Origin of the sequence: Streptomyces griseoaurantiacus (genome assembly GCF_036189845.1) — a bacterium.
GTDB classification, from domain to species: Bacteria; Actinomycetota; Actinomycetes; order Streptomycetales; family Streptomycetaceae; genus Streptomyces; species Streptomyces griseoaurantiacus.
In genome coordinates, this window is the sequence record NZ_CP108326.1 from 4,638,661 (window position 1) to 4,751,946 (window position 113,286).

The window sequence follows — 113,286 nt, forward strand, 5'->3', positions numbered from 1 at the left end:
GACCTCGCCAAGCCGAAGCGGCAGAAGAGGAAGTCCGTGGCGCGCACCCAGCAGGTGCGGGTGGCTCTGCTGCAGCTCCTGGAGACGGTGGACACGGTGCCCGCGTACGTGTCCGGGCGGCGCACGGACATCCTGGCGTGGAACCGGATGGCCGCATCGCTGTTCGGTGACTGGGGGCGGCTGCCGGTGGGGGAGCGGAACTGGTCGCGGCTGGTGTTCCTCGACCCCGAGTACCGGGATCGGTTCGTCGACTGGGAGCAGAAGGCCTCCGACATGGTCAGCTGGCTGCGCATGGACGCGGGCCGGCACCCCGACGACCCCCGCCTGTCCGCGCTGGTCGGGGAGCTGTCGGTGAAGAGCGAGGAGTTCCGGCGGCTGTGGGCGGAGCACGACGTCAAGGAGAAGAGCCACGGGGTGAAGCGGATGCGGCACCCCCTGGTCGGCGACCTGACCCTGTCCTTCGAGACGTTCCGCCTGGTCGACGACCCGGACCAGAGCTTCGTGACCTACCACGCCGAGCCGGGCTCCCCCTCGGCGGAGGCCCTGCGGCTGCTGGCGAGCTGGGGGACGGACGCGGCGGCCCCGTCGACGCTCACCGAACGGCGTGCCTGACCTCGGGCACCTCGGACCCCGGGACGACGCCCACGGAATGGCCGGGACCCGTCGGCGGTTGACCGAGGTGGGCGGTGAACCCCGGCTCCTGTGAGGCCGGGCCCGCGGGACCGCGCCGAAGACCTTCGGCCGAGTCGAGCAATGCTGGAAATCTGGAGGAGGAGCCGCGATGGCTGCGCAGACGCAGAGGGCCGTGCTGGCGGGCGGATGTTTCTGGGGCATGGAGGAGCTGATCCGCCGGCTGCCGGGCGTGGTCTCGACCCGGGTCGGCTACACCGGGGGCGACGTGCCGAACGCGACGTACCTCGACCACGGCACGCACGCGGAGGCCATCGAGATCCTCTTCGACCCGGAGCGGACCGACTACCGCGCGATCCTGGAGTTCTTCTTCCAGATCCACGACCCGAGCACCAGGAACCGCCAGGGCAACGACATCGGCCTCAGCTACCGCTCGGCGATCTACTACGTGGACGAGGAGCAGAAGCGGGTCGCCGAGGACACGATCGCCGACGTGGACGCCTCCGGTCTGTGGCCGGGCAAGGTCGTCACCGAGGTGGAGCCGGTCGGCCCCTTCTGGCAGGCCGAGCCGGAGCACCAGGACTACCTGCAGCGGTACCCGAACGGCTACACCTGCCACTTCCCGCGTCCGAACTGGCGACTGCCGGCGCGCGCGAAGGGCTGAGCGACGACCACGGCGGCCCGGCTCCGGACAACGGAGCCGGGCCGCCGTGACGTGCGCGCACGCCCTCCGGGCGGACGGCGCCCCTTCCGAGGCATGCCCTAGCCGGGCACCGTCATCGGGTTGCCGCCGTTCGCCTCGAAGCCGCCGACCGCGAGGGCGCGGCAGACCGTGTAGCCGGCCGCCGGGTCCTCGGACAGCGTCCAGGGGAGTGCGCCCACGTGGCCGTCCACGTGCACGAGCTGGCTCATCGCCTCCGCCCAGCGCTCACCGGCGACCAGGAAGTACACCAGCATGTGACGCACATGGGGCAGCATCGGGTCGTCCGGGCGGGCCGAGTGGACCGCGTGCAGCGCGCCGTGCACCGCCTTGGTGACGACCTCGCTCTGGTGCAGTCCCCGCACCAGGTTCACCTCGGGCAGGTGCTCGAACACCGCGAACAGAGGCAGTGCCGACAGCAGCGATCCCCGCGGGGCGCGCGCCGCCGCGGCCTCCGCGAAGGCGGTGGCGAGCTGCCGCGAGCCGTGCCACTTCTCGCACCAGTACTGCAGGGCCGCCATGTGCGCCCCCATGTGCGTGGGCGCGCGGTCCAGTATCTTCAGCCAGAGCTGCTCGAACTGCTCCCGCGGGTAGCCGAGTCCGCGTGCGAGGGACAGCTCGACGAGGTACGGCACCGGGTCGCCCGGCGCCAGCAGCGCCGCCTCTCCGCAGGCCGCCTTCGCCTCCTCCATGATGATCCGGAACTCGTCCGTCCCCGGCGTGGCCGTCCGCCAGGCCTGCTGCGCGAGGAACTCGGCGTGGACGGCGGCACCGCCCGCGTCCTTCGGCTGTTCCGCGCGCCACACGCGCAGCCACTGCCCGCCCGGCATCTCGCCCACCCCGCCCGGCTTCCGGCTCAGCTCCAGCGAGGCGGCACCGGCGAAGGCCTGCACGCGCTGCCAGCGCAGCTCGCCCTCCTTCTCCGTGCCCGCGAGCAACTGGGCGGCGGCGCGGTAGTCCTGCGTGTGCTGGACGACCTCCAGGACGTCCAGCAGGTCCTGGTCGGGGCCCGGCAGCCGGATGTCGAGCTCCTCCTGCGGCACGAAGCCGTAGTTCGCCGGGTCGGCGGCGTCCGGGTGGCCGGGCGGGACCAGCTCGAGACCTCCGCTCCTGCGCCGCAGGAGGAACGGCAGCGCGACCGCGCTCAGCATGGCCAGCGCGATCAGGACCCACAGAATCTCCATGCCCCAAGGGTTCCAGAAGGGTCCGACAATTGGCCAACCCGTCCGGCCGTCAGTTCGAGGAGCGCTCCCGCCGAACCGCCGTCCCCGCCACGCTCGTCCCGCGGTAAGGGGGCCCGGACCTGCCCGGACCTGCCGGGACGGCGGCTGCCCGCCCGGCGCACTACGCTCGGGACCCATGAGCGACAGGCACATCAGTCAGCATTTCGAGACACTCGCGATCCACGCGGGCAACACCGCGGATCCCCTCACCGGTGCGGTCGTCCCGCCGATCTACCAGGTCTCGACCTACAAGCAGGACGGCGTCGGCGGGCTGCGCGGCGGCTACGAGTACAGCCGCAGCGCCAATCCGACCCGCACCGCCCTGGAGGAGAACCTCGCCGCCCTGGAGGGCGGCCGCCGCGGGCTGGCCTTCGCGTCGGGACTGGCGGCCGAGGACTGCCTGTTGCGCACGCTGCTCCAGCCCGGCGACCACGTGGTGATCCCCAACGACGCCTACGGCGGCACCTTCCGGCTGTTCGCCAAGGTCGTCTCCCGCTGGGGCGTGCAGTGGTCGGTCGCCGACACCGGCGACCCGGCGGCCGTCCGCGCCGCCGTCACCGAGAACACCAAGGTCATCTGGGTGGAGACCCCCTCCAACCCGCTCCTCGGCATCACCGACGTCGCCGCCGTCGCCCAGGTCGCCCGGGACGCCGGCGCCCGGCTCGTCGTCGACAACACGTTCGCCACGCCCTACCTCCAGCAGCCGCTGGCCCTCGGCGCGGACGTCGTCGTGCACTCGCTCACCAAGTACATGGGCGGCCACTCCGACGTCGTCGGCGGCGCGCTGATCACGGCCGACGAGGCGCTGGGCGAGGAACTGGCCTACCACCAGAACGCGATGGGCGCGGTCGCCGGGCCCTTCGACTCCTGGCTGGTGCTGCGCGGCACCAAGACGCTCTCGGTGCGCATGGACCGGCACAGCGAGAACGCCGGCCGGATCGCCGAGATGCTCACCCGGCACGCGCGCGTGAGCCACGTGCTCTACCCGGGGCTGCCCGAGCACCCCGGGCACGAGGTCGCCGCCAAACAGATGCGGGCCTTCGGCGGCATGGTCTCCTTCCGGGTCGAGGGCGGCGAGGAGGCGGCCGTCGGGGTCTGCAACCGCGCCGAGGTGTTCACGCTCGGCGAGTCCCTCGGCGGCGTGGAGTCCCTGATCGAGCACCCGGGGCGGATGACGCACGCCTCGGCGGCCGGTTCGGCGCTGGAGGTCCCGGCCGACCTCGTCCGCCTGTCCGTCGGCATCGAGAACGTCGACGACCTGCTGGAGGACCTGCGCCAGGCGCTCGGCTAGGCAGTGCCGAAGGCCCGACCACGACTTCGCCGCTCACCAGCCGGTGAGCGGCGGAGTCGTGTCCGAGGGCGGCTCGACCCAGGGGTGCGCGGTCGCCGCCCACACCGCGAAGGCGACGGCCGCCGCGCACAGCAGGAGCCACAGGAGCCGCAGCAGTGCCCTGCGGCGGCGCAGCATCCGGCCGCCGCGCCGCACCGCCTGCGCGTACATGTCCGGTGGCACCACCGGAAGAGCGCCGTCCAGCAAGCGTCGTACGCTCGCCTCGCGCTCGGTCTGGTTCACGGCACCGCCCCCTCCCCACCGGTCATGAGTGCGCCACCTTCATCCGCGCCGGTGCCGGCCCGCGCGGCGGGTGCAGCAGTACGGCCACGGCCCGCGCCCGGATGCCCCGTACCCGCTCGACGGACAGGGCGAGCAGCGCGGCGGTCTGCTCCTCGGCGATGCCCTCGTGCAGCAGCAGGACGACGATCAGCCGCTCCTGCGGGGTGAGCCGGGCCAGCGCCCCGGACGCGTCGGGGCGCTCGCGGCCGAACGTCCCGAACCTGCCGTACGTGTGCCACGCCGTGCGCGCGAAGCGGACGGCGAGCTGCTGGCGGGCGCGGTCGTAGGGGTCCTCGCCGCGCAGCCGGTCCCAGGCGGCGTACGTCTGCGCCAGGGCGAGGGCGAGCAGCCGCCGGGCACGCGGATTGGCCTCGGGAACCTCGGCGGTGAGCAGGGTCGCGGTGTGCAGCAGCCGGCCGGCCGCCCCGGCCACGAACGCCTCGAACTCCCGGTCCCGGCGGGCACCCGGCGAGGCCTCCCGTCCGCGCATCGCGCCTCCCGCCCGCCCCCAAGCGTTCCCGGATGAGGATCCCGGCCGCACGCGACCGGCACCCGGTCTCATATGAGGCCAGAGGACACCCCGCGGTCAAGAGTGCGACGGGCCCCGGGCACGACGCTGGCCGGGGGCCGGGGGCCGGGGGCCGGAGCGGGGACGCCTCCCTCAGGAAACGGGCGGCTGCTCCGCCGGACCGCCCTGCGCGGCCTGCCGCGCGGACAGCGCGCCGTTGAAACGGGTGAGCAGCGAGGTGAACGCGTCCCGCTCCTCGGGGGCCCAGTCGTGCGTCAGCTCGGCCATGAGCCGGCGCCGCGAGGCGCGGACCTCGCTCAGCCGGGCCTGCCCGCGCGGCGAGAGCTGGAGCACCACCGCGCGGCCGTCCTCCGGGTGCGAGGTCCTCTTGACCAGCCCGGTGTCCACCAGGGGTGCCACCTGGCGGGTGACGGTGGAGGAGTCGATCCCCATGCTCGCGGCGAGCGCCTTGACGCCCATCGGACCCTCGCTGTCGAGCCGGTTGAGCAGCAGGTACGCGGCACGGTCCATGGAATTGCGCACCTGCCCCACCCCACCGAGCCGGGTCTGTTCGGCACGGCGCGCGAACACCGCGACCTCGTGCTGCAGCGTGTCCAGGAGACCGGTGTCACCGACGGTCGTCATGTCCATCGACATTTCTGGTGTGGGCATGGCGGGGGCTCACTTCGTACAGGGGCGACTGTGTTGGTCGACAAGGGTACGCGGCCGGGAGGCGCCCCGTACCGGCGCGGCGCAATCCGGTCTCGGCCCGTGGTCGTGCCCGGTGCGGCGGGCCCCGGACTGCGAGACTGGGGGCATGAGGTACAGCACGACCCAAGCACTGCCCACGGTGACGCTGGACGACGTGCGCGGTGCGCAGAAGATGCTCTCCGGCATCGCGCGCGTGACCGCGCTGGAGGGCAGCAGGTACCTGTCCCGGCTGGTCGGCGCCCCGGTGCGGCTGAAGTGCGAGAACCTGCAGCGCACCGGCTCCTTCAAGCTGCGCGGCGCCTATGTGCGCATCGCGGGGCTGATGCCCGAGGAGCGTGCCGCCGGGGTCGTCGCGGCGAGCGCCGGGAACCACGCGCAGGGGGTGGCGCTGGCCTCCTCGCTGCTCGGTGTGCGCTCGACGGTGTTCATGCCGAAGGGTGCCCCGCTGCCCAAGATCAGCGCGACGAGGGAGTACGGCGCCGAGGTGAGGCTGGAGGGTCAGGTCGTCGACGAGACGCTGGCCGCCGCCCGGGAGTACGCCGAGCGGACCGGCGCGGTGCTCATCCACCCCTTCGACCACCCCGACGTCTGCGCCGGTCAGGGCACGCTCGGCCTGGAGATCCTGGAGCAGTGCCCCGAGGTGCGGACGATCGTCGTCGGGATCGGCGGGGGCGGCCTCGCGGCCGGGATCGCGGTCGCCGTGAAGGCCCTGCGGCCGGACGTGCGGGTGGTCGGCGTGCAGGCGGAGGGCGCGGCCGCGTACCCGCTCTCGCTGGCGGCGGGTCACCCGGTGTCGGTGGACAACCCGGTCACGATGGCCGACGGCATCCGGGTGGGGCGGCCCGGGGACGTGCCGTTCCGGATCATCGGGGACCTGGTCGACGAGGTCCGCACGGTCTCCGAGGACGACCTCGCCAAGGCGCTGCTGCTCTGCCTGGAGCGGGCGAAGCTGGTCGTGGAGCCGGCCGGGGCCAGCCCGGTCGCGGCGCTGCTCGCCGACCCGGGCTCCTTCGAGGGGCCGGTGGTGGCCGTGCTGTCCGGCGGGAATGTCGATCCCTTGCTGATGCAGCGGGTGCTGCGGCACGGCATGGTGGCGGGCGGCCGCTATCTGCAGGTGCGGGTCCGGCTGACCGACCGGCCGGGTGCCCTGGCCACGCTTCTGGGCGTGTTGTCAGTGGCGGATGCCAATGTGCTCGATGTGAGTCACGTGCGGACCGATCCCCGGCTCGGGCTCACGGAGGCGGAGGTGGAGCTGCACCTGGAGACGCAGGGGCCGGAGCACCGCGCGGAGGTCGAGTCGGCGCTGCGCGCGGCGGGGTACACGGTCGTCGCCTGAGCGTGGGGCGTTCGCGCGGGTCGGAGCGGGGGCGACCGCCTCGCGTCGGGCATCCAAGCGGAATGGACGATACACGTTGTGAGACGCGATACATCGCGTTACTGTGTGTGCCGCGGAGGTGACGCCGGTCCGCCGGACGCCCGGCCTGTCGGCCCCCCGGTCCTCTCCGCCGCGCGAAAAGCATTACCGCTCGCGTTCGACCTCGGGCAGAGTGGGAGGCCCGGGCAAAGCGAACGTAAAGCGGCACCGCCAGCAAAGCAGTCCCCAACGACGTGGAGAACTCATATGCCAGGCGCCATCTATGCCGAAGGGCTGGTCAAGACCTTCGGCGACGTAAGGGCTCTGGACGGCGTCGACCTCGATGTCCCCGAAGGCACCGTGCTCGGCCTGCTCGGGCCGAACGGCGCGGGAAAGACCACCGCGGTCCGCTGCCTGACGACCCTGCTGCGCCCCGACAGCGGCAGGGCGGTCGTCGCGGGCATCGACGTGGTCAGGAACCCCGACGCGGTCCGCCGCTCGGTCGGCCTGTCCGGTCAGTTCGCCGCGGTCGACGAGTACCTGACCGGCCGGGAGAACCTCCAGATGGTCGGTCAGCTCTACCAGATGAAGGCGAAGGCGGCGAAGGCCCGGGCGGGTGAGCTGCTGGAGCAGTTCCACCTGGCCGGGGCCGGGGACCGCCCCGCCAAGACGTACTCGGGCGGCATGCGTCGCCGGCTCGACCTCGCCGCCGCGCTGGTCGTCTCCCCGCCCGTGATGTTCATGGACGAGCCCACGACCGGCCTCGACCCGCGCAACCGCCAGCAGCTCTGGGAGGTCATCAAGCAGCTCGTCTCCGGTGGCACCACCCTGCTGCTGACCACCCAGTACCTGGAGGAGGCCGACCATCTCGCCCACGACATCGCGGTCGTCGACCACGGCCGCGTCATCGCCCGCGGCACCTCCGACCAGCTCAAGGCCCGCACCGGCGGCGAACGCGTCGAGGTCGTCGTGCACGAACGCGAGCACCTGACCACCGCCTCCGAGGTGCTGCACGGCTTCGGCAAGGGCGAGGTCGCCCTCGACGAGCACATCCGCCGGCTCACCGTCCCGGTCACCGGCGGCGCCAAGCTGCTCGCCGAGGTCATCCGCGAGCTGGACTCCCGCGGCATCGAGATCGACGACATCGGACTGCGCCGGCCCACCCTGGACGACGTCTTCCTCTCCCTCACCGGCCACGTGGCCGAGGAGGAGACGGCGGAGGGCGCCGAGGACACCTCCGCCGAGGGCGGAAGCGGCACCGACAGCGCACGTAGCACCCGCAGGAAGGAAGCCACCAAGTGAGCGCCGCCACCGACACCGCGGGGAGCGCAGGCCCGCTCCGGCCCGGCAGCGCGATCGGCCAGTCCGTGAGGGACTCGCTGGTCGTCGCCAAGAGAAACCTGATCCGCATGGCCCGGATCCCCGAGATGCTCATCTTCGGGCTGATCCAGCCGATCATGTTCGTAGTGCTGTTCACCTATGTGTTCGGCGGCTCGATCCAGGTCGGCTCCTCCACCTCCACCCAGGCCTACCGCGAATTCCTGATGGCGGGGATCTTCGCCCAGACGGTGACGTTCGCGACCGCGGGCGCCGGCGCGGGCATCGCCGACGACATGCACAAGGGCCTCATCGACCGCTTCCGCTCGCTGCCCATGGCGCGCGGCGCGGTGCTCACCGGCCGCACGCTCGCCGACCTCGTGCAGTCGGCCCTCACGCTGATAGTGCTCGCGGTCGTCGCCGTCCTCGTCGGCTGGCGCACCCACGAGAACTTCGGCAAGGTGCTCGCCGCTTTCGGCCTGCTGCTCCTGCTCGGCTACGCGTTCTCCTGGATCGGCGCGCTCATCGGCCTGTCCGTGCGCACCCCCGAGGCGGCGACCTCGGGCGGGCTGATCTGGCTGTTCCCGCTGACGTTCATCTCCAACGCCTTCGTCGACGCCAACCAGATGCCCACGTTCCTGCGGCACATCGCCGAATGGAACCCGTTCAGCGCCAATGTGCAGGCCTGCCGGGAACTGTTCGGCAACCTGCCCCCGGGCTTCCAGGCGTCCGACGCCTGGCCGATGCAGCATCCCGTGTGGGCCTCGCTGATGTGGTCCGTGCTCATCATCGTCGTCTTCCGCACCCTGGCGGTCCGCAAGTACCGCTCCGCGACGGCCTGAGGCCCGCACCACGGGACCGCCCCCGGCGCCGTGCGGCGCCGGGGGCGGATCCGGAAGGGCGGGCGGGGCGGACGGCCCCGGTGGGGCTCAGCCCTGGTAGGGCTCGGCCTTGAGGATCTTCACGGAGGCCTTCTTGCCGTTCGGCAGTTCGTACTCCGCGTCCTCGCCGACCTTGTGGCCGATCACTCCGGAGCCCAGCGGGGACTGGGGGGAGTAGGTCTCGATGTCGGAGCTGGCGTACTCGCGCGAGGCGAGCAGGAAGGACAGCGTGTCGTCCTCGTCGCCGTCGAAGGCGATGGTCACGACCATGCCGGGGCCCACGGCGCCGTCCTCGGAGGCCTGGGCCTCGCCGACCTGCGCCTGCTCGAGCAACTGGGTGAGCTGGCGCACGCGGAGCTCCTGCTTGCCCTGCTCCTCCTTGGCCGCGTGGTACCCGCCGTTCTCCCGCAGGTCGCCCTCCTCGCGCGCGGCCGCGATCTTCGCGGCGATCTCGGTGCGCGCAGGACCAGTAAGGTACTCAAGCTCGTCCTTGAGCTTGTTGTACGCCTCCTGGGTCAGCCAGGTGACGTTCTCGCTGGTCTCGGTCACGGGTGCTCCTCGTCGGTACTGGGAATACAAAGCATCGCCCTCCCAGAAGAATGTTCCCTCTCTGGTGGGCGAAACCACGAGCCTAACAATTCCCCGGCCGAAGGGGGAGGACATAAGGCGCGAGAATGTCGTCCCGCCAGGTCAGCGCCTACGACGGGGGCGCGGCCCGGCCCTTTCGGGGCCGCCGGGCGGGTGCGGGGCGGGCGCCCTGCGGGCGCGGGCTCCGGGGGCGGCGTCAGCCGGCGTGGCAGCCGAGCAGTTCCGCGGTGGACCCCTTGGCCGTCGTCCGCAGCGTCACCACGCGGTCTATCCGCGTCTCGTGCCCGTCGAAGCGGAAGTCGGCCCGGCCGACCTCCGCGCCGTCCGCGGACTGGGAGCGCAGCGTGCAGTAGCCGCTCGCGTCCGCGTCCTTGCGCACCTCCAGATGCGCCTGCACCTTCTCGTCCGAGACGGCCTGGAAGGTGATCACCTGGCCGCTGATCTCGCTCTGCCCCACGTAGTGGTATCCGAGCCAGCCGACCAGGGCGAGGAGGAGCGCGCCCAGTACGGTGCCGACGATTTTGAGCGTGTGATCGGCGCGTTCGTCCGCGGCGCGGCCGTACCGGCCCTCGGGGAGCCGCGTGCTCGCCGTACCCATGATCGTCCTCTCGACCGTACCGGGGGCCAGGGCCGCGGAACACCGTTCCCCGCCGGACCCGGAATTATTCGTCCCCCGATTCGGTCACTATAGAAGCCTTCGCCCGCAAGCCTGCCGCCGCCCCGGGGGGACGGCTCCCGGGACGAGAGAACGGACTGCGCTCGCGCACACCGGGCGCCGACTTACGAGGATTGAGTCTTGACTGACCAGCTGCGACTGATGGCCGTGCACGCCCACCCCGACGACGAGTCGAGCAAGGGTGCGGCCACCATGGCGAAGTACGTGTCCGAGGGGGTGGACGTGCTGGTCGTGACCTGCACGGGCGGCGAGCGCGGCTCCATCCTCAACCCCAAGCTCCAGGGCGACGCCTACATCGAGGAACACATCCACGAGGTGCGCAAGAAGGAGATGGACGAGGCCCGCGAGATCCTCGGCGTCAAGCAGGAGTGGCTCGGCTTCGTCGACTCCGGCCTGCCCGAGGGCGACCCGCTGCCGCCGCTGCCCGAGGGCTGCTTCGCCCTCGAGGACGTCGACAAGGCGGCCGGCGAGCTGGTGCGGCGGATCCGGTCCTTCCGCCCCCAGGTCATCACGACCTACGACGAGAACGGCGGCTACCCGCACCCCGACCACATCATGACCCACAAGATCACGATGGTGGCCTTCGAGGGCGCGGCCGACACCGAGAAGTACCCCGAGGCCGAGTACGGCCCCGCGTACCAGCCGCAGAAGCTGTACTACAACCAGGGCTTCAACCGGCAGCGCACCGAGGCACTGCACAACGCGCTCCTCGACCGCGGCCTGGAGTCGCCCTACGGGGACTGGCTGAAGCGCTGGGCCGAGAACACCCGCACCGAGCGCACGCTGACCACGCACGTGCCCTGCGCGGAGTTCTTCGAGATCCGCGACAAGGCCCTCATCGCCCACGCCACGCAGATCGACCCCGACGGCGGCTGGTTCCGCGTGCCGCTCGACCTCCAGAAGGAGGTCTGGCCGACCGAGGAGTACGAGCTGGCCAAGTCGCTCGTGGACACCTCCCTGCCTGAGGACGACCTGTTCGCGGGCGTCCGGTAGCCCTGCGGTCCGGCCCCGGGGGCACTGGGGGACAATGGGCGCATGAGCGCAAGCGTGAGCCTGGCAGTGACACACCTCGTCCCCCTCGCGGAGGTGGACGAGAACAAGGTCACCCCCGGTGTCCTCGGCTTCATCGTCTTCGCGGTGATGGCTCTGGCGGTGTGGGGCCTGATGAAGTCCATGAGCAAGCAGATGCGGAAGGTGGACTTCGAGGAGTCCGCCCCCGCCGAGGCCGAGACCCCGGGCGAGGGGGCGTCCCCCGCGAAGGGCTGACGCTCCCGGTGCGGGGGTGACGCCCCGGCGCGCGGACGGTCCCGGCCGCTCGCGCGCCCCGGCGCACCCACCGCCCCGCACGCCGGAACCTCCCGCCGGGCCGAGGGTGGTGGGCCCCGGCACGTCTACCGGTCGCCGGCCGGCACCGGCACGCCCATGACCTCGCGCGCGTGCCGGTCGGGCACCATGCCGAGGGGCCAGGCCTGCCACGCCACCTCCAGGCTGACCCCCCGCTCCAGCAGCAACCCGTACGCCGCCACGTACTCCTCCAGCTTCGGGTCCCGCAGCGCGTGCCCGGCACGGGCGAGCTGGGCCAGCTCCTCCTGGGCCACCGCCGTCCCCACCTCCACCCCGCCCGGCGCCGCGTACGGCAGCAGCGTGCAGCGCAGGAAGCGCGCCCAGTCCTCGCCCCGCCGGTCCCCGTACGAGGTGAACAGGCCGAGCGCCTCGTCGCACAGCCCGAGTGCCGCCCGCGTCCGCGCGTTGCCCGCGTCGACCACCGCCAGCTCCAGGCACGTCCACGCCTCACCGTGCGCCACCCCGATGCGCTGGAAGTCCGCCCGGGCGTCCACCAGGAGCTGCCGGGCGAAGCCCGAATTGCGCAGCGAACCGGTCTGCGCCGCCCGCTGGTCCCGGGTGACCCGTGCCGAATGGTGCCGCGCGCACGCCAGTCCGTACACGTCCCGTATCCGCGAGAACATCGTGCGCGAACGCTCCAGCTCCCGCACCGCCCGGTCCAGGTCCCCGGTCTCCTCCAGCGCCTGCCCCAGGTAGTACACGGTCCACGCCTCGCCCCGCGCGTCCTCGTTCTCCCGGTGCCGCGCGGCCGCCCGGCTCAGCGCCTCCACCGCCTGCGAGGCCTCCCCGCCCACCAGCAGCGTCCGCGCGAGCTGGGTCAGCGCCCAGGCCTCGCCGCGGCCGTCCCGCGTGCGGCCGTACAGGTCCAGGGCGGCCCGCAGCTCCGCCTCGGCCCGGTGCACTTCGCCCATCCGCAGGGCGAGCTGACCGAGTTGGTAGTGCGTCCACGCCTCCCCGTGCACCGAGTCGTACCGCCGGTGCAGCTCCAGGGCCTCCTCGAGCAGCTCCAGCGCCTCGGTCAGGCGGGAGCGGTCCCGCTCCACCGCCGCCAGCGCGTGCATCGTCCACGCACGGTCCGCCGCCAGCTCCGGGGGCGCCTGCAGATCCATCGCCTCCCGCAGCTTCGAGGCCGCCTGCGCGAGCTGCCCCTGGTGGTGCAGCGTGATGCCGAGCGAGCACAGCGCCCGCGCCGCTCCCGCGTCGTGGTGCGCCTCCATGTAGAGGTCCACCACCGAGGTCAGGGTCGTCCGGGCCCGGTCCAGCTCACCGAGCTGACGCGCGGCGATACCCGTGCGCCACTGCACCGACCGCACCAGCAGTCCCTGGTCCACCGACTGGGCCAGCTCGCTGATCTCGCCCAGCCGGTACAGGTCCCCGCGCAGCAGGCAGTAGTCGCACAGCGCGCCCAGCAGGTTCAGCACCGCCGCCTGGTCGACGCCCTCCGCGTGCCGCAGCGCGGCGGTGATGAAGCTCGACTCGTCGTCCAGCCAGTGCAGGGCCGCGTCCAGCGAGACGAAGCCGTGCGAGCCGAAGCGGTCGGACCGCGTCGACATCTTGCCGTCGACCATCCGCAGCACCGCGTCCGCCAGCTCCGCGTAGTTCGCGATCAGCCGCTCCTGGGCAGCCGTCCGCTCGGCCGGCTCCTCCTCGTCGGCCAGCCGGGCCGCCGCGAACGTCCGCACCAGGTCGTGCAGCCGGTAGCGGTCGCCCCGCACATGGTCCAGCAGGCCGGCCCGGGCCAGCGCGGTGAGCTGCCGGGCCGCCTCCGGCCCGTCCGCCGCCAGCAGCGAGGCCGCCGCGGCCGCGCCCAGCGAGGCCCGGCCCGCGAGCGCCAGCCGCCGCAGCAGCCGCCGCGCCCCCTCCGACTGGTCCGTGTACCGCAGCCACAGCGCCCGCTCCACCGGCTCCACCGGCCCGTACGCCCCGAGGTCCGCGGCGAGCCGCTGCGGGGTGCGCGGCCCCAGCGAGGAGCCGACCAGCCGCAGGGCCAGCGGCAGTCCGCCGCACAACTGCCGTACCCGCTCCGCCGATTCCGCGTCGTAGGGCCCCGAGGCGTCCTGTGCGGAACTCCTCAGCAGCTCCTCCGCACCGGCCGCGTCGAGCGGCCGGACCGGCAGTTCGTGCATCGTCCACGCCCGGTCCGCCGCCGGCTCCGACGGCAACCGCAGCGGCTCCCGCGCCGTGACGAGGATCAGGCTCTCGGAGTGCTCCGGCACCAGCGCCGCGACCTGCCCCACGTCCTGCGCGTCGTCCAGCACGATCGTCACCGGCATCCCCGTCAGATGCCGGTCGTACACCTCGCGTAGCCGCCTGACCTGCTGGTCCGGCGCCGAACGCTCACGGAACAGCAACTGCTCGCGGGGCGCGCCCAGCCGGTTCAGCATGTGCAGCAGCGCCTCCCGGGTGGACAGCGGAGGCTCCTTGGGGCTGCCGCCGCGCAGATCGACGACGCACGCGCCGCGGAACTGGTCGCGCAGATCGTGCGCGGCCCGCAGCGCCAGCGAGGTGCGGCCCGAGCCGGGGGCGCCGTGCAGCACGACCACCGTCGGTCTGGTCCCGGTGCTCGCGCGGGCCGCGTGCACCCATTGCGCGATCCGCGACAGCTCCGTGCGCCGGCCCGCGAACCCGTCGACGGGCGCGGGCAGGTGCGCGAACGACTGGGCCAGCACGGTGCGGCTGCGCGCGGCGGCGCTCTTGTCGCTGCCGCGCAGCCGGGGCGCGGACCTGGTGACGGGCCCGGTCGAGGCGGCCAGCACCCGCTGCTGGTCCAGGAACGGGCGGATGCCGCGCACCTCCAGCGCGGTCAGCCACTGCAGCCGGAGCTGCTCCGGGCCGCCCGGCTGGCCGAGCGCCCCCGCCCGGTGGTGCGCGGCCGGCACATGGCCTGCGCCCACCTTCACGACGGTGGCGGCGGCCCCGACGACTCCCACGACGGCCCCGGCCCCCAGCGCGGTGCCGGCGCCCGTCCCGAGGGCGGCGTCGGAGACGACGGCGGTCAGCGCGGCCACCCCCGCCACCATCAGGGAGGTCCCGGCACCCGCCTTCGCGTACCGCTGGGCGAAGGTCTGCCGGCCGGCCTCCGCCTCGTCCAGGGCGCGGGTGTAGGCCCCGTACTCCTCGGCGGCCGCCTCGGCCATCGCGTCCAGCGCGGTCCGGGCCCGGGACAGCAGCACGGCGCCGTCCGTACGCCCCCCGGAGCGCCGCACCTCCTCCTCCACGGCGCGCGCCAACAACCGCTCCGCATCCGCGCGATGAGCCTCCCGCATGCCACGCTCCCCCTTCGGCGCCCACCGACTCCGCCCCCAGTGTCCTTGCCGGACGACGGCTGCGACAGGGGGCGTGCGGGGGCGGGACCGCCCCTCGGACGGGGGCGTCGAGGGCGCCGGGCCGGAGCGTGTGGGTGGGGCGGGCAGTCCTCTCCGGCGGACCCCCGCGGCCAGGAGGGCTGCTCGGGCCCGGCAGCGCCGGGACGGGGTCGGCGGCGACGTGATCGGCTGCGGGCCGCTGCCTGTCCTCCCCGCGACCGCTCGCTCGCCGACGGTGCGGTGCGTCCCGCTTCTGCCGTGCCCACCGGATCACCGGCCGGGCGGGCCCCGGGTCAGCTGAGTGACCTCAGGGCGGCGTCCAGCCGGGCTGTGGCATCGGCGGCGACTCCTTCGAGGGCGGGCAGGCCGGTGAGGGTGACCATGGTGCCCGGGTCGAGAGCCTGGACGAGCGTGGTGTCGCCGTCGCGGCGGACCACGACGTTGCAGGGCAGGAGCAGCCCGATGCTGCGATCGGCCTCGAGCGCCCGGCGGGCGAGCGGCGGGTTGCAGGCGCCCAGGATCAGGTAGTCCTCCATGTCGTGGCCGAGCTTGGCCTTGAGGGTGGCCCGGACGTCGATCTCGGTGAGGACGCCGAAGCCCTGATCGGCCAGGGCCTCGCGCACGGCGGTGACCGTGGTGTCGAAGTCGCCGCCGAGGCGGATGGTGCGGTCGTAGGACACGGGCACTCCCGAGTGGTGCGGAACGGTTGACCCACTTTCCCGGGCGGGTCCCCGCAGCACGCGGGGCGAAGCCTCGCGGGGCCGACCCGACCCAGGAATACCCCCGGGGGTATAGCTGTTACAGTGCACGTCAGATACCCCCCGGGGTACATCGCACCTGAGGAGGCATGCAACGTGTTCTTCGTCGACACCCTGGAGTTCGAAGGCCTGGGCAACCGCAGTTACCTGGCCGGCGGCTCCGCCGGCGCGGTGGTCGTGGACCCGCCGCGGGACATCGACCAGGTCATCGCCGCAGCGGCCCGGCGCGGGGTGCGTATCGCCTTCGTGGCCGAGACCCACGTGCACAACGACTACGTCACCGGCGGTCTGGAGCTGGCCCGGGTGACCGGCGCCCGGTACCTGGTCCCGGCGGGGGCCCACGTGTCCTTCGCCCGTCACCCCGTCGCGGACGGCGACACGGTGACGGTGGACGAGGGCCTGGTGCTGCACGCGATCGCCACGCCCGGGCACACCCCGCACCACACCTCCTACGCCCTCTCGGAGAACGGGCGCGATGTGGCGGTGTTCACCGGCGGGTCCCTGCTCATCGGCACCGTCGGCCGCCCCGATCTGGTCGAGCCGCGGCTGACGGAGCAGCTCGCTCGCGCCCAGCACGCCTCCGCCCACCGGCTCGCCGACGAACTGGAGGACGAGGTCCCGGTGCTGCCCACCCACGGGTTCGGCAGCTTCTGCTCCTCCTCGCAGGCCGTGGGGGACGCGACCACGATCGGCAAGGAGCGCGAGACGAACGACGCGCTGACCCTGGACGTGGACGCCTTCGTCGCCCGGATACTCGCCGGGCTGGACGACGTGCCCGCCTACTACGCGCACATGGGGCCGGCCAACGCCGCGGGCCCGGCACCGGTCGACCTCACCCCGCCGGGACGTGCGGACGCCGAGGAGATCGCCTCCCGGCTGGCCGCGGGCGAGTGGGTGGTGGACCTGCGCAGCCGCACGGCCTTCGCGGAGGGGCACGTGGCCGGGGCGTTCAACTTCGAGGGCGAGGGCAAGCTCGCCACCTACCTGGCCTGGCTGATCCCGTGGGGCAAGCCCTTCACCCTGCTGGCCGACACCCCGAAGCAGGTCGCCGACGCACAGCGGGAGCTGGCGCGGGTGGGCATCGACCGCCCGGCCGCCTCCGCCACGGGCGACCCGGCCGACTGGATCGGTGAGGGGGAGCGGCTCGCCTCCTTCCCCCGCGCCCGGTTCGCCGACCTCGCCGAGGTCCGCGAGCGCGGCGACGACGTGGTCGTCCTGGACGTACGCCGGGACTCCGAGCGCGCGGTCGGCCACATCGAGGGCTCCGTCCACATCCCGATCCACGAGCTGCCCCGCCGTATCGGCGACGTGCCGGACGGAGTGGTGTGGGTGCACTGCGCCGGCGGAATGCGCGCCGCGATCGCCGCCTCCCTCCTCGACGCCGCCGGCCGCGACGTGGTCGCCGTCGACGACGGCTTCGACGCCGCGACGGATCCCGGGCTGTCCCTGGTCCGCCCAGGCCGCACCGACTGACCGTCCCCCTGTACCACCCCCGCTGGAAAGTGATCGAACCATGTTGTCGCCCTTCCGCCGCGGCTCCGCCCGCCTCACCCCCCGACCCGCCCACCGGCAGGCCAGCGACGGCACCGCCGTCCTCCTGGACGTCCGTGAGACACCCGAGCGGAGCGCCGGGCACGCTCCCGAGGCGCCGCACCTGCCTCTTTCTCGTCCGGTGGCGGGGGCGCCGCTCCCGGCGGCCGCGAAGGGCGGACCGGTGGTCACGATCTGGCGCTCCGGCCACCGCTCCCCGCAGGCCGCCGAGCTGCCGGACGGAGGCGGTGCGCAGACCGCGGACGTCACCGGCGGCATGGCCGACCGGGCGTGCGCGGGGCTGCCGGTCGTCGGTCCGGGCGGCAGCGAGGGTGTCCTCGCGTGAGTGCCCTGATCCTGGCTCTGATCGCGGGGGCGGTGGTCGGACTCGCACTCGGCGCGCTGGGCGGGGGCGGCAGCGTCCTGGCCGTCCCGGCGCTGATCTACCTGCTCGGCTTCACCCCGGCCGCCGCGACCACCGCCGGCCTGATCATCGTCACGGCCACCTCGCTCACCGCCCTGTACGCCCATGCCCGCAGCGGCCACGTCCGCTGGAGAGCCGGCGCCCTGTTCGCCGCGGCGGGCCTCCTGCCCGCGGCCGCGGCGGGAGCCGCGGCGTCCCGCCTTCCCCAGCCGATACTGACCGCCGCGTTCGCGGCCGTCGCCGCACTCGCCGCGGTCGGCATGCTGCGTCCCGGCCGGACCGCCGCCGGTCCGGCGACCGGCGGGGCGCGGCCGGTCAGGGCCGCCGGAACCGGCGCGGGGCTGGGCGCGCTGACCGGACTGCTCGGTGTGGGCGGAGGCTTCCTCGCCGTCCCGGCCCTGGTCACCGTGCTGGCATTCGAGATGCAGGCCGCGGTGGGCACCAGCCTGCTGGTCATCTCGGCCAACTCGCTGGCCTCCCTGGCCACCCGCAGCGCGACCACCGCCGGCATCGACTGGGCGCTCATCGGCCCCTTCACCGGGGCGGCGATCCTGGGCGCCTGGGACGGCAAACGCCTGGCCGCCAAGGTGACCGGCACCCTGCTGCAGCGGACTTTCGCCGTCGTACTGCTCGCCGTGGCCGCCTTCATGCTCGTCGACGCCCTCATATGAACGCCCTCATACGAGGAGTGCGACGGACGAGGGGCGTCGCGTCCCCGCGGCTCAGGCCAGGGACAGGAACAGCTTCTCCAGTCGGGCGCGCATCTGCTCCCGGTCGCCGGAAGCGGCCATGTCCGCGTCGGTCAGGCAGTGCTGCAGACCGGTGGCGATGATCGCGAAACCGGCTCTGTCCAAGGCCCGGGAGGCCGCGGCGAGCTGGGTGACGACGTCCTCGCAGTCCCGCCCGTCCTCGATCATCCCGATCACACCGGCGATCTGACCCTGCGCCCGGCGCAGCCGGTTGACCACCTTCTTCAGTTCCTCGGCCGCCATCGTCAGTTCCACCACACCACACTCCCTCGATATACCCCCTCCGGTATCCTACCGAAGGGGTGACCCCTACCGAGCAAAGGAAAGTTCCCGTGGCATCCACCACCGCTCTCACCCCCGCCCAGGCCAACGCCCGCCTGCACGAACTGACCGTCGTCGACGTGCGCACCCCCGGCGAGTACGCCTCCGGCCATCTGCCCGGCGCCCACAACGTCCCCCTCGACCACCTCGACGCCGCACTGCCCGCACTGAGGGCCGCCGCGGACCGCGGTGGCCTCCTCCTCGTGTGCGCCTCCGGTGCCCGCTCCGCCCAGGCATCAAGGCGCCTCGCCGAGCAGGACATCGCCGCAGCCACCCTCACCGGCGGCACCACCGCCTGGACGCGGCTCGGCCATGACACCCAGCGTCCGGTCGGCGCCCGTACCCCCTGGGCCATGGACCGCCAGGTCCGCCTCGCCGCCGGATCCCTCGTCCTGACCGGCCTGCTCGCCGGACGGCGCCGGAGCGCGGCCCGCCGGCTCTCCGCGGGTGTCGCGGGCGGCCTGGTCCTCTCCGCCCTCACCAACACCTGCGGCATGGCGGCGATCCTCGCCAAGCTCCCCCACAACCAGCCTCGGGCCACCGACCTGGAGGACACCCTCGCGGCCCTGACCGGCTGACCTCCCGGCCGCGAAGGGCCGGACCGGCGGGAGTGCTCACCACCGTCGGTGACCGGGTGGCCGGCCCTCCCCGTGGCGCACGGGCGGGCGCCGGTGGGTGCGCGAGGATGGGGGTATGCCCAATCGACTCGCGCAGGCCACGTCCCCGTACCTCCTCCAGCACGCGGACAACCCCGTCGACTGGTGGCCCTGGGAGGCCGAGGCGTTCGAGGAAGCCCGGCGGCGCGATGTCCCCGTGTTCCTGAGCGTGGGCTACAGCGCCTGCCACTGGTGCCACGTCATGGCGCACGAGTCCTTCGAGGACGAGGCCACCGCCGCGTACCTGAACGAGCACTTCGTGTCCGTCAAGGTCGACCGGGAGGAGCGCCCCGACGTCGACGCCGTGTACATGGAGGCCGTGCAGGCGGCCACCGGGCACGGCGGCTGGCCCATGTCCGTGTTCCTGACCCCGGAGGCCGAACCGTTCTACTTCGGCACGTACTTCCCGCCCGAGCCCCGGCACGGCTCGCCCTCCTTCCGGCAGATCCTCCAGGGCGTGCACCAGGCGTGGACCGAGCGCCGCGAGGAGGTCGCCGACGTTGCCGGGAAGATCACCCGGGACCTCGCCGGCCGCGAACTGGCCCACGGCGGCGCGCAGGTCCCCGGCGAGCAGGAGATGGCGCAGGCGCTGCTCGGGCTCACCCGGGAGTACGACGCGCGGCGCGGCGGCTTCGGCGGGGCCCCGAAGTTCCCGCCGTCGATGGTGCTGGAGTTCCTGCTGCGCCACCACGCCCGCACCGGTTCCGAGGGCGCGCTGCAGATGGCGGCGGACACCTGCGAGCGGATGGCCCGCGGCGGCCTCTACGACCAGCTCGGCGGCGGCTTCGCCCGCTACTCCGTCGACCGCGACTGGGTGGTGCCGCACTTCGAGAAGATGCTCTACGACAACGCCTTGCTGTGCCGTGTCTACGCGCACCTGTGGCGGGCCACCGGGTCCGATCTGGCGCGGCGGGTGGCCTTGGAGACCGCGGAGTTCATGGTGCGTGAACTCGGCACCGCCGAGGGCGGTTTCGCCTCCGCGCTGGACGCCGACAGCGACGACGGCACCGGGAGGCACGTCGAGGGCGCGTACTACGTGTGGACGCCCGAGCAGCTCGCCGAGGTGCTCGGGGAGGACGCCGGGCTCGCCGCGCGGTACTTCGGTGTCACCGAGGAGGGGACGTTCGAGCACGGGCAGTCCGTGCTGCAACTTCCGCAGACCGACGGGGTGTTCGACGCGGAGCGGGTGGCCTCGGTGCGGGAGCGGCTGCTCGGGGCGCGGTCCGCGCGGCCGGCTCCGGGGCGCGACGACAAGGTGGTCGCCGCCTGGAACGGGCTCGCGATCGCCGCGCTCGCCGAGACCGGCGCCTACTTCGACCGCCCCGACCTGGTGGACGCGGCGGTGCGCGCCGCCGACCTCCTCGTACGGCTGCACCTGGACGAGCACGGACGGCTGACCCGCACGTCGAAGGACGGCCGGGCCGGGGCGCACGCGGGCGTGCTGGAGGACTACGCCGACGTCGCCGAGGGCTTCCTCGCGCTGGCGCAGGTCACCGGAGAGGGTGTCTGGCTGGAGTTCGCCGGACTGCTCCTCGGCCATGTGCGCACCCGGTTCACGGGCGAGGAGGGCACGCTGTTCGACACGGCGTCCGATGCCGAGAAGCTGATCCGCAGGCCGCAGGACCCCACCGACAACGCGACCCCCTCCGGCTGGACCGCCGCCGCGGGTGCCCTGCTGTCCTATGCCGCGCACACCGGTTCCGAGGCCCACCGCACCGCCGCGGAGCAGGCGCTCGGCGTGGTGCGCACGTTGGGGCCGCGCGCCCCCCGTTTCGTCGGCTGGGGGCTGGCGGTGGCCGAGGCGCTGCTAGACGGCCCCCGCGAGGTCGCCGTCGTCGGGCCGTCCCTGGACGATCCGGACACCTCCGCCCTGCACCGCACGGCACTGCTGGGCAGGGCTCCGGGCGCGGTCGTCGCGGTCGGGGCCGAGGGGAGCGAGGAGTTCCCCCTCCTCGCGGACCGGCCGCTCAGGCGGGGCGCCCCGGCCGCCTACGTGTGCCGGAACTTCGTCTGCGAGGCCCCGACCAGCGATGCCGAGGAGCTGCGCGCGGCCCTGGGCGGCTGATCGAGGGCACGGGGGCGCGGGACGCCCCGCCCGGACCGTGCCGGTCCCGGGAGGCCCGGCCCGGGAGCGGGGCGCTCAGCCGGTCCGGTCGGCGGGGCGGGTGCGGGTGAGGGCGCGTTCCACGATGGCCTCCAGCCGGTCGTGGTGGGCGCCCTTCCAGTAGGCCCGCCCGCATTCCCGGCACTGGGCGAACGCGTCGTAGGTGCGTCGCGTGCCGCTTTCCAGCCGGGCCGCGACCTCCTCCTTGGCGGCCGCCCGGAGCAGCCCGTTGCAGGCGGTGCACCGGGTCCACGGGTGCGGCTCGGGCGCGAAGCGGTCGAGGACCTCCTCGAGCTGCTCCTCGGGGCGGGTGCTGTAGACGAAGGCGCCCGCCCACAGCTCCCTGCGGCGCAGCAGCCCCCGGTCGCGGCTGAGCAGCACGCGCCGTTCGGCGGCGGAGCGGGCGGCGAGCGCGGGATCGCCGATGTCGAGGGACTCGTAGGCCGTGTCGACGCCTAGCAGGCGCAGCCGCCGGGCGAGGGTGCCGAGGTGGACGTCGAGGAGGAAGCGCAGGGGTGCGCCGGGGACGCGCTGGGGGTGGGCGACGGGCCGTACGGTGACCGACTCGCCGGCGGCGGGGACGTGCGCGGCCGTGACCTCGCGGCCGTTCACCAGCAGCGTGCCGACCTCGGTGAGGGGGACGCCGAGCGACTCGACGACATGGCCGAGCGTGGAGACGCCGTCGGTGGAGGCCGTACTGGCTCCGCCGCGCCGGGCGGCCGGTACGAACAGGTGCAGCTCGGGGGCGAATTCGATGCGTATCTCCGGTCCGTTCACCCGGCCAGGATGGCACGCGGGCGGGGGACCGGCGCTGTGGATTCCCCGGTGCGCGGTCCCGGGCCGTGGGGCCGCACGGGGCGACCCGGGGGCCGTGGCGTGCGTCCACGGCCCCCGGGCCGCGGGTGCCCCATGTGCTCGGAGTGCTACGCGTGCTGGTAGGCGACCAGGGAGATCCCCACGTAGTGCACGGCGAACGCCGCCAGCGTGAGGGAGTGGAAGACCTCGTGGAAACCGAACCAGCGGGGTGAGGGGTTGGGGCGCTTGATGCCGTACACCACGCCGCCCGCGCTGTAGAGGAGGCCGCCGACGACGACCAGCACCAGGACGGCGACGCCTCCGGTGTGCAGGAAGTCCGGCAGGTAGAAGACCGCCGCCCAGCCCATGGCCAGGTAGCAGGGGGTGTACAGCCAGCGGGGGGCGCCGACCCAGAACACCCGGAAGACGATGCCCGCGGCGGCCGCCGCCCAGATGCCCCAGAGCAGCCATTTCCCTTGCGCGTCGGGGAGCAGCAGCATGGTCAGCGGGGTGTAGGTGCCCGCGATGATCAGGAAGATGTTGGCGTGATCCAGGCGGCGCAGGACGCCGTCCATGCGGGGGCTCCAGGTGCCCCGGTGGTACAGCGCGCTCACGCCGAACAGGAGGCAGGCGGTCAGCACGTAGATGCCGCAGGCGATCCGGCCGCGCGGGGAGTCGGCGAGCGCGGTGAGGACGAGGCCGGCCACGAGGACGGCCGGGAACATGCCGAGGTGCAGCCAGCCGCGGAGCTTGGGCTTGACGGGGTGGGGAAGAGGGAGCGCCGTGGGACCGCCGCCGGCGGCGGCCGTGGTGTCCGTGGGCGCGTCGGGGACGGACGCTGTCATGCCCGGCATGGTACCGGCGGGGCCGTAAGTCAAACATGAGTCTGTATTCCCGCGGAGGCGGGGGCGGGCGGATTCCGGACGGCGGGCGGGGCGGCGCGGGTGGCCGGGACCAGGTTCTTCGGGGCCCCTCGCGGCCCGGCGGGATCGTCGCCTGCTCCTCGCGCATCCGGGACGTTCCGGGAAACCTTCCCGGGGAACCCGCCTCGCGCGAAAAGAAACCCGCTCTGGAGTGGCATTGCTCACGCCGCTCAGTTGTGCGGCCCTCTGGACATATGGGCAGCAGGGTCGGATGATCAAATGAGTGCGGTCGGCACCGGATGAGCGCCGAGGGATCGACGCCGTGACGCATCCGGGTCGCAGCCCCCACGGGGCCTCCAACACAAAACCCCTCATCTAGGAGCAATCGTGGCGCGCGACATCGCGGCTCCCACCACCGTTCCCTCCACCGCCCCCACCCGCCATCAGGAACTGATCTCGTGGGTGCACGAGATCGCCGAACTCACCCAGCCGGACGACGTGGTCTGGTGCGACGGATCCGAGGCCGAGTACGAGCGCCTGTGCGGGGAGCTCGTCGCCAAGGGCACGTTCACGAAGCTCGACCCGGTGCTGCGGCCCAACTCGTACTACGCCGCCTCCGACCCCTCGGACGTGGCGCGCGTGGAGGACCGCACGTTCATCTGCTCCGCGAAGGAGGAGGACGCGGGGCCGACCAACCACTGGAAGGACCCCGCCGAGATGCGGGAGATCTTCCGGGGCCGGGACGGTCGGGGCGGCGTCTTCCGCGGCTCCATGCGCGGACGCACGATGTACGTCGTCCCCTTCTGCATGGGCCCCCTCGGCTCCCCGCTCTCCGCGCTCGGCGTGGAGATCACGGACTCCGCGTACGTCGCCGTCTCCATGCGCACCATGACCCGCATGGGACAGCCGGTCCTGGACGAACTCGGCGAGGACGGCTTCTTCGTCAAGGCCGTGCACACGGTCGGCGCCCCGCTCGCCGAGGGCGAGAGTGACGTCCCCTGGCCCTGCAACAGCACCAAGTACATCTCGCACTTCCCCGAGGACCGCGAGATCTGGTCCTACGGCTCCGGCTACGGCGGCAACGCGCTGCTGGGCAAGAAGTGCTACGCCCTGCGCATCGCCTCCGTCATGGCCCGCGACGAGGGCTGGCTCGCCGAGCACATGCTGGTGCTGAAGCTGACCCCGCCCACCGGGGAGCCCAAGTACGTCGCCGCCGCCTTCCCCTCGGCCTGCGGCAAGACCAACCTGGCCATGCTGGAGCCGACGATCCCCGGCTGGACCGTGGAGACCATCGGCGACGACATCGCCTGGATGCGCTTCGGCGAGGACGGCCGGCTCTACGCCATCAACCCCGAGGCCGGTTTCTTCGGCGTCGCGCCCGGCACCGGTGAGCACACCAACGCCAACGCGATGAAGACGCTGTGGGGCAACTCGGTCTTCACCAACGTGGCGCTCACCGACGACGGCGACGTCTGGTGGGAGGGCATGACGGAGGAGACCCCGGCCCACCTCACCGACTGGAAGGGCCGGGACTGGACGCCGGACTCCACGGAGCCCGCCGCCCACCCCAACGCCCGTTTCACGACCCCCGCCGCGCAGTGCCCCATCATCGCGCCCGAGTGGGAGGACCCCCGGGGCGTGCCGATCTCGGCGATCCTGTTCGGCGGCCGCCGTGCCACCGCCGTGCCCCTGGTCACCGAGTCCTTCGACTGGAACCACGGGGTCTTCCTCGGCGCCAACGTGGCCTCCGAGAAGACCGCCGCGGCCGAGGGCAAGGTCGGCGAGCTGCGCCGCGACCCCTTCGCCATGCTGCCCTTCTGCGGCTACAACATGGGCGACTACATGGCCCACTGGATCGAGGTGGGCGCCGACAAGGACCGGTCGAAGCTGCCGAAGATCTACTACGTCAACTGGTTCCGCAAGAACGACGAGGGCAAGTTCGTCTGGCCCGGCTTCGGCGAGAACGCGCGCGTGCTCAAGTGGATCGTCGAGCGGCTGGAGGGGAAGGCCGAGGGCGTCGAGACGCCGATCGGCGTCCTGCCGACGAGGGAGTCGCTGGACACCGCCGGGCTCGACCTGCCGGAGGCCGACCTGGACTTCCTGCTCACGGTGGACAAGGAGGCATGGCGCGAGGAGGCGGCGCTGGTGCCCGACCATCTGAACACCTTCGGCGAGCACACCCCGCGCGAGCTGTGGGACCAGTACCGGGAGCTGGTGCGGCGCCTGGGCTGACCGGGCACACACACGTCCGCGGCGGGCCGGCCGCGCTCCTCGTCGGCCGCTGACCGCCGCGGCGGACCGGCCCCGCACAACGGCGTGCGGGGCCACTGACATGAAGCGTGGGTCGGAGCCCCGGTCCGCGCGCCGCTGCGGAGGCGCGCGGACCGGGGCCGTTCTCGCCCCGCGGGCGGGCGCGCCTCAGCGGGCCGCGAGCTGCCGGGGCCCGGGGGCGGGCACCGCCGTCGCGGCGGCCTCGGCGTGGGCGTCCGCCACGGCCTCGGCGTGGGCGTCCATCTGCTCGGCGGAGAGGATCGCCGCGGCCGTGTCCGCGCGGGAGGCGGCGACGACCAGGGCGCGGCCGGCGAGGGCGTGGGCACGACGGCGCAGGGCCTGCGCCAGGACCTGCGTCTCGGCCACGGAGCCGGACGGCACCGGCACCGTGGCACGGACCGGCGGGCTGCCGCCGCGCAGCCGCCCGACCTGGGCGGCGAGCCGCTCGGCGGACTCGTCGAGCCGGTCCGAGGGGGCGAGCGCGCGAAGCTCGTCGGTCACCGCGAGCAGCGCGGCGAGATGGCCGGCGAGCTGGATGTCGAGCTCCTCCTCCCGGGACCGGTGCGGGAAGTCGGACTCGTGGGTGCCGGCCATCGTGTGGACCGACTTGGTGCGGATCGGTTCGTACATGGGGGATGGCCTCCTGTGCTGCGAGATGCCATCCTAGCTTAGAACCAGTCTAAAGTTGCGCGGATCCAAGAAATGGCTGGTCGCCGGAGGCGGGTCCGAGGGGAGGCCCCCGCTCACACCTGGCTGTAGCCGTCCAGGAAGTGGCCGATGCGGGTGATGGCGGACGTCAGATCGGCGACGGTGGGGAGGGTGACCACGCGGAAGTGGTCGGGTTCCGGCCAGTTGAAGCCCGTGCCGTGCACGACCATGATCTTCTCGCGGCGCAGCAGTTCGAGGACCATCCGCCGGTCGTCCTTGATCTTGAAGACCTTGGGGTCGAGCCGCGGGAACAGATACAGCGCTCCCTTCGGCTTCACGCACGTCACCCCGGGGATGCGGGTCAGCAGCTCGTGGGCGAGGTCGCGCTGCTCCTTCAGACGTCCGCCCGGCAGCACCAGGTCCTCGATGGTCTGCCGTCCGCTCAGCGCCGCGACGACCCCGTGCTGGCCCGGCATGTTCGCGCACAGGCGCATGTTCGCGAGGATCGTCAGGCCCTCGATGTAGGAGTCGGCGTGCGCGCGCGGTCCGGAGATCGCCATCCAGCCCACCCGGTAGCCCGCCACCCGGTACGCCTTCGACATGCCGTTGAAGGTCAGCGTCAGCAGGTCGGGCGCGACGGCCGCGGTCGGGACGTGGGTGGCGCCGTCGTAGAGGATCTTGTCGTAGATCTCGTCCGAGCAGACCAGCAGGTTGTGCCGGCGGGCGATGTCGGTGAGCCCCTTCACCATCGACCGGTCGTAGACGGCCCCGGTCGGATTGTTGGGGTTGATGATGACGAGCGCCTTGGTGCGGTCGGTGACCTTGCGCTCGATGTCGGCGAGGTCCGGCATCCAGTCCGACTGCTCGTCGCAGCGGTAGTGCACGGCCGTGCCGCCGGACAGCGACACCGCCGCCGTCCACAGCGGGTAGTCCGGCGCGGGGACGAGGACCTCGTCGCCGTCGTCGAGCAGCGCCTGCATCGCCATCACGATCAGCTCGGAGACGCCGTTGCCGACGAAGACGTTCTCGACGTCCGTCTCGATGCCGAGGGTCTGGTTGTGCATGACGACCGCCCGGCGCGCGGCCAGCAGGCCCTTGGCGTCGCCGTAGCCGTGCGCGCTGGAGACGTTGCGCAGGATGTCCTCGAGGATCTCCGGCGGGCACTCGAAGCCGAAGGCGGCCGGGTTGCCGGTGTTGAGCTTGAGGATGCGGTGGCCCGCCGCTTCCAGCCGCATCGCCTCCTCGAGAACCGGGCCCCGGATCTCGTAGCCGACGTTGGCGAGCTTCGTGGACTGGATCACCTGCATGTCCGCGAGCTTACGGCCGCCCCGGCGGGTCCGCGTCGTGTTTCCCACCACAGGGAACCCGTACGGCCCCGGCCGATTTCGGTCCCGGTGCCGTCCACCCCTGCCCCTCGCGCCCCATGCGCCCCTAGAATGCGCCCTCGTGTCATGGCAGCAACAGCCTGAGGGCGGGGCGCACGGCGGGTACGGCGGGTACGCCGACGAAGCCGGGAACGCCGGGAACGCCGAGAGCACCGCGGACGGGGCGGCGGACGCCCGCCCCTCGGGCGGGGTGCGGTCGCGCGGTGACGCCCTCGCGGCTCACCCGATCGTGTATCACCCGGACACCGGGACGTGGAGGCCGGAGTACGACCGGTACGCGGACCCGGCGGCCGCCCACGGGTGGCAGAACGCCTACGACGAGACCCGCGAGCTGCCCCGGATCGTTCCCCCGGCGGCCCCCGCCGCGCCCGAGGCCGGGCCTCCCGCCCCGGGCCGTCCTCGGGCCGCCAGGCGCGCGGCGCTCGCGGCCGGTGCGCTCGGCGTGGCGGGGGCCGCCGTCCTGCTGGCCGGCGGCTTCGGCGCGGGGTCCTCCGGGACGCCGGGCGGTGCGGGGGAGTCCGCGCGTCCGGCGGCCGCGTCCACCGGGGCGGAGGGCTCCGCCTCCGCCGACGGCGCCCCTTCCGGCACCGACTCCGCCACCCCCTCGGCGACCGGTTCCGGCTCGGCCGTGCCCTCCGGCGCGGGGGAGCCCTCCGCGTCCGCCGGGATCACGCGGGCCGCCTCCCCGAACCCGCGCGGAGCGGGCGCGGGCGACGGCTCGGAGCCGGGCGGTTCCGCCACCCGGTCCGCCCCGCCCGCGTCCCCCACGCGTTTCCCCTTCCCCCCGGCCCCCTCCGCCCCGGGCCCGACCGCGTCGAACCCGTACGGCGGCGGACACGGCGGAGGTGGCTGGGGCGGGGGCGGCTGGGGCGGTGGAGGTGGCTGGGGAGGCGGAAGCGGAGGCGGCGGGGGCGGCTGGGGTCAGCACTGACGTCCGGCGTTCCCTTCTCGCGGCCGAAAAGCGCCCCTTGCCCCCGCACACCTCCCCTCTGAGAATGCGCATGACAACTCAACGGGCGGCCGGACGACCTTCGGCCGCCCCGTCATGTCTCAGAGGGGACCCCACATGAGAAAGCCTCTCGTCACCGCGCTGCTCGCCCTGGTCATCGCCGGGGCCGGCGCCGCCCCCACGGCGACGGCGGCCCCGGCGTCCGCGCACGCCCCGACCACCGCCTCCGCCCCCACCACCGCCTCCGCGCGGGACACCACCACGACCCCCGCGCGCGACACCGCTCCCACCCTCCGGGCCGTCGACTACGCCGGCACGGTCGCGCTCAGCAACTGCTCCGGCTCCGTCGTCCGGCTCCCCGCCTCCGCCGACTCCGATCCGGCGCTCGTCCTCACCAACGGCCACTGCCTGGAGACCGGCTTCCCCGAGCCCGGCGAGGTGATCGTCGACCAGGCCTCCAGCCGCTCCTTCACCCTGCTCAACTCGGCCGGGAGCGGCGTCGCCACCCTGCGGGCGAGCAAGGTCGCGTACTCGACGATGACCGACACCGACGTCACCCTCTACCAGCTCACCCGCACCTACGCGCAGATCAGGAGCAGCTACGGGATCAGCGCCCTCACCCTCGACGACAGCCATCCCGTCGCCGGCACCGCCATCAAGGTCGTCTCCGGCTACTGGAAGCGCATCTACACCTGCGCGATCGACGGCTTCGCCTACCGGCTCAAGGAGGGCGGCTGGACCTGGAAGGACTCCGTCCGCTACACCTCCGCCTGCGACACGATCGGCGGTACCTCGGGCTCGCCGGTGATCGACACCGCCACCGGCAAGGTCGTCGCCGTCAACAACACGGGCAACGAGGACGGCGGCCGCTGCACCGTCAACAACCCCTGCGAGGTGGACGCGAACGGCACCGTCACCGTTCGCAAGGGCATCAACTACGCGGAGGAGACCTACGGCATCCCGGCCTGCTTCGGCGCCGGCAACAAGCTCAACCTGAACGCGAGCGGCTGCACCCTGCCCAAGCCCTGACCCTCCCGAGGCCCGGGCGGGCGGTTCACGCCGCCGTTCACACCGGCGTGCGGCGCACCGCGCGCCCCGCCAGGACGTCCGTGCGCCGCCCGTCCTCGATCACGAAACGCCCGTCGATCAGCACGTGGGGGATGCCCGTCGGCAGCCGGCGGGGGTCCTCGAAGGTGGCGCCGGGCGCGACGGTCGCCGGGTCGAAGAGCACCAGGTCGGCCCGGTACCCCTCGCGCACCAGCCCCCGGTCCGGCAGCCGCAGCCGGGCCGCCGGGCGGCCGGTGAGGTGGGCCACGCACTCCTCCAGGGACAGCACCCCCAACTCCCTCACGTAGGTGCCGAGATAGCGGGGGAAGGTGCCGTAGGCGCGCGGGTGCGGCTTGCTGCCCTGGAGGATGCCGTCCGAGCCGCCGGTGTGCGCCGGGTGCCGCATGATCGTGCGGACGTTCTCCTCGTGGCCGACGTGCTGCAGGATCGTCGTGCCGAGCCTGTCCCCGGTCAGCAGCCGGCGCGCCACGGTCCAGGGCGTCTCGCCGCGCTCCCGGGCGGCCTGAAGCACCGTGCGGCCCACGTACCCGGCGAGCGCGGGGTCGCCGACGCCGGAGATCTCGATCGTCTCCCACTCGACGGGGACGCCGTGGCACCCGTCGGAACCGGTCACCTCCAGGTGGTGACGGATCCGCTCGGCGCTCTCCTCGTCCGCGAGCCGCCCGAGCACCGCCTCGGGGCCGCCCTCGCTCGCCCAGCTCGGCAGCAGGGCCGCGAGGGTGGTGCAGCCGGGGGTGTAGGGATAGGTGTCCAGGGTGATGTCGGCCCCGGCCGCCAGCGCCTTGTCGAGCAGGGCGAGCAGCTCGGGCGCCCGGTCCCGGTTCACGCCGAAGTTCATGGTGGCGTGGGCCAGGTGCAGCGGGCAGCCGGCCTCGCGGGTGAGCGCGACCATCTCCTCGTAGGCCTCCAGCGCCCCCGCCCCGTAGGAGCGGTGGTGCGGGCAGTAGTAGCCGCCGTAGGAGGCCACCACCCGGCACAGCTCGGTCAGTTCGGCACCGTCCGCGTACATGCCGGGGGTGTAGGTGAGCCCGGAGGAGAGGCCGACGGCACCCTGCTCCAGGCCCTCCGCGACCAGTCGCCGCATCCGGTCCAGCTCGGCGGGTGTGGCCGGGCGGTCGTCCCAGCCGACGGCGAGGGCGCGGACGGTGCCCTGCGGGATCAGATAGGCGGCGTTGACGGCGATGCCCCGGCCGTCGAAGCCGTGGTCGAGCCGGTCGAGGTACTCGCCGACCGAGCGCCAGCTGAGGTCGAGGTCGTCACCGGGGCCGTTCCAGCCCGCGATGGCCCGGCGGACCTCGGCGAGCGTGCGCTCGTCGACCGGCGCGTAGGAGAGCCCGTCCTGCCCGATGACCTCCAGGGTCACGCCCTGCGCGGCCTTGGCGCTGTGGTCCGGGTCGCGCAGCAGGGCGAGGTCGCTGTGTGCGTGCATGTCGATGAAGCCGGGGGCCAGGACCAGCCCTTCGGCGTCGATCTCCCGCCGGGCGCGCGGGCGTTGGCAGCCGGCCGCCCAGGCCTCCTGGACGATCGAGACGATCCTGCCGTCCTCGACCGCCACGTCGGCGCGGTAGGAGGGCGCGCCGGTGCCGTCCACGACCTCCGCGTCGCGCAGGACGAGATCGGCCCGGTCGGTGACGTCGACGGGATCCATGGCGTACCGGCCTCTCTAGAAGAACGTGCGGACGTAGTCGGTGACCGTGCCGTCCGCCTCGACCACGGGGATGAGCTGCCACTTGTCGAAGGTGGTGCAGGGGTGGGACAGGCCCACGCCGACCCAGTCGCCCACCTCCAGGTCCGCCTCCTCCGTCGTGCGCAGCCACATGTGCTGGTCGGAGAGTCCGGTCACCGTCACCCCGGTGGCCGCTCGCTCCCGGCCGTCCCGTCGTACCACCTGGGCGAAGGGCAGGTCCAGGTCGTGGGCGGCGTCGCGCTTGCCCGCGTTGGCGAAGGCCTGCTCCGGGGAGGGGCGGGAGACGACCTGCGTCCACAGCCGGAACGCGGGCTCCAGGCCGCCCTCGTCCGGGACCCGGTTGAAGGGGGTGACGTGGCGGTAGTGGCCGTCGTCGTGCGAGACGTAGGCGCCCGAGCGCAGCAGCTTGAGCGCGGGCAGGGAGAGGGCGGGCAGCTCGGCGAGGACGTCGGCGACCGCGTCGAACCAGGCGCTGCCGCCCGCGCTGACGACGATCTCGTCCAGGCCCGTCCCCGCGAAGCGGCCGGCCGCGTCGAACCCGGCCGCGAGCGCGGTCAGCCGGCGCAGCCAGGCCCGTACGCGGTCGGGGTCGGCCTCGGGGACCTCGCCCTCGTAGCCGGCCACGCCGGCCAGCCGCAGGGTGGTGGTGGCCGCGACCGCGTCGGCGACCGCCGCGCACTCGGCCTCCGTGCGCGCCCCGGTGCGTGCCCCCTCACCGGCGCCGAGTTCGACGACGACGTCCAGCGGGCGGCCGCCTTCCGGCAGCGGGGAGAGCGCGGCGTCCATCAGCTCGACACCGCGCACGGAGTCGACGTAGCAAAGGAAGCGGAAGTCCGGGTCGGCGGCGAGTTCGGCGGCGATCCAGCGCAGGGCGGCCGGATCGACGACCTCGTTGGCCACGAAGATCCGCGCGATGCCGAACTCGCGGGCCACGCGCACCTGGTGGGGGAGGGCGAGCGTGATACCCCAGGCGCCCCGCTCGATCTGGCGCCGGAAGAGCTGCGGGGCCATGGAGGTCTTGCCGTGCGGGGCGAAGGCGAGGCCGTGCCGCTCGGCGTAGCGCTCCATGACCGCCAGGTTGTGCTCCAGCCGCTCGGCGGACAGGGCGAGCACGGGGGTGGTGAAGCCGCCGTCGAACAGGTTGCGCCGTTCGGCCGCGAGCGCGCCGACGGTGAGGTGGGCGGCGTCCGGCGGGAGGCCCTTGAAACGGTGGCCGACGGGCTCCTCGGAGAGGCGCGCGACGGGGTCCTCCGCCGTACCGGCGACAGTGGAGGACGGGGTGTCGAGGGCCATGCAGCCTCCCTGATCAGGTACGTTGCATTCTCTGCAACGTTCATTGCGTATGTCGCTCACTGCTGTCTAACATCTCGGCCGAACGCGGGTCAACGGCACCGTCCCTGCCCCGCGGCAGCGCCCCGGGAGCCCCCGTGGCACCCAGCGAGCCCCCGAGGAGCCTCCGTCGCCGTGACCGCCACCGGCCCGCACAGCGCCCCGCCCGCCGTCGACGTCGTCGCGCTGGGGGAGTCCATGGTGACCTTCCTGCCCACCCGGCCGGGACGGCTCGCCGACGTGCCGGCGTTCGAGCGCGGGATCGGCGGGGCCGAGTCCAACCTGGCGTGCGCGCTGGCCGCCGCCGGGCACACCGTGCGCTGGGTGAGCAGGGTCGGCGCGGACGGCTTCGGCGACCACCTCCTGGAGGCGATCGGCGCGTACGGCGTCGACGTGAGCGCGGTGCGCCGCGACCCGGCCCGCCCCACCGGCGTCTACTTCCGCACCGCCGGGGACCGCTCGGGGGACGCCCACGAGGTGGCGTACTACCGTGCCGGTTCGGCCGCCTCCGCGATGTCCGCCGACACCCTGGACACCGACGTCCTGGGGGACTGCCGCATCCTGCACCTCACCGGGATCACCCCCGCCCTCTCCGCCGACTGCCGGGACCTCGTGAGGGAACTGACGGCCCGTCGCCCCGGCCGCCCGCTCGTCTCCTTCGACGTCAACCACCGCCCCGAACTGTGGGCCGGCACCGAGGGCCCCCGGGCGCTGCTCGAACCGGCGCGCGGGGCCGACCTCGTCTTCGTCGGGGAGGACGAGGCCCGCGCCGCCTGGGGCCTCGACGGCGCCCGGGCGATCCGCGAGGCCCTGCCCGAGCCGGAGACCCTCGTCGTCAAGCGGGGTGCGGACGGGGCGACGGCCTACGGCAGGGACGGCTCCGAGGTCACCGTCGGCGCCCCGGCCGTCGACGTCCTCGCGCACGTCGGCGCCGGCGACGCCTTCGCCGCCGGCTTCCTCTCCGCCACTCTGCGCGGGCTGCCCGTCCGCGAGCGGCTCCGCCACGGCCACCTGATGGCCGCCGCCGCCCTCACCGTCCCCGGCGACCTCGCCGCGCCGCCCGCCCGCGACCACGCCGACCGGCTGGCCGCACTCGACGAGGAGGCCTGGGGGAGACTGCGACTCGGCCCCGGCTGGACCCGGGAGGACCGGACGCGGGAGGACGCCGGCCGGGCCGAGGAGGAGGTACGCGAACCATGAGCCAGACCGTCGACCGGGCGCTGTCGATCCTGCCGCTGCTCGCCGAGGGCCCCGCCGACCTCGGCGGTGTCGCCGAACGGCTCGGCGTGCACAAGTCCACCGCGCTGCGCCTGCTGCGCACCCTGCACGAACACGGCCTGGTCTACCGCCAGTCCGACCAGCGCTACCGCCTCGGCGCCCGGCTGTTCGCCCTCGCCCAGGAGGCGATGGAGAACCTCGACATCCGCGAGATCGCGCACCCGCACCTCGTGGCCCTCAACGAGGAGTGCGGGCACACCGTGCACCTCGCGGTCCACGAGGAGAACGAGGTCCTCTACATCGACAAGGTCGACAGCCGCTATCCGGTGCGCATGTACTCGCGCATCGGCAAGCCGGTCGCCCTCACCGTGGCGGCGGTGGCCAAGCTGCTCCTCGCCGACCTGCCCGAGGCCGAACGGCGGGCCCTCGCCGAAGGGCTCGACTACCCGCCCTACACCTCCCGTTCGACACCGCACGCGGCCGCGTTCCTGCGCGAGCTGGAGAAGGTGCGCGAACAGGGCTGGGCCACCGACCTCGGCGGCCACGAGGAGTCCATCAACTGCGTCGCCGCCCCCGTGCGCGGCGCCGACGGCCGGGTCGTCGCCGCGATGTCGGTCTCGGCGCCCAACGTCGTCGTCACCGCCGAGGAACTCCTCGCCCTGCTCCCCAAGGTGCGCCGCACGGCGGACGCCATCAGCGGCGAGTACTCCGGCAGAACCCCCGCAAGCCCAGCGGGCCCGCCGAGCCCGGCAGCCCCCGGTGCCGCGGCCCCCGCCGGCCCGCAAGGAAAGGACACCCCATGACGGACAAGATAGCCCTCACCCCCAGCACCCACACCACCCCGCCCGCGAAGTTCTCGCACGGCGTGCGCAAGGGCAACATCCTCCAGGTCGCCGGGCAGGTCGGCTTCCTGCCCGCCGAGGAGGGCAAGGCGCCCACGCCCGCCGGGCCGACCCTGCGCGAGCAGACCCTCCAGACCCTCGCCAACGTCAAGGCGATCCTGGAGGAGGGCGGGGCGAGCTGGGACGACGTGATGATGCTCCGCGTCTACCTCACCGACGTGGACCACTTCGCCGAGATGAACGAGCTGTACAACACCTACTTCGAGGAGCAGGGGCTCACCGCGCCCCCGGCCGCCCGCACCACCGTGTACGTCGGCCTGCCCCCGGGCCTGCTCATCGAGATCGACGCGCTCGCCGTACTGGACTGACCCCGGCGCCCGTCCGCACCACCGACGCGGGCGTCCCGCACCATCGGGACGCCCGCGCCGTCCCCCCACCCCCTGCCCGAAAGCCTCATGGCACCCCCCGTCACACGAGAAGCACGAGGTCCCCCGCCATGCTCAATGTCATGCCCATGTCCATACCGAGAGGTCCGGTCGCGCTCGCGGCGGGCGCCGCCCCCGAGACCCCGCCCCACACCGGCGGCCTGATCGCCCTCATCCACGGCACCGCCGGCCTGCTCACCGTCGCCGCGCTCGGCATCGCGCTGCTGCTCTTCCTGATCATCAAGATCCGGCTGCAGCCCTTCCTCGCCCTGCTCACCGTCTCCATCGCCGTCGGCCTCGCCGCCGGACTCTCGGTCACCGAACTCTTCGGCACCGTCCAGCGCTCCGACGCCGTCTCGCTCATCGAGTCCGGCATGGGCGGCACCCTCGGCCACGTCGCCATCATCATCGGCCTGGGCACCATGCTCGGCTCGGTCCTGGAGGTCTCCGGCGGCGCCGAGGTCCTCGCCTCCCGGCTGCTGCACCTGTTCGGCGAGAAGCGCGCCCCGCTCGCGATGGGCCTGACCGGCCTCGTCTTCGGCATCCCGGTCTTCTTCGACGTCGGCATCTTCGTCCTCGCGCCGATCGTCTACGCGGCCACCAAGCGCGGCGGCAAGTCCATCGTCCTCTACGCCATGCCGCTGCTGGCCGGCCTGTCGATGACCCACGCCTTCCTGCCGCCGCACCCCGGCCCGGTGGCCGCGGCCGGACTGCTCAAGGTCGACCTCGGCTGGGTCATCCTCATGGGCATCGTCTGCGGCATCCCCGCCGTGCTCGCCGCCTGGGCCTGGGCGGCCTGGATCGGCCGGCGGATCTTCGTCCCCGTGCCGCAGGACATGGTCGAGGCGGCGGAGGAGTCCAAGGCGTCCCTCGCGGCCGAGCAGCGGGCGGCCGGGGTGACGCCCTCGGAGAAGCCGGTCCCGCTCTCCGTCGTCTTCACCATCATCGGCACACCGCTGGTCCTGATCCTGCTCTCCACCTTCTCCTCGATCGCCTTCGACCCCTCCACGGGCCGCTCGGTGGTGGAGTTCTTCGGCCACCCCTTCGTCGCCCTGACGATCGCGCTGCTGCTGGCGTACTACCTGCTCGGCATCCGGCGCGGCTGGTCCCGCAAGTCCCTGGAGACCGTCTCCACGGCCTCGCTCAAGCCGATCGGCAACATCCTGCTCGTCGTCGGCGCGGGCGGCATCTTCGGCGCGGTCCTCAAGGGCAGCGGCGTCGCCCAGGCCCTGTCCGACACCTTCCACGACGTCGGACTGCCGGTGATCGTGCTGTCCTACCTGATCTCGCTGGTGCTGCGGGTGGCGCAGGGCTCCGCCACGGTCGCCATCGTCACCACGGCGGGCATCGTGGCGCCGCTGCTGTCCGAGGGGCACCACTCGCAGGCGTTCGTCGCGCTCGTCATCATGGCGATCTCGGCGGGCTCCATCTTCGCCTCGCACGTCAACGACGGCGGGTTCTGGATGGTCGCCAAGTACTTCGGCATCAGCGAGCGCGACACGCTGAAGACGTGGACGGTCCTCGAATCGGTGCTGTCGGTGGCCGGGTTCGCGGTCGCGGCGGTGATCAGCCTGTTCCTGTGACGACCGCCGGCCCGCCCCCGGGATTCGTATAACGATGCGGGGGCGGCTTGCACCGGACACAGGATGGTGCACCATACTGCCCGCTGTGGAGCAGCGCATAGGTTCGAGCAAGCAGTCCCTGGAAGGCGCCGGGTTGGACCCGGCGTACGTCCCCGGCCTGACGGTGCCCGGGTCCCGTGAGCCGGAGGAGACGGCGGAGGCGGGCACCCCGGCCGCGCCGTCGCCGGAGGCGGCCCCGGAGCCGGCGGAGGCCGCCCCGGAGCCGGCCGACGCCGCGCCGGAGCCGGAGGCCGCCGCCGAGCCGGCGGCGGAGGCGGCCCCGGAGCCGGCCGACGCCGCCGACGACACCGAGGCGGAAGTCGCCGCCGAGGGGCCGGTGTTCGAGGCCGCCGACCGCCGGGCCTCGATCCTCGCGGACGCGGCGGGCGTACGGCTCCACCTGGACGACCAGGACTGCGAATTCCGCTGGGACGAGATCGCGGCGGTGGAGACCGCGTTCCCGCGCTTCGGCAAGCGGTTCACGGTCACCGTGCACACGCCGCAGGCGCGCTGGTACTACGTCGAGGTCGAGGCGCCCTCCCGCTCCCGCTTCGCGGAGTGGGACAAGCAGCTCGACGAGGTCCTGGACGCGTACTTCGAAGAAGGCGCCGAAGGCGCTGAGGACGCCGAAGGCGCTGACGGCGCCGAGGCCGCCGAGGACGCATAGCCCCTCCCGCGCCCCGACGGAGCGCCGCACGGCCCACTCCGGCCGTGCGGCGCTCTTCGCGTTGATCACGTGCTTCGCCCGGCGCACTGACGTACGCTCACCGCCCTGTCCGAGGCGCCGACCGCGCTCCGCTCCACCTCACACACCCCTGGGGGATCTCCATATGGCCGGCAGGCTCATCGAAGTGGTCGTCGACTGCCACGACCCGGAACGGCTCGCCGCATTCTGGAGCGAGGTGCTGGGCTGGAAGGTGATCGACCGGGACGGCGGCACGGTGGAGATCGGCTCCTGGGAGCCGACGGTCGAGGAGTTCCGCGCCCGGCAGATGGCGCCCACGGTCCTCTTCATCCCGGTGCCCGAGGGCAAGACGGTGAAGAACCGCCTCCACCTCGACGTCAGCCCCGTCGAGGGCAGCACCGAGGACGAGGTGACCCGCCTGCTCGCCCTCGGCGCCACCCGGGTGCAGGAGGAACAGCCGGCGAACCAGAGCTGGGTCGTCCTGCGGGACCCCGAGGACAACGAGTTCTGCGTCCTGCGCACGCTGGACCGCTAGGGTCCGTCTGACATTCGCGCCTGCCGCGCGTGGTCTGGCACGCACGCACCAGACCACGCGCGGCCCGCCCTTCGGCCGGACGACGGGAATCGTCGGACAGACCTAGGGCCTCTCGTTTGGAGCATCCCGGCGTCGCGGGGTCCGGCACGCGCCTCTGCGGCGTTGTCGTCGGTTGCCAGGGCTCCGCCCTGGCGCCCTCCTCCGCCTTGCAGCCGCACGCACCGGACCCCGCTCGGGTCGGCCGAGGACGTACCGCGCCTCCCAGCCGGCCTGATCCAGACGAAAGGCCCTGGCCCGGACGCACAGGGGGCGGCCGAAGGCGGGATCAGTGATCGTCCGGGGCGGGGGCCTCCGGTGCCGACGCGGTCGCGTACATGGTCAGGCGGTCGGCCAGTGAGGTCACGAGGGTGCGCAGTTCGGGGGGCCGGTCGATGACGAAGGGGCGGTCCAGGGCGGCGAGTACGGCGGGGATCCAGTCCAGCCGTTCCGCCCGCAGCCGCACCTCGGTCCAGTCGGCGCCGTCCTCGGGCGGCAGCGGGGAGAGCGTGGCGAGGCCGGGCGGCAGGTGGCGGCGGACGTGGTGCTCCTCGGCCCGGACCCGGACGCGCACCTCGTGCGCCCAGGGCGCCCCGGCCAGGCTGTCCAGGACCGCGGCCACCGGGTCGAAGTCCGGCGGGCTCTCGAAGGAACCGGGGAGCACGTGCATGCCGGTGACGCGGTCCAGCCGGAAGGTGCGCACCTCGGCAGGACCGGCGACCGGACCCGCGGAGGGGTCGGTGGAGGGATCGGTGGCCGGACCGGCGGAGGGGTCGGTGGCCGGGCCCGCGGACGGGTCGGCCGCGGTCAGGTACCAGCGTCCGCCGTGGGCGACCAGGCCGTAGGGCCACACCGTGCGCTCGCTGCTCCGGCCCCTGCGGTCGGTGTAGCCGAGCGCCACGGGCCGACGGTCGCGCGCGGCCTCGGCGAGGCCGAGGAGCAGCCCGGCCTCCCGGGCCCCGGCGGAACGGGGCGGCGCGGTGAAGTCCGCCGTCTCCAGCAGCGCCTCGAGCCGTCGCCCCAGCGCCTTCGGCAGGACCCGGCGCAGTTTGGCCGCCGCGCTCTCGCTCGCCGCGCCGGAGGCGGTGACCGGACCGGTCCGCTGCGCGACCAGCAGCCCGAGCAGGACGGCGAGCGCCTCCTCGTCCGTCAGCATCAGCGGCGGCATCCGGTGGCCGGGGGCGAGCCGGTAGCCGCCGTAGCGCCCGCGCAGGGACTCGACGGGCACCCCCAGCTCCAGCAGATGGCCGGCGTACCGGCGGACGGTGCGTTCGTCGACGCCGAGCCGGGCGGCGAGGTCGGCCACGGTGCGGGTGCCGCCGCCCTGGAGGATCTCCAGCAGCGCGAGCACCCGGGTGGTGGAAGTGGTCACGGGGAAAGTCTCTCGCGCATACCGGGCGGAAGCTGTCCGGTATCGGGTCTAGCGTGTGAGGTGTTCCACCCACCAGCGACCGTCAGGACCGGCCCGTCATGAACCTCGTCTCCCTCCGTGTCATCTCCCACGACGTCACCCGCCTCGTCAGCTTCTACGAGCAGGTCACCGGTGTCTCCGCGACCTGGTGGACGCCCGACTTCGCCGAGCTGGCGACGCCCTCGGGCACGCTCGCCCTGGCGAGCGACCGCACCCTCGCCCTCTTCGGCGAGGACGTGGCGGAGCCCGCCGCCAACCGCTCGGTGATCATCGAGTTCCGGGTCGAGGACGTCGACGCGGAGCACGAGCGGCTCGCCGCCCTCGGACACGCCTTCGTCCAGCGGCCGACGACGATGCCCTGGGGCAACCGCTCCCTCCTCCTGCGCGACCCGGACGGCAGCCTCGTCAACCTCTTCACCCCGGTCACCGAGGAGGCCCTGCGGCGGCAGGAGCGGCCGACCGCCTGAGCCCGGCCCTCAGGTGCGCAGGTAGGAGGCCCCGTTGAGGTCGACGACGGTCCCCGAGGCCCAGGCCGCGGCCGGGGAGGCGAGGAAGCGCACGGTGGCGGCGACCTCCTCCGGGGTGCCGACCCGCCCGAACGGGCTCTCCGTGCGCAGCCGTTCGCCCTCGGGGCCCGACAGCTTCGCCGCCTGCCGTTCGGTGGCGATGAAGCCGGGCGCGACCGAGGTGACCGTGATGCCGTGCGGGGCCAGCGCCACCGCCAGGGACTGGCCGAGGGCGTGCAGCGCCGCCTTGGTCGCCCCGTAGGCGGGGAAGTCCGGTTCGCCGCGGAACGCGCCCCGGGAGCCGACGTTGACGAGTGCGCCGGCCGCGCCCCGCTCGACGAGGTGCGCGGCCACCGCCCAGCTCAGGTCGGCGGCGCCGAGGAGGTTGACGTCCACCATCCGCCGCCACACCCGCTGCCACTGCGCGAGCGGGGTGCCGGTCACGGGGTGCAGGGTGTCCGCGGCGGGCGCCACGGCGGCGTTGTTCACCAGCACGTCCACCGTGCCGAGCGCGTCCACCGCCTCGGCCACCAGCCGCTCGGCCGCGCCGGGTTCGCCCAGGTCGGCACGGAGCAGCGCGTGCCCGGTGCCGGGCAGCTCCTCCAGGGTGCGTTCGGCGTCCGCGCGGCGGCCGGCGTAGTGCACCGCGACCCGGTCGCCGTCGGCCGCGAAGGCCCTCGCGACGGCGCGGCCGATGCCCCGCGAGCCGCCGGTGACCAGGACGCCCCTCATCGGGCGAACACCATCGACTCGTCGCGGAAGGACTTGAACTCCAGGGCGTTGCCCGCGGGATCGCGGAAGAACATGGTCCACTGCTCGCCCGGCTCGCCGGGGAAGCGGAGCTGCGGCTCGATCTCGAAGCGCACCCCGGCGGCGCGCAGCCGCTCGGCGAACCGGTGGAAGCCCTCCTCGTCGAGGAGCAGCCCGTAGTGGGGGATCGGTACCTCGTGCCGTCCCACCAGGCTGGTGCCGGCGGGCCGTGGTGCCTCGGGCACCAGGTGGGTCACGAGCTGGTGGCCCCGGAGGTCCCAGTCCACCCAGTGGTCGGTGCTGCGCCCCTCGGGCAGGCCCAGGACCCGACCGTAGAAGTGGCGGGCGGCGGCCAGGTCGTCGACGGGTACGGCCAGGTGGACGGCGGGTCGGGGGGACATCGGGCGACCTCCGGTGGGTGGGGCGACCCGAGCAGCCTGACCGAGCCCTCCTCCTGATGTCAACATTCGGACAACTCTTGGGCGACGGGGCCGGACGGGGCTGGTGCCGGACCGTGCCCGGATGCCACCCTTGCCGCCATGTCCTCCGTACTGCCGAAGGCCGCCCGGCGCGGGCTGGCCGACGAAGCCGCCGACCTGGTACGCGCGGCGATCCTCGACGGCCGCTTCCCGCCCGGCGCCGCCCTGCGCGAGGTGGAGCTGGCCGCCCACCTCGGGGTCAGCCGCGGCTCGGTCCGGGAGGGGCTGGCCCGGCTGGAGCGGGAGGGGCTGGTGCGCGGCGGCTGGCACCGCGGCACCACCGTCATCGAGGTGACGGCCGAGGACGTGGAGGAGGTCTACGTGCTGCGGGCCGCCCTGGACCGCCTCGCCGCGACCACCGCACGGCGGGTGGCGGACGAGGAGCACCTGTCCGCGCTCGACCGGCTGGTGGCCGAGATGGCGGCCGAGGCCGCCGGGTCCGGCGAGGCGCACCGCCTGGTGGCGCTGGACATCGCCTTCCACGACCGGATCTACGCCGCCGCGGGCAACGGCAGGCTCACCGCCGCCTGGGAGGCGATCCGCTCCCAGCTCCATCTGTTCCAGTTGCGCCGTGTCGACGCGGCCCGCGCGCACTACCGTGCGCGCGTGGTCGAGGAGCACCGCGAACTCGCCACCCTGCTGCGCTCCGGCGACGTCCGGACGCTGGCCCGCCGGGCCGAGGAGCACGTCGACTCCGCGCGGCGCAGCCTGCTGGCCGGTCTGCCCCCGGCCCCCTAAGGTCTGTCCGACAGACGCCCCGGGCCCCTCACCGCCGGACGCGGTGATCCCCCTCGCGGTAGAGCACGAGGTGCTCGTGGAAGAGGACGCCGTCGCGGACGTCGCCGGTGGCGGTGAAGCCGGTGTCGTCGACGTAGTCGATGTGGTCGCCGGTGACGGTGTACCGGCCGGTGTAGGCGCTGCGCCGCTGCCCGCGGGCCTCGTCGTAGCGGCCGTCGGGCAGGAGTTCCTGACGGATGTGTCCGTCCGCGGTCACCCACATCCCGACGAAGGGGTGCGGGGCGGGGGCCGTGTGCTCATCGCTCATGGCTCCACCCTCGGGCCCGCGGCGGGGGCCGGGCCAGACCGTGGTGTCCCGGGGTGCGCCGTGCCCGGGTGTGCGGCACCCGGGCAGGCCGCACCGAGGGGACGCGGCCTTCCCCGAGGGGCACGCCTCGCGCGGTACCCGCCGGACGGCGTGCCGTAGCCTGCGGACGTGTCCACGCCACCTCCGCCGCACCCGCACGTACCCCAACCACCGCCCCCGCAGGGGCCGTACGGCGGACCGCCGGTGCCCGCGCAGGGGCCGTACCCGCCGCAGCCCGCGCCCGTACCCGCGCAGGCCCCGTACGGCCCGTACGCCCCGCAGCCGCCGCAGGGCCCCTACGCCCCCCACCCCCCGCAGCCGTACGGCTGGGCCGGGCCGCCGCCACCGCCGAAGCGGCGGGTCGGACTCGTGCTCGGCATCGTGGGCGGTGTCGTCGGCGCCGTCGTGGCGCTGGTGGTCGTGCTCGTGCTCATCGGGCGGGCCGCCGTGGGCGGGTTCCCGGAGGCCGAGAACCGGCTCACCCTGCCGAAGACCCTGGTCGACGGCCGGTTCGCGCTCGCCCAGGACCTCTCCGAGAGCCAGGGCCGGCAGATCGAGGACGAGGCCGACGGGGCCTGGGACGCCAAGGACCTGCGCGCCGTCGTCGGCCAGTACAACGTCGGCGGCGACAACACCAAGGGCCTGCTGCTGCTCAGCGGCATGTACGGGCGGTTCAAGAACACCACGCAGATGCGCGTGCACCTGCTGAAGGGCGCCGCCCGGGCCGACGGCGTGACCCTGGTGGCGGGGCCGAAGGACTTCGCGCGCGAGGGCGAGCCCACGATCGGCTGCGAGGTGCTCGAGCAGCGCAGGCTGGGGGCGCGTCTGGTCTACCCCGTGTGCGCCTGGGGTGACGGCAACACGGGCGCCGCCGTCGGGGTGACCAACCGCGAGTCCTCCACGCAGACCGCCTCCGACGTGGACCTCGCCTTCTACGCCCGGCTCACCCGGCAGGTCAGGGGCGAGACGGTCGAGCCGATCGGCTGACGGCGCCCCGAGCCGCTCGAGCAGGCGCCGGCCGGCGCCTGCTCGCGCCGGATCAGCGACGAACACCGGCTGGTGCACCCGCGCCCGGAGAACGAGGTGATCGTCCTCCAGGCCCGTCACCGCTACCCGTGAGGCCCAGCGGCCGGGGGCGGAGGCGCGGGCCTCCGTCCCCGGCCCGTCGCCCTACGGCAGCCCGTGCACGTGCGGGCCCACCGCGTTGATCCACGCGTTGCCCGCCGTCGCGTCCCAGTTCGTCGACCACGTCATCGCGCCCCGCAGGGTCGGATACGTCCTCGAGGGCTTGAACGCGCCGCAGTTCGTGCCCTTCGCCAGGCAGTCCAGCGCGTTGTTCACGACCGAGGGGGAGACGTAGCCGCCGCCCGCCGCACGGGTGGACGCGGGGACGCCGAGGCCGACCTGGTTCGGGGAGAGGCCGTTCTCCAGCTGGATGCAGGCCAGGGCGGTCAGGAAGTCGACCGTGCCCTGGGCGTACACCTTGCCGTCGCAGCCCAGCATCGTGCCGCTGTTGTAGAACTGCGTGTTGACGACCGTCAGGATGTCCTTGATGTTCAGCGCGGTCTGGAAGTAACCGCCCGCGGTGGACTGCATGTCGATCGTCTGCGGCGCCATCGTGATGATCAGCGAGGACCCGGCCTTCTGCGAGAGCGAGCGCAGCGCCTGCGTCATGTAGGTGGCGTTGATGCCGTTCTCCAGGTCGATGTCGACCCCGTCGAAGCCGTAGGTCCGCATCAGCGAGTACACCGAGTCGGCGAAGGCCGCCGCGGAGGCGGCGCTGTTCACCGCGACCGTGCCGTTCTGGCCGCCCACCGACAGGACGACCTTCTTGCCCGCCGAGTGCTTCGCCGCGATGTCCGCCTTGAACTGGTCGACGGTGTAGCCGCCCAGGCCCGCCGAGTCCAGGGTGAAGGAGACCGCCCCCGGCGTGGTCGTCGCGTCGGCGAAGGCGACGGCGACGATGTCGTACTGCGAGGGCACGTCCGAGAGCTTCTGGACCTGGGCGCCGTTGTTGAAGTTCTGCCAGTAGCCGGTCACCGCGTGCCCGGACAGGGCGCCGCCGCCGTTGTCACCGCCGCCCGTGGCGGCCGTGGTCGCCGTCACCGTCGCGGACTTCGCGGACTCGCCCGCCGCGTTGGTCGCCGTCACCTGGAAGCCGTAGGAGGTGGAGGCCGCGAGGCCGGTCACCGTCGCCGAGGTGCCCGTGGCCGACTGCACCTTCGTGCCGCCCCGGTAGACGTTGTAGCCGGTGGCGTTCGAGACCGGGTTCCAGGCGAGGGAGACGGAAGAGGCGCTCGTGCCCGACACCTTCAGGCCGCCGGGGGCCGAGGGGACCGTCGGGGTGTCGGTGCCTCCGCCCCCGTCGGGGCCGAACACGGACACGTCGTCCGCGTAGTACGCGGCCTGCCCGTACCAGCCGTGCAGGTACACCGTCACCGAACTGGTGGCGGAGCCGGTGGTGAAGCGGGTGCTGAGCTGCGTCCAGGAGGAGGAGTCGGGGGTCCAGGTGGAGACGTCGGTGGTGCCGGTGCCGGTCGCGCCGAGGTAGGCGTAGCCGCCCTGCACCCACGCGCTGAGCGTGTAGGTGGAGTTGGGCTTCACGGCGACCGTCTGGGTGCACCGGGCGTTGTCCTGGCCGGCCGGGGTCGCCTTGAGCGCGCCGGCGCCGGCGTGCACGGGCGAGGACACCGTGGTGCCGCTGCCCGCCGAACAGGTCCAGTTGCCCAGACCGGCCTCGAAGCCGGCGTTCTTCGTGTTGTTGACGTCGGCGGCGGACGCCTGGCCCGCGCCCGCGAGGGCGAGGGTGAGCGCGGCGGCGAGCACTCCGGCGAGACGGCGGGCGCGGTGGGCGCGTGGTCTGTTCCCGGGCGGGGCGGCATGGCGGTGCACTGGGGCCTCCGGTGTGGGGAGTCGTGGGGAGAGAACGCGAGGGGGAATGCCGAAGGAGGGCGTGAGGAGGGCGCGCGGACGGGGAGAACGCGGTGGCCACCGCTGTCTGTTCAACATGGTCCAGACCAATGCGGCTGTCAAGAGCCTGACAAGCAGTACCGGTGGCCGCTTCCCGGGCGGAGGTCCGTCACGGTCCGCCAACACCCGCCCCGAAAGGCCCAGTTGAGGTCCCCGTCGAATCCTTCCGCCTCACTCTGTGTCGATCATGCACCGACCTTCGGTGAGATGATCTTCAAGATTCTGTGTTGAGCGGCGCACACCGTGGATATGGTGCTGATGCAAGAGGACGTGCGAGAGGACGTCACAGGGGTGATTCGAGGCGGGGGCGACCGTCCCGCCGCGAGGAACGGGGTGGTGTGCAGCGTGCCGACCGCGATAGCCGTCACCAGTCCCGGTCTGGCGCTTCCGCCGCTCGACCGGGGGACCCCGCCCGCGGTCGTCCAGCCGGGTCCCACCCTCGAACAGTCCGTCCTCGCCCTGCACGCGCTCGTCGAGCAGCACGGCTACGTCATCGCCCTGCACCCCGCCGCCTCCGGCGGCACCGCGCCCGACCCGGCCGTCCAGCGGCTGCGCACCGCGCGCTCGATGCTGGAGACCGACCGGGTCGCCCTGGTCCCCGTCGAGCTGCCCCCGCTCGGACTCGCCCTGCTCGCCCAGCAGTTGCGCCAGCTCTCGGTCTGCGACCTCAGCCCCGGCGTGCTCGCCTGCGCCGCCCGCCTGCTCGCCCACTACGTCTACGCGGGCGCCCTGCTCGGCTCCGTCGCCCGCCTCGACCGGCTGCCCGTCACCCTCACCGCGCACGCCAAGTCCTGGGTGCCCGGCGCGCAGTTCGCCGTCCTCGCCACCCCGCGCCCCCGGCTCGTCCGCGTGGGCCAGGAGGAGTTACCCGGCCCGGAGTTCGGCACCCGGCTGCTCGTCGCCGCCGGCCAGCCGCCCTCCGACTGGGTGACCACCACGCTCGCCCCCTCCTGGCGCGTCCAGGGCGTGGCCACGGTGCCGCTGCCCGAACCCTCCGGCACCTGGTGGGGCACGACCCGGCTCGCCGAGTTCGCCGCGGGCCTGCACGACGTCTCCGTGCTCTACCAGCTCGTCTCCTCCGTACGCCGTGAACTGTGCCGCTGGTGCGGCCTCGAACTCATCGGCGACCGCTGCGGGTTCTGCGCGGCGCCCCTCCTCGCGCCGCCCCCGCAGCCACCACCCCCCTCACTCGCCCCGGCCAGGGCACACGCCGGATCCGTCCGCGCCCTGCCACCCGGCATGACCTGACCCCGCCCCGGCCCCTTCGCAGCACGGCTCCGCACCACCCCGCACGGCACACCCGCTCGACCCCGCTGTCCCCGCCCCGATCGAGGTTGCCCGAGTCATGAACTCCCGCCAGCGCCGCGGCGTCATCCTGCTGGTCCTCTCGGCCCTGTGCGCCCTGGGCGCCTTCGCCGGAGTGCTGTCGGTGATCCGCGACGTGAACTCCAAGGTCGGCCCCGAGGTGACCGCGTACCGGCTCAGGAACGACATCGCCCCCTACAAGGAGCTCAGCGCCGACCAGTTCCAGCGCGTGTCCATGCCCGAGCGCTGGCTGCCGAGGACCGCCGTCACCGACCTCGCCCGGATCCGCGGCAAGATCGCCGTCACCCGGCTGGAGAAGGGCTCCCTGCTGCAGAGCGACATGATCGTCGCCCGGCCCGCGCTGGCGGCCGGGCAGCAGGAGATCGCCATCATGATCGACGCGGCCACCGGCGTCGCCGGCAAGATCGACCCCGGCTCCCGGGTCAACATCTACGCCACCTTCAAGGCCGAGAACGACAAGGGCAAGGACCAGTCCAAGGTCATCGTCGAGAACGCCCGCGTCCTGGACGTCGGGAAGATCACCGCCCTGGACCCCGACCAGAGCAGCGACGAGCGGCGGCGCAGCGCCACCCAGGCCGTCCCCATCACCTTCGCGCTCGGCACCGCCGACGCCCAGCGCGTCGCCTACGCCGAGTCGTTCGCGGAGCACGTGCGGCTCGCCCTGGTCGCGGGCGGCTCCCGGCAGCAGGTCCCGCCCGGCGACCGCACGTACACCCTCGACGAGGACAAGTAGGAGGCCCGCGCGCATGACCATCCGCATCCTCCCGGCCGTCGGCGACGCCGACGCGGCGCGCGCTCTGACCACCCTGCTCAGCCGGCTCGCCGACGCCGAACCCGCCCCGCCCGTCCCCGACTCCACCGCCCTCCTCGACACCCTCGCCCGGCTCGCCGCCGAATCGCTCGACGAACTGCCCGAGGTCGTCCTCGTGCACGAGCGGATCGGCCCCGTGCCCGCGCTCGACCTCATCCGCGACCTCGTGCTGCGCTTCCCGGCCGTCGGCGTCGTCCTCATCACCTCCGACCCCGGCGCCGCCGTCCTCACCGCCGCGATGGACTCCGGCGCCCGCGGCATCCTCGGTCTGCCGCTCGGCTACGACGCGCTCGCCGAACGCGTCCAGGCCGCCGCCACCTGGTCCGCCGGGATGCGCCGCCACCTCGGCAGCAACACCCCCGAGCTGTACGCGGGGCCCGGCGGCACGCTGATCACCGTCACCGGCGCCAAGGGCGGCGTCGGCGCCACCGTCACCGCCGTGCAGCTCGCCCTCGCCGCCCGCGCCTCGGGCCGCACGGTCGCGCTGGCCGACCTCGACCTGCAGTCCGGGGACGTGGCCTCCTACCTCGACGTGCAGTTCCGCCGTTCGGTCGCCGACCTCGCCGCCATCACCGACATCAACCCCCGGGTTCTGCAGGACGCCGTCTACGCGCACGACAGCGGGGTCTCGCTGCTGCTCGCGCCCGCCGAGGGGGAGCGCGGCGAGGAGGTCACCGACCGGGTCGCCCGCCAGGTGCTGGGCGCGCTGCGCTCCCGGCACGACGTGGTGATCGTGGACTGCGGCTCGCAGATGACCGCCGCGACCGCCGCCGCCGTCGAACTCGCCGACCAGGCCCTGCTCCTGGTCACCCCCGACGTCGTCGCCGTGCGGGCCGCCAAGCGGATGGTGCGGATGTGGGACCGGCTGCAGATCCGCAAGGCCGAGGAGACCCTCACCGTCGTCAACCGGCACTCGCGCGGCACCGAGATCCAGCCCGGCATCGTGGAGCGCGTCACCGGCACCCGGGTCGCGCGCGCCACCGTGCCCGCCGCCTTCAAGGAACTGCAGTCCGTCGTGGACGCCGGGCGCCTCCAGGACCTCGACACCCGCTCCTCCGTCAAACGGGCGCTGTGGGGCCTGGCGGGCGAACTCGGCCTGGTGACCGCGGCCGAGGGCGGCGGCGGACGGCGCCGCCGGGCCTCCTCCGACCGGGGCGCCCTCTCCCTGCGCCGCCGCGCCTCCTCGGACCGGGGCGCGGTCACCCTCGAGTTCGCCGGCATGTTCCCGATCGTCCTCGTCGTCATGGCGATCCTGTGGGAGTGCGTGCTCTACGGCTACACGTACTCCCTGGCCGGGAACGCCGCAGACGAGGCCGCCCGCGCGGCCACCGCCGCCTACGCGGTGCGCGGCGACTACCCCGGCGCCTGCCAGGCGGCCGGCGCGCGGCACCTGCCGAACTCCTGGCAGGGCGCCGACATCGAGTGCACCCCGTCCGGCTCCCTGATGCGGGCCACCGTGCAGGCCGACGTGCCGCTGTTCTTCCCCGGCGTCGACCTCGGCTGGAGCGTCGAGGGCACGGCGGGCGCGGCGCTGGAGCGGCCGGAGGGGAGCGGCGGATGACCACCCGCGCGTCGAGGGCGCACCCCGCACCGCGGGCGGTCCGCCACGGCCGCCACCGCGACGACCGGGGAGTCTCCATGATCGAGTTCGCCGGCTACCTCCCCGTCCTCCTCGTCATCGGCCTGGCCGCCATCCAGCTCGGCCTGATCGGCTACGGCGTCAACCAGGCGGGCACCGCCGCCCGCGCCGCCGCCCGCGTCGCCTCCCAGCAGGGCGGCGACGGCACCGGCGCCGGCATCGCCGCCGCCAGCGGCTGGCTCGACCCCGACCCCTCCGTACAGCGCGGCGCCGACACCACCACCGCCTCCGTCACCGTGCACGTCCCCGCCGTCGTCCCGCTCTTCGACGACTTCGACATCACCCGCACCGCCACCATGCCCACCGACGACTGAGCCCGCCCCACCCGGACCGGGTCCGTTCACCGACGAGGAGCTGACACATGAGCCTCCGCTCCCGCCTCGCCACCCCGGACGACGGCAGGACCGCCCGCGAGGACGGCCACCTCGTCGCCGTCTACCGCGCCAAGCTCCTCGAGGAGATCGACCTCGCGGAGATGTCCGGCCTCGCCGCCACCGAACGCCGCACCCGCCTCGAACGCGTCCTCGGCCACCTCATCAGCCGCGAAGGCCCGGTCCTCTCCTCCGCGGAACGCTCCCAGCTCATCCGCCGCGTCGTCGACGAGGCACTCGGCCTCGGCGTCCTCGAACCGCTCCTCGCCGACGCCTCCATCACCGAGATCATGGTCAACGGCCCCGACTCGATCTTCGTCGAGCGGGCCGGCCGCGTCGAACAGCTCCCACTGCGCTTCGCCTCCACCGAGCAGCTCATGCAGACGATCGAACGCATCGTCTCCACCGTCAACCGCCGCGTCGACGAGTCCACACCCATGGTCGACGCCCGCCTGCCCACCGGCGAACGCGTCAACGTCGTCATCCCACCGCTCTCCCTCACCGGCCCCACCCTCACCATCCGCCGCTTCCCCCGCGCCTACACGCTCCAGGAGCTGATCGGCCTCGGCTCGCTCGACGAGCAGATGCTGATGCTGCTCGCCGCGTTCGTCCGCGCCCGCTTCAACGTCATCGTCAGCGGCGGCACCGGCACCGGGAAGACGACCCTGCTCAACGCGCTCTCCGAGCTGATCCCCGACCGCGAGCGCATCATCACCATCGAGGACTCCGCCGAACTCCAGCTCCAGCAGGAGCACGTGATCCGCCTGGAGTCCCGCCCGCCCAACGTCGAGGGCAAGGGCCGCATCACCATCCGCGACCTCGTCCGCAACTCGCTGCGCATGCGCCCCGACCGGATCATCGTCGGCGAGGTCCGCGGCGGCGAGACCCTCGACATGCTCCAGGCGATGTCCACCGGCCACGACGGCTCACTCGCCACCGTCCACGCCAACTCCGCCGAGGACGCGCTGATGCGGCTGCAGACCCTCGGCTCCATGTCCGAGGTGATGATCCCCTTCGAGGCCCTCAAGGACCAGATCAACTCCGCCGTCGACGTCGTCGTGCAGCTCGCCCGGCACGCCGACGGCTCCCGCAAGATCGTCGAGATCGCCCTCGTCGTCAGCCACGGCCGCGAACAGTTCCGCATCGCCACGGTCTCCCGCTTCGCCGCCGACCCCCTCACCGGCGACCGCGTCGTCCGCGGCCGCTACGAACACCTGCCGCTGCCCCGCCGGGTCGTGGAGAAGCTCTACGTCGCGGGCGAACCCCTGCCCCCCGCCTACGGGGTCGCGGACGCGCTCGACGTGCGGAACATCAGGCAGGCCCTCGGATGACCCCCCGCCCCGTCCCCGTCCCGGAGGTGCCGGCCATGAACAACCAGGCGCTCCTCGCGCTGGGCGCCACCGTCCTCGGCGGCACCCTCGCCGTCGCCGGCGTCCACGCCTACGCCTCCGGGCGCGCCCAGCGCCGCGCCCTGGAGGACCGGCTCGCCGGATTCGGCGGCGGCCCGCCGCGCTCCGCCTCCGGCCGCGCCCGGCACTTCACCGGCGTCGACCGGCGGGTCCGCCGCACCCGCCTGGGCCGCGCCGTCCACCTGCGGCTCACCACCACCGGCCTCGACCTCACGGCCGGCGAGTTCCTCACCTACGTGACCTTCCTCGTCCTCGCCCTCTGGCTGCTCGCGGCCGCCACCCTCGCCCCCTTCTTCGGCCCCCTCGCCGCCCTCGTCGGCGTGTGGAGCGCGGTCGTCTTCCTCAACTGGCAGCGCCAGAAACGCATCGAGGCCTTCATCAACCAGCTCCCCGACGTCGCCCGCCTCCTCGCCAACGCCACCGCCGCCGGACTCGCCCTGCGCACCGCGCTCGCCATGGCCGCCGAGGAACTGGAGGCCCCCGCCGGCGAGGAACTGGCCCGTGTCGCCGACCAGCTCAGCCTGGGCCGCACCGTCGACGACGCCCTCGGCGAACTCGCCGAACGGCTCCCCTCCCGCGAGCTGATCGTCCTCGTCACCACCCTCGTGCTGTCCAACAAGGCGGGCGGCTCCGTCGTCAGCTCGCTGCGCAACCTCACCCAGACCCTGGAGGACCGCAAGGAGACCCGCCGCGAGGTGCGCACCATGCTCTCCGAGGTCAACGCCACCGCCTTCACCGTCCCCATGCTGGGTCTCGGCTCCCTCGTCCTGGTGAACTCCTCGAACGAGGGCGCCCTGGAACGCGTCACCGGCTCCCCGCTCGGCCAGGCCCTGGTGCTGATCTCCCTCGCCCTCTACACCGTCGGCTTCCTCGTCATCCGCCGCCTCGGCCGGATCGAAGTCTGAGGGAAGGGACCGAACAGGCCATGCTGCCCCTGCTCCTCGCACTCCTGACGGCCGCCTCCGTCGCCGGGGTCCTGCTCGGCATCCGCATGATCCGCGCGGAGGCCAAGCTCCCCACCGACCTCGCCCTCGCCCTGGAGATCGGCGCCACCCGCGTCTCCACGGCCGGCTCCGCCGTCGACCGCCTCGGCATGCGGTTCGCCCCCCTCGTCCTGCGCCTCATGGGACCCCGCCGCACCGACGCCAAACGCCGCCGCATCGACATGGCCGGCAACCCCGGCGGCCTCACCCTCGACCGCTACGCCGCCCGCCGCGCCGTCTACGGCTTCTTCGGCGCGTTCATGGCCCTCGTCTTCCTCACCACGGGACACTGGCTGATCGCGCTCGCCACCCTCGCCTTCGGGCTGCTCGCCGCCGACGCCCTCATCTGGCAGGCCATCCGCGACCGCAAGGACGTCATCGACCGCACCCTGCCCGACTTCCTCGACGTCCTCGCCGTCGTCGTCTCCGCCGGCCTCGGCTTCCGGCAGGCGCTGGACCGCGTCGCCGAACGGTACGAGGGCCCCTGGGCCGACGAACTGCGCATCACCCTGCGCCAGATGGACATGGGCGTCAGCCGCCGCCAGGCCTTCGACGAACTGCGCCGCCGGAACACCTCCGAACAGGTCGCCCAGTTCGTCTCGGCGCTCCAGCAGGGCGAGGAACTCGGCTCGCCCATCGCCGACACGCTCATCCAGCTCGCCACCGACATGCGCCGCACCGACGCGCAGAACGCCCGCCGCCGCGCCGCCAAGACCATCCCCAAGGCCACCATGGTCACCCTGGTCTTCATGCTCCCGGCCACGATGATCCTCATCGCCACCGGCATGTTCCTCGGCTCCGGCACGAACTTCGGCTCGATCCTGGGGCGCTGAGATGACCATGCCGCACACCCGGGGCTACCTGGAGGACGACGCCCCCGCCCCGCCCACCCTCCGTCTCCAGCTCGGCGCCCTGCAGACCCTGTGCCGCCAGACCTTCGCGGTGCGCCTGGCCGCCCTGCTCGTCGGCACCCCCTTCGCCCTCGCGAACACCGGCACCGGCGCCCCCCGCTACGCGGCGCTCGCCGCCGCCGTCCTCGGCATCACCGCCTCCTACGCCATGCTCCGCGACTGGCACCGCTTCGGCCCCCGCGTCCTGGCCCACCCCGGCCTCATGGCCCTGGACCTCCTCTTCGTGGCGACCCTCCTGTTCGCCGCCTCCCCGGCCTCCCCCCTCGCCTACGCCACCGTCTGCACCCCCCTGCTCTCCGGCCTCCTCTACGGCTGGCGCGGCACCGGCGTCCTCACCGGCCTCCAGCTCGTCGTCCTCGTCACGGTCTTCCGCGCCTGGTCCCACCACCCGGGCGCGGGCGCCAACACCGCGCTCCTCGCCGGGTTCTGCGTCGCCGCGGGCATCATCGGCGTGACCCTGCGCAACCTGGTCTTCCGCTTCGGCGCGGCGGGGCAGGCCCTCGCCGAGGTCAACGCACGGCTCGCCGTCGCCGAGGCCCTCGCCGCCGAACGCGCTCGGTTGGCCCGCGAGATGCACGACTCGGTGGCCAAGACCCTGCACGGCCTCGCCCTGACGGCGGAGGCCCTGGCCGCCTCCGCCGACCACGCCGACCCCGGCACCCTCAAGCGGCAGGCCGTCACCGTCGCGGCCGCCGCCCGCCGCGCCGCCACCGAGTCCCGCCACGTCCTGACCCACCTGCGCACCCGCACGGACACCCGGGCACCGGCCGACCTGGCCGAGGAACTGCGCGCCCACGCGGCCGACTTCACCGCGCGCACGGACATCCCGACCACGCTCGACCTCGGCGCCCACCCGGACCTCCCCCCGGACACCGTCCACCACCTCCTGGCGATCACCTCGGAGGCACTGGAGAACGTCCGCCGCCACGCCCGGGCCGGCCATGTGCGGCTCACCCTCGCGACGGCACCGCCCGAAGCCCTCGTCCTGCGCGTCGAGGACGACGGCACGGGCCTCCCGCAGCCGGTGCCGCAGCTCGCCGACCTGACGCGATCCGGCCACTTCGGACTGCTCGGCATGGCCGAGCGCGCCCGGTCCCTCGGCGGGGACCTCAGCCTCACCGGCGGCCCCCTCGGCGGCACGGTCGTCGAGGTCCGCGCCCCCGCGCTCCCCGCTCCGCACAAGGAGGCGGCACATGTCTGACCAGGCACGATCCCTACGGGTACTGGTGGCCGACGACAACCCTGTCGTCCGGGCGGGCCTGAGCGCACTGCTCGGCGCCCACCCCGGCATCCGGGTCGTCGCCGAGGCCCCCGACGGCGCGGAGGCCCTCACCCTCGCGGCCCGCCACCACCCCGACGTCATCCTCCTCGACGCCCGCATGCCGGGCACCGACGGCCTCACGGCCCTGCCCGAACTGTCCCGCCTCGCCCCGGTCCTGATGATCACCTACAGTGCGGAACCCGAGGTCAGGACGGAGGCCGCCCGCCGGGGCGCGAGGGGCTACCTGGTCCACGGCCGGTTCACCACCGCCGAACTCCTCGACGCGGTGAGGGCGACGGCGGAGGCGTCCGGGGCAGCGGCGGGGCCGCTGCCCCTCCCTGTCCGGTCTTCGCCCCCCACCCGCCACGAACCGCACGAATTCCCTTCGCACCTGCAACCGCGCGTGGCACAGTCGTCCAAGGCACGCTTCGCCCGCGCGACCGCTTTCGGCCGCCGCCCGCCCGAACACCGGGACTTCGGGCTGAGCTCACGGGAGGTGGAGGTCATGGATCTCATCGCGTCCGGCATGAACAACCGCCAGATCGCCGCCACCTGCTTCATCAGCGAGAAGACGGTCAAGAACCACATCAACCGCATCTTCGCGAAGCTGCACAGCGCCTCCCGCAGCGAGGCCATCGCCCACTGGCTCGGCACCGCCCACCAAGGGCGGCCGGCATGACCCCACGCCCGCACGGAAGTTGGGCCCCCGGACCCACGCAAAGTAGACGCCTTCTCACGTACGGTGTCGACGTCGGCTGTGCCACGGAACGGGAGGGCAGACGAGATGAGCCGCTTCAGCCGCTTCACCCGGTGGAGAAAGACCGTCGTCTCCCGCATGCGCGAGGCGGGACGGGACACGGGGGCGGGGTTCGTGGAGTACGCGGGCCTGATGATCATCATTGCGGGGATCTTCACGCTGATCGACAGTTTGGGACTGGACGGTCTGATCTCGACCGCAATACTGAACGCCGTCCAAGACGTCATCGGCGGCTGAGGCGCCTTCTGCGGGCGGACGAGGGGCAGATTCTGCCGCTCTACATCTGGCTGACGGCGATTCTGCTCTTCGCCGCCCTGGCCTTCTTCGTCTTCGCCCAGGCGGCCTCCGCCCGTAACGGTGCCCAGTCCGCGGCGGACGCCGCCGCGCTGGCAGCCGCACAGGACGCCCGCGACGAGCTCGTGGACCGCCTGGGTGCCGGCATAGGCCATGACGAGGACTGGCTGGGCTGGCTGGACGGCAAGTTCTCCGGTGGTGAGGGGGCCGACGCCGCAGCTCAGGAACTGGCTGCCCAGAACGATTCGACGGTCCAGGGCGGGGCCCAACCGGTCGTGCGCGACGGTCACCCCGGCTTCGAGGTGGCCGTGCAGACGAACTACACGGTGGGCGAGTCGATCATCCCGGGCACCGAAGGCAAGCACGCCCGCGCCCACGCCGTTGCGATCATCCAGCCACGGTGTGACGTCGACCTGGACGCTGATCCCGAGAAACCCGTGGAACTGCACTGTGACGGCCAGACGGTGAACATCGATCCAACCGACTTCGATCCGGACGACCTGCCCGACGCGTCCGTGTTGTTCTCCGTGCATCTGGCCGAGTGAAAGGAATCCGTACCGATGACGTACCGGCACACCAGGAAGGGCCGCAGGGCGCTGAGCGCGGTGGCGATCACGGCTGGGCTGCTCCTCACGGTGGCCGGCTGCGGTGGAGGAGGTGACGACGGTAAGGACTCTTCTTCGTCGTCGGCTCCGGGGAAGACAAGCGACGGAGGGAAGGAAGAGGGGAAGAAGGAGTCCGAGCAGCCGTCGTCCGACACAGTGCTTGCCGAGGTCAAGGGGGAGAATGGGATCACCCTCGCGGTGACCTCCGCCAAGCGCACCGACGGTGGGTTCGTGACCGTCGAGGGTACGGTCACCAACAACACCGACAACACCTGGATCGCGGCGAGTTGGCGAGGCGACGAGCGGGAGTTGGCCAAGAACGGGGCATCCATCGCCGGGGCCACCCTGATCGATCCGCAGGGCAAGAAGAAGTACCTCATCCTGCGGGACACTTCGGGACGTTGCCTGTGTACGCAGTTCACCGGCGGCGTACGGCAAGGCGAGACCTCATCGTGGTTCGCCCAGTTCCCCGCCCCACCCGAGGACACCACCAAGGTCGACTTCCAGGTGGGCGCCATGCCGCCCGCCTCCATCGAGATCTCCGAGGGGTGACCCGTGGCCGCCGCCCCCGCCCTGACCACCACCACCGTCGCCCTCCTCACCGTGCTCGCCCTCTCCGCGCCCACCCCCGCGCTCGGGGACGGCGGGGATCCCAGCCGTCCGCCCGGTACCGTCGAGACCTCCCCGCCCCCCACCGTCGACCCGAACAGCCCGGGCCTCAAGCTCGCCGACGGGGCCACGCTGGCCGCCGCGAAGGTGCTGGACATCAAGTCGGTCGTGGAGGACCTCGGCGGTGAGGAGCGCCGGGAGGACACCAATGAGAACGTCACGTTCGCACTCCAGGCGGAGGTGCTGTTCCCCAAGGACAGCCCGAAGCTGAATCCGGAGGCGCGGTCCCGGATCGACGCGATCGCCGAGGAGATCAAGAAGCAGAACGCGCAGGCCGTCCGCGTCTTCGGCTTCACCGACAACCTCGGCTCGTACGCGCACGGTCTGGTCCTGTCCAAACGCCGTGCGGAGGCCGTGCACGACGAGCTGGCCTCGCGGCTCGACGGCGACGTCACCTTCGAGGTGCGGGGCTACAGCGAGGACTATCCGATCGCCGACAACACCTCGGAGCAGGGGCGCCGCAAGAACCGGCGCGTGGAGGTGTCGTTCCCGAGGAGCGGGGCGGCCTCGGACGGTTCCGGTGGGAGCGGTACGGCCTCGTAGAGGAGCCGGGGCGGCGGGAAACCGTTCGCCGCACCGGCAGGCGCTCTGGCAGCATCACGCCTCATGGACGTCCCCACCTTCGAAGAGCTGATCGCCGAGGGCGAGGCCGTGCCCGTCGAGGGGTGGGACTTCTCCTGGTTCGAGGGACGGGCCACCGAGGCGCGGCCCTCCTGGGGGTACGCGCGGGGCATGGCCCGCCGCCTGGCGAGGGCGAAGGCGGCCCTCGACATCCAGACCGGTGGTGGCGAGGTGCTGCACTCCGCTCCCGCGCTGCCCCTCCTGACGGTCGCCACCGAGGGGTGGCCGCCCAACGTCGCCAGGGCCACCGCCCTGCTCGGGCCGCGCGGGGTCGCGGTGGTCGCCTCGCCCGAGGACGCGCCGCTGCCCTTCGCGGACGGCGCCTTCGACCTCGTCACCAGCAGGCATCCGGTGCGCACCCACTGGGCGGAGATCGCACGGGTCCTGCGCCCCGGTGGCACGTACTACTCCCAGCAGGTCGGACAGGAGAGCGTCTTCGAGCTGGCCGAGTACTTCCTGGGGCCGCTGCCCGAGGAGGCGTACCGCGCGCGTGATCCCGAGGAGGCCCGCGCGGCCGCACGGGCCGCCGGGCTCGACGTGGTCGACCTGCGGGCGGAGCGTCTGCGGATGGAGTTCCACGACGTCGCCGCCGTGGTCCACTTCCTCCGCAAGGTCATCTGGATCGTCCCCGGCTTCACCACGGCGGACCACCTGCCCCGGCTCCGCGCGCTCCACGAGCGCATCTCCGCCCGGGGCCCCTTCGTGGCCCACAGCAGCCGCTTCCTGATCGAGGCGCGCAAGCCGGCGCACGCCTGAGGGAGCGCGGCCCCGCACCGCGGGACCGCTCCCCCCCCCGAGCCCTCACCGTTGTCCACATCGTTACCGCCGCACCCTCGCCCCGGGACCCTCTTGTCCCGTAAGTTCGGACCAAGTTAATTCGCGTCAGCAAAGTGCTGCGCGGGCGGGGATCCGCGCAGTGGAGGGGGCTGCGCGGGGCCCACTGCCCACCGGCTCAAGCCGTGAACCCACCGGCTCAAGCCGTGAACCCACCGGCTCAAGCCGTGAACCCATCGGCCCAAGCCGTGAACCCATCGGCCCAAGCCGTGAACCCACCCTGCCGAAGCCGTGACTCCACCGGCCCGCCACGGCGGCTCGGCCGACCGTGCTCACGCCTCCCGCACCGCGAGCACCACCCCCGGGCGCACTCCCCACCGTTCCAGCGCACCGGCCTCCGCCTCCAGGACGTGCCGTGTCCACGGCCGGGGCAGCCCCACTCGTCCGGGCCGCATCGTCCGTACCGCCCGCACCCGCATCGCCCGGTCCAGGTAGGCCACGTCGACGGCGAACCGCATCCCCACCGTGTGCACCACGCTCGCCGGACTGAGCAGCAGCGCCCCCTCGACGCCGTCCCGCCCGAGCAGTCCCCGCTGCCGCTCCCGGCGCGAGCTCGCGATCTCCAGCGGTACCGGCCCGAGCCTCGCCCCGGCACCCTCCACGAAGAACACCGCCGCTCGCATCCCGACCCCCTCCGGCCGTCCGGGCTCTTCACACCCCTCACGGCCGGCGGCCGGGTGCCCGGGAAAAGAGAACGGGCCGGTCCGTGGGGGGGAAACGGACCGGCCCGAGGGGGGGAGTTCCACCATAACCCTTCGTGAGGGGTGATGCGTGCATCAGCACCGAACAACTACTCTCCGCATTCGCCCGACCGCGACGAGCTGACCGACGGAACTTCCGGTCGAGCGGGCCGATTGACCGAATCGCGTTGGATTCGAAGGTGTGACGACCTCTTCGTAGACACCTTCACAGGTTTTACGTACGCATGTCGGAGGGTGGGTGTCGAGTCATCGGCGTGTTCCCGCATCCCCCGGGCGGGTGAACGGAGGAGGGGGGTGACCCCGCGCCCTCCTCTCTCCTCCCGCCCCTCAACTGCCCCCCGCCGGGCCGGTCCCCGACGTCCCCTGGGCCGGGGGCCCCGGCGCGCAGCGGTAGGCTTCGCCCCCCGGGACCGCCATTCGGACGGCAGGGCCGCCACGGCCACACGGAGAAGGCCGACACGGCCGCACGGATCCCGATCCACACGGAGGGGCTGACAATCTCGTGAACCTGCGCGACAACCTGCGCCGCCTGCTGGTCAGGGTCTACGCACGCAGGGTGGAGGGCCACCTCGACCACGACCAGGTGCCCAAGCACATCGGCGTGATCATGGACGGCAACCGGCGCTGGGCGAAGGCCGCCGGCTCCACCACCGCGCAGGGCCACCGGGCGGGCGCCGACAAGATCGAGGAATTCCTCGGCTGGTGCAGCGAGACGGACGTCGAGGTCGTCACGCTCTGGCTGTTCTCCACGGACAACTTCGACCGACCGCAGGAGGAACTGGTCCCGCTCTTCGGGATCATCGAGGACGTCGCGCGTTCCCTCGCCGCCGACGGCCGCTGGCGCGTGCACCACGTGGGCGCCCTCGACCTGCTGCCGCCGGGGATGCAGACGGTGCTGAAGGAGGCCGAGGAGGCCACCGCGGACGTCGACGGGATACTGGTCAACGTCGCCATCGGCTACGGCGGCCGCCAGGAGATCGCCGACGCCGTCCGCTCCATGCTCCACGACGCCCGGCAGAAGGGCACGACGATGGAGCAGCTCGCCGAGTCCGTCGACATCGACATGATCGGCCGGCACCTCTACACGAGTGACCAGCCCGACCCCGACCTGGTCATCCGCACCAGCGGTGAACAGCGGCTGTCCGGCTTCATGCTCTGGCAGACGGCCCACTCGGAGTACTACTTCTGCGACGTGTTCTGGCCGGCCTTCCGCAAGGTCGACTTCCTGCGCGCACTGCGCGACTACGCGGCCCGCCACCGCCGTTTCGGCGGCTGACCCACCGCGGTCCCGGCGGTCGACCCACCGTCGCTCCGGCGGCCCGCACCGCCGCCCCGGACTCCCCTAGCCCCCCTTCGACCCCTCCCCGCGCGCCCCACGTCACCCGGAGTTCACCGGGCCGCCCCGGCGACCCCTTGCATGGCCGCAGGCCGAACAGGGCATAAGCCAGTCAGGTCGACACCCGAACCACGGGTGTCGTATCTCAGCGGACGGCACGGGGCCGTCCGCCCGGGAGGCCCTTTGCACCAGCCCGACCGTGCGGTCTCAGCACGGGACGCAGACGCGGAGGGCCGGTCGCCGGCTTCCGCGATGCGTGCATCGCGGCCGTCGACCGGTCCAGCTCCTCTCCGTCGCTCCCCGACCTCTTCCGAGGGGGTACGTCCTTCCGTGGTGACCAGCACACAGCGCCGCAAGTCCGACCGGCGCACCTACGTTCTCGACACCAGCGTCCTGCTGGCCGACCCGAACGCCCTGACCCGCTTCGAGGAACACGAGGTCGTGCTCCCCATCGTGGTGGTCACGGAACTGGAGGCCAAGCGGCACCATCCCGAACTCGGCTACTTCGCCCGGCAGGCCCTGCGCCTGCTGGACGACTACCGGGTGCGGTACGGACGCCTCGACGCCCCCATCCCGATCGGGGAACTCGGCGGCACGATCCGGGTCGAGCTGAACCACTCCGACCCCAGCGTCCTGCCGAGCGGCTACCGCCTGGGGGACAACGACTCCCGCATCCTCGCGGTCGCCCGCAACCTGCAGGCCGAGGGGTTCGACGTCACCGTCGTGTCGAAGGACCTCCCGCTGCGGATCAAGGCCTCCTCGGTGGGCCTCCTCGCCGAGGAGTACCGGGCGGAGCTCGCCATCACGGACGCCTCCGGGTGGACCGGGATGTCGGAACTGACCCTGCCGGGCGAACAGGTGGACGTCCTCTTCGAGGAGGGACACGTGTACGTGCCGGAGGCGGCCGACCTGCCCGTGCACACGGGGCTGACGATCCAGTCGGAGCGCGGCAGGGCGCTCGGCCGGGTCACCGCCGAGGGCACCGTCCGGCTGGTGCGCGGCGACCGGGAGGCGTTCGGCATCAAGGGGCGCAGCGCCGAGCAGCGTGTCGCGCTCGACCTGCTGCTCGACCCGGACGTCGGGATCGTGTCGATGGGCGGCCGGGCCGGCACCGGCAAGTCGGCGCTGGCGCTGTGCGCCGGTCTGGAGGCGGTGCTGGAGCGCCGTCAGCACCAGAAGGTGATGGTCTTCCGGCCGCTGTACGCGGTGGGCGGGCAGGAGCTCGGCTATCTGCCGGGCAGCGAGGCCGAGAAGATGAGCCCTTGGGCGCAGGCGGTCTTCGACACCCTGTCGGCCGTGACCTCGCGCGAGGTCATCGAGGAGGTCACCGCGCGCGGCATGCTGGAGGTGCTGCCGCTGACGCACATCCGCGGCCGGTCCCTGCACGACGCGTTCGTGATCGTGGACGAGGCCCAGTCCCTGGAGCGGAACGTGCTCCTGACGGTCCTCTCCCGGATCGGCGCCAATTCGCGGGTGGTCCTCACCCACGACGTGGCGCAGCGGGACAACCTTCGGGTGGGCCGTTACGACGGCGTGGTGGCGGTCGTGGAGAAGCTGAAGGGGCACCCGCTTTTCGCCCATGTGACGCTGAACCGGTCCGAACGCTCCCAGATCGCCGCACTGGTGACCGAGATGCTGGAAGAGGGGCACATCTAGCGATTCACCGCGCTTCGGCGCGGTTCCGCTCAACTCATCGCATTCGCACGGCAGTTGGCGCCGTCCGGCAACAAGGCACAAGAGCCTAGCCGGGCGGCGCCCCGTTGTGTGCGGTTTTCCGTGGTTCCGCTGGGGCCGGCGGGGTGTGAGCTTTCACACGCAACACTGAATTGATTCCCGGCATCGGGTTACGGCAGAGTCTCGGTTCTGTCAGGCCCCGCATACGACACAGCCGTACCCCCAGCGGTTCGGCGCACCGGAAACAGCACCAACTCCATAGAGCCGTCGTATGCCGCCCGAGCACCACACGGCACTTCCGTCACGGGAGTCGCCCACCGGGCCCGTGCCTCCCGTGACCCCGTAGGTGGGAGGCCAGTGACAAGGGGCACGATCGCGTCCGCCCAGGGTCACCTCAGCGGGCGATGCTGGAAGGAAACCGTGTGAGCCGGATCTCGGTCCGGGGATTCGCAGTGGCCTCCGCCACCGCGGTCACCGCCGTCGGTAGCGTTGTCGGCGTTGCCTCGGGCAGCGTTGCCCAGAACAACGACGCGGAGGCGGCCACCGCCGACGCGACGCTCCTGTCGGACATCCCCGTGGGCACGCAGGCCCAGGTACAGACCGCGTCCCTCGCGCAGCAGGCCGACGCACAGGCCATCGCCGCGGACACCAGCGCCCGCAAGGACGCCGAGGCGGCCGCGCGCAAGGCCGCCGCCAAGAGCGCCGTCGCCAAGAAGGCGGCGGCCGAGAAGGCGGCGAACGATGCCAAGGAGCGGGCGAAGCAGAAGAAGGAGTCCAGCCGCAGCGCCACGCGGGACGCCTCGACCTTCTCCGTCCAGAGTTCGTACACCATCGCCCAGGTCCAGGCGATCGCCCGGCAGATCGTGCCGAGCGGCCAGTTCCAGTGCTTCAGCAACATCGTGAACCACGAGTCGAGCTGGAACTACAAGGCGACCAACCCCTCCTCGGGTGCCTACGGCCTCGTCCAGGCCCTGCCCGCCGGCAAGATGGCCTCGGCCGGCGCCGACTGGCAGACCAACCCGGCCACCCAGATCAAGTGGGGCCTGAACTACATGAACCAGCGCTACGGCAGCCCGTGCGACGCCTGGTCCTACTGGCAGGCGAACGGGAACTACTGAGCCTTCGGTTCCCACCGGTCCGCCGGCGCTCCCCGCTCAACCCCGCACAGCCCCTCTCCGTCATACGGGGAGGGGCTGTTGCCCTGTAGCGTTCCATCCGACAGCTCCAGGGGGGAGTGGTGGGGAAAAGCGGGGGAAGAGGACGGACCATGTCACGAGTGCCGGAGTGGCTCGGCCGGGCCGGTGCCCGGCTGACCGAGTTGGGTGAGCGGCTCGACGCGCGACGCGCGGAGGTCGAGGGCGAGCAGGACGTACCGGGCGGGCCGAAACAGCCGCCACGGCGGCCCGGCGGTACGCCCGGCGGCGACGGCCGCCCGGTGGCCGACGCAGCCGAGCCCGCCGGCGCCCCGGGCTCCGCGGACTCGGCCGGCGTCACCGACGCGAGCGCCTCCGAGGCGACCACGTCCGCCGGTCCGTCCGGGGAAAGCGGGTCTTCGGGGTCCGGGACCGCCGCGCCGGAGGACACCCGCTGGGAGGCCGAGGCCGAGGCGGGGGAGCCCCCGCCCGGTGCGCCGGTGGCCGCGGACTCCGCGCGCACGGCCCGCCCACCGGCGGGAGCCACCGCCTCCGCCGCGCTCGCCCCCGTCGTCGTCCGGCCGCGGCGGCCCGATCCCGCGCAGGCCGTGCCGTGGGGCGTGCGGGTCGCGGCCGAGGCCGGCTGGCGGCTGCTCGTGCTGGCCGGGACGGTGTGGGTGCTGATGCGGGTCATCAGCGCCGTACGGCTCGTGGTGCTGGCGTTCGTCGCCGCACTGCTCATCACGGCGATACTCCAGCCGACGGTGGCCCGGCTCCGGCGCCACGGCGTACCGCGCGGCCTGGCGACGGCGCTCACCGCGGTCCTCGGCTTCGTCGTCATGGGGCTCATCGGATGGTTCGTCACCTGGCAGGTGATGGAGAACATCGACAACCTCTCCGACCAGATCCAGGACGGCATCGACGATCTGCGCCGCTGGCTGCTGAACAGCCCCTTCCACGTGACGGACAAGCAGATCAACGCCATCGCGAAGAACCTGCGGGAGGCGATCGGGGCCAACACCGACCAGATAACGTCGGCCGGCCTGGAGGGCGTCACGGTCATCGTGGAGGGCCTGACGGGCATCCTGCTGACCGTCTTCTCCACCCTGTTCCTGCTCTACGACGGGCGGCGCATCTGGGAGTGGTCCCTCAAGCTGGTCCCGGCGGCGGCGCGGCCGGGCGTCGCGGGCGCGGGTCCGCGGGCCTGGCGCACGCTGACGGCCTATGTGCGCGGCACGGTGATCGTGGCGCTGATCGACGCCATCTTCATCGGGCTGGGGATCTACTTCCTCGAGGTGCCGATGGCGGTGCCGCTGGCCGTGTTCATCTTCCTGTTCGCGTTCATCCCGCTGGTGGGCGCGGTCGTGTCGGGAGCGCTGGCGGTGGTCGTGGCGCTGGTGACGCAGGGCGTGTTCGCGGCGGTGATGACCCTCGTGGTGGTGCTGGCGGTGCAGCAGATCGAGGGCCACATCCTGCAGCCGTTCATCCTGGGCCGTGCGGTGCGGGTGCATCCGCTGGCCGTGGTGCTGTCGGTGGCGGCGGGCGGGATGATCGCCGGGATCGGGGGAGCGGTGGTCGCGGTTCCGCTGGTCGCCGTCACCAACACGGTGGTCGGCTATCTGCGCGCCTACGGCGAGGGCGAGGCACCCGATCCGGACCCGGCGGACCTGGGCCCGGAGCCGGAGCCGACGGCCAAGTAGTCCACGCGACGCCGGTCTCCGCTCCCGGGCACGCATGAAGGTCCCCGCACCCTCCAGGGGGTGCGGGGACCTTCGTACGCCCGGTGTGCGGTGGCTACCGCGCGAGGACCGCTTCCGCGTCCAGGGTCACGCCGACCGCCTCGACGACCGCCGCGATCTTGAACGCCTCCTGGATCACCTCACGCTCGACGCCCGCCTTGCGGAGCACCTGCTCGTGGGAGTCCAGGCACATCCCGCAGCCGTTGATCGCCGAAACCGCGAAGGACCACAGCTCGAAGTCGACCTTGTCGACCCCGGGGTTGCCGATGACGTTCATCCGCAGCCCGGCCCGCAGCGTGCCGTACTCGTGGTCCGAGAGCAGGTGGCGGGTGCGGTAGAACACGTTGTTCATCGCCATGACCGCCGCCGCGGACTTGGCCGCGGTGTACGCCTCGGGCGACAGGTTGGCCTTCGCCTCCGGCTCCAGCTCCCGCAGCACGATCGGGGAGCGCGAGGCGATCGCGGTGGCGAGCACCGTGCCCCAGAGCTGCTGCGCCGGGAGGTCGGAATTGCCGATCACCGAACCGAGGTTCAGCTTCAGGTCCTTGGCGTAGTCCGGTATGGCGGACTTCAGCGCGTCGAGGGACATGGAGTCACTCACCCGCCAGCAGGGCGACCGGGTCGAGCGTCTCCTCGCCCTGCTTCCAGTTGCAGGGGCACAGCTCGTCGGTCTGCAGCGCGTCGAGGACCCGCAGGACCTCCTTGGGGTTACGGCCGACGGAACCGGCGGTCACCATCGTGAACTGGATCTCGTTGTTCTGGTCCACGATGAACACCGCGCGCTGCGCGAAGCCGTCCTCGCCCTCGATGCCGAGCGCGCGCATCAGCTCGTGCTTGGAGTCGGCCATCATCGGGAAGGGCAGGTCGGTCAGGTCCGGGTGGTCCTTGCGCCAGGCGTGGTGGACGAACTCGGAGTCGCCGGAGAAGCCGAGGATCTGCGCGTCACGGTCGGCGAACTCGTCGTTCAGCTTGCCGAAGGCCGCGATCTCGGTGGGGCACACGAAGGTGAAGTCCTTGGGCCAAGCGAAGACGATCTTCCACTTGCCCTCGTAGGTCTTGTGGTTGATCTCGTCGAACTCCTTGCCCTTCTCCAGGGAGACACAGGCAGTCAGTTCGAACTCGGGGAACTTGTCACCGACAGTGAGCACACGCTCTCCTTGTACGCGAGAAGCGCCCCGTTCACACGGCGCCTCTCATGGGTTGGACGTGAATGATCGTGGCACACGGTGCATTGATTCGGGAAATAGCTACACTCGGTCGTGTTGATCGTCATCGTCTATCAGTGACCAAGGGTGAATTGCGTGGCCAGGGCAGGAATCACGGGCGTCACCGGAACCAAGGCCCACGGGCGCCGGCAGCCGAGCCTGTCCCAACTGCGGGCGTTCGCCGCCGTCGCCGAGCACCTGCACTTCCGGGACGCCGCCGCCGCGATCGGCATGAGCCAGCCGGCGCTCTCCGGTGCCGTCGCCGCCCTGGAGGAGACCCTCGGCGTGACGCTGGTCGAGCGTACGACGCGCAAGGTGCTGCTCTCCCCTGCCGGCGAGCGGCTGGCGGTGCGGGCCAAGGCCGTACTGGCGGAGGTCGGCGCGCTGCTGGAGGAGGCCGCGGCGGTGCGGGCGCCGTTCACCGGGGCGCTCCGGCTGGGCGTGATCCCGACCGTGGCACCCTATCTGCTGCCCACCGTCCTCGGCCTGGTCCATGAGCGCTACCCCTCGCTGGACCTCCAGGTCCACGAGGAGCAGACCGCCGGCCTGCTCGACGGCCTGGCCACCGGCCGCCTGGACCTGCTGCTGCTCGCGGTGCCCCTCGGCGTCCCCGGCGTCGCCGAGATCCCGCTCTACGACGAGGACTTCGTCCTGGTCACCCCGCTGGGCCACCCGCTCGGCGGGCGCGAGGGCATACCCCGCGCGGCGCTGCGCGAGCTCAACCTGCTGCTGCTGGACGAGGGGCACTGCCTGCGCGACCAGGCGCTCGACATCTGCCGGGAGGCGGGACGCGCCGACGCCCCGGTCACGACGACGGCCGCGGGGCTCGCGACCCTCGTCCAGCTCGTCGCCGGGGGACTGGGCGTGACCCTGCTGCCGCGCACCGCGCTCACCGTCGAGACGAGCCGCAACGGCAGCCTCCTCACGGGGTACTTCGCCGATCCGGCGCCGACGCGGCGGGTGGCGCTGGCGATGCGGACGGGGGCGGCGCGGGCGGCCGAGTACACGGAACTGGCCGCGGCGCTCAGGGAAGCGCTGCGGCCACTGCCGGTCCGTCTCGTGCGGGGCTGAACGGGCCGTACGGGTCCGCGGGGAGGGGCGTTACCGTCCCTCCCCGCGGCCCCGCGCGTGCTCACTCCGTCCGCAGGCCCTCCGGGCGCATCAGCCGCAGCAGCGCCGGCAGACTCAGCACCGTCACCGTGAGGACGACCGCCGCCCCGACGCCCGTCATGGACAGCACGCTTCCCCAGTAGATCTGCACCGGCACCTGGGACATCTTCTGCAGCACCGCGCCCAGGGTCAGCCCGACCACGGAGGCGAGCACCAGGCCCAGCGCGATGGGGATCGCCGACTGCCACAGCACCGACAGGCTCAGGGTCCGCCGCCGGGTGCCGAAGGCGACAAGAGCCGACAGCAGCCGCTTGCGCTCCCGGAGCTGTTCGAGCTGCGAGACCAGCAGGCTCGCCCCGATCAGCGCCAGCACGCAGGTCGCCCCGATGAACAGGCCGGTGCGGATGGCCTCGTACTGGTCGGAGGTCTTTTCCGACACCCAGGTCCAGGCGTCGGAGAACGGGTCCAGCGCGGCGGCGGTGTTCCGCACGTGCTCGGTGGCGTCCGGCACCGCGTGGTCCAGCCGGACGTACACCCGGCCGGACATCTGGGGCAGGGCCGCGGCGGGCGCGGCCGAGGGGGTGACCAGCAGACCCCAGATCTCGTTCTGCAGCGCGTCGTGCCGCTGCTTGACCACCGGCAGCCTGTCCGGCACCTTCCAGGCCACCTCGGCACCCTTCGGCGAACCGCTGAAGGAAGGGTCGACGTACAGCTGGAGGCCGGGCTTGAGCAGCTGGTCCACCTCGTCCCCGGGGCCCTGGCCCGGATCGGAGGGGGCCGGCAGGGCGAAGGCGTCCCCGTCGTGGCAGGAGGGCAGATCGGCGATCTCGCGCAGGGAGGCGCAGGTGCCGACGGTGATGTCGGAGGAGAGCTCGGGATCCTTGCGCCGTTCGGAGACGCTGTCGACGGACAGCGCCACGGCGGCCGCCACGCCCTTGGTCCGCTGGAACCGCTCCTCGACCTTGCCGGCCACCAGGTCGGCCTTGCCCGGGGCCGTCATGTCGACCTCCATCTGGGCGCGGCTCGGGTCCCGGCCGGTGTCCTGGGTGAAGTCGTCCTGGACGCCGGTGAACAGCATCTGCAGGGCGATGGCCCCGGCCACCGCGACCGCGATCCCGTTGACCATGCGGGCCGCCGTGCCGCTGCTCAACTGCAGCCGGCGCACGGCGAGCTGCCAGGCCACACCGCCCGAGTCGAGCCGTCCGACGACCGTCTCCACGATCCAGGGCAGCAGCGCGGTCACCCCGACCAGCAGCAGCAGGACACCGCCGACCACCAGGTACTCGTTGAAGTCCCCGTTCTCGTTGCCCTTGCCGATCATCGGGGAGAGCATCGCCAGACCGGCCACCGGCAGCAGCAGCCGCCACCACAGCCGGCGCCGGGCGGGCCGCGCGGTGCGCACCACGCCGAGCGGTTCGATGACGACGCCGCGCAGTGCGAACAGCGTCACCAGGACCGCGGCCGCGGGCACCGCGAGGGCGACCAGGAGAGCGAGCAGCGGGGAGGGCGTCAGATAGCTCGGGAAGACGCTGATGCCGAACAGGTCGACCGAGCCCACGAGTTCCCGGCCGAGCAGGAAGAAGCCGGTGCCGAACACCAGCCCGAGCACGGAGCCGGCCAGTGCCTCGCCGGCCGCGATCCGGCGCGTCATGCCGCCGTCGGAGCCGACCAGCCGCAGTGCCGCGAGCCGCCGGTCCCGCCGCTCGCCGCCGAACCGCACCGCCGCCGCGATGAAGACGGCGACCGGCATCAGCAGCACCACGAAGATGACCAGGATGAGCAGCAGCAGGACCGGGGGCAGGCCCTCGTCGTCCTGCGCCTCCCCCACGTCGCCGTACTGCTTGATACGGGCCACCCTGCTGTCGCTGCCGACGTGCCGTGCGATGTCGTCGGAGTAGGCGTAGTAGGCGAGTTCGCGCGGACCCATGAGGCCCGAGTCGCCGATCGTGCCGGCCGTGCGGTACGGCAGCCGCTCGCGCAGCAGGGCGCCGTCCTTCGACGCCAGCAGCTTCTTCAGCCCGGGGGAGACGTACATCTCGCCCTGCTTCGGCAGACTGCGCAGACCGGGCGGCACCGGTGCCTCGGGGCCCTCGGGCTGCAGCAGCCGGCCGCGGACTTCCTCGTCGTGGTAGCTGGTGTCGACGTGCGCCGAGACCAGGGTGTCCTCGCCGCGCGGGATGTCCTTCCTCGAGCTGAACGTGAAGTCCGTCCGGGCGTCGTCGCGGTCGTGCCGCTTGCCGATGACGCTGGGCAGCGCGGTGGTGAGCAGCAGCAGCGCCACTCCGAGCCCCACGCCGACGGCCGTGAGCACGGTCCGTACCCAGCCCTCGCGGCCGCCGGTGACGGCGAAGCGGGCGCCCAGGGAGAGGTCGCGGGCCCAGGTGCGCGCGCTCATACGGCGCGCTCCATGTCCCGCGACTTCCCGTCCCGTACGACGATCTCGCGGTCGGAGTAGGCCGCCACCCGTGCCTCGTGCGTCACCAGCACCACGGCGGCGTTGGTGGACCGGGCGGCCTCGGTGAGCAGCTCCATCACCCGCTCGCCGTTGAGGGAGTCCAGGGCGCCGGTCGGCTCGTCGGCGAACAGCACGCGCGGTCCGGTGACCAGCGCGCGGGCCACCGCGACCCGCTGGCCCTGGCCGCCGGAGACCTCGCCGGGGCGCTTCTTGCTCAGGTCGTCGACCTCGAGCCGCTGCATCCAGCCGAGGGCGGCCCGCTCGGCCTCCTTGCGGGAGGTGCCGTTGAGCCGCAGCGGCAGCGCGACGTTCTCCACGCAGGTCAGCTCCGGCACCAGCTGCCCGAACTGGAAGACGAAGCCGAACTCGGAGCGGCGCAGCGCGCTGCGCTGGGCGTCGCTCATCGTGGCGAGCTCGGCCCCGTTGTACGTGATCGAGCCGGAGTCGGGCGGCACGATGCCGGCCAGGCAGTGCAGCAGCGTGGACTTGCCGGAGCCGGAGGGACCCATGACGGCGACGACCTCGCCGGGGTGGATCGAGAAGTGCGCGCCGTCGAGGGCCATCGTGGGGCCGTAGGCCTTGCGCAGCTCCTCGGCCGCGAGCAGGGAGCCGGAGGGAGGGGTCATCGGGTCACCGCCTGGGCGAGTTTGTCGAGGCGCGCGGCGGTGAGTTCCAGCCACCGCAGGTCGGCCTCGAGATGGAAGAGGGCGTGGTCGCAGATGAGCTGGTCGGCGAGGTCGCCGTGGCGCTTGCGGTCGGTGAGGATCCGCATCATGCGCAGGTGCTCGGAGCGCTGGGTGTCCAGGATGTCGGCGGCGTCCCGGTGCGTGAGCAGCGCGAGGACGACCTTGGTGTAGAGCACCGACTGGAGGTACGGCTCGGGCTTCTCCGGCGTGGCGAGCCACTGGTGGACGTCGGTGACGCCCGCCTCGGTGATGGCGTACCGCTTGCGGTCGGGACCGCCGCCCGCCTCGATGCCGTCGACCTCGACCAGCCCGTTCTTCAGCAGCCGGGACATCGTCGAGTAGACCTGGCCGTAGTGCAGGGGCCGGTCGTGACCGAACTTCTCGTCAAAGGCCCGCTTGAGGTCGTAACCGTGGCGGGGGCCGGACTCCAGGAGTCCGAGCAGCGTGTGACCGATGGACATGCCGAGCACTGTACACACGATGTATACCCCTGGTGTATACGCCGGGTGCGCAGGTCATGAGCATGCGGTGAGGAGACCCAGGTGGGGAGGGACTGTCACAGTTCGGTGACAGGCGTTTTCGGCCAGGGCGGCGCTACTCCGGGGACGTCCCCGGACCCTGGGAGTCGTCCTTCGCCGGACGGCCCCGGGGCCGCATGGGTCCCGCCCCGCGCGGCAGCCGCCCGGCCTCGCCGAGCGCCCTGCGGAGCAGGAACTCGATCTGGGCGTTGGCGGACCGCAGCTCGTCCCCCGCCCAGCGCGCGAGCGCCTCGTACACGAGCGGATCCAGCCGCAGCAGCACCTGCTTGCGCTGCTGCGGCTTCCGCGGACGCTCCGCGTCCCCGGCGGAGGCGTTCACTGGTACAGGGACCCCGTGTTCAGCACGGGCTGCGGTGCCCGGTCCCCGCACAGCACGACCATCAGGTTCGACACCATCGCCGCCTTCCGCTCCTCGTCCAGCTCCACGATGTCCTGTTCGGCGATGCGGGCCAGTGCCGCCTCGACCATGCCGACCGCGCCGTCCACGATCTGCCGCCGGGCCGCCACGACCGCGCCCGCCTGCTGCCGCTGGAGCATCGCTGAGGCGATCTCGGGAGCGTACGCGAGGTGGGTGAAGCGGGACTCGACGATCTGCACACCGGCCGCCTCCACCCGCGCGTGCAGCTCGACGGCGAGCTTCTCGGTGATCTCCTCGGCGTTGCCCCGCAGGGAGAGGCCGCCCTCGTCGTGGGCGTCGTAGGGGTACTCGATGGCGATGTGGCGGACGGCGGCCTCGGTCTGCGTGGCGACGAACTCCACGTAGTTGTCCACCTCGAAGGAGGCCTGTGCGGTGTCGCGGACCTTCCAGACCACGACCGCGGCCAGCTCGATCGGGTTGCCGTAGGCGTCGTTCACCTTCAGGACGGCCGTCTCGTGGTTGCGCACCCGGGTGGAGATCTTGCGGCGCGAGGTGAAGGGGTTGACCCAGCGCAGGCCGTCGTCCCGGATCGTGCCCCGGTACCGGCCGAAGAGCTGGACCACGCGGGCCTCGCCCGGCGCGACCATGTTGAGCCCGCGCATGGCGACGAGCGCCGAGATGCCGATCAGGATGCCGAGGACGATGAGCACCGCCTTGGCCCCGACCGAGGTGAGGGCGGCGGCGGTCGCGAACAGGCCGATCGCGATCAGCAGTCCCACGAGGCCGAGCAGCAGCGCGAGTCCGCCGCCGATGCTGTGGGCGGGGAACTCGCGCACGGCGGGCGCGGGCATCTCGGGGACGTCGGGCGTACCCGCGGCGGGCGCGGGCGCCCCGGCCCCGGACGGGTCCGGGGTGGGTGTGCCGGACGCGGACGGGTCGTGGGCGGACGGGTCGTGAGTGGACATGTGAGGGCCCCCGTTCACAGAGCAATCGTTTCTCTTCGCTACCTAGCTAAGTGATATCACTTTACCCGCCAGGGCAACCCTTCAGCCGCGCGCGCCGTCGATTTCTTCGGACGGGTGCTGATTGTCACGTCCGTTTAGGGGCGGTAGGGCGGTTTTTGCCGCACTGGCGTCACAACGGGCGGTGTTAGCTTTCAAAGCTGACTTGTGCGACGCACCTGCGTGACCGACGAGAGCGAAGCGGAGCGGATCTACTCATGGGACGAGCGGAAGAGAGACGAGCGCGGCAGCGCGGCGGCCGCCGCGCGGCTCCCCCGAACCGCTCGGCACAGGCCGGTGAGGCCACGTCGCCGTCCGCGGCGGACTCCACCGCCGACGCGGCGGCGGGTCAGGGCCGGGCGGCCGCCCGCCGGGCCGCCAAGGGCCGGGGGAAGGGCGGCAGGGCCGCCAAGAACGCCGGGAAGGGCCGCATACGCCGCCTGTTCACCTGGAAGAAGGTCCTCGGCACGTTCCTCGGTGTCTGCCTGCTCGGCATCGGCGCCTTCGTCGTGATGTACATGATGATCAAGATTCCGGAGGGGAACGCCGCCGCCCAGCTCCAGAGCAACATCTACAAGTACAGCGACGGCAAGATGCTCACCCGCAAGGGCGAGGTCAACCGCGAGGAGGTCGACCTCGCGGACATCCCCAAGCCGGTGCAGAAGACCTTCGTCGCCGCCGAGAACAAGAGCTTCTACAACGACAACGGCGTCGACTTCAGGGGCACCGCCCGCGGTCTGCTCAACACCCTCTCCGGCAAGGGCGCCCAAGGCGGCTCGACCATCACCCAGCAGTACGTCAAGAACTACTACCTGACGCAGGACCAGACGGTCACCCGCAAGCTCAAGGAACTGGTCATCTCGCTGAAGCTGGACCGGGAGAAGTCCAAGGACTACATCCTCGCCGGCTACATCAACACCAGTTACTACGGCCGCGGCGCCTACGGCATCCAGGCCGCCGCGCAGGCGTACTACCGCGTCGACGCCAAGGACCTGAGCGTCCCGCAGGGCGCCTACCTCGCCGCGCTCCTCCAGGCGCCGAGCCAGTACGACTGGGCGGTGGCCACGGACACCGGGAAGAAGCTGGTCAAGGCCCGCTGGAACTACGTCCTCGACAACATGGTCGAGGAGCACTGGCTCGACGCCTCGAAGCGGGCCGACATGACGTTCCCGGTGCCGAAGGACCCCAAGGCCGCTCCCGGCATGGAGGGGCAGACCGGCTATCTGGTGAACCTCGCCAACGCGCAGCTCGAGCGGCAGCTCATGAAGGAGCAGAACCTCACCCAGTCCGAGGCGGCGGCGAAGGTCGAGAACCAGGGCTGGACCATCACCCTGAACATCGACAGCAAGAAGCAGGCGGAGCTGGAGAAGGCGGTCAAGTCGCAGCTCACCAGCAAGCTCGACAAGAAGAAGCGCAAGGTCGACGCGGACATCCAGGCCGGCGCGGTGTCCGTCGACCCGAAGACCGGCAAGATCCTCGCGCTGTACGGCGGCATCGACTACGTCAAGCACTTCACCAACAACGCGACCCGCACGGACTACCAGCCCGCCTCCACCTTCAAGCCCGTGATCCTGGCCGCGGCCCTGGACCAGGGCGCGAAGACGCAGGACGGCAAGGACATCAACTCCAACACGATCTACGACGGCACCAGCAAGCGGCCCGTCGTGGGCAGTGACATCGCCTTCGCCCCGGAGAACGAGGACGACCACGACTACGGCGACATCACCGTGCAGACGGCGATGAACCAGTCCGTCAACTCGGTCTTCGCGCAGATGGGTGTCGACGTCGGCATGGACAACGTGCTGAAGACGGCGGGCGACCTGGGCATGGACACCGAGGGGCTGAAGGCGGTGCCCGCGCAGACCCTGGGCTCGATGGGCGCGAGCCCGCTCGCCATGGCCGGCGTCTACGCGACGCTCGACAACCACGGCAAGAAGGTCACCCCGTCGATCCTGAAGTCCGTGGAGCACAAGGACCAGGTGATCGACCTGCCGGACCCGATCGGCGGGCAGGTGATCAGCAAGGTGGCGGCCGACACGGTCACCTCCGTGCTGACCGGCGTGGTCGACGACGGTACGGCCCGCACCTCCGTGCGCGACAACCCCAAGCGCAACGGCCAGCAGGTGGCGGGCAAGACGGGTACCTCCGACAACAACAAGTCGGCCTGGTTCACCGGCTACACGCCCGGCCTGGTCACCTCCGTCGGGCTGTTCGGCGAGAGCGCCAAGAACCACAGCCAGGTGGAGATGTACGGGGCGGGCGGCCTGCCGCGCGTCAACGGCGGTGGCTTCCCGGCGCAGATCTGGGCGACGTACATGTTCAACGCGATCGACGAGGTCACCAAGTTCGACCTGGACACCAAGGAGGGCGCGGCGGTCGAGAAGACGAACTCGCCCTCGATGAGCAACACGCCGTCCCACACCCCGTCGAACACCGCGTCGAGCGAGCCGCCCGAATCCGAGTCCCCGGACTCCAGCACGAGTCCGCCGGCGGGTGGCGACCAGAGCTCCAAGCCCCCCGTCTCCAGTTCGCCCCCCGCCAGCCCCAGCAACACGGCCTCGAACGAGGACGACGACGAGGGCGAGGACGGCGGAGGCCGCGGCGGCTTCTTCGGCGGCCCCGACGGCGGCAACTGAGAAACGCCGGTTCCCCGCGCCCCGTGAAGGGCGCGGGGAACCGGCGTCTCCGCCCGGGGTACCCGGGAGGTCTACGGTGTGGGCGCGGTGAGGTACCGCTGGAGGGTGGGCCCGAGCCAGTCCACGATCTCCTCGTGGCCGAGGGCCACGCTCGCCGGGAACCGCAGCACATAGCGCGTCAGCGCGAGCCCCAGCACCGTCGAGGCGCACAGGGCCGCCCGGGCGGCCGCCTGTTCGGGATCGGGTCCCACCCGGCGGGCCAGCGGGATCAACTGCTCGCGCAGCACGACCTGCATGCGCTCGGCGGCGGCCGTGTCGGTGGCGCCGACCCGCATCAGCGCGGTGAACTCCTCGTTCTCCTCCCACAGGGTGAGGAAGTGGCGCACCAGCGTGCGGCCGATCTCCTCGGGGGAGTCGAAGGTCATACCGGGCAGCCCGGGGTCGATCGCGACGGCCGCCGCGAACAGGCCGGCCTTGTTGCCGTAGTAGCGCATCACCATCGAGGGGTCGATCCGCGCGTCACGCGCGATGGCCCGGATGGTGGCCTTCTCGTAGCCGTCCGCGGCGAACCGCTCGCGGGCCGCGGCGAGGATCGTGGCCCGGGTGGCGTCGGAACGCCGTGCGGCCTGCGGGTTCTCGGTGGTGCCGGTCATGCGGCCAACCTAGGCCAACGCGTGTTGACAGTCCAGGGCGCGGCCGTGCCACGGGGTCGCCCGCCCCGTCGCGCGGCCCGGCCGCTCCTCGTTCCGTCAGCCCCGGTTCAGTTCGAACCAGACGACCTTCCCCGTGCTCAACCGCGTCGCCCCCCATCTGCGGGCCAGCCGGTTGACCAGGTACAGCCCGCGTCCGCCCTCGTCCGTCGCCCGCGCCTGCCGCAGCCGGGGGAGCTGCGGCACGTCGTCGCCCACCTCGCAGCGCAGCACGTCGGTGCGCAGCAGCCGCAGCGTGATCGGCCGGGAGGCGTACCGCACCGCGTTGGTGACGACCTCGCTGACCAGCAGCTCCACCGAGTCGGTCAGCTCCTCCAGACCCCACCGGGACAGGGCGCGCCGGGCGAGGCGGCGGGCCCGGCCGGGCGCCGAGTCCTCCGGCTCGAGGAACCAGTACGCCACGTCGCTCGGCGCGATCCCGTCGAAGCGGGCGGCGAGCAGCGCGATGTCGTCGTCCCGGTCGCCCGGGCCGAGCATGTCGAGCACCTCGTCGCACAGCGCCTCCAGCGGCGGCGGATGGTCGATGCCGGTGAGCTGCGCCGTGGAGGCGAGCTTCTCGCGGAGCTGCTCGATACCGGTCCACACGTCCCGCAGCCGGGACTCCACCAGGCCGTCCGTGTAGAGCAGCAGCGTGGCGCCGGCGGGCGCGTCCAGCTCGACGGCCTCGAAGTCCACGCCGCCCACGCCGATCGGGGCGCCCGCGGGCACCCGCAGCACCTCCGCCCGGCCGCCCAGGTGCAGCAGCACCGGCGGCGGGTGCCCGGCGTTGGCGACGGTGATGCGGTGCGCGACCGGGTCGTAGACCGCGTAGAGGCAGGTCGCCATGCGGTCGGTGCCCAGCCGCTGGGCCTGCTCGTCGAGGTGGTGCAGCACCTCCTGCGGCGGCAGGTCGAGTCCGGCCAGGGTCTGCGCGGTGGTGCGGAGCTGGCCCATGATCGCTGCGGAGGTCATGGAGTGACCCATGACGTCACCGACGACCAGGGCGACCCTGCTGCCGGGCAGCGGGATGGCGTCGTACCAGTCGCCGCCCACCCGGGCGGTCTCCGCCGCCGGCAGATAGCGCGAGGCCAGCCGGACGCCGGTGCAGCGCGGCAGGTGCTCGGGGAGCATCGTCCGCTGGAGTTCGTCGGCGATGTAGGCCTCGCGGCCGTAGAGGACCGCCTTGTCGATGCCGAGCGCGCTGTGCGTGGCGAGCTGCGCGGCCACCAGCAGGTCGTCCGCCTCGAAGGCGGGGCGCTCGGGGCGGCGCAGGAACAGGGCCGCGCCGATCACCCGGCGGCGACCGCGCAGCGGGGCGAGGATCGCGTGCTGTCCCGGCGGGACGGGAAGGTCGTCGCCGAGCAGCTCGGGCAGCGCGTCGGCGGCGCCGGGGGCGTCGGCGAACACCGGGCGCACCCCGCGCAGCACCTCGGCCAGCGCGCCGCCCGGCCGCACCTCGCACAGCTCCTTGGTGAGCGCGGCCAGGCCCGAGCTCTCCGGTGCGGGCACCGGCAGGATGCCGTCCTCCACGTCGCGCTGCTGAGGGATGCGGTCGGTGCGGCGCAGCCGCAGCTGCAGCGGGCCGGTGGGCCGCTCGTCGCCGACCGGCAGGGGGTCGCGCAGATAGACGAGGATCGCGTCGGAGAAGGTCGGCACGGTGGCCCGGCACAGTCCCATGACGATCTCGTCGAGGTCGATGCCGCGGGCGATCCGGCGGGTCGCGGCGCCGACGAAGCGCAGCCGGTCGCCGTCCCGGCGCATCGGCATGGGGCCGTGCGGCGGTGCCGCCTGCCCCGTGCGCCGCTCCGGTCCCGCGGGCTGGGCGGGGGTCCGCTCCTGCTCGCCCGAGGCCGGCTGCACCGGGATGGTGTCCGGCGCCGGGCGCGGGCGGTGCGGGCCGGGCTCCTCGGCGGCGGGCTGGGAGTGCTCGGGCCCCTCGTCCAGCGGCAGCGGGGTGCCGGACGGCGTGGACCGGCCGCCCTGACCGCCCGCCGAGGCCTGCGGCGCGGCGAGCGGGTCGCCCTCGCCGAGCGGGCCGGCGCCGGTCACGGCGGGGGAGGCGGGGACACGCGGGAGCGCCCCGCGGGGGTCCGCGGGGCCGGCGCCCGGCTGGGGCGCGGGGACGGCACCGGGCTGGGGCCGTTCATGGGATGTGGGCTGCTCCGTCACGCGTGTCGAATCCGTCCGTCGGGGGCTGGGCGCCGCGCGTGCAGTTCGTGCCGCGCCATTCCGGATACCCGCGACACCGGGTCGCGGAACAGGGCTCGCGCGTGCTCAGGGGCCGTTCTCGCCACACCACCGCACGGCCTGCCGGCGAGGTGGCCGGCCCGTTCCTCGTAGCCCTCGCTCACGGTCTGCCGCCCCTCGGTGACGTAGTGTCAGGCCCGGCGCCCGCCGCGGGAATTGCCGTCGGGCGCCCTTGCGGAGGACGATCCTACGGTTGGCCCCAGGGGGCGCCACAAGGGTCTCATGCGTCCGTGTGCACGGACATACGATGCCGGACACGAGGTGCCGACGCGGGCGCGCGCCCGAGGGAGCCGCCCTCATCGGGCCGCCGGGGCGGCGGGCACGGCGTCCCAGTCCTCCGGCAGCGCCGGTACGGGCCAGCCGGGGTCCGGGCGCCAGTTCTCCCACCCGTCCGCGAACGGCGCGCCCCACGCCCGCACCGCCTCCAGCGCCGCGCGGCCGGCCTCCCGCACCCGGGCGGCAGCGGCCTCGTCGAGCAGGCCGTCGCGCCGGGCCTGCGCGAACTCGTCCTCGTCGCGCCAGTCCCAGCTCCGGTCCGGGTAGACGCACAGGTCCAGGAAGTGGTCCTCGGAGTCCACGCCGCCGGACCAGCGGGTCAACGGCTCCTCGAGGTTGACGTACCAGTTCTTGAAGCGCCAGCCCGGCTCCCAGAACAGCCACACCGACCAGGGCTCGCCGGGGCGGGCCAGCTTGAGGACGCCGGTGCCGAACCAGTGGCCGCGGTGCGTGGTGCGGGGCGTGGTGTAGCGGCTGGCGAGGGGCTCCAGGTGGACGGGGCGGCCGTCCGCGAGGGCCGGCCGGACGCAGTCGGTGCCGGGCGCCAGCCAGACGGCGAGCAGGTCCTCCTCGTCCCGGACGACGGTCACGGGACGGGCGATGTGGATGCGCGGGCCGGCGTTCTCGCGGTACCGCCACAGGATGGGGGTGCCGGGTTCCCAGTGGGGCACTCCGGCGCCCCGCTCCCTCTGCCTCACGGCTCCAGAGTCCTCTGCCATGCGGAAATACTAGGGTCTCCCGTTCGGCTCATCCCGGCCCCGCGGGGCCGGGCCGCTCAGGGGTGGGTCATACGGAGGACGTCGAGCGCCTCGTCCAGCTGCTCCGCGGTCAGCAGCCCGCGCTCCACGTAGCCGCCCTCCTCCACGACCTCCCGGATCGTCCGCCGTTCGGCCAGGGACTTCTTGGCCACCCTGGCCGCCTCCTCGTAGCCGAGGTACTTGTTCAGCGGCGTGACCACCGAGGGCGAGGACTCCGCGTACTCGCGGGCCCGCTCCCGGTGCGCGACGATCCCGTCCACGGTCCGGTCGGCCAGCAGCCGGGACACGTTCGCCAGCAGCCGCACCGACTCCAGCACGTTCTTCGCGATGACCGGAAGCATCACGTTCAGCTCGAAGTTGCCGGCGGCCCCGGCCGCCGCCACCGTCGCGTCGTTCCCGGTCACCTGGGCGGCCACCATCAGCACCGCCTCGGGAATGACCGGATTCACCTTCCCCGGCATGATCGAGGAGCCCGGCTGGAGGTCCGGCAGGCTGATCTCGGCCAGTCCGGTGCGCGGGCCGGAGGACATCCACCGCAGATCGTTCGCGATCTTCGTCAGGCCGACCGCGATCGTCCGGAGCTGCCCGCTGGTCTCCACGACGCCGTCCCGCGCGCCCTGCGCCTCGAAGTGGTTGCGCGCCTCGGTCAGCGGCAGCCCGGTGGCGCGGGCGACCTCGGCGATCACGGCGGCGGAGAACCCGGGCGGGGTGTTGATGCCGGTGCCGACCGCCGTGCCGCCCAGCGGCAGCTCGGCGAGCCGGGGGAGCGAGGCCGTCAGCCGCTCCACCCCGTACCGCACCTGTGCCGCGTAGCCGCCGAACTCCTGGCCGAGGGTGACGGGCGTGGCGTCCATCAGATGCGTGCGCCCGGACTTCACCACGTCCGCGAACTCCTCGGCCTTGCGCTCGAGGGCGGCCGCCAGGTGTTCGAGCGCCGGGATCAGGTCCCGGGTCACGGCGGCGGTGGCCGCGATGTGCAGCGAGGAGGGGAAGACGTCGTTGGACGACTGGGAGGCGTTCACGTGGTCGTTGGGGTGGACGTCCCGGCCGAGCCGCTCGGTGGCCAGGGTCGCGACGACCTCGTTGGTGTTCATGTTGGACGAGGTGCCGGAGCCCGTCTGGAACACGTCGACCGGGAAGTGCGCGTCCCAGCGCCCCTCGGCGACCTCGGCGGCCGCGTCCGCGATCGCCTCCGCGACGTCCTTGTCGACGACGCCCAGCTCCGCGTTGACCTTGGCCGCGGCGCCCTTGATCCGGGCCAGCGCCTCGATGTGGGCGCGCTCCAGGCGCTGCCCGGAGACGGGGAAGTTCTCCACGGCCCGCTGGGTCTGCGCCCGCCACTTCGCCCGGGCGGGCACGCGGACCTCTCCCATGGAGTCGTGCTCGATGCGGTAGTCCCGGCCGTCATCGCGGCCGTCGTCAGCGGTGTCAGCAGTGTGCGTCGTCGTCATCGTCGTCGTACCTCCGGGAACGTGAGCGTGCGCGGGGCGCGGCGGTATTCCCGCGCGCCGTCCGCCTTCCGTACGTCTTCCCGGTGCCGCCTTCCCCGTCCCGGCCGTCCCGCGCCTGCCGCTCCCGGCGAGCGGGCGCGGCGACCACGGCGACCACGGCGGCGGCTGCGGCTGCGGCGGCTACGACGCCTCGAGCGCCTTCGCCATCTCGGCCAGCCGGGTGAAGGAGGCCGTGCCCGTCACCAGCGTCGTGGCGCCCTTGTCCTCGAGCACGAGCGCGTCGTAGCGCCCGCCGGTGTAGTGCCGCCAGACGCGGCCGTCGATCTCCTGGGTGGTCTTCGTGGGCTCCGAACCCCGGCTCGCCTCGTCGATGAACCTGGCCGCCTTCTGAGTGGACTGTTCGATCGCCACGTATTGACCCTTCGGATCCTGGAAACCCAGATGCCAGTGGTCGAAGGAGGAGCCGTCGAAACGGACGGAGGTGGCCTTCCAGCTGTCGGGCAGCCCTTCGGGCGCCTCGACGGGGTAGGAGGCCGCGCGACGGGCGGTGACGAGCTCCACGTCGTAGCTCACCCGCTTGATGTCGGGGGCCGAGTCGTCGTGCGGGAGGAAGAGGTAGATGACCCCTGCCATCAGCCCGATGAGGACCAGGGAGAGGACCAGGTCCCGGACCGTCTTCTGCTTGCCGTTCGTACCAGCCACGCCCCTATCGTCGCAGGTGCCCGGCTCCGCTCATCCGTGGGGCCCCCTGCTCATTCTGCTCACTCGGGGATACAGTCGGGCCCATACCCTCATCCGGCCGTCGCCGTATCAGAAAGGTGCGCTCCGATGACCGAGAACCACCATCACCTGCCTTCCGAGCTCGAGGTCCCCTCCGAGGCCCCCGACCGCAACCTCGCCCTGGAACTGGTCCGGGTCACCGAGGCCGCCGCCATGGCCGCCGGCCGCTGGGTCGGCCGGGGCGAGAAGAACGGGGCCGACGGCGCGGCCGTGCGCGCGATGCGCACCCTCGTCTCCACCGTCTCGATGAACGGCGTCGTCGTCATCGGCGAGGGGGAGAAGGACGAGGCCCCGATGCTCTTCAACGGGGAGCACGTCGGCGACGGCACCGGACCCGAGTGCGACATCGCCGTCGACCCCATCGACGGCACCACGCTGACCGCCGGCGGCATGCCCAACGCCATCGCGGTGCTCGCCGCCGCCGACCGCGGCACGATGTTCGACCCCTCCGCCGTCTTCTACATGGACAAGCTGGTCACCGGCCCCGAGGCCGCCGACTACGTGGACATCAACGCCCCCGTGCACGTCAACATCCGCCGGGTCGCCAAGGCGAAGAACTCCACCCCCGAGGACGTCACCGTCGTCATCCTCGACCGGCCGCGCCACACGGACCTGATCCGTGAGGTGCGGGCCACCGGCGCGCGCATCAAGCTGATCTCCGACGGCGACGTGGCCGGCTCCATCCTCGCCCTGCGCGAGGGAACCGGCATCGACCTGCTGCTGGGCGTGGGCGGCACGCCCGAGGGCATCATCTCCGCCTGCGCGGTGAAGTGCCTGGGCGGCACCATCCAGGGCAAGCTCTGGCCCAAGGACGAGGCCGAACGGCAGCGCGCCCTGGACGCCGGGCACGACCTGGACCGGGTCCTGACCACCGACGACCTGGTCTCCGGCGAGAACGTCTTCTTCGTCGCCACGGGGATCACCGACGGGGAACTCCTGCGCGGGGTGCGCTACCGCTCGGAGACGGCGACGACCGACTCCATCGTGATGCGGTCGAAGTCCGGGACGGTGCGGCGGATCGACTCCGTCCACCGCCTCAGCAAGCTCCGGGCGTACTCCACGGTCGACTTCGACCGCGGACTGTAGAGGCGAGACCACGGGCGGGGCGGGTCACGGGCGGGGCGCCCTTCGCGGCTCCCTCACGGGGCCGCACGGGGGCGTCCCCGGCCGGGTCTACCCCGCCGCCGCTATCGTCGCGCCCGCCGCCTTCTTCAGCTCCACGTCCCGGCGGCGCCGCCGGGCCAGCACCACGCGCCGTTCCGCCGCGGTCAGCCCGCCCCACACCCCGTAGGGCTCCGGCTGCACCAGCGCGTGCTCGCGGCACTCCACCATCACCGGGCACCGCGCACAGACCCGCTTCGCCGCCTCCTCGCGCGACAGCCGTGCCGCGGTCGGCTCCTTGGACGGTGCGAAGAACAGTCCTGCCTCGTCGCGCCGGCACACGGCCTCCGTGTGCCACGGGGCGTCCTGGTCCCGCCCGGGTCCCCGCTGGGAGGGAACTGCGGCGACCTGCAGGGACGAATGCGGCGGTTGCAGCACGGTCTACTCCTGACGACGGCTTCGCGAGCGAGAGACGATGCAGCAAGCCTTACCCGCTGTGCGGGGGCCTAAGCGTGGCGTTCCGACTCCCGGGCCGCCTTCCGTTTCACAGCCCCATGCGCCGCCGCATCTTCCGGTCGGCCTCCTCCAGCTTGCGGCTGACCTTGCGTTCCCACGTCCCGGCGGATTTCCGGTCCATGCTCTGCGAGACCCGCTCCGAGACCCGCTCCAGGATGTCCGCGACCAGCCGGCCCTTGCGGGGCGTGGCCTCGACATTGCCCAGCACCGCCCAGCCGTCGACGAAGACCGTGGGCGCCTGGGGATCGCCCGAGTCCAGCGGGCTGACCTCGAAGTTGCCCAGCACGCCGCCGCCGGTGCCGCGCATCGACACGTTCTCCGGGACGCGCACCTGCACGTCGCCGAAGACGGATATCGCCTTCACGACGATCTGCTGGTACTCGAACAGGGCCTCGCTCAGGTCGATCTCGACGCTGCCGAAGATCGCGTACGCGTGGATGCGCCGGCCGGCCCGCCAACGGCCCCTGCGCACCGCGGCGCTGAACACCGCGACCACGTTCTCGTCGGCCTCCGCCGGTATCGCGGTGGTGGGGCGGTGCGGCGGCGCCGTGTGCGAGGCGGACGGGCGGGGGCCCTGGGCGGCGGGCAGGTCCCGTACGAAGGCGTCGAGTTCGCCGACCGTCTTGGCGGCGAGCACGCCCTCGACGCGCTCGGCGTGCTCCTCGGCGGTGAGCCGCCCCTCGGACAGGGCGTCGCGCAGCATGTCGGCGATGCGGTCCCGGTCGGCGTCCGAGCAGCGCAGCTCGGTCGGTGGCAGGGGCCGGTCGCCGGCGGGGGAGTCGGGCCGGGCATCGGTCGGGGCGGGGCTCTTCTTCAGGTCCACGGCAGCAGCGTACCCAAACGCGATAGATCGCGACTAGCCCTTGTCGAAAGCTGTGGAAAACCGTGCACGGGCGGGAACCGTGGGCGGGCGCGGGGTCGCGAGCCCCGTGCGCGGGCGCCGGGTCGCGGGGTGCGCGCAAGTGAGCCGTACCTCACCCTCACGCCCCGACCGGCAGGTCATACGCTGGTGGACGCTGCCAACGGAGGCCGGCCGTCGTCGCTGAGGAAGCCCGCGACGCGTCATGTCGAGTGAGGAATGGGCGAGAATGCCTGAGTTCGCGTACACCGATCTGCTCCCCATGGGAGAGGACACCACCCCCTACCGGCTGGTGACCTCCGAGGGTGTCTCCACCTTCGAGGCCGACGGGCGAACCTTCCTCAAGGTGGAGCCCGAGGCCCTGCGCACGCTCGCCGAGACGGCCGTCCACGACATCCAGCACTACCTGCGCCCGGCCCACCTCGCCCAGCTCCGCCGCATCATCGACGACCCCGAGGCCTCCGCCAACGACAAGTTCGTCGCCCTGGACCTGCTGAAGAACGCCAATATCGCGGCGGCCGGTGTGCTCCCGATGTGCCAGGACACCGGCACCGCGATCGTCATGGGCAAGCGCGGCCAGAACGTGCTCACCGAAGGAGGCGACGAGGAGGCCCTCTCCCGGGGCATCTACGACGCCTACCACAACCTCAACCTGCGCTATTCGCAGATGGCTCCGCTCACCATGTGGGAGGAGAAGAACACCGGCTCCAACCTGCCCGCACAGATCGAGCTGTACGCGACCGACGGCGGCGCCTACAAGTTCCTCTTCATGGCCAAGGGCGGCGGCAGCGCCAACAAGTCGTTCCTCTACCAGGAGACCAAGGCGGTCCTCAACGAGGGCTCCATGATGAAGTTCCTGGAGGAGAAGATCCGTTCGCTCGGCACGGCCGCCTGCCCGCCGTACCACCTGGCGATCGTCGTCGGCGGCACGAGCGCCGAGTACGCCCTGAAGACCGCCAAGTACGCCTCCGCGCACTACCTCGACGAGATCCCCGCCGAGGGCTCCCCCCTCGGCCACGGCTTCCGCGACAAGGAGCTGGAGGAGAAGGTCTTCGAGCTGACGCAGAAGATCGGCATCGGCGCGCAGTTCGGCGGCAAGTATTTCTGCCACGACGTCCGCGTCGTCCGCCTGCCCCGGCACGGCGCCTCCTGCCCCGTCGCCATCGCCGTCTCCTGCTCCGCCGACCGCCAGGCCGTCGCGAAGATCACCGCCGAGGGCGTCTTCCTGGAGCAGCTCGAGACCGACCCGGCGCGCTTCCTGCCGGAGACCACCGAGGAGCAGCTGGAGGAGTCCGGCGACGTCGTGCGGATCGACCTCAACCGGCCGATGGACGAGATCCTCGCCGAGCTGACCAAGTACCCGGTCAAGACCCGGCTCTCGCTCTCCGGCCCGCTGGTCGTCGCCCGCGACATCGCGCACGCCAAGATCAAGGAACGCCTTGACGCGGGCGAGGAGATGCCGCAGTACCTCAAGGACCACCCGGTCTACTACGCCGGCCCGGCCAAGACCCCCGAGGGCTACGCCTCCGGCTCCTTCGGCCCGACCACGGCCGGCCGCATGGACTCCTACGTCGAGCAGTTCCAGGCGGCGGGCGGCTCCAAGGTGATGCTCGCCAAGGGCAACCGCAGCAAGCAGGTCACCGACGCGTGCGACACGCACGGCGGCTTCTACCTCGGCTCCATCGGCGGCCCCGCAGCCCGGCTCGCCCAGGACTGCATCAAGAAGGTCGAGGTCGTCGAGTACGAGGAGCTCGGCATGGAGGCGGTCTGGAAGATCGAGGTCGAGGACTTCCCGGCGTTCATCGTGGTGGACGACAAGGGCAACGACTTCTTCCAGGCGCCCGCCGAGCCCCCCACCTTCACCAGCATCCCGGTGCGGGGCCCCGGCCTGGCCTGAGCCGTCCGAGCCCCGCGGGGGCGCGGGGCCCACGCCTCGCGCCCCCGTCCGTTCAGGCTTCGTCCTCCCCGGCCTCCTGGTCCCCCTCGGCCAGTGCCGCGTCCAGGCGCCGGCGGGCGCCCTCCAGCCAGGTGCGGCACACCGCCGCCAGCTCCTCCCCGCGCTCCCACAGCGCCAGGGACTCCTCCAGCGTGGTGCCGCCCGCCTCCAGACGCCGGACGACCTCGATCAGCTCGTCCCGCGCCTGCTCGTAGCCGAGCGCCTCGCCCTTCTTGCCGCCGTCCGCGGCCTGTGCGGTGCCGGTACCGGTCTCCGTGCTGGTCATGCGTCCACTTCCTGAGTTCCCTGAGCTCCCGGGGTTTCTGGGGTTCCCGGTGTTCCCTGACGTCCCCGACGTTTCCGCTGCCCCTGCCGGTCCTGCTGCCCGGCCTGCTCCACGGCCCGCTCTCCGGCCGTCGCGACCCGTACGGCGAACTCGCCCTCCGCGACCCGAGCCCGCAGCGGCTCCCCCTCGGCGACCTCCTCCGGAGCGCGCACCACGTGCCCGTCGTCCTTCTGCAGCACCGCGTACCCGCGCCGCAGCGTGGCCGCAGGGGACAGTGCCACCACACGGGCGTGGGTGTGCGACAGCTCCGAGTCCGCCCGGTCCAGCAGGTGCCCGAGGGTGCGCCGGGAGCGGTCGGTGAGCGAGGCGACGTGGTCGGCCCGCTCGTCCACCATGCGGTGCGGGTCCTCCATGCAGGGGCGCGCCAGCGCGTGCGCGAGCCCCCGCTCCTCGCGCTCGACGAAGGCGTGCGCGCAGCGCCGGGCCCGGTCGCGCAGCCCGCGCACCTTCTCCAGCTCCTCGCCCACGTCCGGCACGACCTTCTTCGCGGCGTCGGTCGGGGTGGACGCGCGCAGGTCGGCCACGTAGTCGAGCAGCGGGGTGTCCGGCTCGTGCCCGATGGCCGAGACCACCGGGGTGCGGCACTCCGCGACCGTCCGCACGAGCTGCTCGTCGGAGAACGGCAGCAGGTCCTCCACGCTGCCGCCGCCCCGGGCCACGACGATCACGTCCACCTCCTCGTGCGCGTCGAGCTCCTTGACGGCCTGGACGACCTGCGGCACCGCGTGGACCCCCTGCACGGGGACGTTGCGGACCTCGAAGCGGACGGCGGGCCAGCGGTGCCGGGCGTTCTCCAGCACGTCCCGCTCGGCCGCCGAGGCCCGGCCGCACACCAGTCCGATCAGCTGGGGCAGGAAGGGCAGCGGCTTCTTGCGCTCGGCCGCGAACAGTCCCTCGGCGGCCAGGGACTTCTTGAGCTGCTCCAGCCGCGCCAGCAGCTCGCCCACGCCCACCGGCCGTATCTCCGCGGCCCGCAGTGAGAGCTGCCCGCGCGGCGCGTACCACTCGGGTTTCGCGTGCACGACGACGCGGGCGCCCTCGCTCACCACGTCGGCCACGGCGTCGAACACCTGGCGGTAGCAGGTGACGCCGACCGAGATGTCGTGCGAAGGATCGCGCAGGGTCAGGAACACCACCCCGGCGCCGGGCCGGCGCGAGAGCTGGGTGATCTGCCCCTCCACCCAGACCGCGCCGAGCCGGTCGATCCAGCCCCCGATGAGCCGCGACACCTGCCCCACGGGCAGTGGGGTGTCGGCGGACGTGTTGACAGCCATGCGCCCGAGCGTAACGGCCGGGTACGACAACGCCCCGGCCGCACACGGCCCCGGGCGCCCCCGCCCGCGTCCGTCCGCTCCCCACCCGCGCCCGTCCACCCCCGGCGGCTCCCGGGCCGTCCGCCGGGACGCCCTACGATGGGGGCATGACCGCTTCGCCTGCCCGCCGCCGTGTCCTGCTCGCCGCCCCCCGTGGCTACTGCGCGGGCGTCGACCGCGCGGTGATCGCCGTGGAGAAGGCCCTGGAGCAGTACGGGGCCCCCGTCTACGTCCGCCACGAGATCGTGCACAACAAGTACGTCGTGCAGACCCTGGAGAAGAAGGGCGCGATCTTCGTCGAGCGCACGGAGGAGGTGCCGCCGGGCAACATCGTGATGTTCTCCGCGCACGGCGTCGCCCCCGTCGTCCACGAGGAGGCCGAACGCGGCCGCCTGGCCACCATCGACGCCACCTGCCCCCTGGTGACCAAGGTCCACAAGGAGGCCGTCCGGTTCGCCAAGGACGACTACGACATCCTCCTGATCGGGCACGAGGGCCACGAGGAGGTCATCGGCACCTCCGGCGAGGCCCCCGAGCACATCCAGCTCGTCGACGGCCCCGAGGACGTGGCGAACGTCGAGGTCCGGGACCCGTCGAAGGTCGTCTGGCTCTCCCAGACCACCCTCTCCGTGGACGAGACCATGGAGACCGTCGACGCCCTCAAGGACAAGTTCCCCCAGCTCCTCTCGCCGCCGAGCGACGACATCTGCTACGCCACGCAGAACCGTCAGCTCGCCGTGAAGCAGATGGGCGCCGAGGCGGACCTGGTCATCGTGGTCGGCTCGCGCAACTCCTCCAACTCCAAGCGGCTGGTCGAGGTCGCCAAGCTGGCCGGCGCCCGCGCCGCGTACCTGGTCGACTTCGCCGACGAGATCGACGAGGCCTGGCTGGAGGGTGTCTCCACGGTCGGCGTGACCTCCGGGGCCTCGGTGCCCGAGGTGCTCGTCGAACAGGTCCTGGAGCGGCTCACGGGCCACGGCTTCGAGGACGTCGAGATCGTCAAGGCGGCCGAGGAGTCCATCGCCTTCTCCCTCCCCAAGGAGCTGCGTCGGGACCTGCGCGAGGAGGCCGCGGCGCTGGTCGCGGAGCGCCGGGGGACGACGGCCTGACGGATCGCCACGTACCGTAAGGCCATGCAGATCTTCGGTGTGGACATCGGCGGCTCCGGCATCAAGGGCGCCCCCGTGGACCTGGACAAGGGCGACCTCGCGCAGGAGCGCCACAAGGTGCTCACCCCGCACCCGGCCACGCCGGACACGGTGGCGGACGGGGTGAAGGAGGTCCTCGACCACTTCGGGTGGACGGGCCCGGTGGGCGTCACCTTCCCCGGCGTCGTGACCGACGACAGCGTGGTGCGCACGGCGGCGAACGTGGACGCGGCCTGGGTGGACACCGACGCCCGCGCCCTGCTGGGCGAGCGGCTCGGCGGCCTGCCGGTGACGGTCGTCAACGACGCGGACGCGGCGGGCGTCGCCGAGATGGAGTTCGGTGCGGGGCGCGGCCGGCGGGGGACCGTCGTGCTGCTGACCTTCGGCACGGGCATCGGCAGCGCCGTCTTCTCCGACGGCGTCCTGGTCCCCAACACGGAGCTGGGCCACCTGGAGCTGAAGGGCCACGACGCCGAGAAGCGGGCCTCCAGCAAGGCCAAGGAGGACGAGGACCTCTCCTGGGAGCGGTGGGCGCGCCGGGTGCAGAAGTACCTGGCGCACGTGGAGATGCTGCTGTCTCCCGAACTGTTCGTCATCGGCGGCGGGGTGAGCCGCAAGGCCCACAAGTTCCTGCCGCACATCGAGGACATCAGAGCGACGATCGTCCCGGCGGAGCTGCAGAACAACGCGGGAATCGTGGGCGCGGCGATGCGCGCGGCCCAGCGCCGCTGACGCCACTGGCTTCCCGGAGCGCCCTCGAAAGGCCGCGCCCCCGTCAGCGCGCGGTCGGCCGTCCTGGTCCCCGGGGCGGCCGGGGCGCGCCGGACCCGCCCCTGCCGGGGGACCCGGCACCTCCGGGCCTCGCCGCCGAGCCGTTCCGGGCCGCCGCCGCGGTGGCCGTGCGCCGTCGGCCGACGGCCCGTACGCCGACCAGCGCCGCCGCCACCGCCGTCCCGCCGTACAGCCAGCCCGCCTGGGTGGCGAGGGCGGTGATCAGGGCCATGAGCCGGCCCCCGAGCCCGCCGTCCCCGGGAACGGCGGGAAGCAGGCCGACCGCGAACGCGATGGGCGCCACCACGGGGGCCGTCAGCAGGTCGCCCGGCCGGATCCAGAGCGCCGTCAGCGCGCACACCGGCAGGAACAGCACCCCGTACGCCGTCAGCGACCCCCCGAACAGCAGCCGGTCCAGGAACCCCAGCACCAGCATCACGGCCCCCGCGAACAGCCCGCCGCCGAGCCCGGTGAGCCGGGGGTTGGGCAGATGCCGGGCGCCCGCCGGCCGGGCAGGAGCCCCCGCGCCGGGAGCGGGCCGCCGCGCGGCGGCGGGGCGCACTCCCGCGCCACGCCCGCGCGCGACGGGGGCCGGCGCGGGGCGCCGTCCGCCCCGAGGGGGCAGCGGCGCGCCGCGTCGCGGTCCGTACCGGGCAGACGGCGTCCTGTGTTGCTCCACCGGACCAACTTAGGTCGGACAATGTGCCGAATGGCCCCACAGACACGCCGTCGCCGCGTCCTCGGCGCTGTGTTCGAGACGCCGCCGAGGGCGCCCGGCGGCACGCCGTAGACTGGTGGATCGGCCCGCACCGCACCCGCGCCAGGCCCCGCAGGACCGGGCCGGGGCCGCACGGGAGCGGCCACCGCTCCACCACCCCCTCCTCACGTACGGGAAGTCGCAACGTGTCGCTCACGATCGGAATCGTCGGTCTGCCCAATGTCGGCAAGTCGACCCTGTTCAACGCCCTGACCAAGAACGACGTGCTCGCGGCCAACTACCCGTTCGCCACGATCGAGCCCAACGTCGGCGTGGTCGGCGTCCCCGACCCGCGTCTGACGAAGTTGGCCGAGATCTTCTCCTCCCAGCGGGTGCTCCCGGCGACCGTGGACTTCGTCGACATCGCCGGCATCGTGCGCGGCGCGAGCGAGGGCGAGGGCCTGGGCAACAAGTTCCTCGCGAACATCCGTGAGTCCGACGCCATCTGCCAGGTCATCCGCGCCTTCAAGGACGAGAACGTCGTGCACGTCGACGGCAAGGTCTCGCCCAAGGACGACATCGAGACGATCAACACCGAGCTGATCCTCGCCGACCTGCAGACCATCGAGAAGGTCCTGCCGCGCCTGCAGAAGGAATCGCGGATCAAGAAGGACATCGGCCCCAAGGTGAAGGCCGTCGAGGAGGCCAAGGAGATCCTGGAGAAGGGCGACACGCTCTTCGCCCACGGCATCGTCCAGGGCACCGGGCGCAGCGAGCTCCTGCACGACCTGCACCTGCTCACCACCAAGCCCTTCCTCTACGTCTTCAACGTCGACGAGGACGAGCTGACGGACGAGGACTTCAAGAACGAGCAGCGCGCCCTGGTCGCCCCCGCCGAGGCGATCTTCCTCAACGCCAAGCTGGAGGCGGACCTCGCCGAGCTGGAGGAGGACGAGGCCCTCGAACTCCTCCAGTCCGTCGGCCAGGAGGAGCCCGGCCTCGCCACCCTCGCCCACGTCGGCTTCCGCACCCTCGGCCTCCAGACGTACCTCACGGCCGGCCCCAAGGAGTCCCGCGCCTGGACGATCAAGAAGGGCGCCACCGCCCCCGAGGCCGCCGGTGTCATCCACACCGACTTCCAGAAGGGCTTCATCAAGGCCGAGGTCATCTCCTTCGAGGACCTGGTCGCAACCGGCTCCGTCGCCGAGGCCCGCGCCAAGGGCAAGGCCCGCATGGAGGGCAAGGACTACGTGATGCAGGACGGCGACGTGGTGGAGTTCCGCTTCAACGTGTGACGGGTGACATATCGCCGCGTCGCTGATCCGGCAGCCATCCAGGTCGGAGAGGGTCCGGCTCTTCGGAGTCGGGCCCTTGGTTTTTCCCGTGCCGGGATCGCGCTGGGACGGGATGAGGGTGCCCGTGCCGGGATTCGGGCAGCGGTCTGCCCGATTCGAGAGTGGGTGGGAGGGGCTTCACTCACACGTCTTCTTCACGCTCCCGGGGACGTGTGGATTCCGGCCGTAGCACTTTTCCTACTCGTTTGACACAATCGACGGCATGGCTGAGACGACGTACAGCATCGGGGAAGGGCCGGCGACGCGGGTGAGCCTGTCGCTGCCGGAGGGGACCGCGGAGGCGATCCGGGCGCGGGTGGGGAAGCGCGAGTTCTCCGCGTTCATCGCCGAGGCGGTCGAGCGTGAGCTGCGGGGGCAGGTCCTGGACGAGTACCTGGCGGACTACGAGAGCCGCAAGGGGCCGGTCTCCGAGCCGGCTCGTCAACGGGCGCGGCAGGTCTTCGACGAGGCGTTCGCCGAGGAGGCCGAGTGGCCCGCCGCAGGCTGAGTCACGCGGGGACGCTGGTCCTCGACAGTGAAGGACTCGCGAAGCTGCTCGCTGACGAGGAGCAGGTGGTGGCCCTGATCGCTGAGGCGCGGTCGCGCGGCATGGAGGTCGTGATCAGTGCGCTCACCATCATCGAGGCCGTCCACGCGCGTACGAACAAGTCCCGCCTGAACTGGGTGCTTTCCGGGCTGCGCGTCGTCCCGGTCGGTGACGAGGAGGCGCGAGCCGCCTCGAAGTTGCTGATGAACGCCGGCTTGCACGGACACAGGTACGCGATCGATGCGACCGTTGCCGAGGCCGCGTTGCGACAGCACCGCCCCGTGGTCATGCTGACGTCCGACATTGACGACATGGCCAAGCTGTGCGGTGAGCGGGTCCGGCTCGTGGCGGTGTGATTTCCCCTGCACCCCGATCGCGTCGACGACCGCACCCCCCTTCGCCTCCCCCGGGGGCCGGGAAACCGGTGGTGGCAGGATGCGGGGTCGGTGGGCGAGGAGGGGCGGGGCGCGTGGGGCGGGGTGAGCGGGAGGTGGTCGCGCGGGGGGCGCGGCTGGGTGAGGCGGCGCGGGGGGTGGCCGGGGATCACCGGCGGGCCGTCGAGGCGGTGCGGGCGGCGCTGCGGCCGCTGCACGAGGAGGTCGTCGCACGGGAGCTGGGCACCATCCCCGTGGCCCGGCTGCAGGACGTCACCGAGGGGCGGCTGCGCCTCGGCGCCGTCGAGAAGAGCGGCCTGGACACGGTGGGCCGGGTGCGGGAGGCCGGGCCCTACCGGTTGCGGCAGATCCCCGGCGTCGGACAGCGGACCGTCGACCAGATCCTCGCCGCGGCCGCCCGGCTCGCCGAGGCCGTAGACGAGACCGCGGCCGTCCACATCGACGTGGACCGGCCCGAGCCCCGCACCACCGCGCTCGTCATGGCCCTGCACGTCCTGGTGGAGGCCGGGCCCGAGGGGCGGCGCGCGGTGGACCGGGCAGAGGATCTGGTCCGGCGCCTCGGCCCGCTCCTCGAAGCGGCCCGGCACGCCACCGGGGCGCTGCGGATGCTGCTGGCGGGCGCGGAGAAGCGGGAACGCGCCCTGGCCGCCGTCGCCGAACTGCGGTCGCTGGCCGAGGAGGCCGAACGGAACGGTCTGCACGAGTCCTTCGCGCAGACCTCGGTGGACCTGCTGCGGCCGTCGGACGAACTCGCCGCCTGGGCCGACTTCGAGCTGCGCTCCGCCGAGTACTACAGCCTGCTCGCCGAGATCTCCGGACGGGCTCCCGACGCGGCCGCCGCCGAGGGCTTCCTGCCCGAGGAGGTCGCCGCACGGGTGCGCGGCCTGCGCCTCGACGACTCGCAGCGGCGGGTCTCGCTGCGCGGCTACCAGGACTTCGGCGCCCGGTTCGCCCTCGCCCAGCGCAAGGTGGTGCTCGGCGACGAGATGGGCCTGGGCAAGACCATCCAGGCGATCGCCGTGCTGGCCCACCTGGCCGCCCAGGGGGAAAAACGGTTCCTCGTCGTCTGCCCGGCGAGTGTCCTCGTCAACTGGACCCGCGAGATCGAGGCCCGCAGCGCCCTGCGCGTCACCGTGCTCCACGGCCCCGACCGCCAGGACGCCTTCGCCGACTGGAGGGAGCGGGGAGGCGTCGGCGTCACCACGTTCGAGGCGCTGCGCGGCTTCCCCGAGCCGGCGGCGGACGAGGTCGCCGCGCTCGTCGTCGACGAGGCGCACGCGGTGAAGAACCCGGAGGCCAAACGGTCCCGCGCGGTCGCCCTGTGGGCCGGACGCTGCCCGCACGCGCTCTTCATGACCGGTACCCCGATGGAGAACCGGGTCGGTGAGTTCCGGAACCTGGTGCGGATGCTCGCCCCGGACGTCGCCGAGGCGCTCGGCGAAGGCGACGCCCTGGTCGGCTCGGTCGCCTTCCGCCGGGCCGTCGCCCCCGTCTACCTGCGCCGCAACCAGGAGGACGTGCTGACGGAACTGCCGAGCCTGCAGCAGACCGACGAGTGGGAGGAACTGAGCGCGGCGGACGAGGAGGCGTACCGGGAGGCCGTGCGGGCCGGCAACTTCATGGCGATGCGCCGGGCCGCGTACGCGCGCCCCGAGAAGTCCGCGAAGCTCGGCCGGCTGCGGGAGATCGTCGAGGAGGCCGGGGAGAACGGCCAGCGGACGGTGGTCTTCTCCTACTTCCGGGACGTCCTGGACGTGGTGCGGGACGCCCTCACGGCCCGACCGGGCGGCGGTGCCCCGGTGTTCGGGCCGCTGACCGGGAGCGTTCCGCCCGGGCGGCGGCAGCGGATCGTCGACGACTTCGCCGCGACGCCGGGACCGGCCGTGCTGCTGGCACAGATCCAGGCGGCGGGCGTCGGCCTCAACATGCAGGCCGCCTCCGTGGTCGTCCTGTGCGAACCGCAGATCAAGCCGACCCTGGAGCACCAGGCGGTGGCCCGGGCGCACCGCATGGGCCAGGTCCGGCCGGTCGGCGTGCACCGGCTGCTGGCCACCGGGGGAGTGGACGAGCGCCTGGTGCGGATGCTGGAGCGCAAGACCCGGCTGTTCGACGCCTACGCCCGGCGCAGCGCCGTGGCCGAGGCCACGCCGGACGCGGTCGACGTGTCCGACACGGAGCTGGCCCGGCGGATCGTCGAGGAGGAGCAGGTCCGGCTCGGCGTGGCGCAGGCGGGCCCGGCGGCGACGGCGGGGTGAGGACGGGCGACGTCCGGCTGGACGGGCGGCCGGGCGGCCGGGTGGCGACGGGGGTGATGGCCGGGTGGGGGCGGGGGCGACCGCCGGAGCGGGCGCGTGCGCACCTCCCCGCGCGCTCCCCTCGGCGTCCCCGCGTGCGCCCCTGGGCCTCCCCGCGCCGCTCACGCGAGGAGGTGCACGTCACTCACGCGGGCCCGGCGCTCACACGCGTCCGGCGCTCACGCCGGCTCGGCCTGGGGCTCGCCTGGGCGCGGGTCCGGCAGCCGGGGCTTCCGGCTCGCGGGTTCCGCGGCGGGCGCCTCCGTGACGGCGGGTTCCGCGACGGGCACGGGCACCTCAGAGCCGGGGTTCTCCGAGCCGGGGTCCTCCGGGGCGGGCGCGCCCGCCGGCGGCGCATCCGTGGGGGCCGCTTCCGTGAGGGGCGCCTCGGCGAGGGGGGCGTCCGCGAGAGGCGCCTCCGTGGCGGGCGGGTCCTCCCGCCACCGTCTCGTCGTCCACACGTAGTGGTACACGACCGAGCCCATCGCGAGGAGCAGCAGGGGACCGTACAGCCACGGGTGTGCCGCGAGGTGCGTCGGCAGGTAGCGGTACGCCGCCAGGAGCGCCAGGAAGACCACCGTGCCGTGCACGAGGAGCAGGCTCGCGGAGCGGTCCCAGCCGCGGCTGAGCGCGCGCATCCCCGCCTCGATGGTGAGCGCGAAGACGACACCGGCGACGAGGTCCGCGCCGTAGTGGTAGCCGAAGCCGAGGGTCGCGCTGAGGGTGGCCACCAGCCAGAAGGTGCCGGCGTACCGCATGAGGCGGGAGCCCTCGCGGGTGTGGACGAACAGCGTGGTCGCCCACGCGGTGTGCAGGCTCGGCATGCAGTTGCGCGGGGTGATCCCGTCGAACGGGATGGGGTGCGGCGTGCCGAGGGGCGGTGCGGTGTGCGGCCACAGGTCGGCCGTCGCCCACGCCCCGCCGTCGGGGCCGTAGGCGAAGACGGGACCGACCACCGGGAAGATCATGTACACGGCCGGTCCCAGCATGCCGATGGCCAGGAAGGTGCGCACCAGGTGGTGCCGCGGGAACCGCCGCTCGGCCGCCACGTGCCGCAACTGGTACAGCGCCATGAGCGCGGCGGCGAGCGGGAGCTGGCCGTAGACGAGGCTCAGCAGGTGCTCACCGGCCGGTCCGCTCGCGTCGACGATCCGGCCGGCCACCCAGGAGGGGTCGCCCAGCGCGTGGTCGGCGGTCGCCACGTACGGGTCGAGGACCTTCGGGCGGGCCTTGGAGGTGATGAGCAGCCAGGTGTCGCCCGCCAGGTGACCGGTCACCAGCAGCAGACCGAGCCCGGTGCCCTTCACCAGCAGCGCGCGCTCCCGGCCAGTGCGGCGGACCAGGCCGAGGACCGCGCAGCCGAGGATCACCCACAGCGCGCCGTTGCCGAACTTCTGGTGGGCGTCGGCCAGCCACCGCACGAGGGCGAACACGAGGTCGATGCCGATCGCGCAGCTCACCGCGAGCAGCCGTTGCCGCCAGGTGAGCACCACCATCGTCAGCGCGAGACCGGCGTACAGCAGCGGTCCCGAGTGCGGGCTGAAGAGCAGCTCGCGGGACTCGTTGGTGAGCGGTCCCGAGGTGCCGTAGTGGCGCGCGGCGAACTCCATCGCGACGAGGAAGGCGAGGACCAGCGCCACCGCCACCGTCCACTGCGTCACCCGCGGCCGGTGGGGGAAGGTCGATGAGGGGGCGTCCTCGTCTCTTCGCCGGCCTATGTCTGTGGGTATGGAGTTCACGTGGTTGACCTGTTTATCCGGAAATGGGTGCGGGTGGGAGTGTGGACCGTCTATTGCCGGGACTGCACGGATTCCTGAGCAGAAGTCGGTCATTTGTGCGCGCGGTGAGTTCGAACATGCTACTTATCCACGAAGAGTGCTGTCGTGGGGCGTACGTTCCCCGAGGGGCGCGCGCTCCGGACGGGCCGCGCGCTCGCCACAGTCCGCACGCTGACGACAGGCCGCGCGCTCGCCACAGTCCGCACGCTCGCCACACGCCGCGCGCTCCCGACGCGGCGGTGACCGCCGGCCCGCTCCTACCCCGCGACCGCCCGCCGTGCCGCCTCCCGGACCCGGGCCGCCGCGTGCTCCGGCAGATGGCGCGCGGCGTGCAGCCGGCCCCCCGCGGCGGCCAGTGCCGCGCGGCGGGCCCGGTCGGTCAGCAGCTCCGCGCAGGCGAGGGCCAGTCCCTCCGCGCCGTCGGCGAGGGCGAGGTGTTCCCCGGCGACGACGTCCAGCCCCTCCGCGCCGATCGTCGTGCTGACCACCGGAACCCCGTGCGCGAAGGCCTCCAGGATCTTGATGCGGGTGCCGCTGCCCACCCGCAGCGGCACCACCACCAGATCGGCCGCCCGCAGATACGGGGCCATGCTCGGCACCATGCCCGTGACCTCCACGCACGGTCCCGCGAGCGCGGCGACCTCCGGGGCGGGTTTGCCCGCGAGGACGACCCTCGCCCCCGGCACCCGCGCGTGCAGCCGAGGCAGCACCTCACGGGTCAGCCAGGCGGCGGCGTCCGCGTTCGGCGGCCAGTCGAAGGAGCCCTGGAAGAGCAGGGTCGGCCGCCTGCCCGGGACGTGCTCCGGAGCGGGGGCCGGCGGCGGGGCCGGGCAGGTGTTGGGCACCACGACCGTGCGCTCCCCGCCCGGCCGCCCCGCCGCCAGCCGCTCCGCGTCGCGCCCGGCGGCGACCACGGTGACGTCCGCCTCCCGGGCCACCCTCCGGTGCACCCGCCCCCACCAGGCGATCGAGCGGCGGGCCTGCACCCGCTGCCACGGGGTGAGCGGCACGCCCCACACGCCCCGGCCGACCTCGCCCCAGCGCCGGATCAGCACGTCCTCGAAGTCGTCCACGTCGACGACCGTGCGGCCGTGGAACCGGCCGCGCAGCGGCAGCCAGGCGCGCTCGCGGTTGAACCACACCAGGTCGTGGCCGGTGCCGGTGGCCCAACGGGGGAGCGCGTGCGCGAGCGCGCGCCGCTGGTGTCCGGCGTACGCGGCGGAGGGCCCGCGCGCGGTGATCCCCGCGAGGGCGCGCAGCCCGGCGTACGCCGGCACCCGCACCACCCCGGCACGATGGAACCGCGCCGCCTCCTCCGGCGGCAGCACCGGTCCCGCCGCCCCCTCCGCCGCCTCCGAGGCGAGGAACAGCGCGTCCACCGGACCCAGTCCGGCGAGCGCACCGGTGACCAGGTCCATGCGCTGCACCGAGCCCTCCGCCGGGCGCCGCGGCAGGACGTCGCTCACGAACAGTGTGCGGATCATCGTTCCGCCCCGCTCTCCGCCCGGGCGACCCGCCCGGCGCCCGGCTGCCGCCGCCACCGGGGCCGGGCCACCGCGGGCCGCCCCCGCACCGTCCGCCGCACGGCCGACAGGGTGTACGCCAGCCCGACGGCCCAGCCCAGCACCGTCGCCCACATGACCCCGTCCACCCCCCAGGCGTGCCCGAGCACGTACGACAGCGGCACCCGGACCACGCCCAGCGACAGCACCGTGCAGACCAGCGGGACCACGGCCCGCGTGATGCCGTTGAACCAGCCGTGCAGCACCACCGTCAGCGCGTAGGCCAGGAAGAAGGGGGCGGTGATGAGCAGGTACCGCTCGGTCACGGCCCGCGTTCCGGCGCTGCCGGAGAACAACGCGGCGATCGGCCCGCGGCAGGTGAGCAGCAGCACGGACACCCCCACCGCCAGCGCCCCGCCCAGCCACACCGAGCGGCGCACCCCCTCGCGGATGCGCGCGGTCAGGCCGGCGCCGCTGTTCTGCGCGGTGAACACCATCAGCGCGCCGGAGAGGTTGAGGAACAGGGCGGAGGTGAGCAGTTCGAGGCGGGAGACCACGGTCAGCGCCGCCAGCGCCTCCTCCCCGTACGGCGTGATGATCCACACCAGCGTCAGTACCCCGACACCGATCAGCAGGTACTGCACCGCCATCGGCGCCCCGATCCGCAGGCCCCGCGACAGCTCGGCGCGCACGGTGGCGGCCGAGACCGGCGGCCCGGGCGGCCTGCCGCGCCGCTCGGCCAGCAGACGGGTCAGCCCGATCGCGGCGGTGACGGCGTTGGCGGCCACCACGGCGAGCGCGGCGCCCGCGAGGCCGAAGCCCCCCGGGCCCACGAACAGCCAGGCGAACAGCCCGTTCAGCGCGCTCGCCGTGATCATGAGCGAGGTGGCCCTGCGGGCGTCGCCGCGCCCGGTCAGGACCGCGCACACCGCGCCGAGTGCGTACACGGCGAGCATTCCCGAGCACAGCGTCACCACGAAGGTGCGGGCCTCGCCGGCCACCTCGCCCCTCACCCCGGCCAGCGCCAGCAGCGGGGCCGCGCCCACCGCGGCGGCACCGGCGCACAGTGCGGACCAGGCCGCCGTGCACACCGCGAGCGCCAGCAGGGCGCTCGGATCGTCGCGCCGCCCGGCCCCGGCGAGCTGCCCGAGCCGGACCGCGAAGGCGCTCGACACCCCGGTGAACAGCGAACTCAGGATCGAGTACAGCGGCTGTGCCGCGCCCATCGCCGCCAGGCCCGTGACGCCCACGTACCGGCCCACGACCGCGCTGTCGACCAGCAGGTAGGCCTGCTGGAGCAGGTTGGCCAGGGCCAGCGGGGCCGCGACCTGGACGATGCCGGTCAGGACCGGGCCCCGCGTCAGGTCCGGCACGTCACTCCCCGGGCGTGGCGAGCAGCTCGTCGAGCCAGGCCTCGTCGTCCTCGCCGAAGCCCTCGCCGTCGGCGCCGGGTTCCCCCGGCAGGCCCGACCCGTCCCGCGCGTCCGCCCCGTACCTGCTCTCGACGAGCCGGGCGACGTCGACGACCGTGCGGTCGGTGATCAGGTTCACCGTGTCGAACTGCCGGCCGATGCAGGCGGAGACGCTGTTGCCGACGGTCAGGGCCATCATCGAGTCCAGGCCCAGGTCACGGAAGTCGGTGTGCACGTCGATCGAGGAATGGCCGAGGGTGTGCGCCAGGCAGCGGGCCACCATCCACTCCCGCTCGCTGTACACGCCGTCCGGGTTCCCGGTGAGACGCACCTCGGTGGCCTCGATGGCCTCCCGGACGCGGGCCAGGTTCCGCTTGCCGCGTTCCGCGAGGTCGGCGAGGGCCGTGGCGATCTTCTCCTCGATCTCCGTGGAGAGGGCGAGGGGATACGTCGGCAGGATGCTCATCAGCTCGCTGTCGTAGTTGATCCCGCCGCCGAAGAAGCCGGGCAGGTCGCCGCGGAGCGCCGCGTCGACGAGGGCCAGGCCGTCGCGGGTGCGCAGCGAGCGGAACGACGCGTCCTCCTGGAAGTTGGTCGCCACCGCCATGCCGATCTCCCGCCAGGCCACCCACTGCACGCTGACCACCCGGTGCTCCGGGGTGTTCAGGGCGCGGGCGAGGTGGTCCAGGTAGAAGTTGGCGGCCGCGTAGTCGCCCTGCCCGAGGGCCGGGAACACCGCGGCCACCGAGGACATGTGCAGCACGAAGTCCGGCCGGTCCTCGCGGGTCAGGTGGTGCAGCAGGAACGCGCCGTGCAGCTTGGGCCGCACCACGGAGTCGAACGCGGCGTCCTCCCGGCGGGCGATCAGGTCGCCGCCGGCCACACCGGCGGCGTGCACGATGCCGTCGAGGCGGCCGTGTGCGGCACGGATCGTCTCCAGCAGCGCGCTCAGCGCCTCCTCGTCGGCGGCGTCGGCGGCCACCGGGTGCACGCGCGCGCCCAGCGCGGTGAGCGCGCGCACCGCCGATATCCGGGCCGCGGCCGGGTGCGAGGAACCGGCCGCGAGGGTGTCCCACTCCTCCTCGGGCGGCAGGGCGGTCCGGCCCAGGAGGTAGAGGTGGAGGCCGGGGGCCCGGGCCGCGAAGTGCCGGGCCATCTCGAGGCCGAGGGCGCCGAGGCCGCCGGTGATCAGATAGGCGCCGCCGGGGCGCAGGTACTCCTCGCGGACCGCCGGGACCTCGGCCAGTTCGGCGAAGGACTCGCGGTACTTGTCCTTGCCGCGCAGCGCGTACACCCCGGGTTCGGCGGCGAGGATCTCCTGGCGCAGCACCGGGGCCGGCACCGCCTCGTCGAGGTCGAGCAGCGTGACGGTCATGTACGGGTACTCCCGGGCGACGGCCTTGGCGAACCCGGCGAGCGCCGCGTGCTCGGCGACCGTGCCGGGCTCGCCGGGCCCGACCGCGAGGCCCCGCCGGGTCAGCACCACGAGGTCCAGCTCGGCGCTGGCCCGCATCAGCTCCCGCGCCAGGTGGAACAGCCCGGTGAGCTGCTCCTCGATCCGGCGGGACAGCTCGGCGGGGTCCTGTGCGGGCGACTCGTCGAGGGCGAGGGCGTGCACCAGGTGGGTGTAGCCCTCGTCGACGAGTTCCTCGGCCAGCCGCTCGGGGTCGGCGGCCGGGTCGTCCGGGGCGCGCAGCACCGTGCCGGGCGGCAGCGCCTCGGCCACCGTGCCGGCCGTGCCGGGGTGCGCCAGCGCCAGCACGCGGACCGAGGGATCCGCGGACCCGGCGAGCGGCGCCGGCACGAACCGCACCTCGTGCGTGACCGGGTGCGTCCGGTGCGGCGCGGCGAGCGCGAACCGCTCGCGCCAGTCGTCGGGGAAGTCGACCCAGGCGCGCGTCTCGTCGAACTCGTACGGCGGCAGGTGCACGGTGCGGGGGCGCTGCCCCTCGTAGGCGGCGCTCAGGTCCACCTCCGCGCCCCGGGTCCAGGCCCGGGCGGCCTCGGTGCGCGCGGCCTCCGGCTCCTCGCCGGCCTCGGCGGTGGCCAGCGCCGTCCGCAGCCCGTCCAGGTCGGCGACCGTGACGGCGAAGCGGTGGGCGTGGTGGGCGCGCGAGACGTTGGCCGTCCAGCAGACGTCCCGGACGCCGCCCTCGATCCGCCCGGCGTCGAGGGCCTCGCGGTAGCGGCGGATCAGCCGGGCGAGCGAGAGGCGGGTGCGCGCGCTGAGGGTGAAGAGGTAGGAGGGACGGGCCTCGGCAGCCCCTGCGGATCCGGTTCCGGTGACCGTTGGGGATCCGGTTCCGTTGGCCGCTGCCGATCCGGTCCGGGCAGCCGCTGCCGATCCGGCCCCGGTGGCCCCCGCGGAGACGACCCCCGCGGCCCCCGCGGCCCCCGCGGCCCGCGCGGCCGGTTCCGTGTCCGCCCTCGCTCCGGTGAACTCCTCCAGCACCACGTGCGCGTTGGTGCCGCCGAGGCCGAAGGCGCTCACGCCGGCGCGGCGCGGGCCGTCCCCGGCGGTCCACTCGCGCGCCTCGGTCGGCACGTACACCGGCCCCTCGGCCAGGTCGATCGAGCCGTTGGGGCGCTCGTAGTTGGCCAGCGGCGGGATCACCCGGTGGCGCAGCGCGAGCACGGCCTTGATGACGCCGAGCACGCCCGAACCCTCGAAGAGGTGCCCGACGTTGGCCTTGACCGTGCCGACCGCGCAGAACCGCCGGTCCTCGGTGCGGGCGGCGAAGGCCCGCCGCAGCCCCTCGAACTCGATCGGGTCGCCCACCTTCGTGGCGGTGCCGTGCACCTCCAGATAGCCGATCGAGCGGGGGTCCACCCCGGCGTCGCGCCACGCGGCGTCCAGGAGGTCGGCCTGGGCGCCGGCGTCGGGCGCGGTCATCATCTCCGAGTGGCCGTCGTGGTTGACGGCGCTGCCCTTGATCACCGCGTACACCTGGTCGCCGTCGGCCAGCGCCCGGTCGAGCCGCTTGAGGACGAGCGCCCCGGAGCCCTCGCCGAAGCCGGTGCCGTCCGCCCGCTCGTCGAACGTGCGGGTCACCCCGTCCGAGGACTCGATGCCGATCCGGGTGTGCGGGTGCCGCAGCGGCGCCAGCACCACCCGGGTGCCCGCCACCACGGCCATCTCGCAATCGCCCAGCAGCAGCGCGGACTTCGCCTGGTGCAGCGCCACGAGCGAGGCCGAACAGGCGCTGTCCAGCACCATGCTGGGCCCGCGCAGGTCGTACAGGTACGACAGCCGGTTGGCGAGCATCGTGACGATGTTGCCGGTGATGCCGAGCTGTCCGAGGGAGGGGTCGACGCGGCAGAAGTAGTCCAGGTAGGTCATGCCGGGATTGCCCGCGTACCCGATGTAGACGCCGGTGCGGCTGCCCGTCAGCCGGTCACCGGTGTAACCGGCGTCCTCCAGCGCCCGGTACATCGTGCGCAGCACCAGCCGCTGGTGCGGGTCGGTGACCGCGGCCTGCTTCGGCGTCATGCCGAAGAACTCGTGGTCGAACAGGTCGATCCGGTCCAGGAAGCTGCCCTCGTGGAAGTCGACGCGTTCCGCGGCGTCCGGGACCAGTGCCGACTCCTGGTGGCAGCGGACGTACTCCTCCAGCTCGCGGCGCCGCCCCGCAGGGAAGGGCCGGGTCAGGCTGCGCCCCTCGCGGACGATGTCCCAGAAGGCGTGCTGCTCGGGTGCGTCGGGCACCTCGACGGAGAGTCCGACGACCGCGATGTCCGTGTGCGTGCTCATACGTGTTCCTCCGTCGCCCGGGCCGCCGCGGCCGGCTGGTTCACGAGGGCCGCGAGGCCCGTGGCCGGGGTCCCGTCGGTGCCGGCCGGCCCGTCCGCGATGCGGGACAGGAGGGCCGTGAGGGTGGAGCCGTTGACCTCCTCGAAGTGGTCGACGCCGGCCGCGCGCAGCGCGCGGACCGTGCGCACCCACTCCACCGGCCGGGACAGCTGCCGGCTCAGCAGCCGGACCGCCTGCTCCGGCTCGAAGGGGGCGCCGGTGATGCTGGACATCACCGGGGTGTGCCCGGAACGGAACGCGAAGCCGCGCAGGACGGTCGCGAACCGCCGCCCGGCCGCGGCCATCAGCGGCGTGTGGAAGGGGCCGCTGACCGGCACCGGCAGTACCCGGACGCCCGGGCCGCGCAGCACCTTGACCGCGAGGGCGAGCTGCGGCCGCTCACCGGCCACCGTCACCTGCCGGTCGCTGTTGTGGTTGGCGACGTGCACCCGGTTCAGCCCGGCGCCGCGCAGCATGGCCTCCACGCGCTCGGCGTGCGGCCCGACGACGGCGATCATCGCGCCGCCGGTGACCTCGGCCATCAGTTCGGCCCGTCGCCCGACCAGCGCCAGACCGTCCATCAGGTCGAGCATGCCGGCGGCGACCAGCGCGTTGAACTCGCCGAGGCTGTGCCCGGCGAACCAGTCCCAGCGGTGGCCGTCCCGCGCGAGGTCCATCCAGGCCAGCGCGTTGACGAAGAAGATGGCCGGCTGCGCGTGACGGGTGTCGGCGAGCCGGCCGCCGGGGTCGTCCCGGCACAGCTCCACCACGGAGTGGCCGAGCAGTTCGCTGGCGGCCACCGTTTCCTGCGGGAAGCGGGCGAACAGCCCGTCCCCCATGCCCTTGTGCTGTACCCCCTGGCCGGGGAAGACCAGACAGTGCATCTGCACGCTCCTTCGTTCAGGCGGTGGGTGCGGGGACGCTGCGGTAGCGCAGGCCGGTACGGCTGCCGCGCAGGGTCTCCCGGGTGAAGACCCGGGCCGAGGGGCCGGGTCCGAAGTCGACGATCTGGTCGGGCCGGCAGCCCTCCAGCGCGGCGCGGACCGTGCGGGGCCAGTCCAGCGGCCGGCACACGGCGTGCGCGAGGACGTCCGGCAGCAGGTCACCGCGGTGCTGGAGGTTGACCGGCGAGTCGGCGACGTACACCGGGACGGCCAGTTCCTCCCCGGTGAGCCGGAAGGTCAGGAAGTGCCGGTCCTCCAGCGCCGCGCGCACCGCCTGTTCCAGCAGCGGCGTGTGGAAGGGCGCGGTGCTGCGCAGGTACACCCAGCGCACGGCCGGCTCGGCGAGTCGCCGCGCGTGCTCCCGGCGCAGGGCGTCCAGGTCGCCCGGGTCCCCGGCCAGCACGTGCGAGCTGCCGGAGTTGGCGAGCGCGAGGTGCACCCGCGAGCCCGCCACCAGCGCCCGCAGCTCCTCCGTCGGCACGCCCATGACGGCGGCCATCGGGGTCGCCGGACCGCCGTGCGGCGGCGCGAGCTGGTGACAGCGGATCAGGGTCAGCGTGGTCATGGCGATGACGTCGCGGCACATCGCCGTGTACCGCCGCCGGTCGGTCGTGACCGTCCCGGCGACCGTCGCGCCGATCAGTCCCAGGCTGTGGCCGATGGCGGCGACCGGCTCGGGCCGCTCCCCGGCCGCGCGGCGCAGCGGCGGCTGCAGCAGGCAGAGCTGGTAGAGGTGGGCGAGGAGTCCGTCCACGATGGAGTGCTCCAGTGCGCCGGCGGCGGGCGGGGTGCCGCGCAGCCAGGCGGTGAGCGGGATGCCGCCGGGCAGTTCCCGGCGGTAGGCCTCGGCGCCGACGTGGTCGAGGACGTCCGTGATCGCCTCGGCGGCGGTGGTGAAGTACCGGGCGTTCTCCGGCCGTGCGTACAGCGCGCGCAGGGCGGGCAGCGGCGGGCCCTGAAGGCCCGCGAGGCCGCTGAACAGGTATAAGTGTCGCACTCGTCGTCCTGAGGTCTGCGATCGTGGGGTGTGGGGGAGCTGGTTCCGGGCCTCGGCCCGGACTCGGGTGTCTCGTGGCCGTGGCCGTGGCCTCGGCCCCGGGTCGGCGTCTCGGCCCCGGATCAGGGTCTCGGCCCCGGGTCGGGCGGGCGGCCCGCTGCGGTACGGGCCGTGGGGGACCGGCGGCTACCGGCTCCGGTCCCCGGCGGCCACCGGCAGGCGCTCGCCGACCGGTGGCGGCAGCAGCCGGGGCAGTCCGGCCGCCTCGTCGAGGAGCAGCCGCGCCGCCCGCTGCTCCCGCAGCCGGAGCTGCGCGAGTCCGCGCCGGATCCGGTCGGCGGGCAGCCCCGGCAGCCCCCGCTGGAAGGTGGTGACCCGGTCCGACAGCACGGCCGCGAGCTGCGCGACGCGCGCATAGGCGGCCCGGACCCGCTCGCCGTGCGCGGTGTGCGCCAGGAACCGGCAGAACAGCGCCCGCGAACCCGCCATGAGGGTGAGGGCGTTGACGCCCGGGGCCCGGTAGGTGGCGGAGATCGTGGCGCGTTCGACGAGGAGGTTGTCGCCGACGACGTCGTACAGCTCGAAGCCGTCGCGGTACCCCTGAAGGAACGCCCGGTAGGCGGCCTCGAAGCCGTCCCGGTCGGGCTCGGCCACCTTGCGGAGGGCGACACAGCCGTCGAACCAGCGATCGGGCTCCCGGGCGTAGCCCTCCCGCAGCAGGTCCCAGCCCACGGTGACCGGGAAGTGCTCGTGGTCCGGGCTGTTGTTGTCGACCAGCAGGAGGCCGTCCTCACCGGTCCCGCAGACCAGGAAGGAATGCAGGAGCCCGTACTCCTCGGGCACCGTGCCCACCCGGTCCATGAAGTCGACCCAGTACGGGAAGTGGTTCCGGGGCGCCCAGAAGAACACCGGCTGCCCCGCCTCGAGGAAGACCGGCAGGCCCGCCTCGAACTGGGCCAGCGTCACCTTGCCCGCCGAGAACACCTCGAACCCGAGCAGGCGCAGGTCCTCGTCGTTGACGTACGGCGTCTCGAAGGCCCAGCGGTCCTCGCCGCGCAGGTGGCAGTGGCGGTGGACGGCCGCGGTGGAGCCCAGCGCCCCGTACATCAGCAGGTCGGACCACGGGGTGTGGGCACCGACGTAGGCCAGGATCTGGGTCTTGCGGCAGTGCAGGTGGTTGTTGGGGTCCCGGGTGCGGATCAGATCCACGCCCGGAAGCGTGATCGTGCGGTGGGCGGACAACGGCGTGAACCTCCGTTCGGCGATCTCTCCGCCGCGTGTACCGGATCGAGCACCTACGGCTCTCGAAAGGTTTCGATCCGTCGGCGCCGTGCGGACGGCGCCGGGCAGGGACGATCGCGTTCACCATGGCCATGCACAGGGGAGTGCGGATGCGGTGCGCGGCGCACGCCGTGGATTCCCGTCTCCGGGTGCTCCCGGCGCGGCCTGCGGCAGGAAGTGCGAGGGCTGCCGCGAGCCCTTTCGGTGGTTCGTGGGAACAACGCCACCCGGCGATCGTTCACGTGTTCGTCGGGTCTTCAACATAATGACAGCCCGGTCAGTGCCGGTCAATAAAAGTCATACGATTCGCCTTCGACTTCTTGTCTTCGCAGGTAGATGGGCCAAGTAACCACTTACAGACGCGAGTTGGACGGCCTCGGGGGCCCTGAAGGCATGATCGAGTCCGAGTTCGGAGGGAGGTGAACAAGGCTCAAATTCCGTCGGACGGGAACTGCCGGGCGGAATCGGCCGAGCCTTCTTACCTATTCTTCATGGGCGTCCCGCGTTTCTTACTGAACGGTAATCCGAGTCGGGCCGTGTGAGGTTTCCCGGCCCTTTTTACGGGCGGACGCGCGGCGCGCCGAAGGAACCGACGGGTGCGGCGAGGCCATACCGACCGGCATGACCGGTCACGCTTCGAAGCCGTCCGGCAGCCGAAAGTTTCGGCTGTACGGCCGACGGTGGAGCGGAAGCGTCACCGCCGGCCGGCCGGTCGACCGGGGCCGGTCGTGCGCCCCCGGAGTAACGGTGCGCGCGGTGTCGGCGCTGCTTATAACGGGGAGAAAGTACCTGGGTAAAGACCCCGTAAGGGATAAGTCATCACATCGAGTGATTCTTTGGCCTTTGCTTGCACGGGACAACACGCGGTTGCCACGCTGTCGCTGTCTGTAAAAGCTGAGGGGAGTGGCCAGTGACGTTCGGTGAGCAACCCGCGTATCTGCGCGTTGCAGGTGATCTCCGCAAGAAGATCGTCGACGGCTCGCTGCCACCGCACACCCGGCTCCCCTCCCAGGCCCGCATCCGCGAGGAGTACGGCGTCTCGGACACGGTCGCGCTCGAGGCGCGCAAGGTGCTGATGGCCGAGGGCCTGGTCGAGGGCCGCTCCGGGTCCGGCACCTACGTGCGGGAGCGTCCGGTCCCGCGCCGCCTCGCCCGCTCCGGCTACCGCCCGGACGGCGAGGCCACCCCCTTCCGCCAGGAGCAGGCCGACGCGGCGGCGCACGGCACCTGGGAATCGCGCAGCGAGCAGGCGGAGGCGGGGGCCGCGATCGCCGAACGGCTGGGCCTGCGGACGGGGGACCGGGTGATGCGCACGGCGTACGTCTTCCGGGAGGCGGGCGAGGCGATGATGCTCTCCACGTCCTGGGAGCCGCTCGAACTGACCGGGCGTACGCCGGTGATGCTCCCGGAGGAGGGGCCGCTCGGCGGCATGGGGGTCGTGGAGCGGATGGCCGCCCTCGACGTCGTGGTGGACAACGTCACGGAGGAGGTCGGGGCGCGGCCCGGCCAGGCCGAGGAACTGCTGGCCCTGGGGGGAGTGCCGGGCCATGTGGTGCTGGTCATCCAGCGCACGTTCTACGCCTCGGGGCGCCCGGTCGAGACGGCCGACCTGATCATCCCCGCGGACCGCTACCGGGCCTCGTACCACCTGCCGGTGCGGTGACCCCCGCGCGGCCGCCGCCCCCGTGTCACGCGGGGGCGGCGTCGTGCTGCCCGCGGTGTGCCGGCGGGGACAAGAAACCGGACGTTCTCGCACGGAGCGCCCCCGCTCGCTTCGCGCTGCTGGGGGCGCACTCAGCGGCGCATTCGGCCTCCCCCGTCCCCTCCGCCCTGTCCTCGACGTGGCCAATTGGCACGGGTCCCGGCCTGCCTCGTTGTGAGAAACCGTATTCGCTGAGTAAAGGTTGGGCGTACGCTCGGGCATATGCGGAGTGCGGTTTCGTCAGGAGGGGCGGGATGAACGAGAGCACGGTGACGCTCCCCTGGCTCGTCGTACGCCGGGACGACAACGGCAATCGCTACGGCGTCGGCCGCTACGCGACCCGGGCCGAGGCGCAGAAGATCGCCGACAGCCTCGGCAGCCCCGGTGACGAACAGCTCTACTGGGTCGAGTGCCTGGACAAGGACGCCGCCGACCGTCGTTGACGGCGGACGCGGCCGACCGCCGCTGACGGCAGCCGCCGGCCACCGGCGACAGGCCCCCTCTCGGTCCCCGGCGGTCCGGCCGGTCGTGGCGGCCCCCGCGCGGCCTCCGTAGGCTCCCGCGCATGACCCCACCGATCGTCGTGGTCGCGGCCGCCCTCCTGGACGAGGCCGGACGCCTCCTCGCCGCCCGCCGCAGCGCACCCCCCGACCTCGCCGGCCGCTGGGAACTCCCCGGCGGCAAGGTCGAACCGGGTGAGGCACCCGAGGACGCCCTCGTCCGCGAACTCCGCGAGGAACTCGGCGTCGAGGCCGAGCCGGTGGCGCGCGTGCCGGGGGAGTGGCCGCTCAAGCCCGGTCACGTCCTGCGCGTGTGGACCGTCCGTCTCCTGTCCGGCACCCCCGAACCGCTGGAGGACCACGACCGGCTCCGCTGGCTCACCCCCGAGGAGACCTGGGACGTCGACTGGCTCGACCAGGACGTCCCCGCCGTACGCACCGCTCGCGCCGCGCATGCCGCCCGTGCCCCGCGGGGCGCCGTCAACACGGCGCGCAGCCGGGGGGAATGAGGGACCGGCGGGAGCGGGCGGCCGCGCACCGGTGGCGCGCGCGTGGCGCGACAAGGCGCGCGTGCCACCGGAGGCGCATGGGAATCGGGGGGCGCCAGGGGCTGGCGCCGGGTACGCCGTTCGTGCCACAGTGCGCCCGCGTGCGCGGTACGGCCTCCCGGATATCGGGTATGTGCCCATCAACCCCACGAAACCGGACATGGGTGGGTTCCTGGCCTGGGAAGTGATCGGCGTGCTCGACACCGAAGGCGACCGCGCCGAGTGGACGTTCCCCGCGGACCCCGGCTCGGTCCGCAGCGCCCGTGCCGTCGTACGGGGGCAGTTGCGCGCCTGGGGCCTCGACGCGCTCGTCGACGTCACCGCGCTCCTCGTGAGTGAACTCGTCACCAATTCCCTGCGGCACGCGAGCGGGCCCATCGGCGTGCGGCTCGTGCGGTACTCCGGGACCGCCCCCGGGATCCTGGTCGAGGTCTCGGACCCGCTGCCCGACCTGCCCAGGGAACGCATCGCCGCGCTCGACGACGAGGGCGGCCGGGGCCTCCAGCTCGTCGCCTCCTCCGCCCGGCGCTGGGGGACCCGCCCGGGTGTCTCCGGCAAGACCGTCTGGTTCGAACTGGCGATTCCCTGAGGAGTTTTACGGGGAGGTCCCGGGCCGCCGTGCCGAGGGACCTTCCGGCCGGAGGACCGGCTCGCGTCCCGGTGCGCGCCCGCGGGAAAGCTCCGGCCGGGGGGTGTCCCGCCGGGGGGCGGCTCCGGGGCGCACGGAGCACGGCCGGTTCATGTCGGTCGGCGCTCGGTAACTGCGGGGTTCGACCGGGCGCCACCTGGTTAGAAGACTGGGAGTATGTCGCGGCCGGTCCAAAAACCATCGGGACCGTGCTGTGATCGTGAACACCGTGTTGTGCGGCGCCGTAGTGCTGGATACTGCGGGCAGCCGCCCCCGGTGACCGGTGCCGGACGCGGTGAGCTGGAGGGGACGGTTCGCGTGAGCGAGATACCAGCGAGGGCCACGGGCCCCGAGGGCCCGTCGGACGGCGCGCGGGCATGGGCGCGGGCCGCGGCCGGCGCGTCCCGGCGCGCCTTTGCGGCTCCCGCCGAGGATGCCCGCACGACACGCGAGGCCACGAGCGCCCACAGAGACACCGGGGACGCCCGGAGCGGGCAGGAGGCTCGGCGCGGGCACGAGGCCCGGGCCGCGCACGAGGAGCACGACGCGCGCGAGGCCCGTGCGGACCGCCCGGGCCGCGCCGCCGACGCGCCGCGCCCCGGCGGCGCGGCCGAGGCGCCCCGCGGCGAGCGCCGCGCCGACGCCTCCCTCGCCCCCCAGGACCGGGGACCGCTCGCCCCCGCCGCCCTCACCGACCCCGGACACTGGCAGAGCAACCCGCCCGGTTCCCTCTACGACTACATCAAGGTCGCGTCCTTCTCCGTGGGCCCCGACGGGCTCGTGGAGCAGTGGAGTCTGCGCGCCGAGCAGATCTTCGGCATCCCCGCCGAGCGGGCCATCGGCATGGACCCCATCGAGGCCTTCGTCGACCCCGATCTGCGCGAGCGCGGCCGCCGCAAGATGGCCGAAATCCTCGACGGGCGGGAGTGGACGGGCCTGATCCCCTTCCGCGCCAAGAGCCCGCAGCCCTCCCAGCGCCTCCGGAAGACCACAAGCGCCGGGAACGCCGGCGACGCCGGGGACACCGCACGCGCGGGCCGCCCGGAGCACACCGAGGACTCCGACGGCCTGGCCGAGGTCTATGTGATGCCCACCACGACGGAGGACGGCCGCAGGGCCGCCGTCTGCATCGTCGTGGACGTCCACACCCTGCGCAGCATCGAGACCGACCTCGCCGCCTCGCAGTCGATTTTCGGTCAATCTCCCTTCGGTTTCCTGCTGATCGACTCCGACCTGCGGGTCCGCCGCGCCAACAAGCGCTTCTCCTCCACCTTCGGCGGCACCCCCGAGGACCACCGGGGCCGCACCGTCCACGACTACCTGCTGAGCCCGGAGGCGGACCGGGTCCGGGCGACGCTGCGCCGGGTCCTGGAGACCGGCGAGTCCATCACGGACATGCACATCACCGGCTTCGTCCCCGGCTCCGACCAGCGCAAGCACTGGTCCGTCAACCTCTACCGCGTGCACAGCGGCAGCGGTCGCCCCATCGGCGTCGCCTGGCTGGCCATCGACATCACCGCCCGCCGCGCCGCCGCCCGCGAGGCCGCCGCCGCCCGCCGCAACCTCGCCCTGCTCAACGAGGCGGGCGCCCGCATCGGCAACTCCCTCGACCTGGAGACCACCGCGCGCGAGCTGCTCGACGTGGTGGTCCCCGGCTTCTGCGACCTCGCCGTCGTCGACCTCTACCAGGGGCTGCTGGCCGGCGACGAGACCCCGCCGGGACTCGCCGACGGCAGCGCGGAGCTGCGCCGGGTCGCCTCCGCCAGCGCGGTCGCCGGCGCCCCGTTCACCGGCGGTCCGGCCCCCGTCGCCGTCGGCGGCGTCCACCACTACCCGTTCAACTCGCCCTGCGCCGACGCCTTGCGCACCGGCCGCCCCAAGAGCGTCGCCCCCGAGGAGGGCAGCCCGATACAGTCCACGCTCGCCGTGCCGATGGTCGCGCACGACACCGTCGTGGGACTCGCCCAGTTCTCCCGCACGAAGGGCAGCGAGCCCTTCGGCGAGCGCGACCGGGCGCTCGCCGTGGAACTCGCCGCGCGTGCCGCCGTCTGCATCGACAACGCCCGCCTCTACCGCCGTGAGCACGAACGCGCCCTCATCCTCCAGCGTTCGCTGCTGCCACCGGGCGACCCGGAGGCCTCCGGCCTGGACATCGCCTGCCGCTACCTGCCCGGCAACGCGGCGACCGAGGTGGGCGGCGACTGGTTCGACGTCATCGAACTGCCCGGCCACCGCACCGCGTTGGTCGTCGGCGACGTCATGGGCCGCGGACTGCGCGCCGCCGTCGCGATGGGCGAACTGCGCACGGCGGTCCGCACCCTGGCCCAGCTCGACATCGAACCCGCCGAGGTGCTCTCCCAGCTGGACGAGATCGCCCGGGGCCTCGGCGCCCCCGGCGGGGTCGCGCAGGCCACCCGCACCGCGGCCCGCAAGCCCCGCGACGCCGACCTGTCCGAGGTGTACCTGGCGACGTGCGTGTACGCCGTCTACGACTCGGTGACCCGGCGCTGCACCTTCGCCAACGCCGGCCACCTCCCGCCCGTCCTCGTCGAGCCCGGCGAGAGCGCGCTGATGCTCGACGTGCCGCCGGGCATGCCACTCGGCGTGGGCGGCGAGCCCTTCGAGGAGGTGGAGGTCGAGCTGCCCGAGGGGTCCCTGCTGGCCCTCTACACCGACGGCCTCGTCGAATCCCGCCACCACCCCCTGGACGAGGGCCTCCAGGCGTTCGTCGGCGCCCTCACCGACCCCTCGCAGCCGCTGGAGGACGTCTGCGACCACGTCCTCAGCACGCTGGACACGCACCACGGCGAGGACGACATCGCCCTGCTGATGGCACGTGTCCAGGGCCTCCCGGCGGATTCCGTGGGCGACTGGACGCTTCCGCGCGAGCCGCGCAGCGTCGGCCGCGCCCGCGAGTACGCCCGCGCCCAGCTCCTCTCCTGGGACCTGGAACCGCTGGTGGACACCGCCGAACTGCTCGTCAGCGAGCTGGTCACCAACGCGCTCCGCTACGGCGAGGGCGAGATCCGCCTCCGTCTCCTCCTCGACCGCACGATGGTCTGCGAGGTCTGGGACGCCGGACTCGTGCAGCCGCGCCGCCGCCGCGCCCGGGACACGGACGAGGGCGGCCGGGGCCTGCAACTGGTCGGCCTGCTCAGCACGGCCTGGGGCTCCCGCCGCACGCCGCGCGGCAAGACGGTCTGGTTCGAACTCCCGCTCCCCGGCGGGGACACGGCCCTCACGGACCCGGCCGAGGCGCTGCTGAGCCTGTTCTAGTGGCCGGCCCGGATCGCCGACCGCGTCATCGGTTCGCCGTCCGGTGCCCGTCGCTCTGCCTCCAGGTGTACTCCCGACGGTGGTGGTGAGGGCGTACTGGAGTGTTCGCACGCCTGCGGGCATGCGGCGAGGGCGCCCGCCCCGCCGCGTGCTCCCCGCTCTACCCGTCCTGGCCCGTCGCCTTGTCCGCCACGGCGGCGGCCGCGCGGACGAAGGCGGCCAGGGCCGGGGAGGTGGCGTGCTCGGGCCAGGCGAGGACGAGCGTGGTGGGCTCGGCGTCATCGACGGGGACGGCGACCAGGTCGTCGCGGAGCTGGCCGCGGATGGAGGCGGGGAGGACGGCGACCATGCGGCCCAGGGCGATGAGATGGAGTAGCTGCCCGAGGTCGTGGACCTCGGGTCCCTGCGAGGCGTCCTCGGACGCCCCGGGCCAGCGCGGCAGGGGTTCCCCGGCGAAATCGTCCAGGCAGACCCGGGCACGGCCCGCGAGGCGATGCGACCTCGGCATCACGAGAAGTTGCGTCTCGGTCAGGAGGTCCTGGGTGTCCAGGCCGGTGAGGTCGTGGTGGGGGAGGTGCAGCAGGGCGGCGTCGGCACGGCCCTCCCGCAGGAGGGTCTCACGCTCGCCGAAGCTGCACACCAGCTCGACCGGCAGCGCGTCCGGCTCAGCCTGATAGGCGTCGAGGATCGCGGGCAGCAGGCCACCGTCGCCGCCCGGCTTGATGACCAGGACCAGACTCGGGTCGGTGCGGCCGGCCCGCCGGGTGCGGTGCGCCGCGGCCGACGCGGCGTCGAGCACCGTACGGCTCTCGCGGAGCAGGACGGCCCCCGCCTCGGTCAGTGCGATCCGGTGACCGCCACGTTCCAACAGGGGCACGCCCAGCCGTCGTTCGAGCTGCTGAATGGCGCGGGAGAGCGGCGGTTGGGCCATCCCCAGCCGGGCGGCCGCCCGGCCGAAGTGCAGCTCTTCGGCGACAGCGGTGAAGTAGACGAGCTCGCGGACCTCCAGTCTTTCCATACCCGCACGGTATCGCTGCGTACCTGATCGGTGTTGGCCCTCCCCGCCGCCCCCGTGGTGGGCTGAACACATGACTGAAAGTACGACTGCCCTGGTCACCGGTGCCAACAAGGGCATCGGGCGCGAGGTCGCGGCCCAGCTCGCCTCGCTCGGCATCAACGTCCTGCTGGCCTCGCGCGACCCGCACCGCGGTGCGGCGGCCGCAGCCGACCTGGGCCCGCGGGTGCACCCGGTCACCCTGGACGTCACCGACCGCGACGGCGTCCTGTCCGCCGCCGGCTGGATCGAGGAGCGCTTCGGCCGGCTGGACATCCTGGTCAACAACGCCGGCGTCTCCTGCGACCTCGCCGCACAGCGCCCTGGCGGTGTCGACCTGGCCGCTGTACGCGAGGTGTTCGAGACCAACGTGTTCGGCGTGATCAGCGTGACCACCGCGATG

Annotated in this window: 105 protein-coding genes and 1 pseudogene (2 of these 106 cut by a window edge); 60 read left to right on the forward strand and 46 right to left on the reverse strand. The window is 73.1% G+C overall.

Features of this window, described 5'->3' with window-relative positions:
* Positions 1–612, forward strand: partial view of a helix-turn-helix domain-containing protein gene (locus OHB09_RS20730; RefSeq protein WP_006138253.1) — the 3' portion only. 273 nt of this gene lie to the left of the window's left edge; only the last 612 of its 885 coding nucleotides appear in the window; its start codon lies off the left edge, out of view; it ends in the stop codon at positions 610–612.
* Positions 613–781: 169 nt separating this feature from the next.
* Entirely contained in the window at positions 782–1,294 is a 513-nt protein-coding gene (gene msrA, locus OHB09_RS20735) for a peptide-methionine (S)-S-oxide reductase MsrA (protein ID WP_191890590.1), read from the forward strand.
* A 98-nt stretch (positions 1,295–1,392) separates the two neighbouring features.
* On the opposite strand, the gene OHB09_RS20740 is transcribed toward msrA, so the two are convergent.
* Positions 1,393–2,514, reverse strand: a complete 1,122-nt coding sequence (locus tag OHB09_RS20740) for a hypothetical protein (protein ID WP_006138249.1) — start codon at positions 2,512–2,514, stop codon at positions 1,393–1,395.
* Positions 2,515–2,689: 175 nt separating this feature from the next.
* Between OHB09_RS20740 and OHB09_RS20745 the strand changes: the two genes are divergently transcribed.
* Positions 2,690–3,844: a cystathionine gamma-synthase gene (locus tag OHB09_RS20745; RefSeq protein ID WP_328922360.1), complete on the forward strand. Its 1,155-nt coding sequence runs from the start codon at positions 2,690–2,692 to the stop codon at positions 3,842–3,844.
* Positions 3,845–3,877: 33 nt separating this feature from the next.
* Here OHB09_RS20745 and OHB09_RS20750 read toward each other — a convergent pair whose 3' ends face one another.
* The 3 genes from OHB09_RS20750 to OHB09_RS20760 form a co-directional block, all read right to left on the reverse strand.
* Positions 3,878–4,126: a hypothetical protein gene (locus tag OHB09_RS20750; protein WP_006138246.1), complete on the reverse strand. Its 249-nt coding sequence runs from the start codon at positions 4,124–4,126 to the stop codon at positions 3,878–3,880.
* Between the two features lie 22 nt (positions 4,127–4,148).
* On the reverse strand, positions 4,149–4,655 hold the full coding sequence (locus OHB09_RS20755; RefSeq protein WP_006138245.1) for a sigma factor-like helix-turn-helix DNA-binding protein: 507 nt from the start codon (positions 4,653–4,655) through the stop codon (positions 4,149–4,151).
* Between the two features lie 171 nt (positions 4,656–4,826).
* Positions 4,827–5,330, reverse strand: coding sequence for a MarR family winged helix-turn-helix transcriptional regulator (locus OHB09_RS20760; protein ID WP_176945143.1), 504 nt, complete (start codon positions 5,328–5,330; stop codon positions 4,827–4,829).
* Positions 5,331–5,490: 160 nt separating this feature from the next.
* Here OHB09_RS20760 and ilvA point away from each other — a divergent pair, with 160 nt between their 5' ends.
* The 3 genes from ilvA (at position 5,491) to OHB09_RS20775 (ending at position 8,897) form a co-directional block, all read left to right on the forward strand.
* Positions 5,491–6,720 carry a threonine ammonia-lyase gene (gene ilvA / locus OHB09_RS20765; RefSeq protein ID WP_006138241.1) on the forward strand — a complete coding sequence of 410 codons (1,230 nt, stop codon included), beginning with the start codon at positions 5,491–5,493 and terminating at the stop codon, positions 6,718–6,720.
* Between the two features lie 285 nt (positions 6,721–7,005).
* Positions 7,006–8,040 carry a daunorubicin resistance protein DrrA family ABC transporter ATP-binding protein gene (locus OHB09_RS20770; RefSeq protein WP_040893951.1) on the forward strand — a complete coding sequence of 345 codons (1,035 nt, stop codon included), beginning with the start codon at positions 7,006–7,008 and terminating at the stop codon, positions 8,038–8,040.
* Positions 8,037–8,897: an ABC transporter permease gene (locus OHB09_RS20775; protein ID WP_328922361.1), complete on the forward strand. Its 861-nt coding sequence runs from the start codon at positions 8,037–8,039 to the stop codon at positions 8,895–8,897. Before OHB09_RS20770 ends, OHB09_RS20775 begins: the two co-directional genes overlap by 4 nt.
* A gap of 87 nt (positions 8,898–8,984) precedes the next feature.
* On the opposite strand, the gene greA is transcribed toward OHB09_RS20775, so the two are convergent.
* Together greA and OHB09_RS20785 are read right to left on the reverse strand one after the other, a co-directional pair.
* Positions 8,985–9,485 (reverse strand): transcription elongation factor GreA, encoded by a 501-nt coding sequence (gene greA, locus OHB09_RS20780; RefSeq protein WP_006138234.1) that lies wholly within the window; start codon positions 9,483–9,485, stop codon positions 8,985–8,987.
* Positions 9,486–9,720: 235 nt separating this feature from the next.
* A complete protein-coding gene (locus OHB09_RS20785) occupies positions 9,721–10,122 on the reverse strand; it encodes a DUF4307 domain-containing protein (protein ID WP_006138232.1) in 402 nt (133 codons plus the stop codon).
* Between the two features lie 219 nt (positions 10,123–10,341).
* Here OHB09_RS20785 and mca point away from each other — a divergent pair, with 219 nt between their 5' ends.
* Entirely contained in the window at positions 10,342–11,193 is an 852-nt protein-coding gene (gene mca / locus OHB09_RS20790) for a mycothiol conjugate amidase Mca (RefSeq protein WP_040893949.1), read from the forward strand.
* A 42-nt stretch (positions 11,194–11,235) separates the two neighbouring features.
* On the forward strand, positions 11,236–11,466 hold the full coding sequence (locus OHB09_RS20795; protein WP_078630767.1) for a hypothetical protein: 231 nt from the start codon (positions 11,236–11,238) through the stop codon (positions 11,464–11,466).
* A gap of 125 nt (positions 11,467–11,591) precedes the next feature.
* Here OHB09_RS20795 and OHB09_RS20800 read toward each other — a convergent pair whose 3' ends face one another.
* Both OHB09_RS20800 and OHB09_RS20805 read right to left on the reverse strand, forming a co-directional pair.
* Positions 11,592–14,810 (reverse strand): tetratricopeptide repeat protein, encoded by a 3,219-nt coding sequence (locus OHB09_RS20800; RefSeq protein ID WP_328922362.1) that lies wholly within the window; start codon positions 14,808–14,810, stop codon positions 11,592–11,594.
* Positions 14,811–15,142: 332 nt separating this feature from the next.
* Positions 15,143–15,529, reverse strand: a complete 387-nt coding sequence (locus OHB09_RS20805) for a DUF302 domain-containing protein (RefSeq protein WP_167795803.1) — start codon at positions 15,527–15,529, stop codon at positions 15,143–15,145.
* A gap of 174 nt (positions 15,530–15,703) precedes the next feature.
* Between OHB09_RS20805 and OHB09_RS20810 the strand changes: the two genes are divergently transcribed.
* The 3 genes from OHB09_RS20810 to OHB09_RS20820 are packed head-to-tail and all read left to right on the forward strand — an operon-like array spanning position 15,704 to position 18,232.
* Entirely contained in the window at positions 15,704–17,080 is a 1,377-nt protein-coding gene (locus tag OHB09_RS20810; protein ID WP_328922363.1) for an MBL fold metallo-hydrolase, read from the forward strand.
* A gap of 40 nt (positions 17,081–17,120) precedes the next feature.
* Positions 17,121–17,483: a rhodanese-like domain-containing protein gene (locus OHB09_RS20815; protein WP_319351563.1), complete on the forward strand. Its 363-nt coding sequence runs from the start codon at positions 17,121–17,123 to the stop codon at positions 17,481–17,483.
* Entirely contained in the window at positions 17,480–18,232 is a 753-nt protein-coding gene (locus OHB09_RS20820; RefSeq protein WP_167793423.1) for a sulfite exporter TauE/SafE family protein, read from the forward strand. Before OHB09_RS20815 ends, OHB09_RS20820 begins: the two co-directional genes overlap by 4 nt.
* A gap of 51 nt (positions 18,233–18,283) precedes the next feature.
* Here the strand turns inward: OHB09_RS20820 and OHB09_RS20825 are convergent, their stop codons facing one another.
* Positions 18,284–18,565, reverse strand: coding sequence for a metal-sensitive transcriptional regulator (locus OHB09_RS20825; protein ID WP_040894018.1), 282 nt, complete (start codon positions 18,563–18,565; stop codon positions 18,284–18,286).
* A gap of 77 nt (positions 18,566–18,642) precedes the next feature.
* Between OHB09_RS20825 and OHB09_RS20830 the strand changes: the two genes are divergently transcribed.
* Complete coding sequence (locus tag OHB09_RS20830) at positions 18,643–19,209, forward strand: rhodanese-like domain-containing protein (protein ID WP_319118920.1); 567 nt, start codon at positions 18,643–18,645, stop codon at positions 19,207–19,209.
* Between the two features lie 115 nt (positions 19,210–19,324).
* A complete protein-coding gene (locus tag OHB09_RS20835) occupies positions 19,325–21,352 on the forward strand; it encodes a thioredoxin domain-containing protein (RefSeq protein WP_328922364.1) in 2,028 nt (675 codons plus the stop codon).
* Between the two features lie 75 nt (positions 21,353–21,427).
* Here OHB09_RS20835 and OHB09_RS20840 read toward each other — a convergent pair whose 3' ends face one another.
* A complete protein-coding gene (locus OHB09_RS20840; RefSeq protein ID WP_006138205.1) occupies positions 21,428–22,168 on the reverse strand; it encodes a Mut7-C RNAse domain-containing protein in 741 nt (246 codons plus the stop codon).
* A gap of 146 nt (positions 22,169–22,314) precedes the next feature.
* Positions 22,315–23,031 carry a PAQR family membrane homeostasis protein TrhA gene (gene trhA / locus OHB09_RS20845; protein ID WP_167793426.1) on the reverse strand — a complete coding sequence of 239 codons (717 nt, stop codon included), beginning with the start codon at positions 23,029–23,031 and terminating at the stop codon, positions 22,315–22,317.
* 405 nt (positions 23,032–23,436) lie between these two features.
* Between trhA and OHB09_RS20850 the strand changes: the two genes are divergently transcribed.
* Positions 23,437–25,281: a phosphoenolpyruvate carboxykinase (GTP) gene (locus OHB09_RS20850; RefSeq protein WP_167793427.1), complete on the forward strand. Its 1,845-nt coding sequence runs from the start codon at positions 23,437–23,439 to the stop codon at positions 25,279–25,281.
* A gap of 186 nt (positions 25,282–25,467) precedes the next feature.
* On the opposite strand, the gene OHB09_RS20855 is transcribed toward OHB09_RS20850, so the two are convergent.
* Entirely contained in the window at positions 25,468–25,950 is a 483-nt protein-coding gene (locus tag OHB09_RS20855; protein ID WP_191851543.1) for an SCO4983 family protein, read from the reverse strand.
* A gap of 113 nt (positions 25,951–26,063) precedes the next feature.
* Entirely contained in the window at positions 26,064–27,275 is a 1,212-nt protein-coding gene (locus OHB09_RS20860; protein WP_040893942.1) for a pyridoxal phosphate-dependent aminotransferase, read from the reverse strand.
* Between the two features lie 139 nt (positions 27,276–27,414).
* Between OHB09_RS20860 and OHB09_RS20865 the strand changes: the two genes are divergently transcribed.
* Together OHB09_RS20865 and OHB09_RS20870 are read left to right on the forward strand one after the other, a co-directional pair.
* Positions 27,415–28,284: a hypothetical protein gene (locus OHB09_RS20865; protein ID WP_319118922.1), complete on the forward strand. Its 870-nt coding sequence runs from the start codon at positions 27,415–27,417 to the stop codon at positions 28,282–28,284.
* 135 nt (positions 28,285–28,419) lie between these two features.
* Complete coding sequence (locus OHB09_RS20870) at positions 28,420–29,331, forward strand: S1 family peptidase (RefSeq protein WP_191851541.1); 912 nt, start codon at positions 28,420–28,422, stop codon at positions 29,329–29,331.
* A 37-nt stretch (positions 29,332–29,368) separates the two neighbouring features.
* Here OHB09_RS20870 and OHB09_RS20875 read toward each other — a convergent pair whose 3' ends face one another.
* Both OHB09_RS20875 and OHB09_RS20880 read right to left on the reverse strand, forming a co-directional pair.
* Positions 29,369–31,018: an N-acyl-D-amino-acid deacylase family protein gene (locus tag OHB09_RS20875; RefSeq protein ID WP_191890999.1), complete on the reverse strand. Its 1,650-nt coding sequence runs from the start codon at positions 31,016–31,018 to the stop codon at positions 29,369–29,371.
* A gap of 15 nt (positions 31,019–31,033) precedes the next feature.
* Positions 31,034–32,350 (reverse strand): amino acid deaminase, encoded by a 1,317-nt coding sequence (locus OHB09_RS20880; RefSeq protein ID WP_234528562.1) that lies wholly within the window; start codon positions 32,348–32,350, stop codon positions 31,034–31,036.
* Between the two features lie 171 nt (positions 32,351–32,521).
* Here OHB09_RS20880 and OHB09_RS20885 point away from each other — a divergent pair, with 171 nt between their 5' ends.
* The 6 genes from OHB09_RS20885 to OHB09_RS20910 all read left to right on the forward strand — a co-directional run bounded on the left by OHB09_RS20885 (position 32,522) and on the right by OHB09_RS20910 (position 37,713).
* Positions 32,522–33,586, forward strand: coding sequence for a sugar kinase (locus OHB09_RS20885; RefSeq protein ID WP_006138184.1), 1,065 nt, complete (start codon positions 32,522–32,524; stop codon positions 33,584–33,586).
* Complete coding sequence (locus OHB09_RS20890; protein WP_191891001.1) at positions 33,583–34,407, forward strand: IclR family transcriptional regulator; 825 nt, start codon at positions 33,583–33,585, stop codon at positions 34,405–34,407. Before OHB09_RS20885 ends, OHB09_RS20890 begins: the two co-directional genes overlap by 4 nt.
* Positions 34,404–34,814, forward strand: coding sequence for a RidA family protein (locus OHB09_RS20895; RefSeq protein ID WP_006138182.1), 411 nt, complete (start codon positions 34,404–34,406; stop codon positions 34,812–34,814). Before OHB09_RS20890 ends, OHB09_RS20895 begins: the two co-directional genes overlap by 4 nt.
* Positions 34,815–34,960: 146 nt before the next feature.
* Complete coding sequence (locus OHB09_RS20900) at positions 34,961–36,454, forward strand: GntP family permease (RefSeq protein ID WP_040894009.1); 1,494 nt, start codon at positions 34,961–34,963, stop codon at positions 36,452–36,454.
* Between the two features lie 85 nt (positions 36,455–36,539).
* Positions 36,540–37,160, forward strand: a complete 621-nt coding sequence (locus OHB09_RS20905; protein ID WP_328922365.1) for a hypothetical protein — start codon at positions 36,540–36,542, stop codon at positions 37,158–37,160.
* A 163-nt stretch (positions 37,161–37,323) separates the two neighbouring features.
* Positions 37,324–37,713 carry a VOC family protein gene (locus OHB09_RS20910; RefSeq protein ID WP_006138176.1) on the forward strand — a complete coding sequence of 130 codons (390 nt, stop codon included), beginning with the start codon at positions 37,324–37,326 and terminating at the stop codon, positions 37,711–37,713.
* A 325-nt stretch (positions 37,714–38,038) separates the two neighbouring features.
* Here the strand turns inward: OHB09_RS20910 and OHB09_RS20915 are convergent, their stop codons facing one another.
* On the reverse strand, positions 38,039–39,121 hold the full coding sequence (locus tag OHB09_RS20915; RefSeq protein WP_328922366.1) for a helix-turn-helix transcriptional regulator: 1,083 nt from the start codon (positions 39,119–39,121) through the stop codon (positions 38,039–38,041).
* Between the two features lie 98 nt (positions 39,122–39,219).
* Here OHB09_RS20915 and OHB09_RS20920 point away from each other — a divergent pair, with 98 nt between their 5' ends.
* Positions 39,220–39,627, forward strand: coding sequence for a VOC family protein (locus OHB09_RS20920; RefSeq protein WP_006138173.1), 408 nt, complete (start codon positions 39,220–39,222; stop codon positions 39,625–39,627).
* Positions 39,628–39,636: 9 nt separating this feature from the next.
* Here OHB09_RS20920 and OHB09_RS20925 read toward each other — a convergent pair whose 3' ends face one another.
* Together OHB09_RS20925 and OHB09_RS20930 are read right to left on the reverse strand one after the other, a co-directional pair.
* Complete coding sequence (locus OHB09_RS20925; RefSeq protein WP_191891004.1) at positions 39,637–40,398, reverse strand: SDR family NAD(P)-dependent oxidoreductase; 762 nt, start codon at positions 40,396–40,398, stop codon at positions 39,637–39,639.
* Positions 40,395–40,817, reverse strand: a complete 423-nt coding sequence (locus tag OHB09_RS20930; protein WP_006138170.1) for a VOC family protein — start codon at positions 40,815–40,817, stop codon at positions 40,395–40,397. The genes OHB09_RS20925 and OHB09_RS20930 overlap by 4 nt, the downstream gene beginning before the upstream one ends.
* A gap of 138 nt (positions 40,818–40,955) precedes the next feature.
* Between OHB09_RS20930 and OHB09_RS20935 the strand changes: the two genes are divergently transcribed.
* A complete protein-coding gene (locus tag OHB09_RS20935) occupies positions 40,956–41,633 on the forward strand; it encodes a GntR family transcriptional regulator (protein ID WP_191851537.1) in 678 nt (225 codons plus the stop codon).
* Between the two features lie 28 nt (positions 41,634–41,661).
* Here the strand turns inward: OHB09_RS20935 and OHB09_RS20940 are convergent, their stop codons facing one another.
* A complete protein-coding gene (locus OHB09_RS20940) occupies positions 41,662–41,940 on the reverse strand; it encodes an Atu4866 domain-containing protein (protein ID WP_191851536.1) in 279 nt (92 codons plus the stop codon).
* Positions 41,941–42,108: 168 nt separating this feature from the next.
* Here OHB09_RS20940 and OHB09_RS20945 point away from each other — a divergent pair, with 168 nt between their 5' ends.
* A complete protein-coding gene (locus OHB09_RS20945) occupies positions 42,109–42,966 on the forward strand; it encodes a hypothetical protein (protein ID WP_040893939.1) in 858 nt (285 codons plus the stop codon).
* A 15-nt stretch (positions 42,967–42,981) separates the two neighbouring features.
* Positions 42,982–43,098: pseudogene (locus tag OHB09_RS33325) on the forward strand (type II toxin-antitoxin system YoeB family toxin); the annotation flags it as partial.
* A 51-nt stretch (positions 43,099–43,149) separates the two neighbouring features.
* Here OHB09_RS33325 and OHB09_RS20950 read toward each other — a convergent pair.
* Complete coding sequence (locus OHB09_RS20950; RefSeq protein WP_093597253.1) at positions 43,150–44,871, reverse strand: chitinase; 1,722 nt, start codon at positions 44,869–44,871, stop codon at positions 43,150–43,152.
* Between the two features lie 411 nt (positions 44,872–45,282).
* On the opposite strand from OHB09_RS20950, the gene OHB09_RS20955 reads away from it, so the two are divergent.
* From OHB09_RS20955 to OHB09_RS21020, 14 genes are all read left to right on the forward strand, one after another.
* The gene (locus OHB09_RS20955; protein WP_006138154.1) at positions 45,283–46,197 is read left to right on the forward strand and encodes a hypothetical protein; all 915 of its coding nucleotides are present in this window, start codon (positions 45,283–45,285) and stop codon (positions 46,195–46,197) included.
* A 97-nt stretch (positions 46,198–46,294) separates the two neighbouring features.
* Positions 46,295–47,008 (forward strand): Flp pilus assembly protein CpaB, encoded by a 714-nt coding sequence (cpaB, locus tag OHB09_RS20960; protein ID WP_006138152.1) that lies wholly within the window; start codon positions 46,295–46,297, stop codon positions 47,006–47,008.
* 13 nt (positions 47,009–47,021) lie between these two features.
* Positions 47,022–48,647: an AAA family ATPase gene (locus tag OHB09_RS20965; RefSeq protein ID WP_191891006.1), complete on the forward strand. Its 1,626-nt coding sequence runs from the start codon at positions 47,022–47,024 to the stop codon at positions 48,645–48,647.
* Positions 48,644–49,039, forward strand: coding sequence for a TadE/TadG family type IV pilus assembly protein (locus OHB09_RS20970; RefSeq protein ID WP_252306669.1), 396 nt, complete (start codon positions 48,644–48,646; stop codon positions 49,037–49,039). Before OHB09_RS20965 ends, OHB09_RS20970 begins: the two co-directional genes overlap by 4 nt.
* 47 nt (positions 49,040–49,086) lie before the next feature.
* The gene (locus tag OHB09_RS20975; protein ID WP_006138146.1) at positions 49,087–50,427 is read left to right on the forward strand and encodes a CpaF family protein; all 1,341 of its coding nucleotides are present in this window, start codon (positions 49,087–49,089) and stop codon (positions 50,425–50,427) included.
* Positions 50,428–50,462: 35 nt separating this feature from the next.
* Positions 50,463–51,410 carry a type II secretion system F family protein gene (locus tag OHB09_RS20980; protein ID WP_093597247.1) on the forward strand — a complete coding sequence of 316 codons (948 nt, stop codon included), beginning with the start codon at positions 50,463–50,465 and terminating at the stop codon, positions 51,408–51,410.
* Positions 51,411–51,430: 20 nt separating this feature from the next.
* Positions 51,431–52,321, forward strand: a complete 891-nt coding sequence (locus tag OHB09_RS20985; RefSeq protein ID WP_093597244.1) for a DUF5936 domain-containing protein — start codon at positions 51,431–51,433, stop codon at positions 52,319–52,321.
* Between the two features lies 1 nt (position 52,322).
* Positions 52,323–53,600 carry a sensor histidine kinase gene (locus OHB09_RS20990; RefSeq protein WP_191851534.1) on the forward strand — a complete coding sequence of 426 codons (1,278 nt, stop codon included), beginning with the start codon at positions 52,323–52,325 and terminating at the stop codon, positions 53,598–53,600.
* Positions 53,593–54,339 carry a response regulator transcription factor gene (locus OHB09_RS20995; RefSeq protein ID WP_328918566.1) on the forward strand — a complete coding sequence of 249 codons (747 nt, stop codon included), beginning with the start codon at positions 53,593–53,595 and terminating at the stop codon, positions 54,337–54,339. The genes OHB09_RS20990 and OHB09_RS20995 overlap by 8 nt, the downstream gene beginning before the upstream one ends.
* 105 nt (positions 54,340–54,444) lie before the next feature.
* Complete coding sequence (locus OHB09_RS21000) at positions 54,445–54,654, forward strand: hypothetical protein (protein ID WP_328728593.1); 210 nt, start codon at positions 54,445–54,447, stop codon at positions 54,652–54,654.
* A 32-nt stretch (positions 54,655–54,686) separates the two neighbouring features.
* Positions 54,687–55,256, forward strand: coding sequence for a pilus assembly protein TadG-related protein (locus OHB09_RS21005; RefSeq protein WP_328923041.1), 570 nt, complete (start codon positions 54,687–54,689; stop codon positions 55,254–55,256).
* Between the two features lie 15 nt (positions 55,257–55,271).
* Positions 55,272–55,868 carry a hypothetical protein gene (locus OHB09_RS21010; protein ID WP_328728592.1) on the forward strand — a complete coding sequence of 199 codons (597 nt, stop codon included), beginning with the start codon at positions 55,272–55,274 and terminating at the stop codon, positions 55,866–55,868.
* A 3-nt stretch (positions 55,869–55,871) separates the two neighbouring features.
* Positions 55,872–56,528 (forward strand): OmpA family protein, encoded by a 657-nt coding sequence (locus OHB09_RS21015; protein WP_328918565.1) that lies wholly within the window; start codon positions 55,872–55,874, stop codon positions 56,526–56,528.
* A 63-nt stretch (positions 56,529–56,591) separates the two neighbouring features.
* Positions 56,592–57,362 (forward strand): class I SAM-dependent methyltransferase, encoded by a 771-nt coding sequence (locus OHB09_RS21020; protein ID WP_328918564.1) that lies wholly within the window; start codon positions 56,592–56,594, stop codon positions 57,360–57,362.
* 350 nt (positions 57,363–57,712) lie between these two features.
* Here the strand turns inward: OHB09_RS21020 and OHB09_RS21025 are convergent, their stop codons facing one another.
* Positions 57,713–58,063 carry a DUF192 domain-containing protein gene (locus OHB09_RS21025; protein WP_328918563.1) on the reverse strand — a complete coding sequence of 117 codons (351 nt, stop codon included), beginning with the start codon at positions 58,061–58,063 and terminating at the stop codon, positions 57,713–57,715.
* 580 nt (positions 58,064–58,643) lie between these two features.
* Between OHB09_RS21025 and OHB09_RS21030 the strand changes: the two genes are divergently transcribed.
* The 4 genes from OHB09_RS21030 (at position 58,644) to OHB09_RS21045 (ending at position 63,984) form a co-directional block, all read left to right on the forward strand.
* On the forward strand, positions 58,644–59,417 hold the full coding sequence (locus tag OHB09_RS21030) for an isoprenyl transferase (RefSeq protein WP_328918562.1): 774 nt from the start codon (positions 58,644–58,646) through the stop codon (positions 59,415–59,417).
* 390 nt (positions 59,418–59,807) lie between these two features.
* The gene (locus tag OHB09_RS21035) at positions 59,808–61,133 is read left to right on the forward strand and encodes a PhoH family protein (protein WP_006138128.1); all 1,326 of its coding nucleotides are present in this window, start codon (positions 59,808–59,810) and stop codon (positions 61,131–61,133) included.
* 440 nt (positions 61,134–61,573) lie between these two features.
* The gene (locus OHB09_RS21040; RefSeq protein WP_006138126.1) at positions 61,574–62,269 is read left to right on the forward strand and encodes an aggregation-promoting factor C-terminal-like domain-containing protein; all 696 of its coding nucleotides are present in this window, start codon (positions 61,574–61,576) and stop codon (positions 62,267–62,269) included.
* A gap of 149 nt (positions 62,270–62,418) precedes the next feature.
* Positions 62,419–63,984: an AI-2E family transporter gene (locus tag OHB09_RS21045; protein ID WP_191851528.1), complete on the forward strand. Its 1,566-nt coding sequence runs from the start codon at positions 62,419–62,421 to the stop codon at positions 63,982–63,984.
* A gap of 94 nt (positions 63,985–64,078) precedes the next feature.
* Here the strand turns inward: OHB09_RS21045 and OHB09_RS21050 are convergent, their stop codons facing one another.
* Entirely contained in the window at positions 64,079–64,612 is a 534-nt protein-coding gene (locus OHB09_RS21050) for an alkyl hydroperoxide reductase (protein WP_006138121.1), read from the reverse strand.
* Between the two features lie 4 nt (positions 64,613–64,616).
* On the reverse strand, positions 64,617–65,171 hold the full coding sequence (locus OHB09_RS21055; protein WP_093597226.1) for a peroxiredoxin: 555 nt from the start codon (positions 65,169–65,171) through the stop codon (positions 64,617–64,619).
* A gap of 153 nt (positions 65,172–65,324) precedes the next feature.
* Here OHB09_RS21055 and OHB09_RS21060 point away from each other — a divergent pair, with 153 nt between their 5' ends.
* The gene (locus OHB09_RS21060) at positions 65,325–66,299 is read left to right on the forward strand and encodes a LysR substrate-binding domain-containing protein (RefSeq protein WP_006138117.1); all 975 of its coding nucleotides are present in this window, start codon (positions 65,325–65,327) and stop codon (positions 66,297–66,299) included.
* A gap of 61 nt (positions 66,300–66,360) precedes the next feature.
* Here OHB09_RS21060 and OHB09_RS21065 read toward each other — a convergent pair whose 3' ends face one another.
* From OHB09_RS21065 to OHB09_RS21085, 5 genes are all read right to left on the reverse strand, one after another.
* The gene (locus tag OHB09_RS21065) at positions 66,361–68,733 is read right to left on the reverse strand and encodes an ABC transporter permease (protein ID WP_093597222.1); all 2,373 of its coding nucleotides are present in this window, start codon (positions 68,731–68,733) and stop codon (positions 66,361–66,363) included.
* Positions 68,730–69,419 (reverse strand): ABC transporter ATP-binding protein, encoded by a 690-nt coding sequence (locus OHB09_RS21070; RefSeq protein ID WP_006138114.1) that lies wholly within the window; start codon positions 69,417–69,419, stop codon positions 68,730–68,732. The genes OHB09_RS21065 and OHB09_RS21070 overlap by 4 nt, the downstream gene beginning before the upstream one ends.
* The gene (locus OHB09_RS21075; RefSeq protein WP_040893995.1) at positions 69,416–69,940 is read right to left on the reverse strand and encodes a PadR family transcriptional regulator; all 525 of its coding nucleotides are present in this window, start codon (positions 69,938–69,940) and stop codon (positions 69,416–69,418) included. The genes OHB09_RS21070 and OHB09_RS21075 overlap by 4 nt, the downstream gene beginning before the upstream one ends.
* Before the next feature lie 133 nt (positions 69,941–70,073).
* Positions 70,074–70,337: a hypothetical protein gene (locus tag OHB09_RS21080; protein WP_006138110.1), complete on the reverse strand. Its 264-nt coding sequence runs from the start codon at positions 70,335–70,337 to the stop codon at positions 70,074–70,076.
* Positions 70,334–71,227 (reverse strand): SPFH domain-containing protein, encoded by an 894-nt coding sequence (locus tag OHB09_RS21085; RefSeq protein ID WP_328923042.1) that lies wholly within the window; start codon positions 71,225–71,227, stop codon positions 70,334–70,336. Before OHB09_RS21085 ends, OHB09_RS21080 begins: the two co-directional genes overlap by 4 nt.
* 368 nt (positions 71,228–71,595) lie before the next feature.
* On the opposite strand from OHB09_RS21085, the gene OHB09_RS21090 reads away from it, so the two are divergent.
* Complete coding sequence (locus OHB09_RS21090; RefSeq protein WP_328922367.1) at positions 71,596–74,013, forward strand: transglycosylase domain-containing protein; 2,418 nt, start codon at positions 71,596–71,598, stop codon at positions 74,011–74,013.
* Positions 74,014–74,084: 71 nt separating this feature from the next.
* Here OHB09_RS21090 and OHB09_RS21095 read toward each other — a convergent pair whose 3' ends face one another.
* From OHB09_RS21095 to OHB09_RS21115, 5 genes are all read right to left on the reverse strand, one after another.
* Entirely contained in the window at positions 74,085–74,666 is a 582-nt protein-coding gene (locus OHB09_RS21095) for a TetR/AcrR family transcriptional regulator (RefSeq protein ID WP_006138105.1), read from the reverse strand.
* A 96-nt stretch (positions 74,667–74,762) separates the two neighbouring features.
* Complete coding sequence (locus tag OHB09_RS21100; RefSeq protein WP_078630765.1) at positions 74,763–76,871, reverse strand: SpoIIE family protein phosphatase; 2,109 nt, start codon at positions 76,869–76,871, stop codon at positions 74,763–74,765.
* A gap of 374 nt (positions 76,872–77,245) precedes the next feature.
* The gene (fomD, locus tag OHB09_RS21105) at positions 77,246–77,944 is read right to left on the reverse strand and encodes a cytidylyl-2-hydroxypropylphosphonate hydrolase (protein ID WP_191851524.1); all 699 of its coding nucleotides are present in this window, start codon (positions 77,942–77,944) and stop codon (positions 77,246–77,248) included.
* Positions 77,945–78,000: 56 nt separating this feature from the next.
* A complete protein-coding gene (locus OHB09_RS21110) occupies positions 78,001–79,434 on the reverse strand; it encodes a class II fumarate hydratase (protein ID WP_093597216.1) in 1,434 nt (477 codons plus the stop codon).
* A 180-nt stretch (positions 79,435–79,614) separates the two neighbouring features.
* The gene (locus OHB09_RS21115) at positions 79,615–80,136 is read right to left on the reverse strand and encodes a DUF4245 domain-containing protein (RefSeq protein ID WP_234528645.1); all 522 of its coding nucleotides are present in this window, start codon (positions 80,134–80,136) and stop codon (positions 79,615–79,617) included.
* A 126-nt stretch (positions 80,137–80,262) separates the two neighbouring features.
* Here OHB09_RS21115 and glpX point away from each other — a divergent pair, with 126 nt between their 5' ends.
* Positions 80,263–81,300, forward strand: coding sequence for a class II fructose-bisphosphatase (gene glpX, locus OHB09_RS21120; RefSeq protein ID WP_006138099.1), 1,038 nt, complete (start codon positions 80,263–80,265; stop codon positions 81,298–81,300).
* 87 nt (positions 81,301–81,387) lie between these two features.
* Here glpX and OHB09_RS21125 read toward each other — a convergent pair whose 3' ends face one another.
* Complete coding sequence (locus OHB09_RS21125) at positions 81,388–81,753, reverse strand: WhiB family transcriptional regulator (RefSeq protein ID WP_040893927.1); 366 nt, start codon at positions 81,751–81,753, stop codon at positions 81,388–81,390.
* A gap of 106 nt (positions 81,754–81,859) precedes the next feature.
* Positions 81,860–82,654 (reverse strand): DUF1707 SHOCT-like domain-containing protein, encoded by a 795-nt coding sequence (locus OHB09_RS21130; protein ID WP_006138097.1) that lies wholly within the window; start codon positions 82,652–82,654, stop codon positions 81,860–81,862.
* 265 nt (positions 82,655–82,919) lie between these two features.
* Between OHB09_RS21130 and OHB09_RS21135 the strand changes: the two genes are divergently transcribed.
* On the forward strand, positions 82,920–84,587 hold the full coding sequence (locus OHB09_RS21135) for a fumarate hydratase (RefSeq protein ID WP_234528644.1): 1,668 nt from the start codon (positions 82,920–82,922) through the stop codon (positions 84,585–84,587).
* 52 nt (positions 84,588–84,639) lie between these two features.
* On the opposite strand, the gene OHB09_RS21140 is transcribed toward OHB09_RS21135, so the two are convergent.
* Together OHB09_RS21140 and xseA are read right to left on the reverse strand one after the other, a co-directional pair.
* On the reverse strand, positions 84,640–84,912 hold the full coding sequence (locus OHB09_RS21140; protein ID WP_319118892.1) for an exodeoxyribonuclease VII small subunit: 273 nt from the start codon (positions 84,910–84,912) through the stop codon (positions 84,640–84,642).
* Positions 84,909–86,246 (reverse strand): exodeoxyribonuclease VII large subunit, encoded by a 1,338-nt coding sequence (gene xseA, locus OHB09_RS21145; protein ID WP_319118891.1) that lies wholly within the window; start codon positions 86,244–86,246, stop codon positions 84,909–84,911. Before xseA ends, OHB09_RS21140 begins: the two co-directional genes overlap by 4 nt.
* 146 nt (positions 86,247–86,392) lie before the next feature.
* Here xseA and OHB09_RS21150 point away from each other — a divergent pair, with 146 nt between their 5' ends.
* On the forward strand, positions 86,393–87,394 hold the full coding sequence (locus OHB09_RS21150) for a 4-hydroxy-3-methylbut-2-enyl diphosphate reductase (RefSeq protein WP_006138093.1): 1,002 nt from the start codon (positions 86,393–86,395) through the stop codon (positions 87,392–87,394).
* Positions 87,395–87,418: 24 nt separating this feature from the next.
* Positions 87,419–88,165 carry a polyphosphate--glucose phosphotransferase gene (ppgK, locus tag OHB09_RS21155; RefSeq protein ID WP_006138092.1) on the forward strand — a complete coding sequence of 249 codons (747 nt, stop codon included), beginning with the start codon at positions 87,419–87,421 and terminating at the stop codon, positions 88,163–88,165.
* A gap of 43 nt (positions 88,166–88,208) precedes the next feature.
* Here the strand turns inward: ppgK and OHB09_RS21160 are convergent, their stop codons facing one another.
* Positions 88,209–88,766, reverse strand: a complete 558-nt coding sequence (locus OHB09_RS21160) for a DUF6542 domain-containing protein (protein ID WP_328922368.1) — start codon at positions 88,764–88,766, stop codon at positions 88,209–88,211.
* 341 nt (positions 88,767–89,107) lie between these two features.
* Here OHB09_RS21160 and ychF point away from each other — a divergent pair, with 341 nt between their 5' ends.
* The 4 genes from ychF to OHB09_RS21180 all read left to right on the forward strand — a co-directional run bounded on the left by ychF (position 89,108) and on the right by OHB09_RS21180 (position 93,432).
* The gene (ychF, locus tag OHB09_RS21165; RefSeq protein ID WP_040893924.1) at positions 89,108–90,196 is read left to right on the forward strand and encodes a redox-regulated ATPase YchF; all 1,089 of its coding nucleotides are present in this window, start codon (positions 89,108–89,110) and stop codon (positions 90,194–90,196) included.
* A 262-nt stretch (positions 90,197–90,458) separates the two neighbouring features.
* Complete coding sequence (locus OHB09_RS21170; protein ID WP_191891021.1) at positions 90,459–90,743, forward strand: hypothetical protein; 285 nt, start codon at positions 90,459–90,461, stop codon at positions 90,741–90,743.
* On the forward strand, positions 90,725–91,138 hold the full coding sequence (locus OHB09_RS21175) for a PIN domain-containing protein (RefSeq protein ID WP_328922369.1): 414 nt from the start codon (positions 90,725–90,727) through the stop codon (positions 91,136–91,138). The genes OHB09_RS21170 and OHB09_RS21175 overlap by 19 nt, the downstream gene beginning before the upstream one ends.
* Before the next feature lie 113 nt (positions 91,139–91,251).
* On the forward strand, positions 91,252–93,432 hold the full coding sequence (locus OHB09_RS21180; protein ID WP_191851517.1) for a DEAD/DEAH box helicase: 2,181 nt from the start codon (positions 91,252–91,254) through the stop codon (positions 93,430–93,432).
* A 218-nt stretch (positions 93,433–93,650) separates the two neighbouring features.
* Here OHB09_RS21180 and OHB09_RS21185 read toward each other — a convergent pair whose 3' ends face one another.
* The 7 genes from OHB09_RS21185 to OHB09_RS21215 all read right to left on the reverse strand — a co-directional run bounded on the left by OHB09_RS21185 (position 93,651) and on the right by OHB09_RS21215 (position 105,103).
* Positions 93,651–95,081 (reverse strand): phosphatase PAP2 family protein, encoded by a 1,431-nt coding sequence (locus tag OHB09_RS21185; protein ID WP_328730402.1) that lies wholly within the window; start codon positions 95,079–95,081, stop codon positions 93,651–93,653.
* A 425-nt stretch (positions 95,082–95,506) separates the two neighbouring features.
* Positions 95,507–96,733 carry a glycosyltransferase family 4 protein gene (locus OHB09_RS21190; RefSeq protein WP_191851516.1) on the reverse strand — a complete coding sequence of 409 codons (1,227 nt, stop codon included), beginning with the start codon at positions 96,731–96,733 and terminating at the stop codon, positions 95,507–95,509.
* Positions 96,730–98,124, reverse strand: coding sequence for an MATE family efflux transporter (locus tag OHB09_RS21195; protein WP_328922370.1), 1,395 nt, complete (start codon positions 98,122–98,124; stop codon positions 96,730–96,732). The genes OHB09_RS21190 and OHB09_RS21195 overlap by 4 nt, the downstream gene beginning before the upstream one ends.
* Before the next feature lies 1 nt (position 98,125).
* Positions 98,126–101,914, reverse strand: coding sequence for an SDR family NAD(P)-dependent oxidoreductase (locus tag OHB09_RS21200; RefSeq protein WP_328922371.1), 3,789 nt, complete (start codon positions 101,912–101,914; stop codon positions 98,126–98,128).
* The gene (locus tag OHB09_RS21205; RefSeq protein ID WP_318295245.1) at positions 101,911–102,837 is read right to left on the reverse strand and encodes an ACP S-malonyltransferase; all 927 of its coding nucleotides are present in this window, start codon (positions 102,835–102,837) and stop codon (positions 101,911–101,913) included. The genes OHB09_RS21200 and OHB09_RS21205 overlap by 4 nt, the downstream gene beginning before the upstream one ends.
* Positions 102,838–102,853: 16 nt before the next feature.
* The gene (locus OHB09_RS21210) at positions 102,854–103,894 is read right to left on the reverse strand and encodes a hypothetical protein (RefSeq protein WP_328922372.1); all 1,041 of its coding nucleotides are present in this window, start codon (positions 103,892–103,894) and stop codon (positions 102,854–102,856) included.
* Positions 103,895–104,080: 186 nt separating this feature from the next.
* Complete coding sequence (locus OHB09_RS21215) at positions 104,081–105,103, reverse strand: hypothetical protein (RefSeq protein ID WP_143041074.1); 1,023 nt, start codon at positions 105,101–105,103, stop codon at positions 104,081–104,083.
* 982 nt (positions 105,104–106,085) lie between these two features.
* On the opposite strand from OHB09_RS21215, the gene OHB09_RS21220 reads away from it, so the two are divergent.
* From OHB09_RS21220 to OHB09_RS21240, 5 genes are all read left to right on the forward strand, one after another.
* Positions 106,086–106,838 (forward strand): GntR family transcriptional regulator, encoded by a 753-nt coding sequence (locus OHB09_RS21220; RefSeq protein WP_006138079.1) that lies wholly within the window; start codon positions 106,086–106,088, stop codon positions 106,836–106,838.
* A 293-nt stretch (positions 106,839–107,131) separates the two neighbouring features.
* The gene (locus OHB09_RS21225; protein WP_006138078.1) at positions 107,132–107,320 is read left to right on the forward strand and encodes a hypothetical protein; all 189 of its coding nucleotides are present in this window, start codon (positions 107,132–107,134) and stop codon (positions 107,318–107,320) included.
* 122 nt (positions 107,321–107,442) lie between these two features.
* Positions 107,443–107,886 carry a (deoxy)nucleoside triphosphate pyrophosphohydrolase gene (locus tag OHB09_RS21230; protein ID WP_006138077.1) on the forward strand — a complete coding sequence of 148 codons (444 nt, stop codon included), beginning with the start codon at positions 107,443–107,445 and terminating at the stop codon, positions 107,884–107,886.
* A gap of 199 nt (positions 107,887–108,085) precedes the next feature.
* Positions 108,086–108,514, forward strand: coding sequence for an ATP-binding protein (locus OHB09_RS21235; protein ID WP_167794299.1), 429 nt, complete (start codon positions 108,086–108,088; stop codon positions 108,512–108,514).
* A 315-nt stretch (positions 108,515–108,829) separates the two neighbouring features.
* Positions 108,830–111,829, forward strand: coding sequence for a SpoIIE family protein phosphatase (locus OHB09_RS21240; protein ID WP_407077338.1), 3,000 nt, complete (start codon positions 108,830–108,832; stop codon positions 111,827–111,829).
* 160 nt (positions 111,830–111,989) lie between these two features.
* On the opposite strand, the gene OHB09_RS21245 is transcribed toward OHB09_RS21240, so the two are convergent.
* Complete coding sequence (locus OHB09_RS21245; protein WP_319351113.1) at positions 111,990–112,847, reverse strand: LysR family transcriptional regulator; 858 nt, start codon at positions 112,845–112,847, stop codon at positions 111,990–111,992.
* Between the two features lie 70 nt (positions 112,848–112,917).
* On the opposite strand from OHB09_RS21245, the gene OHB09_RS21250 reads away from it, so the two are divergent.
* Positions 112,918–113,286, forward strand: partial view of an SDR family oxidoreductase gene (locus OHB09_RS21250; protein WP_319351114.1) — the 5' portion only. It continues 363 nt past the right edge of the window; only the first 369 of its 732 coding nucleotides appear in the window; its start codon is at positions 112,918–112,920; its stop codon lies beyond the right edge, outside the window.

Coding starts and splice junctions, on each gene's coding strand:
- msrA (WP_191890590.1), top strand. CDS start 782: ATGGCTGCGCAGACGCAGAGGGCCGTGCTGGCGGGCGGATGTTTCTGG.
- OHB09_RS20740 (WP_006138249.1), bottom strand. CDS start 2,514: ATGGAGATTCTGTGGGTCCTGATCGCGCTGGCCATGCTGAGCGCGGTC.
- OHB09_RS20745 (WP_328922360.1), top strand. CDS start 2,690: ATGAGCGACAGGCACATCAGTCAGCATTTCGAGACACTCGCGATCCAC.
- OHB09_RS20755 (WP_006138245.1), bottom strand. CDS start 4,655: ATGCGCGGACGGGAGGCCTCGCCGGGTGCCCGCCGGGACCGGGAGTTC.
- OHB09_RS20760 (WP_176945143.1), bottom strand. CDS start 5,330: ATGTCGATGGACATGACGACCGTCGGTGACACCGGTCTCCTGGACACG.
- ilvA (WP_006138241.1), top strand. CDS start 5,491: ATGAGGTACAGCACGACCCAAGCACTGCCCACGGTGACGCTGGACGAC.
- OHB09_RS20770 (WP_040893951.1), top strand. CDS start 7,006: ATGCCAGGCGCCATCTATGCCGAAGGGCTGGTCAAGACCTTCGGCGAC.
- OHB09_RS20785 (WP_006138232.1), bottom strand. CDS start 10,122: ATGGGTACGGCGAGCACGCGGCTCCCCGAGGGCCGGTACGGCCGCGCC.
- mca (WP_040893949.1), top strand. CDS start 10,342: ATGGCCGTGCACGCCCACCCCGACGACGAGTCGAGCAAGGGTGCGGCC.
- OHB09_RS20795 (WP_078630767.1), top strand. CDS start 11,236: ATGAGCGCAAGCGTGAGCCTGGCAGTGACACACCTCGTCCCCCTCGCG.
- OHB09_RS20800 (WP_328922362.1), bottom strand. CDS start 14,810: ATGCGGGAGGCTCATCGCGCGGATGCGGAGCGGTTGTTGGCGCGCGCC.
- OHB09_RS20815 (WP_319351563.1), top strand. CDS start 17,121: ATGTTGTCGCCCTTCCGCCGCGGCTCCGCCCGCCTCACCCCCCGACCC.
- OHB09_RS20835 (WP_328922364.1), top strand. CDS start 19,325: ATGCCCAATCGACTCGCGCAGGCCACGTCCCCGTACCTCCTCCAGCAC.
- trhA (WP_167793426.1), bottom strand. CDS start 23,031: ATGACAGCGTCCGTCCCCGACGCGCCCACGGACACCACGGCCGCCGCC.
- OHB09_RS20855 (WP_191851543.1), bottom strand. CDS start 25,950: ATGTACGAACCGATCCGCACCAAGTCGGTCCACACGATGGCCGGCACC.
- OHB09_RS20860 (WP_040893942.1), bottom strand. CDS start 27,275: ATGCAGGTGATCCAGTCCACGAAGCTCGCCAACGTCGGCTACGAGATC.
- OHB09_RS20870 (WP_191851541.1), top strand. CDS start 28,420: ATGAGAAAGCCTCTCGTCACCGCGCTGCTCGCCCTGGTCATCGCCGGG.
- OHB09_RS20875 (WP_191890999.1), bottom strand. CDS start 31,018: ATGGATCCCGTCGACGTCACCGACCGGGCCGATCTCGTCCTGCGCGAC.
- OHB09_RS20880 (WP_234528562.1), bottom strand. CDS start 32,350: ATGGCCCTCGACACCCCGTCCTCCACTGTCGCCGGTACGGCGGAGGAC.
- OHB09_RS20890 (WP_191891001.1), top strand. CDS start 33,583: ATGAGCCAGACCGTCGACCGGGCGCTGTCGATCCTGCCGCTGCTCGCC.
- OHB09_RS20895 (WP_006138182.1), top strand. CDS start 34,404: ATGACGGACAAGATAGCCCTCACCCCCAGCACCCACACCACCCCGCCC.
- OHB09_RS20900 (WP_040894009.1), top strand. CDS start 34,961: ATGTCCATACCGAGAGGTCCGGTCGCGCTCGCGGCGGGCGCCGCCCCC.
- OHB09_RS20910 (WP_006138176.1), top strand. CDS start 37,324: ATGGCCGGCAGGCTCATCGAAGTGGTCGTCGACTGCCACGACCCGGAA.
- OHB09_RS20920 (WP_006138173.1), top strand. CDS start 39,220: ATGAACCTCGTCTCCCTCCGTGTCATCTCCCACGACGTCACCCGCCTC.
- OHB09_RS20925 (WP_191891004.1), bottom strand. CDS start 40,398: ATGAGGGGCGTCCTGGTCACCGGCGGCTCGCGGGGCATCGGCCGCGCC.
- OHB09_RS20930 (WP_006138170.1), bottom strand. CDS start 40,817: ATGTCCCCCCGACCCGCCGTCCACCTGGCCGTACCCGTCGACGACCTG.
- OHB09_RS20935 (WP_191851537.1), top strand. CDS start 40,956: ATGTCCTCCGTACTGCCGAAGGCCGCCCGGCGCGGGCTGGCCGACGAA.
- OHB09_RS20940 (WP_191851536.1), bottom strand. CDS start 41,940: ATGAGCGATGAGCACACGGCCCCCGCCCCGCACCCCTTCGTCGGGATG.
- cpaB (WP_006138152.1), top strand. CDS start 46,295: ATGAACTCCCGCCAGCGCCGCGGCGTCATCCTGCTGGTCCTCTCGGCC.
- OHB09_RS20965 (WP_191891006.1), top strand. CDS start 47,022: ATGACCATCCGCATCCTCCCGGCCGTCGGCGACGCCGACGCGGCGCGC.
- OHB09_RS20970 (WP_252306669.1), top strand. CDS start 48,644: ATGACCACCCGCGCGTCGAGGGCGCACCCCGCACCGCGGGCGGTCCGC.
- OHB09_RS20975 (WP_006138146.1), top strand. CDS start 49,087: ATGAGCCTCCGCTCCCGCCTCGCCACCCCGGACGACGGCAGGACCGCC.
- OHB09_RS20980 (WP_093597247.1), top strand. CDS start 50,463: ATGAACAACCAGGCGCTCCTCGCGCTGGGCGCCACCGTCCTCGGCGGC.
- OHB09_RS20985 (WP_093597244.1), top strand. CDS start 51,431: ATGCTGCCCCTGCTCCTCGCACTCCTGACGGCCGCCTCCGTCGCCGGG.
- OHB09_RS20990 (WP_191851534.1), top strand. CDS start 52,323: ATGACCATGCCGCACACCCGGGGCTACCTGGAGGACGACGCCCCCGCC.
- OHB09_RS20995 (WP_328918566.1), top strand. CDS start 53,593: ATGTCTGACCAGGCACGATCCCTACGGGTACTGGTGGCCGACGACAAC.
- OHB09_RS21000 (WP_328728593.1), top strand. CDS start 54,445: ATGAGCCGCTTCAGCCGCTTCACCCGGTGGAGAAAGACCGTCGTCTCC.
- OHB09_RS21010 (WP_328728592.1), top strand. CDS start 55,272: ATGACGTACCGGCACACCAGGAAGGGCCGCAGGGCGCTGAGCGCGGTG.
- OHB09_RS21020 (WP_328918564.1), top strand. CDS start 56,592: ATGGACGTCCCCACCTTCGAAGAGCTGATCGCCGAGGGCGAGGCCGTG.
- OHB09_RS21025 (WP_328918563.1), bottom strand. CDS start 58,063: ATGCGAGCGGCGGTGTTCTTCGTGGAGGGTGCCGGGGCGAGGCTCGGG.
- OHB09_RS21045 (WP_191851528.1), top strand. CDS start 62,419: ATGTCACGAGTGCCGGAGTGGCTCGGCCGGGCCGGTGCCCGGCTGACC.
- OHB09_RS21050 (WP_006138121.1), bottom strand. CDS start 64,612: ATGTCCCTCGACGCGCTGAAGTCCGCCATACCGGACTACGCCAAGGAC.
- OHB09_RS21065 (WP_093597222.1), bottom strand. CDS start 68,733: ATGAGCGCGCGCACCTGGGCCCGCGACCTCTCCCTGGGCGCCCGCTTC.
- OHB09_RS21070 (WP_006138114.1), bottom strand. CDS start 69,419: ATGACCCCTCCCTCCGGCTCCCTGCTCGCGGCCGAGGAGCTGCGCAAG.
- OHB09_RS21075 (WP_040893995.1), bottom strand. CDS start 69,940: ATGTCCATCGGTCACACGCTGCTCGGACTCCTGGAGTCCGGCCCCCGC.
- OHB09_RS21085 (WP_328923042.1), bottom strand. CDS start 71,227: ATGCCCGCGCCCGCCGTGCGCGAGTTCCCCGCCCACAGCATCGGCGGC.
- OHB09_RS21090 (WP_328922367.1), top strand. CDS start 71,596: ATGGGACGAGCGGAAGAGAGACGAGCGCGGCAGCGCGGCGGCCGCCGC.
- OHB09_RS21095 (WP_006138105.1), bottom strand. CDS start 74,666: ATGACCGGCACCACCGAGAACCCGCAGGCCGCACGGCGTTCCGACGCC.
- fomD (WP_191851524.1), bottom strand. CDS start 77,944: ATGGCAGAGGACTCTGGAGCCGTGAGGCAGAGGGAGCGGGGCGCCGGA.
- OHB09_RS21110 (WP_093597216.1), bottom strand. CDS start 79,434: ATGACGACGACGCACACTGCTGACACCGCTGACGACGGCCGCGATGAC.
- glpX (WP_006138099.1), top strand. CDS start 80,263: ATGACCGAGAACCACCATCACCTGCCTTCCGAGCTCGAGGTCCCCTCC.
- OHB09_RS21135 (WP_234528644.1), top strand. CDS start 82,920: ATGCCTGAGTTCGCGTACACCGATCTGCTCCCCATGGGAGAGGACACC.
- OHB09_RS21140 (WP_319118892.1), bottom strand. CDS start 84,912: ATGACCAGCACGGAGACCGGTACCGGCACCGCACAGGCCGCGGACGGC.
- xseA (WP_319118891.1), bottom strand. CDS start 86,246: ATGGCTGTCAACACGTCCGCCGACACCCCACTGCCCGTGGGGCAGGTG.
- OHB09_RS21150 (WP_006138093.1), top strand. CDS start 86,393: ATGACCGCTTCGCCTGCCCGCCGCCGTGTCCTGCTCGCCGCCCCCCGT.
- ppgK (WP_006138092.1), top strand. CDS start 87,419: ATGCAGATCTTCGGTGTGGACATCGGCGGCTCCGGCATCAAGGGCGCC.
- OHB09_RS21170 (WP_191891021.1), top strand. CDS start 90,459: ATGGCTGAGACGACGTACAGCATCGGGGAAGGGCCGGCGACGCGGGTG.
- OHB09_RS21185 (WP_328730402.1), bottom strand. CDS start 95,081: ATGGAGTTCGCCGCGCGCCACTACGGCACCTCGGGACCGCTCACCAAC.
- OHB09_RS21190 (WP_191851516.1), bottom strand. CDS start 96,733: ATGATCCGCACACTGTTCGTGAGCGACGTCCTGCCGCGGCGCCCGGCG.
- OHB09_RS21200 (WP_328922371.1), bottom strand. CDS start 101,914: ATGAGCACGCACACGGACATCGCGGTCGTCGGACTCTCCGTCGAGGTG.
- OHB09_RS21205 (WP_318295245.1), bottom strand. CDS start 102,837: ATGCACTGTCTGGTCTTCCCCGGCCAGGGGGTACAGCACAAGGGCATG.
- OHB09_RS21225 (WP_006138078.1), top strand. CDS start 107,132: ATGAACGAGAGCACGGTGACGCTCCCCTGGCTCGTCGTACGCCGGGAC.
- OHB09_RS21230 (WP_006138077.1), top strand. CDS start 107,443: ATGACCCCACCGATCGTCGTGGTCGCGGCCGCCCTCCTGGACGAGGCC.
- OHB09_RS21235 (WP_167794299.1), top strand. CDS start 108,086: ATGGGTGGGTTCCTGGCCTGGGAAGTGATCGGCGTGCTCGACACCGAA.
- OHB09_RS21245 (WP_319351113.1), bottom strand. CDS start 112,847: ATGGAAAGACTGGAGGTCCGCGAGCTCGTCTACTTCACCGCTGTCGCC.